The organism is Solihabitans fulvus (assembly GCF_008386585.1).
Classification (GTDB): Bacteria; Actinomycetota; Actinomycetes; order Mycobacteriales; family Pseudonocardiaceae; genus Solihabitans; species Solihabitans fulvus.
In genome coordinates this window covers 1-111454 of the sequence record NZ_VUOB01000005.1, presented here as the reverse complement: position 1 = coordinate 111454, position 111454 = coordinate 1, and the positions used below count along the sequence as shown (strand labels likewise).

The 111454-nt window shown below is 73.1% G+C and carries 107 protein-coding genes and 2 pseudogenes (1 of these 109 cut by a window edge); 48 read left to right on the top strand and 61 right to left on the bottom strand.

Annotated elements, in window-relative coordinates:
* A protein-coding gene (locus F0L68_RS04045) for a VOC family protein (RefSeq protein WP_149848033.1) crosses the window boundary here: on the top strand, positions 1-301 show its 3' portion. Its footprint begins 65 nt before the window's first position; the window shows 301 of its 366 coding nt (coding positions 66-366); the start codon falls outside the window, past its left edge; the stop codon is at positions 299-301.
* 21 nt (positions 302-322) lie between these two features.
* Here F0L68_RS04045 and F0L68_RS04040 read toward each other — a convergent pair whose 3' ends face one another.
* On the bottom strand, positions 323-895 hold the full coding sequence (locus tag F0L68_RS04040) for a GNAT family N-acetyltransferase (RefSeq protein ID WP_149848032.1): 573 nt from the start codon (positions 893-895) through the stop codon (positions 323-325).
* A gap of 123 nt (positions 896-1018) precedes the next feature.
* On the opposite strand from F0L68_RS04040, the gene F0L68_RS04035 reads away from it, so the two are divergent.
* On the top strand, positions 1019-1789 hold the full coding sequence (locus F0L68_RS04035; protein ID WP_149848031.1) for a maleylpyruvate isomerase family mycothiol-dependent enzyme: 771 nt from the start codon (positions 1019-1021) through the stop codon (positions 1787-1789).
* 421 nt (positions 1790-2210) lie between these two features.
* A complete protein-coding gene (locus tag F0L68_RS04030) occupies positions 2211-4019 on the top strand; it encodes an Ig domain-containing protein (protein WP_223198471.1) in 1809 nt (602 codons plus the stop codon).
* 64 nt (positions 4020-4083) lie between these two features.
* Here the strand turns inward: F0L68_RS04030 and F0L68_RS04025 are convergent, their stop codons facing one another.
* From F0L68_RS04025 to F0L68_RS04015, 3 genes are read right to left on the bottom strand one after another with little or no spacing between them, the layout of a single operon-like run.
* Positions 4084-4518 (bottom strand): hypothetical protein, encoded by a 435-nt coding sequence (locus F0L68_RS04025; protein ID WP_149848030.1) that lies wholly within the window; start codon positions 4516-4518, stop codon positions 4084-4086.
* A gap of 53 nt (positions 4519-4571) precedes the next feature.
* Positions 4572-5840 (bottom strand): sensor histidine kinase, encoded by a 1269-nt coding sequence (locus F0L68_RS44500; protein WP_149848029.1) that lies wholly within the window; start codon positions 5838-5840, stop codon positions 4572-4574.
* A gap of 11 nt (positions 5841-5851) precedes the next feature.
* Positions 5852-6523 (bottom strand): response regulator transcription factor, encoded by a 672-nt coding sequence (locus F0L68_RS04015; RefSeq protein WP_149848028.1) that lies wholly within the window; start codon positions 6521-6523, stop codon positions 5852-5854.
* A 252-nt stretch (positions 6524-6775) separates the two neighbouring features.
* On the opposite strand from F0L68_RS04015, the gene F0L68_RS04010 reads away from it, so the two are divergent.
* Positions 6776-10132 carry a S8 family serine peptidase gene (locus F0L68_RS04010; RefSeq protein WP_149848027.1) on the top strand — a complete coding sequence of 1119 codons (3357 nt, stop codon included), beginning with the start codon at positions 6776-6778 and terminating at the stop codon, positions 10130-10132.
* Between the two features lie 112 nt (positions 10133-10244).
* Here F0L68_RS04010 and F0L68_RS04005 read toward each other — a convergent pair whose 3' ends face one another.
* Entirely contained in the window at positions 10245-10967 is a 723-nt protein-coding gene (locus tag F0L68_RS04005; protein WP_149848026.1) for an SDR family oxidoreductase, read from the bottom strand.
* Positions 10968-11078: 111 nt separating this feature from the next.
* On the opposite strand from F0L68_RS04005, the gene F0L68_RS04000 reads away from it, so the two are divergent.
* The 3 genes from F0L68_RS04000 to F0L68_RS03990 all read left to right on the top strand — a co-directional run bounded on the left by F0L68_RS04000 (position 11079) and on the right by F0L68_RS03990 (position 14403).
* Entirely contained in the window at positions 11079-11987 is a 909-nt protein-coding gene (locus F0L68_RS04000; RefSeq protein ID WP_149848025.1) for a LysR family transcriptional regulator, read from the top strand.
* Between the two features lie 96 nt (positions 11988-12083).
* Complete coding sequence (locus F0L68_RS03995) at positions 12084-13370, top strand: cytochrome P450 family protein (RefSeq protein WP_149848024.1); 1287 nt, start codon at positions 12084-12086, stop codon at positions 13368-13370.
* A 112-nt stretch (positions 13371-13482) separates the two neighbouring features.
* Entirely contained in the window at positions 13483-14403 is a 921-nt protein-coding gene (locus tag F0L68_RS03990) for an SdrD B-like domain-containing protein (RefSeq protein ID WP_149848023.1), read from the top strand.
* A gap of 111 nt (positions 14404-14514) precedes the next feature.
* On the opposite strand, the pseudogene F0L68_RS03985 reads toward F0L68_RS03990, so the two are convergent.
* The 4 genes and pseudogenes from F0L68_RS03985 to F0L68_RS03970 form a co-directional block, all read right to left on the bottom strand.
* Positions 14515-15260: pseudogene (locus F0L68_RS03985) on the bottom strand (Vgb family protein).
* Between the two features lie 73 nt (positions 15261-15333).
* Entirely contained in the window at positions 15334-16692 is a 1359-nt protein-coding gene (locus F0L68_RS03980) for a DUF6351 family protein (protein WP_149848022.1), read from the bottom strand.
* A 94-nt stretch (positions 16693-16786) separates the two neighbouring features.
* The gene (locus tag F0L68_RS03975) at positions 16787-18271 is read right to left on the bottom strand and encodes an FAD-dependent monooxygenase (protein WP_149848021.1); all 1485 of its coding nucleotides are present in this window, start codon (positions 18269-18271) and stop codon (positions 16787-16789) included.
* A gap of 64 nt (positions 18272-18335) precedes the next feature.
* The gene (locus tag F0L68_RS03970; RefSeq protein ID WP_149848020.1) at positions 18336-19811 is read right to left on the bottom strand and encodes an MFS transporter; all 1476 of its coding nucleotides are present in this window, start codon (positions 19809-19811) and stop codon (positions 18336-18338) included.
* Positions 19812-19948: 137 nt separating this feature from the next.
* On the opposite strand from F0L68_RS03970, the gene F0L68_RS03965 reads away from it, so the two are divergent.
* The 3 genes from F0L68_RS03965 to F0L68_RS03955 all read left to right on the top strand — a co-directional run bounded on the left by F0L68_RS03965 (position 19949) and on the right by F0L68_RS03955 (position 21740).
* Positions 19949-20266: an ArsR/SmtB family transcription factor gene (locus F0L68_RS03965; protein ID WP_149848019.1), complete on the top strand. Its 318-nt coding sequence runs from the start codon at positions 19949-19951 to the stop codon at positions 20264-20266.
* A 28-nt stretch (positions 20267-20294) separates the two neighbouring features.
* Entirely contained in the window at positions 20295-20876 is a 582-nt protein-coding gene (locus F0L68_RS03960) for a TetR/AcrR family transcriptional regulator (protein WP_149848018.1), read from the top strand.
* A 105-nt stretch (positions 20877-20981) separates the two neighbouring features.
* The gene (locus tag F0L68_RS03955; RefSeq protein ID WP_149848017.1) at positions 20982-21740 is read left to right on the top strand and encodes an SDR family NAD(P)-dependent oxidoreductase; all 759 of its coding nucleotides are present in this window, start codon (positions 20982-20984) and stop codon (positions 21738-21740) included.
* On the opposite strand, the gene F0L68_RS03950 is transcribed toward F0L68_RS03955, so the two are convergent.
* Both F0L68_RS03950 and F0L68_RS03945 read right to left on the bottom strand, forming a co-directional pair.
* Entirely contained in the window at positions 21737-23098 is a 1362-nt protein-coding gene (locus tag F0L68_RS03950) for a DJ-1/PfpI family protein (RefSeq protein ID WP_149848016.1), read from the bottom strand. The genes F0L68_RS03955 and F0L68_RS03950 overlap by 4 nt on opposite strands.
* Positions 23099-23129: 31 nt before the next feature.
* On the bottom strand, positions 23130-24101 hold the full coding sequence (locus tag F0L68_RS03945; RefSeq protein ID WP_223198470.1) for a GlxA family transcriptional regulator: 972 nt from the start codon (positions 24099-24101) through the stop codon (positions 23130-23132).
* 177 nt (positions 24102-24278) lie between these two features.
* Between F0L68_RS03945 and F0L68_RS03940 the strand changes: the two genes are divergently transcribed.
* Positions 24279-24848 (top strand): DNA ligase-like domain-containing protein, encoded by a 570-nt coding sequence (locus F0L68_RS03940; protein WP_188316372.1) that lies wholly within the window; start codon positions 24279-24281, stop codon positions 24846-24848.
* A gap of 52 nt (positions 24849-24900) precedes the next feature.
* On the opposite strand, the gene F0L68_RS03935 is transcribed toward F0L68_RS03940, so the two are convergent.
* On the bottom strand, positions 24901-25740 hold the full coding sequence (locus F0L68_RS03935; RefSeq protein WP_149848015.1) for a PhzF family phenazine biosynthesis protein: 840 nt from the start codon (positions 25738-25740) through the stop codon (positions 24901-24903).
* 52 nt (positions 25741-25792) lie between these two features.
* A complete protein-coding gene (locus tag F0L68_RS03930) occupies positions 25793-26815 on the bottom strand; it encodes an alpha/beta fold hydrolase (RefSeq protein ID WP_149848014.1) in 1023 nt (340 codons plus the stop codon).
* Between the two features lie 157 nt (positions 26816-26972).
* On the opposite strand from F0L68_RS03930, the gene F0L68_RS03925 reads away from it, so the two are divergent.
* Complete coding sequence (locus tag F0L68_RS03925) at positions 26973-27887, top strand: ferredoxin family protein (protein WP_149848013.1); 915 nt, start codon at positions 26973-26975, stop codon at positions 27885-27887.
* An 8-nt stretch (positions 27888-27895) separates the two neighbouring features.
* Here the strand turns inward: F0L68_RS03925 and F0L68_RS03920 are convergent, their stop codons facing one another.
* From F0L68_RS03920 to F0L68_RS03900, 5 genes are all read right to left on the bottom strand, one after another.
* Positions 27896-28810 (bottom strand): NADP-dependent oxidoreductase, encoded by a 915-nt coding sequence (locus F0L68_RS03920; RefSeq protein ID WP_149848012.1) that lies wholly within the window; start codon positions 28808-28810, stop codon positions 27896-27898.
* Positions 28811-28992: 182 nt separating this feature from the next.
* Positions 28993-29898 (bottom strand): VOC family protein, encoded by a 906-nt coding sequence (locus tag F0L68_RS03915; RefSeq protein WP_149848011.1) that lies wholly within the window; start codon positions 29896-29898, stop codon positions 28993-28995.
* Positions 29895-30419 (bottom strand): RNA polymerase sigma factor, encoded by a 525-nt coding sequence (locus tag F0L68_RS03910; protein WP_149848010.1) that lies wholly within the window; start codon positions 30417-30419, stop codon positions 29895-29897. Before F0L68_RS03910 ends, F0L68_RS03915 begins: the two co-directional genes overlap by 4 nt.
* 98 nt (positions 30420-30517) lie before the next feature.
* Complete coding sequence (locus F0L68_RS03905) at positions 30518-31213, bottom strand: TetR/AcrR family transcriptional regulator (RefSeq protein WP_149848009.1); 696 nt, start codon at positions 31211-31213, stop codon at positions 30518-30520.
* Positions 31214-31319: 106 nt separating this feature from the next.
* Positions 31320-31511: a hypothetical protein gene (locus F0L68_RS03900; RefSeq protein ID WP_223198469.1), complete on the bottom strand. Its 192-nt coding sequence runs from the start codon at positions 31509-31511 to the stop codon at positions 31320-31322.
* Positions 31512-31536: 25 nt separating this feature from the next.
* Here F0L68_RS03900 and F0L68_RS03895 point away from each other — a divergent pair, with 25 nt between their 5' ends.
* The 3 genes from F0L68_RS03895 (at position 31537) to F0L68_RS03885 (ending at position 34073) form a co-directional block, all read left to right on the top strand.
* A complete protein-coding gene (locus F0L68_RS03895) occupies positions 31537-32094 on the top strand; it encodes a CGNR zinc finger domain-containing protein (protein ID WP_149848008.1) in 558 nt (185 codons plus the stop codon).
* A 125-nt stretch (positions 32095-32219) separates the two neighbouring features.
* Positions 32220-32615, top strand: a complete 396-nt coding sequence (locus tag F0L68_RS03890; RefSeq protein ID WP_149848007.1) for a DUF1707 SHOCT-like domain-containing protein — start codon at positions 32220-32222, stop codon at positions 32613-32615.
* A 42-nt stretch (positions 32616-32657) separates the two neighbouring features.
* Positions 32658-34073 carry an amidase gene (locus F0L68_RS03885; RefSeq protein ID WP_149848006.1) on the top strand — a complete coding sequence of 472 codons (1416 nt, stop codon included), beginning with the start codon at positions 32658-32660 and terminating at the stop codon, positions 34071-34073.
* Between the two features lie 43 nt (positions 34074-34116).
* On the opposite strand, the gene F0L68_RS03880 is transcribed toward F0L68_RS03885, so the two are convergent.
* Complete coding sequence (locus F0L68_RS03880) at positions 34117-35280, bottom strand: winged helix DNA-binding domain-containing protein (protein ID WP_149848005.1); 1164 nt, start codon at positions 35278-35280, stop codon at positions 34117-34119.
* Positions 35277-35612 carry an ArsR/SmtB family transcription factor gene (locus F0L68_RS03875; RefSeq protein ID WP_149848004.1) on the bottom strand — a complete coding sequence of 112 codons (336 nt, stop codon included), beginning with the start codon at positions 35610-35612 and terminating at the stop codon, positions 35277-35279. The genes F0L68_RS03880 and F0L68_RS03875 overlap by 4 nt, the downstream gene beginning before the upstream one ends.
* Before the next feature lie 142 nt (positions 35613-35754).
* Here F0L68_RS03875 and F0L68_RS03870 point away from each other — a divergent pair, with 142 nt between their 5' ends.
* Positions 35755-36141 carry a VOC family protein gene (locus F0L68_RS03870; protein WP_149848003.1) on the top strand — a complete coding sequence of 129 codons (387 nt, stop codon included), beginning with the start codon at positions 35755-35757 and terminating at the stop codon, positions 36139-36141.
* Positions 36142-36157: 16 nt separating this feature from the next.
* Here F0L68_RS03870 and F0L68_RS03865 read toward each other — a convergent pair whose 3' ends face one another.
* Positions 36158-37420: a tetratricopeptide repeat protein gene (locus tag F0L68_RS03865; protein WP_149848002.1), complete on the bottom strand. Its 1263-nt coding sequence runs from the start codon at positions 37418-37420 to the stop codon at positions 36158-36160.
* 100 nt (positions 37421-37520) lie between these two features.
* Here F0L68_RS03865 and F0L68_RS03860 point away from each other — a divergent pair, with 100 nt between their 5' ends.
* The gene (locus F0L68_RS03860; RefSeq protein ID WP_149848001.1) at positions 37521-38192 is read left to right on the top strand and encodes a TetR/AcrR family transcriptional regulator; all 672 of its coding nucleotides are present in this window, start codon (positions 37521-37523) and stop codon (positions 38190-38192) included.
* Positions 38189-38521: a DUF6204 family protein gene (locus F0L68_RS03855; protein WP_149848000.1), complete on the top strand. Its 333-nt coding sequence runs from the start codon at positions 38189-38191 to the stop codon at positions 38519-38521. Before F0L68_RS03860 ends, F0L68_RS03855 begins: the two co-directional genes overlap by 4 nt.
* A gap of 75 nt (positions 38522-38596) precedes the next feature.
* Here the strand turns inward: F0L68_RS03855 and F0L68_RS03850 are convergent, their stop codons facing one another.
* The 11 genes from F0L68_RS03850 to F0L68_RS03800 form a co-directional block, all read right to left on the bottom strand.
* Positions 38597-39850 carry an SPFH domain-containing protein gene (locus F0L68_RS03850; protein ID WP_149847999.1) on the bottom strand — a complete coding sequence of 418 codons (1254 nt, stop codon included), beginning with the start codon at positions 39848-39850 and terminating at the stop codon, positions 38597-38599.
* A gap of 145 nt (positions 39851-39995) precedes the next feature.
* Positions 39996-40748 carry a dienelactone hydrolase family protein gene (locus tag F0L68_RS03845; protein ID WP_149847998.1) on the bottom strand — a complete coding sequence of 251 codons (753 nt, stop codon included), beginning with the start codon at positions 40746-40748 and terminating at the stop codon, positions 39996-39998.
* Positions 40745-41455: an SDR family oxidoreductase gene (locus F0L68_RS03840; protein ID WP_149847997.1), complete on the bottom strand. Its 711-nt coding sequence runs from the start codon at positions 41453-41455 to the stop codon at positions 40745-40747. Before F0L68_RS03840 ends, F0L68_RS03845 begins: the two co-directional genes overlap by 4 nt.
* 79 nt (positions 41456-41534) lie before the next feature.
* Positions 41535-42032, bottom strand: a complete 498-nt coding sequence (locus F0L68_RS03835; RefSeq protein WP_149847996.1) for a hypothetical protein — start codon at positions 42030-42032, stop codon at positions 41535-41537.
* Positions 42033-42305: 273 nt separating this feature from the next.
* On the bottom strand, positions 42306-42728 hold the full coding sequence (locus tag F0L68_RS03830; RefSeq protein ID WP_149847995.1) for an NfeD family protein: 423 nt from the start codon (positions 42726-42728) through the stop codon (positions 42306-42308).
* Between the two features lie 50 nt (positions 42729-42778).
* Complete coding sequence (locus tag F0L68_RS03825) at positions 42779-43585, bottom strand: DUF3097 domain-containing protein (protein ID WP_149847994.1); 807 nt, start codon at positions 43583-43585, stop codon at positions 42779-42781.
* Positions 43586-43720: 135 nt separating this feature from the next.
* Positions 43721-44635: an aminoglycoside phosphotransferase family protein gene (locus F0L68_RS03820; protein WP_188316371.1), complete on the bottom strand. Its 915-nt coding sequence runs from the start codon at positions 44633-44635 to the stop codon at positions 43721-43723.
* Between the two features lie 44 nt (positions 44636-44679).
* Positions 44680-45615, bottom strand: a complete 936-nt coding sequence (locus tag F0L68_RS03815) for an MBL fold metallo-hydrolase (protein ID WP_223198468.1) — start codon at positions 45613-45615, stop codon at positions 44680-44682.
* A gap of 82 nt (positions 45616-45697) precedes the next feature.
* Positions 45698-45958 carry a hypothetical protein gene (locus F0L68_RS03810; RefSeq protein ID WP_149847991.1) on the bottom strand — a complete coding sequence of 87 codons (261 nt, stop codon included), beginning with the start codon at positions 45956-45958 and terminating at the stop codon, positions 45698-45700.
* A 121-nt stretch (positions 45959-46079) separates the two neighbouring features.
* On the bottom strand, positions 46080-46871 hold the full coding sequence (locus F0L68_RS03805; protein ID WP_438672246.1) for an SCO1664 family protein: 792 nt from the start codon (positions 46869-46871) through the stop codon (positions 46080-46082).
* Between the two features lie 10 nt (positions 46872-46881).
* The gene (locus F0L68_RS03800) at positions 46882-47448 is read right to left on the bottom strand and encodes a DUF3090 domain-containing protein (RefSeq protein WP_149847989.1); all 567 of its coding nucleotides are present in this window, start codon (positions 47446-47448) and stop codon (positions 46882-46884) included.
* A 135-nt stretch (positions 47449-47583) separates the two neighbouring features.
* Here F0L68_RS03800 and F0L68_RS03795 point away from each other — a divergent pair, with 135 nt between their 5' ends.
* Together F0L68_RS03795 and F0L68_RS03790 are read left to right on the top strand one after the other, a co-directional pair.
* The gene (locus F0L68_RS03795; RefSeq protein WP_149847988.1) at positions 47584-49557 is read left to right on the top strand and encodes a S9 family peptidase; all 1974 of its coding nucleotides are present in this window, start codon (positions 47584-47586) and stop codon (positions 49555-49557) included.
* Positions 49554-50486 carry a S66 peptidase family protein gene (locus F0L68_RS03790; protein WP_149847987.1) on the top strand — a complete coding sequence of 311 codons (933 nt, stop codon included), beginning with the start codon at positions 49554-49556 and terminating at the stop codon, positions 50484-50486. The genes F0L68_RS03795 and F0L68_RS03790 overlap by 4 nt, the downstream gene beginning before the upstream one ends.
* 18 nt (positions 50487-50504) lie before the next feature.
* Here F0L68_RS03790 and F0L68_RS03785 read toward each other — a convergent pair whose 3' ends face one another.
* Positions 50505-51575 (bottom strand): pentapeptide repeat-containing protein, encoded by a 1071-nt coding sequence (locus tag F0L68_RS03785; protein ID WP_149847986.1) that lies wholly within the window; start codon positions 51573-51575, stop codon positions 50505-50507.
* A gap of 139 nt (positions 51576-51714) precedes the next feature.
* Here F0L68_RS03785 and lanL (F0L68_RS03780) point away from each other — a divergent pair, with 139 nt between their 5' ends.
* Entirely contained in the window at positions 51715-54351 is a 2637-nt protein-coding gene (lanL, locus tag F0L68_RS03780; protein ID WP_149847985.1) for a class IV lanthionine synthetase LanL, read from the top strand.
* A 14-nt stretch (positions 54352-54365) separates the two neighbouring features.
* A complete protein-coding gene (locus F0L68_RS42125; protein ID WP_188316370.1) occupies positions 54366-54506 on the top strand; it encodes a hypothetical protein in 141 nt (46 codons plus the stop codon).
* 60 nt (positions 54507-54566) lie between these two features.
* On the opposite strand, the gene F0L68_RS03775 is transcribed toward F0L68_RS42125, so the two are convergent.
* Positions 54567-54872: a zinc-binding dehydrogenase gene (locus F0L68_RS03775; protein ID WP_223198487.1), complete on the bottom strand. Its 306-nt coding sequence runs from the start codon at positions 54870-54872 to the stop codon at positions 54567-54569.
* A 72-nt stretch (positions 54873-54944) separates the two neighbouring features.
* On the opposite strand from F0L68_RS03775, the gene F0L68_RS03770 reads away from it, so the two are divergent.
* Positions 54945-55634 carry an aspartate/glutamate racemase family protein gene (locus F0L68_RS03770; RefSeq protein ID WP_149847984.1) on the top strand — a complete coding sequence of 230 codons (690 nt, stop codon included), beginning with the start codon at positions 54945-54947 and terminating at the stop codon, positions 55632-55634.
* Positions 55635-55656: 22 nt separating this feature from the next.
* Here the strand turns inward: F0L68_RS03770 and F0L68_RS03765 are convergent, their stop codons facing one another.
* From F0L68_RS03765 to F0L68_RS03745, 5 genes are all read right to left on the bottom strand, one after another.
* The gene (locus F0L68_RS03765; protein ID WP_306463140.1) at positions 55657-56184 is read right to left on the bottom strand and encodes a GNAT family N-acetyltransferase; all 528 of its coding nucleotides are present in this window, start codon (positions 56182-56184) and stop codon (positions 55657-55659) included.
* A 65-nt stretch (positions 56185-56249) separates the two neighbouring features.
* Complete coding sequence (locus tag F0L68_RS03760; RefSeq protein ID WP_223198467.1) at positions 56250-57098, bottom strand: SDR family oxidoreductase; 849 nt, start codon at positions 57096-57098, stop codon at positions 56250-56252.
* Between the two features lie 8 nt (positions 57099-57106).
* A complete protein-coding gene (locus F0L68_RS03755) occupies positions 57107-57604 on the bottom strand; it encodes a hypothetical protein (protein ID WP_149847982.1) in 498 nt (165 codons plus the stop codon).
* A gap of 100 nt (positions 57605-57704) precedes the next feature.
* On the bottom strand, positions 57705-58217 hold the full coding sequence (locus F0L68_RS03750) for a MarR family winged helix-turn-helix transcriptional regulator (RefSeq protein WP_223198466.1): 513 nt from the start codon (positions 58215-58217) through the stop codon (positions 57705-57707).
* A 31-nt stretch (positions 58218-58248) separates the two neighbouring features.
* A complete protein-coding gene (locus F0L68_RS03745) occupies positions 58249-58878 on the bottom strand; it encodes a TetR/AcrR family transcriptional regulator (protein ID WP_223198465.1) in 630 nt (209 codons plus the stop codon).
* A 97-nt stretch (positions 58879-58975) separates the two neighbouring features.
* Here F0L68_RS03745 and F0L68_RS03740 point away from each other — a divergent pair, with 97 nt between their 5' ends.
* Entirely contained in the window at positions 58976-59794 is an 819-nt protein-coding gene (locus F0L68_RS03740) for an NAD(P)H-binding protein (RefSeq protein ID WP_149847980.1), read from the top strand.
* A 43-nt stretch (positions 59795-59837) separates the two neighbouring features.
* Here the strand turns inward: F0L68_RS03740 and F0L68_RS03735 are convergent, their stop codons facing one another.
* Together F0L68_RS03735 and F0L68_RS03730 are read right to left on the bottom strand one after the other, a co-directional pair.
* Positions 59838-60668 carry an ABC transporter permease gene (locus tag F0L68_RS03735; protein WP_223198464.1) on the bottom strand — a complete coding sequence of 277 codons (831 nt, stop codon included), beginning with the start codon at positions 60666-60668 and terminating at the stop codon, positions 59838-59840.
* A gap of 11 nt (positions 60669-60679) precedes the next feature.
* Positions 60680-61402: pseudogene (locus F0L68_RS03730) on the bottom strand (ABC transporter ATP-binding protein); the annotation flags it as partial.
* Between the two features lie 132 nt (positions 61403-61534).
* Here F0L68_RS03730 and F0L68_RS03725 point away from each other — a divergent pair.
* A complete protein-coding gene (locus tag F0L68_RS03725) occupies positions 61535-62710 on the top strand; it encodes a sensor histidine kinase (RefSeq protein WP_223198463.1) in 1176 nt (391 codons plus the stop codon).
* Positions 62707-63381, top strand: coding sequence for a response regulator (locus F0L68_RS03720; protein WP_149847978.1), 675 nt, complete (start codon positions 62707-62709; stop codon positions 63379-63381). Before F0L68_RS03725 ends, F0L68_RS03720 begins: the two co-directional genes overlap by 4 nt.
* 52 nt (positions 63382-63433) lie before the next feature.
* Here F0L68_RS03720 and F0L68_RS03715 read toward each other — a convergent pair whose 3' ends face one another.
* Together F0L68_RS03715 and F0L68_RS03710 are read right to left on the bottom strand one after the other, a co-directional pair.
* A complete protein-coding gene (locus F0L68_RS03715) occupies positions 63434-64921 on the bottom strand; it encodes a sensor histidine kinase (RefSeq protein WP_149847977.1) in 1488 nt (495 codons plus the stop codon).
* A complete protein-coding gene (locus tag F0L68_RS03710; protein WP_149847976.1) occupies positions 64914-65588 on the bottom strand; it encodes a response regulator transcription factor in 675 nt (224 codons plus the stop codon). Before F0L68_RS03710 ends, F0L68_RS03715 begins: the two co-directional genes overlap by 8 nt.
* Positions 65589-65728: 140 nt before the next feature.
* Here F0L68_RS03710 and F0L68_RS03705 point away from each other — a divergent pair, with 140 nt between their 5' ends.
* On the top strand, positions 65729-66475 hold the full coding sequence (locus F0L68_RS03705) for an ABC transporter ATP-binding protein (protein ID WP_188316369.1): 747 nt from the start codon (positions 65729-65731) through the stop codon (positions 66473-66475).
* On the top strand, positions 66475-68991 hold the full coding sequence (locus tag F0L68_RS03700; protein ID WP_149847975.1) for an FtsX-like permease family protein: 2517 nt from the start codon (positions 66475-66477) through the stop codon (positions 68989-68991). Before F0L68_RS03705 ends, F0L68_RS03700 begins: the two co-directional genes overlap by 1 nt.
* Positions 68992-69046: 55 nt before the next feature.
* Here the strand turns inward: F0L68_RS03700 and F0L68_RS03695 are convergent, their stop codons facing one another.
* The 3 genes from F0L68_RS03695 to F0L68_RS03685 are packed head-to-tail and all read right to left on the bottom strand — an operon-like array spanning position 69047 to position 71957.
* The gene (locus F0L68_RS03695) at positions 69047-70258 is read right to left on the bottom strand and encodes an acyl-CoA dehydrogenase family protein (RefSeq protein WP_149847974.1); all 1212 of its coding nucleotides are present in this window, start codon (positions 70256-70258) and stop codon (positions 69047-69049) included.
* Positions 70258-71295 (bottom strand): phosphotransferase family protein, encoded by a 1038-nt coding sequence (locus F0L68_RS03690; protein ID WP_149847973.1) that lies wholly within the window; start codon positions 71293-71295, stop codon positions 70258-70260. Before F0L68_RS03690 ends, F0L68_RS03695 begins: the two co-directional genes overlap by 1 nt.
* Entirely contained in the window at positions 71292-71957 is a 666-nt protein-coding gene (locus F0L68_RS03685; protein ID WP_223198462.1) for an HAD family hydrolase, read from the bottom strand. Before F0L68_RS03685 ends, F0L68_RS03690 begins: the two co-directional genes overlap by 4 nt.
* Before the next feature lie 164 nt (positions 71958-72121).
* On the opposite strand from F0L68_RS03685, the gene lanL (F0L68_RS03680) reads away from it, so the two are divergent.
* Positions 72122-74848 (top strand): class IV lanthionine synthetase LanL, encoded by a 2727-nt coding sequence (lanL, locus tag F0L68_RS03680; RefSeq protein ID WP_149847971.1) that lies wholly within the window; start codon positions 72122-72124, stop codon positions 74846-74848.
* Between the two features lie 54 nt (positions 74849-74902).
* The gene (locus F0L68_RS43280; RefSeq protein ID WP_223198461.1) at positions 74903-75022 is read left to right on the top strand and encodes an ALQxL family class IV lanthipeptide; all 120 of its coding nucleotides are present in this window, start codon (positions 74903-74905) and stop codon (positions 75020-75022) included.
* Positions 75023-75076: 54 nt separating this feature from the next.
* Here the strand turns inward: F0L68_RS43280 and F0L68_RS03675 are convergent, their stop codons facing one another.
* On the bottom strand, positions 75077-76363 hold the full coding sequence (locus F0L68_RS03675) for an MFS transporter (protein WP_149847970.1): 1287 nt from the start codon (positions 76361-76363) through the stop codon (positions 75077-75079).
* Positions 76364-76471: 108 nt separating this feature from the next.
* On the opposite strand from F0L68_RS03675, the gene F0L68_RS03670 reads away from it, so the two are divergent.
* From F0L68_RS03670 to F0L68_RS03660, 3 genes are all read left to right on the top strand, one after another.
* Positions 76472-76978: a MarR family winged helix-turn-helix transcriptional regulator gene (locus F0L68_RS03670; protein WP_149847969.1), complete on the top strand. Its 507-nt coding sequence runs from the start codon at positions 76472-76474 to the stop codon at positions 76976-76978.
* 80 nt (positions 76979-77058) lie between these two features.
* Positions 77059-77649 carry a pyridoxamine 5'-phosphate oxidase family protein gene (locus F0L68_RS03665; RefSeq protein ID WP_149847968.1) on the top strand — a complete coding sequence of 197 codons (591 nt, stop codon included), beginning with the start codon at positions 77059-77061 and terminating at the stop codon, positions 77647-77649.
* A gap of 108 nt (positions 77650-77757) precedes the next feature.
* Entirely contained in the window at positions 77758-78321 is a 564-nt protein-coding gene (locus tag F0L68_RS03660) for a class I SAM-dependent methyltransferase (RefSeq protein WP_223198460.1), read from the top strand.
* Positions 78322-78323: 2 nt separating this feature from the next.
* On the opposite strand, the gene F0L68_RS03655 is transcribed toward F0L68_RS03660, so the two are convergent.
* Both F0L68_RS03655 and F0L68_RS03650 read right to left on the bottom strand, forming a co-directional pair.
* Positions 78324-79661 (bottom strand): carboxylesterase/lipase family protein, encoded by a 1338-nt coding sequence (locus tag F0L68_RS03655; RefSeq protein WP_149847967.1) that lies wholly within the window; start codon positions 79659-79661, stop codon positions 78324-78326.
* 25 nt (positions 79662-79686) lie between these two features.
* On the bottom strand, positions 79687-80604 hold the full coding sequence (locus tag F0L68_RS03650; protein ID WP_149847966.1) for an MBL fold metallo-hydrolase: 918 nt from the start codon (positions 80602-80604) through the stop codon (positions 79687-79689).
* Positions 80605-80742: 138 nt separating this feature from the next.
* Between F0L68_RS03650 and F0L68_RS03645 the strand changes: the two genes are divergently transcribed.
* Positions 80743-81645 (top strand): helix-turn-helix domain-containing protein, encoded by a 903-nt coding sequence (locus tag F0L68_RS03645; RefSeq protein WP_149847965.1) that lies wholly within the window; start codon positions 80743-80745, stop codon positions 81643-81645.
* Between the two features lie 223 nt (positions 81646-81868).
* On the opposite strand, the gene F0L68_RS03640 is transcribed toward F0L68_RS03645, so the two are convergent.
* On the bottom strand, positions 81869-83314 hold the full coding sequence (locus tag F0L68_RS03640) for a carboxylesterase/lipase family protein (RefSeq protein ID WP_188316368.1): 1446 nt from the start codon (positions 83312-83314) through the stop codon (positions 81869-81871).
* Positions 83311-83976: a TetR/AcrR family transcriptional regulator gene (locus tag F0L68_RS03635; RefSeq protein ID WP_149847964.1), complete on the bottom strand. Its 666-nt coding sequence runs from the start codon at positions 83974-83976 to the stop codon at positions 83311-83313. The genes F0L68_RS03640 and F0L68_RS03635 overlap by 4 nt, the downstream gene beginning before the upstream one ends.
* A gap of 136 nt (positions 83977-84112) precedes the next feature.
* Here F0L68_RS03635 and F0L68_RS03630 point away from each other — a divergent pair, with 136 nt between their 5' ends.
* Together F0L68_RS03630 and F0L68_RS03625 are read left to right on the top strand one after the other, a co-directional pair.
* Complete coding sequence (locus F0L68_RS03630) at positions 84113-84532, top strand: nuclear transport factor 2 family protein (RefSeq protein ID WP_149847963.1); 420 nt, start codon at positions 84113-84115, stop codon at positions 84530-84532.
* Positions 84533-84740: 208 nt separating this feature from the next.
* Entirely contained in the window at positions 84741-86156 is a 1416-nt protein-coding gene (locus F0L68_RS03625) for an amidase (protein ID WP_149847962.1), read from the top strand.
* Here the strand turns inward: F0L68_RS03625 and F0L68_RS03620 are convergent.
* From F0L68_RS03620 to F0L68_RS03605, 4 genes are read right to left on the bottom strand one after another with little or no spacing between them, the layout of a single operon-like run.
* Positions 86146-87753: a dipeptide ABC transporter ATP-binding protein gene (locus F0L68_RS03620; protein ID WP_149847961.1), complete on the bottom strand. Its 1608-nt coding sequence runs from the start codon at positions 87751-87753 to the stop codon at positions 86146-86148. The two genes, F0L68_RS03625 and F0L68_RS03620, sit on opposite strands and share 11 nt — an antisense overlap.
* A gap of 37 nt (positions 87754-87790) precedes the next feature.
* Complete coding sequence (locus F0L68_RS03615; protein ID WP_223198459.1) at positions 87791-88636, bottom strand: ABC transporter permease; 846 nt, start codon at positions 88634-88636, stop codon at positions 87791-87793.
* Positions 88633-89658: an ABC transporter permease gene (locus F0L68_RS03610; protein ID WP_149847960.1), complete on the bottom strand. Its 1026-nt coding sequence runs from the start codon at positions 89656-89658 to the stop codon at positions 88633-88635. The genes F0L68_RS03615 and F0L68_RS03610 overlap by 4 nt, the downstream gene beginning before the upstream one ends.
* On the bottom strand, positions 89655-91478 hold the full coding sequence (locus F0L68_RS03605; protein WP_438672241.1) for an ABC transporter substrate-binding protein: 1824 nt from the start codon (positions 91476-91478) through the stop codon (positions 89655-89657). Before F0L68_RS03605 ends, F0L68_RS03610 begins: the two co-directional genes overlap by 4 nt.
* Positions 91479-91572: 94 nt before the next feature.
* Between F0L68_RS03605 and F0L68_RS03600 the strand changes: the two genes are divergently transcribed.
* Complete coding sequence (locus F0L68_RS03600) at positions 91573-92400, top strand: M55 family metallopeptidase (RefSeq protein ID WP_188316367.1); 828 nt, start codon at positions 91573-91575, stop codon at positions 92398-92400.
* Between the two features lie 85 nt (positions 92401-92485).
* On the opposite strand, the gene F0L68_RS03595 is transcribed toward F0L68_RS03600, so the two are convergent.
* On the bottom strand, positions 92486-93022 hold the full coding sequence (locus tag F0L68_RS03595; protein ID WP_188316366.1) for a GNAT family N-acetyltransferase: 537 nt from the start codon (positions 93020-93022) through the stop codon (positions 92486-92488).
* A gap of 525 nt (positions 93023-93547) precedes the next feature.
* Here F0L68_RS03595 and F0L68_RS03590 point away from each other — a divergent pair.
* From F0L68_RS03590 to F0L68_RS03555, 8 genes are all read left to right on the top strand, one after another.
* Positions 93548-94915, top strand: a complete 1368-nt coding sequence (locus F0L68_RS03590; RefSeq protein ID WP_276313827.1) for a family 2B encapsulin nanocompartment shell protein — start codon at positions 93548-93550, stop codon at positions 94913-94915.
* Positions 94916-95003: 88 nt separating this feature from the next.
* The gene (locus tag F0L68_RS03585; protein ID WP_223198457.1) at positions 95004-96410 is read left to right on the top strand and encodes a family 2B encapsulin nanocompartment shell protein; all 1407 of its coding nucleotides are present in this window, start codon (positions 95004-95006) and stop codon (positions 96408-96410) included.
* Between the two features lie 4 nt (positions 96411-96414).
* Positions 96415-97455 carry a family 2 encapsulin nanocompartment cargo protein polyprenyl transferase gene (locus F0L68_RS03580; RefSeq protein WP_149847958.1) on the top strand — a complete coding sequence of 347 codons (1041 nt, stop codon included), beginning with the start codon at positions 96415-96417 and terminating at the stop codon, positions 97453-97455.
* A gap of 119 nt (positions 97456-97574) precedes the next feature.
* The gene (locus F0L68_RS03575) at positions 97575-98831 is read left to right on the top strand and encodes a 4-hydroxy-3-methylbut-2-enyl diphosphate reductase (protein ID WP_149847957.1); all 1257 of its coding nucleotides are present in this window, start codon (positions 97575-97577) and stop codon (positions 98829-98831) included.
* The gene (locus F0L68_RS03570; protein ID WP_149847956.1) at positions 98828-100606 is read left to right on the top strand and encodes a 1-deoxy-D-xylulose-5-phosphate synthase; all 1779 of its coding nucleotides are present in this window, start codon (positions 98828-98830) and stop codon (positions 100604-100606) included. Before F0L68_RS03575 ends, F0L68_RS03570 begins: the two co-directional genes overlap by 4 nt.
* 17 nt (positions 100607-100623) lie before the next feature.
* Positions 100624-101724, top strand: a complete 1101-nt coding sequence (ispG, locus tag F0L68_RS03565; protein ID WP_223198486.1) for a flavodoxin-dependent (E)-4-hydroxy-3-methylbut-2-enyl-diphosphate synthase — start codon at positions 100624-100626, stop codon at positions 101722-101724.
* Between the two features lie 21 nt (positions 101725-101745).
* Complete coding sequence (locus F0L68_RS03560; protein ID WP_149847954.1) at positions 101746-102504, top strand: bestrophin-like domain; 759 nt, start codon at positions 101746-101748, stop codon at positions 102502-102504.
* A 105-nt stretch (positions 102505-102609) separates the two neighbouring features.
* A complete protein-coding gene (locus tag F0L68_RS03555; RefSeq protein WP_149847953.1) occupies positions 102610-105381 on the top strand; it encodes an AfsR/SARP family transcriptional regulator in 2772 nt (923 codons plus the stop codon).
* A gap of 105 nt (positions 105382-105486) precedes the next feature.
* On the opposite strand, the gene F0L68_RS03550 is transcribed toward F0L68_RS03555, so the two are convergent.
* Both F0L68_RS03550 and F0L68_RS03545 read right to left on the bottom strand, forming a co-directional pair.
* Positions 105487-106023 carry an AAA family ATPase gene (locus tag F0L68_RS03550; RefSeq protein WP_149847952.1) on the bottom strand — a complete coding sequence of 179 codons (537 nt, stop codon included), beginning with the start codon at positions 106021-106023 and terminating at the stop codon, positions 105487-105489.
* A 42-nt stretch (positions 106024-106065) separates the two neighbouring features.
* On the bottom strand, positions 106066-106647 hold the full coding sequence (locus F0L68_RS03545; RefSeq protein ID WP_149847951.1) for an RBBP9/YdeN family alpha/beta hydrolase: 582 nt from the start codon (positions 106645-106647) through the stop codon (positions 106066-106068).
* Between the two features lie 71 nt (positions 106648-106718).
* Here F0L68_RS03545 and F0L68_RS03540 point away from each other — a divergent pair, with 71 nt between their 5' ends.
* Together F0L68_RS03540 and F0L68_RS03535 are read left to right on the top strand one after the other, a co-directional pair.
* Positions 106719-107339 carry a TetR/AcrR family transcriptional regulator gene (locus F0L68_RS03540; RefSeq protein ID WP_223198456.1) on the top strand — a complete coding sequence of 207 codons (621 nt, stop codon included), beginning with the start codon at positions 106719-106721 and terminating at the stop codon, positions 107337-107339.
* A gap of 31 nt (positions 107340-107370) precedes the next feature.
* Complete coding sequence (locus F0L68_RS03535; RefSeq protein WP_149847950.1) at positions 107371-108693, top strand: M20/M25/M40 family metallo-hydrolase; 1323 nt, start codon at positions 107371-107373, stop codon at positions 108691-108693.
* A 67-nt stretch (positions 108694-108760) separates the two neighbouring features.
* Here the strand turns inward: F0L68_RS03535 and F0L68_RS03530 are convergent, their stop codons facing one another.
* Together F0L68_RS03530 and F0L68_RS03525 are read right to left on the bottom strand one after the other, a co-directional pair.
* On the bottom strand, positions 108761-109687 hold the full coding sequence (locus tag F0L68_RS03530) for an NADP-dependent oxidoreductase (protein WP_149847949.1): 927 nt from the start codon (positions 109685-109687) through the stop codon (positions 108761-108763).
* A 59-nt stretch (positions 109688-109746) separates the two neighbouring features.
* Positions 109747-110211, bottom strand: a complete 465-nt coding sequence (locus F0L68_RS03525; RefSeq protein WP_149847948.1) for a luciferase domain-containing protein — start codon at positions 110209-110211, stop codon at positions 109747-109749.
* A gap of 121 nt (positions 110212-110332) precedes the next feature.
* Between F0L68_RS03525 and F0L68_RS03520 the strand changes: the two genes are divergently transcribed.
* A complete protein-coding gene (locus tag F0L68_RS03520; RefSeq protein ID WP_223198455.1) occupies positions 110333-110680 on the top strand; it encodes a winged helix-turn-helix transcriptional regulator in 348 nt (115 codons plus the stop codon).
* A 141-nt stretch (positions 110681-110821) separates the two neighbouring features.
* Here F0L68_RS03520 and F0L68_RS03515 read toward each other — a convergent pair whose 3' ends face one another.
* The gene (locus F0L68_RS03515; protein WP_223198454.1) at positions 110822-111409 is read right to left on the bottom strand and encodes a tetratricopeptide repeat protein; all 588 of its coding nucleotides are present in this window, start codon (positions 111407-111409) and stop codon (positions 110822-110824) included.
* Positions 111410-111454: the final 45 nt, after the last annotated feature.

The following is a 111454-nucleotide window of genomic DNA, read 5'->3' as shown; positions in this document are numbered from 1 at the left end:
CTACGGTGAGACGTTGGGGTTGCGGGTGTCGGAGGATCACGGGATGTTGACGTTGCATCTGGCGGGTGATCGGGACACGTTGGTGTATCCGAAGCCGAACCATGAGCCGGCGTCGTTCACGATTCTGAATTTTCCGGTGGCTGACATCGAGTCTGCTGTGGATGGTCTGGTGGCGCGTGGGGTGCGGTTCGAGGCGTTCGATGGTGTGGACGAGAAGGGGATTTTTCGTCGTGGTGGGCCGTTGATCGCGTGGTTCCGGGATCCGGCCGGGAACATCCTGTCGGTGTTGCAGCAGGGCTGAGTTGGTGCGGGCGGGGTCGGGTCAGGCCGTCGGGTGTTGGTTGGCGGCCCACTGGTCGCGGGTGATGACGTACTCGACCTCGCCGTGTTCGGAGCCGGGTAGTGGGGTGGGCCAGTCCTGGTGGTAGGTGCGGACGTGGCTGAGGCCGGCTTTTTCCATGACGCGGCGGGATCCGGTGTTGACGAACATGGTGTTTGCGGTGACGCGGCGGACGCCGAGTTCGGTGAATCCCTTGGTGAGTAGGGCGCGGGATCCTTCGGTGGCGTAGCCGTTGCCCCAGGTCGCGGTGTGGAGGCGGTAGCCGAGTTCGACGTTGTCGAGGTCGTGGCCGTCGGGTGGGCTGAACTCGAACCAGCCGAGGAAGTCGTTGGTGGTCTTGTGTTGGGCGGCGAAGTAGCCGAAGCCGAGGCCGCGTTCGTCGTGTGCGCGGATTGTGGGGAGGATGCGGTCGCGGATGGTGTCGCGGGGTGTGGGTTGGCCGCCGTTGAGGTAGCGCATGACGCCGGGGTCGTTGTCGAGTGCGTGCAGGAGGTCGAGGTCGTCGTCGGTGATGTGTCGCAGGATCATGCGGTCGGTGGTGAGGTAGGTGCGCATCGCTCCCCCGTTTCGGTGTGGTGGTGTGGCTGGACGGTAGTTGTGGGGTGGTCGGGGTGGCGATTGGGTTTTGGGTGATGATGGTCGGGTCGGGTTTCTGCCGAGTCGAGGAGCTGCACCGGTATGTCTGTTGACTCTGTTCGCCGTCTTCCTGTCGAGGTCTATCGCGAGGCGGTGGTGGGTGAGGCGGCGCGGTTGGCGGAGTTGGTGCGGGGTGCGGATCTGTCGGTGATGGTGCCGGCGTGTCCGGAGTGGTCGTTGGCGGAGTTGGTGGTGCATGTCGGTGGGGTGCATCGGTGGTTCACGGTGTTGTTGTCGGGGTTGGTGCAGGAGCGGCCGGATCGGCGGGCGTTGGAGTTGGGGTTGCCGGAGTCGGTTGAGGGGTATGCCGACTGGTTGGCGGCGGGTGCGGGGGCGGCGGTGGCTGTGGTGGCGGCGACGGATCCGGATGCTCCGATGTGGACGTGGGGTGCGGATGGGTGTGCGCGGTTCTGGGCGCGGCGGATGGTGTTCGAGACGGTGGTGCATCGGATGGATGCCGAGGCTGCGGTGGGGGTGGTGTCGGTGGTGGATGCGGGGTTGGCGGCTGACGGGGTGGATGAGTTCTTGGTGAATCTGCCGTTCGCGGAGTTCTTCGCGCCTGCGGTGGCGGGGTTGCGGGGTGCGGATGAGGTGATCCGGTTCGAGTCGGTGGACACGGGCGATGGGTGGTCGGTGCGGTTGGGGCAGGAGGGGTTCGGGTTGGTGCCGGACGGGGTTGGTGCGGGGGCGGTGGTGCGGGGTTCGGCGGTGGAGTTGTTGTTGGCTCTGTACGGTCGGCGTTCGGTGGAGGGGTTGGCGGTCTCGGGGGACGCAGGGTTGGTTGGGCGGTGGTTCGCGAACTCGCGGTTCTGACGCTGGTTGGTGGGGTTGGTGTTGTTTGGCAAGTTCCAAGAAAGCTCCAAGAATATGCTGTGATACTGGGTGGTTGAGCCTTTTTTTGATAGGTGTTTGTCGCGGTGGTGGCGGGTCGCTGAGTGACGTGCTGAATGGACGTCCCTCGGCGGCCCGTTTGTATTTGATGACATTGGTTGACGGTGTCCTGAATCGTTCTTCTGGATCGTTTCTGCCTGCGGGTATTTTGTTGCAATTGTCGCTCGTGTGTCGGGTCTGATCGGGTTGTCAATTCCGTGCCACTGACACTGGTGTGCCACCGCTGACGTATTTCTGGAGGTACACAATTGGCACCGTTGAATCCCGCCTGCGGGATTGCGACGAGTACCCTGTGGAGGAAACAGTGCGCAGTGTCACGCGAAGATTGGCGGCGGTGGCCGGTTTGGCCTCGTTGTCCTTGGTGTTCGCGTCGGTGTCGGCCTCGGCGTCAGCCTCGGCGACCGACAATCCCTACTCCCCTGCCTATCAGCACTCCTACCGGCACGGTGCCGTGCCGACTCGCGACCAGCTCGCGAAGATCAACGACTACAAGTCGGCCCATGCCACCCCGAACGCGGTGGCGGCCGGCAACACCCTCCAGTACGGCGGCGGCATCGACGGCATCGGTGTGACCAGCGGCCACCCCAAGGTGTACCTGGTGTTCTGGGGCAGCCAGTGGGGGTCGCAGAGCACCGACGGCAACGGCAACCTGACGTTCTCCTCGGACAGCGCCGGTGGCGCGCCGAAGCTCCAGCAGATGTTCAAGGGGCTTGGCACCGGCGGTGAGCTGTTCTCGGGGATGATGACCCAGTACTGCGACGGTCCTGGCGTGGCGTCGGGGGCGACGTCGTGTTCGGCCAGCAGCGCGCACGTGGGGTACCCGACCGGTGGCGCGTTGTCCGGTGTCTGGTACGACAACTCGGCGGCTGAGCCGGGTACGGCCAATGGTCACCAGCTCGGTGTCGAGGCGTTGAACGCGGCCGCGCACTTCGGCAACACTTCGGCGGCGGCCAACCGGTACGCGCAGTACGTGATCCTGTCGCCGACGGGCCTGGACCCCGACGGTTACAAGACCGGTGGGTTCTGCGCGTGGCACGACTACAACGGCGACACGACGTTGTCCGGTGGCGCGGTGTCTTCTCCTTACGGTGACTTCGCGTTCACGAACATGCCGTACGTGATGGACCAGGGTTCCAGCTGTGGCCAGAACTTCGTGAACTCGGGTTCGGCCGGGACGTTGGACGGGTACACGATCGTGGAGGGCCACGAGTACTCGGAGACGATCACCGACCAGAACCCGGCGGGTGGCTGGACGGCGACCTCTGGTCAGGAGAACGCGGACGAGTGCGCGTGGGTCAGCCCGGGTTCGCAGGGCGGCGCGGGGAACGTGGCGATGGGCAACGGCTCGTACCCGGAGCAGGGCAGCTGGTCCAACGACACCAACCGGTGCGACCTGACGCACCCGATCATCGGTGGCGGCGGCCCCGGCCCGGTGTCGCTGTCCAACCCCGGTAACCAGTCGAGCACCGTGAACACGGCGGCGAGCCTCCAGCTCAACGCGAGTGGCGGCACGTCGCCGTACTCGTGGAGCGCGTCGGGTCTGCCGACCGGGTTGTCCATCAACGCCTCCAGCGGCCTGATCTCGGGCACGCCCTCGGCGACGGGCAGCTTCTCGGTGACCGCGACGGTGCGCGACAGCTCGTCGCCGGTGGGTTCGGCGAGCACGTCGTTCACGTGGGCGGTCACCCCGACCGGTGGCGGCTGCTCCGGTCAGAAGCTGGCCAACCCCGGCTTCGAGTCGGGTAGCGCGTCGTGGTCGGCGACGGCGGGCGTGATCGGTCAGAACGGTCCGTCGGAGCCCGCGCACTCGGGCACGTGGAACGCGTGGCTGGACGGCTACGGCTCCTCGCACACCGACACGTTGTCGCAGTCGGTGTCGATCCCGGCGGGCTGCCGGGCGACGCTGTCGTTCTGGCTGCACATCGACACTGCGGAGACCGGTTCCACGGCGTACGACAAGCTGACGGTCAAGGCGGGGTCGACCACGGTGGCGACGTTCTCGAACGTCAACGCGGCGTCGGGTTACGTGCAGAAGTCCTATGACGTGTCGGCGTTGGCCGGCCAGACGGTGTCGGTGGGCTTCACCGGTGTCGAGGACGGCTCGTTGCAGACGTCGTTCGTGATTGACGACGCGGCGGTCACGCTGGGCTGATCGGCGGGTGGATGGGCGGCGGACCTCGGCTGGGGCCTGGTCCGCCGCCTCTCCGTGTGTGGGGTCAGCGGATGGTGATGGTGACGGTGAAGCTCTGGAGGGCGCACTTGAGGGTGCCGGGCGAGCCGGATGGGCAGGCGGCGCGGGCGGCGGTGACGTGGGCGGTGCCGGGGTGGTCGGCGGTGTAGGTGACGGCAGTGACGCCGACGGGTCGGGTGCCCTTGGTGTCGGTGACCGGGCGTAGGGCGTCGCTGTCGGCGGTGGGTGGGTTCCAGGTGCTGGTGTCGGTGCCGTGCAGGAGGACGGTGACGCGGCCGCCGACGCGGACGCAGGTGTCGCGGTTGGTGTCGGTGTCGGTGAGGTCGAGAGTGCCGGCGCAGGCGGTGGTGCTGGTGCTGGTGGGTGGGCTGGCCGGTGGTGGGGTGCCGGTTTGGGTGCGGGCGCCGCAGGCCGCGCAGCAGGCGACGGCGAGCAGCACGGCGGGCAGGGTCGCGCGCATCGGTTCCTCCGGGATGGTGGGCTGCCGCGGGTCGCTGTCCGGTCGGACGCGTTCTAGTGCGAGGACGTTGTGCGGCGCCAGGGTGGTTGCAGGCGGCGGCGGTGCAGGGGCAGCGTGATGGTGACGGTGCTGCCTTCGCCGAGGGTGCTGCGCACATCGAGGTGGCCGCCGTAGCGGTCGGCGATGTCGCTGACCAGGGCGAGGCCGAGGCCGTAGCGGGGGCGGCCGGTGGGTGGCGCGGTGGTGTGGAAGCGGGTGCCGAGGTCGGGGTCGGCGGTGTCGAAGCCGCAGCCGGTGTCGGTGACGCGCAGCAGCGCGCGGGTGCGGGTGTGCGCGACGGCGACGGTGATGGTGCCGCCGGGCGGGGTGTGTTCGATGGCGTTGTCGACCAGGGCGGTGAGGGCGCGGCGCAGGGCGGCGGGGGCGGCGAGCACGGGTGCGGGGTGGTCGTCGTGGACGGTGTGCAGGCGCAGGCCGCGCTGGGTGGCGTGTGGTGTGGCGGCGGCGACGGTGTCGCGGGCGACGGGCCACAGGTCGGTGACGGCGCTGTCGGCGGTGGGTCGGGCGGTGGCGAGCAGGTCGTCGACGAGGTCGACGAAGTTGGCGCTGTCGCGGACCAGGCCGGTGGCCTCGTCGTGCAGGTTCTCGGTGGTGGGGTCGCGGTGCAGGGCGCGGTCCAGGAGTTGCGCGCGGGTGTGCAGGAGGGTGACGGGGGCGCGGAGCTCGTGGGAGGCGTCGGCGACGAACTGGCGTTGCAGGCGCAGGGTGCGGCGCAGTGGGGCGAGGACGCGGCGGGCCAGCAGGACGCCGGTGACGGCGGCGAACAGCAGGCCGCCCGCCGCGGCCTGGGCCAGGGCGGTGAGCAGGTCGGCGCGTTGGCTGTCGCTGGGGCCGAGGTCCAGGACGATCTGGACGGTGTCGTTGGCGCGGTCCTGGGTGCGGACGAGGAAGTGGCCGCTGGGCAGGCGCACGTCGCGTTCGATGGCGGGGTCGCCCGCGGCGGCGGCGTCCAGGGCGGCGCGGTCGGGTAGGCCCGCGGGCATGCCGGGGGTGCTGGCGAGGGCGCCCGACGGCGCCCGGATCACTTCCCAGGCCCTGGGTGGCGGGTCGATGACGTCGTCGGCGATGGCGGCGGTCGCGGTGACCAGTTGGTGGTCGGTGTCGCGTTGGGCGTTGGTGGTGATCCACATGGCGATGGCGGTGAGCAGGACGACGGCGACGGCGACCATGGCGGCGGTCTGGGCGCCGAGTGTCCTGGCTGCGGCGCGGATGTCGGCCTCGGCGGCGGAGGTGGCCGGAGTGCTGGGTGCGGGGCGGGGCATGGTGGGGCCGTTCAGCGGGCGCCGAGGCGGTAGCCGAGGCCGCGGACGGTCGCGATGACGCGGCGGTCGAGTTTGCGGCGCAGGTAGTGGACGTAGGTCTCGACGGCGGCGTCGCTGTTGGTGTCGCGGAAGACGGAGTCGCGCAGGGTGACGCGGGTGAAGACCTGGGTGGGGTTGGCGGCCAGCAGGGCCAGCAGGTCGCATTCGCGTTCGGACAGCGTCACGTCGCCGGTGGCGTGGCCGCTGACGGTGCGGGTGTGCACGTCGAGCAGGCGGCCGCCGGGCAGCGGGAGCACGGTGGCGTCGTGCAGGTGGCGGCGGCGCAGGGCGCGGAGGCGGGCGAGGAGCTCGTCGATGTCGAAGGGTTTGGGCAGGTAGTCCTCGGCTCCGGCGTCCAGGCCCTGCACGCGGTCGCCGGGGGTGCCTCGGGCGGACAGCACGAGGGCGGGGGTGGTCACTCCCCTGCGGCGCAGCCGGGTGATCAGGTCAAGGCCGTCGATGGCGGGCAGTCCTCGGTCGACGAGCAGGACGTCGTGGTGGTCGGTGAGGACGCGGTGCAGGGCGGTGTGTCCGTCGTGGACGCGGTCGACGAGGTAGCCCTCGTCGGTGAGCAGCCGGCCGAGCAGGTTCGACAGGTCCGTGTCGTCCTCCACGACCAGGATCCTGGGCCGATCGGTTGTCATGGCGACGAGTCTGTTCGTCGGAGGTCACAAAAGCGACCGCGACAAAAGCGACTGATTCACGGGTGTCGCGCGGTCCCGGCGGGGTGTGGCGCGGGGTGTCGGCGGGCGCGGGGCGGGTTGGGCCGCTCGGTCGTGTCGGCTGCGGCTGGGTGGACGCATTTTGGGCCGTGATGCCCGGATGGGATGGCCCTGTCGGCGCGCGATGGGCGATGGTTCGCCCGGACTTGACTTCCGTGATCTCCGGAGGCGCGCGTGGGCGGGTACGGCTCGGCTCGGTTGGCCGCTGCGGCGGCGGTGTTGGTGGGGGTCGCGGTGTGCGTGCCCTCGGCGGTGGCCTCGGCCGCCCCGGCGGATCCCGGGGTCGCGGGGGGTGGGGACGCGGCGGTGATCGTGGTGTTACGCGACCAGCACCCCGACCTGTCCGCGCGGGGTGACAGCGCGCCCCGGCGGGCGGAGGTCGCGCGGGCCGAGCAGGCGCCGCTGGTGTCGCGGCTGGCCGACGCGCACGCCCGAGACGTGCACGCGTTGACGGTGGTCAACGCGGTGTCGGCGACAGTGTCGCGGGCCGAGGCCGCGCGGCTGGCCGCGGACCCGGCGGTCGCGGCGGTGCTGCCTGACCTGCCGGTGCGGTTGGCCGCCCCCACCCCTCCCGCGGCTTCGGGTGTCGGGTCGGGTGCGGCGGCGGTCGGCGGGCACGGGTGCGCGACCGGGGCTCCGTCGCTGGAACCCGAGGCGCTGCAACTGACCCACACCGCCTACGCCGACCAGAACCGGTCGCAGGCGCGGTCGGTGGCCACCGGCAAGGGCGTGCGGGTCGCGTTCATCGCCGACGGCATCGACGTGGCCACCCCGGACCTGGTGCGCGCCGACGGGTCGCCGGTGATCGCGGACTACCGGGACTTCAGCGGCGAGGGCACCGACGGGGCGACGTCGGCGGACGAGGCGTTCGGCGACGCCAGCGCGATCGCCGCGCAGGGCAGACTCACCTACGACGTGGGCACCGACTGGGCCGCGCCGGGCACCGTGGGGCGGCCGTGCCCGATCCAGGTGCGCGGCATGGCGCCCGACGCGACGCTGTACGCGCTGAAGGTGTTCGGCGGGTCGGGTTTCGCGCCGAGTTCCCGGTTCCTGGCGGCGGTGGACTACGCGGTGACCGTGGACTACGTCGACGTGATCAACGAGTCGTTCTACGGCGACCCCTACCCCGACAACGGCACCGACCCGATGCAGCTCGCGGACGACGCGGCCGTGCGGGCCGGGGTCACCGTCATCGCGTGCAGCGGCGACGGCGGCCCCAACGGCACCATCGGCTCCCCCGCGTCGGACCCGAACATCATCTCCGTTGGCGCGACCACCCAGTTCCGGTCCTACGCGCAGCTGGGCTACGGCGGCATCCACCTGGGCAACGGGACGTGGGCCAGCGACAACATCTCCGCGCTGTCGGCGGCCGGGGTCACCCAGAACGGCCGGACCGTGGACCTGGTCGCGCCGGGTGACCTGGGGTGGGCGCTGTGCGGGCCCGACACGACCCGCTACACCGGGTGCGTCGGCGGCGACAAGAAGGGCGCGCGGCTCCAGAACTTCGGTGGGACCAGCCAGTCCGCGCCGTTCGTTGCCGGCGCGGCGGCCCTGGTGATCCAGGCCTACCAGGCGCATCACGGCGGCGCGCGGCCCAGCCCGTCGGTGGTCAAGCAGGTCCTCACCAGCACCGCCCAGGACCTCGGGCACCCGGCGTCGGAGCAGGGCGCCGGGCTGCTCGACAGCGACCGCGCGGTGCGGCTGGCGGCGTCGGTGGCCGGCGGCACCGGCGGCGGTCTGCTCGGCGGTGGGCTGCTGCTGCCGGGCCAGCTCGACGTGACCGGCGCAGTCGGGCACGCCACGGAGGCGTCGGTGACCGTCACCAACGCCTCGCCGCTGCCGCGCGTGGTCACCGGGTCGGTGCGCGGGTTCGGGCCGGCCAGGCAGGTCGCGGCGCTGTCGATGCCGTTGGACACCACCGACCCGGCCGCGCCGCGCTACGCCGACGGCTACGGCTTCACCCGCGTCTACGCCGAGCGCACGTTCACGGTGCCGGCGGGCGCGGACCGCCTGGACGCCGAGATCGCCACGCCGGACGGGTACTTCGCCGGCTACCGCGGTTCGCAGCCCCGGTTCGGGTTGATCGACCCCAACGGCGTGTACCAGGCGTACTCGCTGCCCCAGGGGCTGGGCGACTACGGGCACGTCGACGTGCGTTCCCCGGCGGCGGGCACGTGGCGGGTGGTGGTGTTGCAGACCGCCGGCACCTACAAGGGCACCGTGCAGTTCGCCGCCCAGGTGTCCCACACCGTCGACGCCGGCCATCTCACCACGGGTGTGGTGGTGTTGGCGCCGGGCGAGACGCGCGCGATCGGGGTGCGGCTGGCCGCGCCGACCGTGCCGGGCGACCGGCCGCTGTCGGTGCAGCTGACCGACCTGTTCGGGCACGTCGCGTCCGTCGCGGTGATCCAGCGCGCCCCGGTGCCCCTGGACGGTCACGGCGGCACGTTCACCGACACGCTCACCGGCGGCAACGGCCGCTGGGGCAACGGCACCCCGGCGCAGGTGCGGACCTACGCGCTGGACCTGCCGGCCGGGCTGCGCGACGTCGGCGTCAGCCTCACCTTCCCCGACCGCACCACCGTGCTCAGCGCCTACCTGCTCGACCCGCAGGGCCAGGTCGCCGGCAACGCCAGCTCCGACGTCGTCGACGCCGCGGGCCACGAGTCCTTCGCCGGCGCGGTGCAGCTGTGGCACGCCGCGCCCCGGCAGGGCCGGTGGCTGCTCACCGTCGAACTGGCCAACCCCGTCAGCGGCAAGGAGATCAGCCAGCCGTTGACCGCGCGCGTCGCGTTCAACAGCGTCCAGGTGTCCGCGCCCGCCCTGCCCGCCGGCACGCGCCTCGCGGCCGGCGTGCCGGTGGCGGTGCCGGTGCGGGTCACCAACACCGGTGTCGCGCCCGAGGCGGTGTTCGCCGATGCCCGCCTCACCCAGACCGGCGACGTGACCCTGCTGGGCACCGACACGACGGGGATACCGGTGCCGCAGCCGGCGACCGCGCAGCCACGGTGGCTGGTGCCCACCCACACCGACGCCGTGTCCTTCGCGGCGGCCGGCACCGCGCCGGTCACCATCGACGCCTACTACGCCACCGGGCAGCCTGAGCTGTACGCCGCCCCGGTCGGCACCGTCGCCACGGCGCGGACCGGGGCGGCCGAGGTGTCGGCGGGCCCATGGTGGGCCACCGCCGAGCTGCCCGGCCCGTTCACCGGGACCGCGCCGCCCGCGACGGTGACCTTCACCGGCACCGCCCACACCCGCCTGTTCGACCCGGCCTTCACCTCCAGCACCGGCGACGTGTGGCGGTCGGCGGTCGCGGCCGACCACCCGGCGACGCCGGTGCTGCTCGCGCCGGGCGCCTCGACCACGATCACGGTGACGATCACCCCGCAGGGCAAGTCGGGTGAGCAGGTGCGCGGCACCCTGTTCGTCGACGACTTCAACTACGGCTCCACGCTGGGCGGGGCGGTGATGAACACGATGACCGGCGGCGAGCTCGCCGGCCTGCCCTACGAGTACACGATCGCCTGACCCGCGGGGTCCGGGTGCCGTGCGCTGCCGTAAGCGGTGGCGCACGGCACCCAGCCAGGACCGGGCGGGCGTGGAGCAGCCGAACAGCCGCAGCGGCAAGGGGCTCGCGTCGTCACCACGACTCGGCGCGGTCGTCGTTGAAGAACCCGCCGGTCGGGCCGTCGGCGGGCAGCGTCGCCAGCCGCACGACCACCGCGGCGCCCTGCTCCGGCGTCCGCGTGCCGGTGTGGTCGTTGAAGTCGGTCGCGACGTGACCCGGCGACGCGGCGTTGACCTTGATCGGGGTGTCGGCGAGTTCCCTGGCGTAGTGCACGGTCAACGCGTTGAGGGCGGTCTTGGACGTGGAGTACGCCAGGTTCGGCTGCCCGCCGAAGGCCGATGGCTCGGTCAGCGACCCCCTGGTGCTGGACACGTTGACCACGCGGGCGGCCGGCGCGAGCCGCAGCAGCGGCAGCAGCGTGTGCATCATCGTGACCACGCCGAACACGTTGGTCTCGTACACCACGCGCAGGTGCTCGGCGGTGAACGCGCTCGGCGCGCCGATCCCGCGCTGCGCGATCCCGGCGTTGTTGACCAGCACGTCCAGCCGTCCGAACCGCCGCGTGATCGCCTGCGCCGTCGACGTGACCGAGGCGGGGTCGGTGACGTCCACCAGCTGGACGAACACGACGCCGTCGGCGGCCAGCTCCCGCGCCGCGAGGACCCCGCGCTCGGGGTCGCGCGAACCCAGGAGGACGGTCATGCCCGCGCGGGCCAGGCCGCGCGCGATCTCCTTGCCGATACCGCGGTTGGCGCCGGTGACCAACGCGACGGGACGGTCCGAGGGGAGTGTCATGGGTACGAGTCCACCAGCGCGGCCCGGTGCGAGGGAAAGACCGACCGGCCACGCACTAATACCCCGCCGATATAAATACCCGGTGGATATCACTGGCCTAGGCTGCGGCGCATGGCGGACCTGGAGATCCGGGAGCTGCGGTACTTCGTCGCGTTGGCCGAGGAACTGAGCTTCAGCCGCGCCGCAGGGCGGCTCGGCATGGCCCAACCGCCGCTGTCCAAGGCCGTGCAGGGCATGGAACGCAAGCTCGGCGTGATCCTGCTGCGCCGCTCCACCCGCAGGGTCGAACTCACCGACGCCGGCCGGGTCCTGCTCGACCAGGCCCGCCACGTGCTCGACGCGGCCGCCGCGGCCTCCGCGCGCACCCGGCGCGCCGGACTCCCCCAGCCCCGGCTGGTGGTCGCGGTCAAGCCCGGCGGCGACGCGGGCCTGCTCGCCGACGTCCTCGCCCGCTACCACCGCGAACCGGGCCATCCGCCCGCGCGGGTGACTGTCGGCGGCTGGGGCGAGCAGGCCGCCGAACTCCGCGAGGGCGCCGCCGACGTGGCCCTGCTGCGCGACCTGCCCGACCACGCTGGCCTGGACCACGAGGTTTTGGCTACCCAGCCGCGCGGCGTCCTGCTGCCGCGCGGCCACCGGCTGGCCGGCCGGGGCACGCTGCGCCGGGCGGACCTGGCAGGGGAACCGGTGCCGGTGTGGCCGCCCGCCGGCCCCCGCCACGCGCTGTTCCGCGCGGCCCTGGACCACCTGCCCGGCGCGGCTGCCCCCGAGGGCCCCGAGGTCGGCGACTTCCAACAGCTGTTGGAGGTCGTGGCGCTGGGCCAGGGCGTGGCGTTCGTGCCGCTGGCCTCCGCCGCGCTGCACCCGCGCGCGGACCTGGTGTGCGTGCCGGTGGTCGACATCAGCCCCAGCACGGTCGTGGTGGCGTGGGCGCAGACCAGCCGCTCGCCCTCGGTGGCCGCGTTCGTCCGCGCGGCCACCGACGCCGCCGCCGACATCTCGGGCCGCCACGGAAGTTGAGGGAAACCCGCGGTGCGCGCGTAAACGACGTATCCGCGCGGTGTCAACGACGACACACTGCCGGGCAGCCTTCGCGCGGGCAGACGCTAGGGGGAGATGAGTGTTGTGGACGTACAACAACCGTCGCTACTACAGCTGACCGACGCGCCGCTGGACCTCGCCACGCTGGGACCGGCGTTCAACCAGGACCCCTACCCGTTCTACAAGGAGATGCGCGAGACCGGCCCCGTCCGCGAGGTGGTCCTGTTCGGGCTGCCGATGTGGCTGATCACCCGGTACGAGGAGGCCAAGCAGGCGCTGGCCGACCCGCGCATCAAACACGACCGCCGGCACGCCACCGCCGAGGTGCGCGCCAAGGGGCCGTGGCTGTTCGCCACCGAGCAGCTGGGCTTCGACCGCTACATGCTGGCCACCGACGCGCCCGACCACACTCGGCTGCGCAAGATGGTCAGCAAGGTCTTCACCCCGCGCCGCGTGCGGGAGCTGCGGCCCAGGATCCAGGAGATCACCGACGGCCTGATCGGGAAGTTCCTGCCGCGCGGCGAGGCCGACCTGATGGAGGAGCTGGCCTATCCGCTGCCGCTCGCGGTGATCAGCGAGCTGCTCGGCGTCCCTCAGGACGAGCAGTCCCATCTGCGGGACTGGGCCGCCGCGTTCTCCTCGGTCGGCGCGGTGGCGCCGGAGGAGATCATCCGGGCCTTCGCCGTCACGCGGGACTACTTCGCCGAGTTCATCCAGGCCAAGCAGCGGGAGGGGCTGCTCGTCGAGGACGAGCACGACACCGACCTGCTCACCGCGCTGATCCACCTGCACGACGAGGGCGACCAGCTCGACCTCAACGAGCTGCTCGCGATGGTGTTCCAGGTGCTGGTGGCCGGTTTCGAGACCACGGCCAACATGTACGGCAACGGCGGCCTCGCGCTGCTGAACCACCCCGAGAAGATGGCGGAGCTGATCGCCGACCCGTCGCTGCTGCCCGGCGCGATCGACGAGATGATCCGCTACGACGCGCCGGTGAAGAACCCGTGGATGCGGTTCAGCGTGGAGGACGTGCCCATCGGCGGCACCGTCATCCCGGCCGGCTCGGTCGTGGCGGTCAACCTCGCCGCCGCCAACCGCGACCCCGACCGGTTCCCCGATCCCGACATCTTCGACATCCACCGCGCCGACGCCAGCGCCAACCTCGGCTTCAGCCACGGCCCGCACTTCTGTTTCGGCATGCCCCTCGCGCACGCCGAGGGCGAGATCGGGTTCGGCACGCTCCTGGCCAGGTGCGAGAACCTCGCGCTGGGCGTGGACCCCTCGGAGCTGCGCTACCGGCCCAGCCCCAGCATGCGGATCCTCCAGCGGCTCCCGGTGACCTTCACGCCCCGCGCCGCGTGACCGGTCGTGGCGGCGCGGCCGGGACGACCGGTCACGCCGCCACGGCCTGCGCCGTGTCGGAACTTCGCGCGATGCCGTGAACATCTCGGTTGAATAACGTGCGACAACCTCGATGCGTCTGGAACGACCTCTAGATGTCGACCTGATCGACACCGTTTCTAGAGGGGGAAACATGAGATTGTTGGGGCACAAGGCTGTCCGCACTTCGGCGTTAGTCGTCGCGACCGCTATCGCGTTCGGCGCGCCGATCGTGACCGCCGGCGCCGCATTCGCCGACACGCCGGCGAACGGTTCCATCTGCGGCACGGTGTGGAAGGACCTCAACGGGAATGGCCGCCGTGACGCCGGTGAACCCGGCATGGCCGATTTGCTGAGCATCAACAATGGACCCGGCTACACCTATGTCAACAGCGACGACAACGGCAACTACTGTTTCACCGGTCTCGCCAGCGGGACCTACCAGGTGCAGGCCAACGATCTGGTGTTCTCGGACCTGGGGTTCACCTTGAAGTGGTCGGCCGACGGCGACCACCACCGGGACTCGAGGTTCGATCCCGCGACGGGGCAGGCCACGGTCACCCTCACCCAGGGTGAGGACGGGTCGGTCACGCAGGTCAAGGGCTTCGACGCCGGCTACGTCGACGCGCACGGCGACCAGGCCGCGTCGAAGCTCGTCGTGAACCACGGCGATCCCGACATCAAGGTCGGGCAGGTGTTCGACGTCGAGGCGGCGTCGAAGAGCCTGGGCAACATCTACGACCAGCTCTTCACCACTGTGCAGGTGCCGGATGGTCTGCGCATCGTTTCCGCCACCGCCGGCTGCGACGAGCTGGTCAGCGACCATCGGGCTTTTGTGAGCACCTGCGTCCGGGTGCACCCGCACCAGGGTGTGGGATTCACGGTCCAGGTAGTGGCTGACAAGCCGCTGACCGATGCCGCAATCACGAACACGGCCAGTGGGATCTACAAGGACAAGAATCCCGCCAACAATGTGCTGACCCGGACGATCACCGTTTCGGCCGCCACGCCGTAACGTTTCCTCCGACACACCGATCTCGCTGATCGCGTGTGGTGCCCCGACCGGAATCCGGTCGGGGCACCACCGTGCGTCCCGTGATTGTTCGGGTGTCGGTCGGAAATGGCGCTACGGTTCCAGGCGGGCCGCCAACCCGGTTTCCAGCGCCACGTACACCGCGCCGTCGGGGCCTACGGTCAGGCCGTGTGGCTCGCTGCGCGGGTCGGGCAGCGGGTACACGTCGATGTCGCCGTCGGCGGTGACGTGGCCGACGCGGCCGGTGCCCCATTCGGTGAACCAGCACGACCCGTCCGCGCCGGCGACGATGGCGTGCGGCCGCGCGGCGCGGTCGGGCAGCGGGAACTCTTCGACGCGGCCGTCGGTGTCGATGCGGCCCAGTTGGCCGGCGCCGATCTCCACCAACCACAGGGCGTCGCCGCTCGCGGTGATGCCGACGGGCGCCGCGCCCTCGGTGGGCACCGGGTGGATCGTCACCTCGCCGCCGGTGTCGACCCTGGCGACGGCGTTGGCCTGGTTGAGGGTGCACCACAGTGCCCCCGTCGGGGCCGATGGTGATGAAGGAGGCCATGGCGCCCTTGGTTGGGCAGCGCGAACTCGGTGACCTCGCCGTCGGCGGTGACGCGGCCGACGGTGTCGGTGTTCATCCCGGTGAACCACAGCGCGCCGTCCGGCCCGGCGGTGATGACCATGGGGCGGCAGGTCGCCGAGTCGAGCCGGTGGCTGGTGACCGTGCCGTCGGTGTCCAGGCGCGCGACACCGCCCGCGTGCACGAGCGTGAGCCACAGCGCGCCGTCGGGGCCCGTGGCGATGCCGTAGGGCCCGGCGGCCGCGTCGGAGACCGGTCGTTCGGTGATCGTCGGATGGGTGTGCCGCTGCGCCACATCGCTCCTAGTGCTACTTTAGTTGCGTTAGGAGCGTGTCATGGGCTCAGCCGTCGCGCAAACCCGTTTCGGTGCGCTCCGGCGGGCCCGGTCGGTAGCGCAGGAAGGCCGGCGCGACCGGACCGCCCACCGCCGAGGCCGCCGCGTTCAGCGCCGAGGGCTCGGTCGCCCCGTCCCAGCGCCCGGTGTCCAGGCGGTGCTCCAACGCCCGCAACGCCGCCACCGCCTCCCCCATCGTGAACGCGCAGTGCCCCGCGCGGTGCACGAACACCTGCCGCAGCAGCCGCCCGTCCCCGGCTTGGGCCACCGCGTTCCGATACGCGCGTTCCTGCTCGGGCGCGACCAGGCCGTCGCCCGTGGTGTGCAGCGTCAGCACCGGCACCGCCAGCCGCCCGGACGGCTCGTGGTTGGCCGCCAGGTACGCCACCGCGCGCCGGTCGGCGGCCACCCTCGGCGCCGCCGCCAGCGCCGCCAGGTCGGCCTCCACCGGCAGCCCGGCCGCGCGGTACAGACCCAGCGCGAGCGACCGGTCCGCCGACCGCGCCAGCTGGCGGCGGTAGTCGACACCGGTGTTCCACGACACGACCCCGCCGGCCCGCGCCTCCAGCTCGGCCCGCAGCGCGAACGCGAACGGGAACGCCGCGGCGCGCAGGTCGACGTACTGGTTGTGCTCCTGCGCGGCCAGGTCGCCCGCGGCCGGTTCCGGCGCGCTCGGGTCCGACCACGCCGGCACGTCGGCGACCGCCGCGGTCAACGCGATGCGGGCCCGGCCCTGCGGCGTGGCCTGGGCGGCGTCCAGGGCGGCCTGCGCGCCGGCGAGGTTGCCGACCGGGTCGGTGATGCCGACCAGCCGCAGGTTCGCCGTCGGCGCGGCGAGCGTCGCGAACACGAACTCCGCGTCAAGGGCCTGGTTCCACGCGCCGACCGGGTCGAGGACCCCGCACATCGGCAGTGCGCCGGTGACCAGGTCGGGACGCGCGTCCAGCAGGCTCCCGGTGACCAGCCCGCCGAGCGAGGAGCCCCACGCGATGGTGCGGCGCGGGTGGCCGAATCGCGCAGCGAACAGCTCGGCGGTGGCGGCCTGGTCGGGCACGGCCTGGGCCACCGCCCAGCCGGTGGTGGCGTAGGACGATCCGGCCAGCGCGTAGCCGTGCGCCAGCAGCCACCGGTCTGTCTGCGCGTCGGGCCCGTCGGCGGCGGGGTTGGGGCTGCCGGGGCCGCGGTAGCCGTGGCTGAACAGCAGCAGCGTGCCGTTCCAGCCGGCGGGCACCTCGAACCGGTAGGCCGCGCCGTCGGGCAGCGTCCCGTCGACCACGGTGTCGCCCGGCGCGGCCCACCCGGCCGAGGGCGCCCCCACCAGGGCGGCGAGCACGAAGGCGATGCCGATCAGCAGACGTCGACGCATGGGGGACCCCCTCGCGGTAGCGGCTCCCCCACCGTGGCAGCCCGGCGAGGGGTCCGCTACCGCCGGCAGGCCCTGCCACGGGCAGCCGCACCGGTCAAGGGCCGCCGAACCAGCGCGTCAGCGCGGCCCGCAGCGTCGCGGGATCCCTCCGGTGGTCGTGCTCGGCCCAGGCGACGTACCCGTCCGGGCGGATCAGCAGCGCCCCGGCGCCGTCGTCGACGACCGGCAGCGCGGTCACCACGTCGACCCGGTCGGCCACCGGCTCGGCGACCCGCCGCAGGTCCGCCCGGTCGGTGAGGTCCAGCAGCACCGGGCGGCCCGCGTGCAGCAGCCGCGCCAGGCGCACCGGCCCGTCGGCGGTCTTGAGGTCGCGGTCCTCGGCCAGCCGCCCGGCCGCCGCGACCCCGGGCAGGCCCACGTCGTAGGCGATGTCCAGGCCGCTGATCATCCGGCCGAGCCGGTCGTTGACCTGCGGCAGGTCCAGCAGCTCCGCGAACAGCTCCCGCAGCGGGTCGACCTCGGGGCCGGGCCGCATCAGGGCGACCTGGGCGCGCACGTTCCACAGCACCCGCGCCGCCACCGGGTGCCGCTCGCCGTGGTAGCTGTCCAGCAGGCCGTCGGGGGCCCAGCCGGCGACCTGCGCGGCGAGCTTCCAGCCCAGGTTCACCGCGTCCTGGAGGCCGGTGTTCACGCCTTGGCCGCCGGTCGGGAAGTGTACGTGCGCCGCGTCCCCGGCCAGCAGCACCCGGCCGGCGCGGTAGGTCTTGGCCTGGAGCGCGGCGTCGCCGAAGCGGGTCAGCCATCGGGGTTCGGCCATCGGCACGGGCCGGCCGGCGATGCGCTCGGCGGTGCGCCGGAACTCCTCGAGCGTCACCGGCGCGCGGCGGTCGGGATGCGGGGCGGTGAAGTCGTAGGTGAACACCCTGCTGACGCCGGCGGGGTTGACGAAGGTCATGATCCAGCCGCGTGGGGTGCGCTGCCAGCCCTGCGGGGCGTCGTGGGGCGCCAGCAGCCGCACGTCGCCCATCAGCGCGGCCACCGTCGCGCCGTGCCCGACGAACGGGATGCCGGCCAGCGACCGCACGGCGCTGCGCGCGCCGTCCGCGCCGACGACGAACCCTGCGGTGAGCCGGTAGGGGCCGTCGGGGCCGGTGACCTCGAGTGCGACGTGGTCGCCGTGGTCGGCGAGCCCGACCACGGCGTGTCCTCGGCGAATGGGCACGCCGCGCCGGGCCGCGCGGTCGGCGAAGACCTGCTCTGCCCACGCCTGCGGCGCGCCGACCAGCGCGGGGCCCGGCGACAGGTGGCCGAGGTCGAGGCCGAAGATCCCGGCGAAGTGGAACGGGACGGGCGCGCCTGCTGGGCGGGGCCGGTCCAGGGCGGCGACCTCCTCGAGCAGGCCGCGCCGGTCCAGGGTCTGGGCGGTGCGGGCGTGCAGGGTGCCGGCCTTGGACTGCCCTGAGGGCTCCGGCAGCCGTTCCAGGACGACCGCGCGGACGCGGTGCAGGCCCAGTTCGGCCGCCAGCAGCGTGCCGACGGGCCCGCCGCCGACGATGGCCACGTCAAAATCGGTGTGCATCGGTCTCTCCAGGAAAAAGGGGGTGTCCGCGGCGGGGCGGATCCACGCCACGGACACCCGGAGGTCAGTCCTCGTGGCGGGCGATGGCGGGTTCGAACGCGTCGGCGGCCACGGCGGGCTCGACCGTGCCGTGCGCGCGGGTCCGGAAGGTCAGGGCGACCAGCGCGCCGAGGACCATGCCGGCGGCCGCGACGAGCACGGCGGTGCGGACCCCGCCGGTCAGCTCGCGGCGCAGGGCCTCGCCGGTCAGGCCGTGCAGGCGCGAGTTGGCCAGCGCGACGAGCACCGCAAGCCCGATCGCGCCGCCGACCTGCTGGGTGGTGGAGGCCATGCCCGAGGCGACGCCCTGTTCGCGGTGGTCCACCCCGGAGGCCGCCGCGATCCACATGCCGGTCCAGGTCACGCCCTGGCCGAGGCAGAACACGACGATGCCGGGCAGCAGCGCGAGGTAGCTGCCGTCGGTGGACATGCCCAGCGCGAGCCCGGCCGTGCCGACCGCGCCGAGGACCAGGCCGGTCAGCAGGGTGGCGCGCACGTCGAGCCTGCCGACCATCCGCTCGCCGACCTGTGTGCCGACGGCGATCACCAGCGACGGCACCAGGAACCCGAGGCCGGTCTGCAACGGGCTGTAGCCGTGCACGTTCTGGAAGTACAGCGTGAGGAAGTAGGGCAGGGCGCTGAAGGTGCCCATGAAGATGAACGTGATGGCCATGCCGGCGCGCAGGCTGCGGTTGGCGAACAGCCGCAACGGCATCAGCGGGTCCCAGGCGCGGGACTCGATGACGGCGAACGCGGCCAGCAGGGCGGCGGCGGCCACCAGGCAACCGACGACGGTCGGCGAACCCCAGCCCGCGTCGGGTCCCCGCACGAGAGCGAACACCAGCAGCGTGACCCCGGCGGTCGCGGTCACCGCACCGGGCAGGTCGACGCCGCGGCCGCGCTCGCGAGCCGGGTCGCGCGGGATGAGCGCGAACGCCAGCAGCGCGGCGACGCCGGCCAGCGGCACGTTGACGCAGAACACCGAGGTCCAGCCGAAGGCGTCGGTGAGCACGCCGCCCAGCAGCGACCCGAGGCACAGGCCGCTGGCGCCGGCCCCGCCCCACACCGCGAGGGCGCGGTTGCGTTCGGCTCCCTCCGCGAACATGGTGTTGACCAGCGACAGGGTCGCCGGGAACAGCAGCGCGCCGCCGACGCCCTGCACCGCGCGCGCCGCGACCAGCAGGCCAGGGCCGGACGCGAGGCCGCCGACCAGCGAGGACACGGCGTAGAGGGCGAGGGCCGCGGCGAACACGCGGCGCCTGCCGAGCAGGTCCGCGGCCCGCCCGCCCAGCAGCAGGAACCCGCCGAAGGCCACGGCGTAGGCGCTGACCACCCACTGCAACGACTGGGCGGAGAAGCCTAGCGCGCGGCCGATCTCGGGCAGCGCGACGTACACGATGTTGAAGTCCAACGCGATGACGAGCTGGGCGAACGCCAGCAGCGCCAGGGCGAAACCGAGGCGGCGGCGGTGGGGGCCCGGCGATGGCGGAGTGGAGGGCATCGGTTCCTTCTCAACGACAAGTCGTACGACTGTCCGGAAAAGCCGAACAGTCCGAACGTACGGAACTTTCGTACAGTCGAGCGAGCGATGTCAAGCAGGTGAGACGCGTTAGTACGACTTTTCGGTACGGTGGTGCGATGGTCGAACTCCCCCACCCGACACGCGAGCAGCTGCGGCTCGAAGGGGTCATGGCCGCGCTCGGGCACCCGATCCGGATGTCGATCGTGCACGCGCTCGCCTCGGGCGAGGAGACCTTCTGCGGCGCGATCGAGACCGGCGCGCCGAAGTCCACGATGACCCACCACTGGCGGGTCCTGCGCGAGGCCGGCGTCCTGCACCAGCGCCGCTCCGGCCGCAAGCTCTACCTGACGCTGCGCCGCGACGACCTCGACGCGCGCTTCCCTGGCCTGCTCGACCTCGTGCTCGCCGAGGAACCGGCACTCGTTCTTGACTGATCGTTCTTATTTGACGTAGGTTCACGGGGTGCCAAGAGCCAAGGAGTTCGACCCGGACGCGGTGCTCCAGTCCGCGCTGGAGCTGTTCTGGCGGCGCGGCTACGAGGCCACCTCCATGGCCGACCTCGTCGAACACCTCGGCATCGCCAGGGCCAGCATCTACGGCACCTTCGGCGGCAAGCGCGACCTCTACCTCGCCGCGCTGCGCCGCTACCTGGCGACCACCGACCCCCAGATCCTCGACGAGCTGTCCCGGCCTGGCCCCGTGCTGCCCTCGGTGCGCGCGCTGGTGGAGCGGTTCGCTGACCAGTCCGCCACCGACGAGCTGCGGCTGGGCTGCATGGTGGTCAACGCGGCCGTCGAGCTCGCCTCGACCGACGCCGAGGCGGCCAGGCTCGTCGACGCGAGCTGGGCCAACCTCGAGGTCGCGCTCACCGGCGCGCTGCTGCGGGCCCGCGCCCAGGGCGAGCTCGCCGCCGAGGCCGACCCGCGCGCGCTGGCCAGGTTCCTGCTGGTGCTGTTGCAGGGCGTGCGCGTGCTCGGGCGGGCCCGCCCCGACCCCGACCGGCTGCGCGACGCCGTCGACCAGGCGCTGCGCCTGCTGCGGTAGCACCGCCACCCACGGCTCCTCGGCTCACCAGGCGTTCAAACTAGAACGAACGGTCTGGAATCCATCCCAGAACTCTGTCGCAGAACAACGAACAGGAGCAACACGATGACCGCACGATTCACCGGCAAGGTCGCCCTGGTGACCGGCGGCGGCTCGGGCATCGGCCGGGCCACCGCCCTGGCCTTCGCCGCCGAGGGCGCGACCGTCGCGGTCGCCGGCCGGGGCCACGACGCGCTCGCCGAGACCGTGCGCCTGGTCGAGGCCGCGGGCGGGACCGCAAGCGCCGTCACCGCCGACGTGGCCAGCGCCGCCGACGCCGCCGCCATGGTCGACACCGTCGTGGCCCGCCACGGCGGCCTGCACATCGCGTTCAACAACGCGGGCGTGCTCGCCGTCGGCGAGGTCGCCGACCTCGACGAGGCCGCGTTCAACCACGTCATGGCGATCAACGTGACCGGCGTGTTCCTCTCGATGAAGCACGAGATCGCGCACATGCGCGCGCACGGCGGCGGCGTCATCGTCAACACCGCGTCCAACATCGGCGCGCACATCCGCAAGCCCGGCCTCGGCGCGTACGCGGCGTCCAAGGCCGCCGTCTCCGCGCTCACCAAGACCGCCGCGCTGGAGTACATCGGCGCGGGCATCCGGATCAACTCGGTCAGCCCCGGCGCGTCGGACACCGACATGTCGCGGCGGCCCGGCGAGACCGACCAGGAGCGGGACGACCGGCTGGGCGGCTCCATCCCGCTCGGCCGGGTCGGCGCACTCGCCGAGGTCGCCGCCACCGTGCTGTGGCTGGCCTCCCCGGAGTCCGGCTTCGCCGTCGGCCACGACCTCGTCATCGACGGCGGCGCCGCCGCCTAGCTCCCAGAGGGTTCGCGCCGACGCCGACGCGCCAGCCGACGCAGCAGCGTCGGCGCGAACCCGACCCCGGCCGACACCAGCAGCGCCACCGCCGCCAGCGCCGTTGGCCGCCACGGCCATGCGGGGCCGGCCAGCTCCGACCGCCCGGCCGGGTACTCGGTGTACTTCGCGGTGGCCCGCGCCGTGGCGCCGTCGGCGTGGGTGGCCAGGTCCCGCAGCACCGGGTCGAACGCGGACTCGCCCGCGCGCCGGTCGGCGTGCGGCAGCTCGACGGCGACACCCCGCCGCGCGGCCCACCCGGTCAACGCGGGGTCGACCTCGCCGAGGCCGCGCGCCCCCGGCGCCACCAGCCGCGCCACGTCCGGCGCGCCGTCCACAGGCTCGGTCAGCAGCACCATCCCGTGTCGGGTCGTCACGGTCCGCCCCGCGCCAAGCGGCACTGCCCGCGCCGCGAAGGACACCCCGGCGTACAGCTCGAACGCGGCGGCCACGTCCAGCTCGCCGACACCGTCGGTCAGCCCGACGCCCAGCGTCGGTCGGAACCAGGGGAACGCCGCGTTGAGGCCGTAGGGCAGGTCGGCCGCGGCGACCGCGCGGGTCGGGATCGCGGTGGGGCCGTCCAGCGACCAGCCCGGATAGGCCAGCTCCCCGCCGATGCGCTGCGCGTCGGCGGCCCCGGCCAGCCGCTCCACCAGCCGCAGCGCGCCGACCACCCCGGAGGTCACCCCAGCTGTGGTGGTGACCGGTCCGTCCTCGACATAGCGCTCGCCGCGCAGCCAGCCAACCTTCGGGTAGTCCTGCGCGAGGCCGTCCAGGTTCGCCCAGAACGACGTGGCGCGGCGGCCGTCGAGCAACCCCGTCGCGGCCACCAGCTCGGCGCCGGCGCACACGCCAAGAACGCGCGCGCCCCGCGCGGCCTGCCTGGTCAGCCAGGCGCGCAGTGGCGCCGAACCCGCGCCGGTCGGGTCGACCACCGCCGGCACCACCACAAGATCCGGCGGGGGCGCGTCGTCGAGCGTGTGGTCGGGCAGCAGCCGCAGCCCGCCCGACAGCGTCGCCGGCGCGCGGCGGGCCGCCACGGTGTAGACCGAGAACGCGGACGAGCGCGCGAACACCTCGTAGGGCGCGAGCGCGTCGCTCACCACGGTGCCGTCGCCGCCGATCAGCACGGCCACCCGCAGCCGCCCCGGCAGGACCGGCGGCGGGGCGGGCCAGTCGCCCGGCGCGGCCTGCGGCGCGGTCGGATAGCTCTCGGCCATCGACACCGCGACCCCGGCCGAGCCGATCCCGGCGAGGGTGGCCAAGGCCAGGACGACGCCCAGCAGGGCATGCAGAAGACGGCGCACGGCGACAGGCATGAGGATGCTCCAGGGTGGGGTGACTCGACGGTCAGCGGGTGCCGCGGCGCGCGGCCGAGGGCGGCGCGCCGTGGGTGGCCTTGAACAGCCGGCGGAAGTGCCGCTCGTCGCGGAAGCCGCAGCGCGCGGCGACGGCCTCGACGGGCAGGTCGGTCTCGGTGAGCAGCGCGGCGGCGCGTTCCAGCCGCAGCCGCTGCTGGTAGGCCAGCGGCGTGATGCCGGTGGCCGCGGTGAACGCCCTGGTCAGGCCCCTGGTCGACAGGTGAGCCAGCGCGGCGAGTTCGGTGAGGGTGTGCGGGGTGTCCAGGTGCTGGGCGAGGTGGTCCTGCACCCGGTGCACGGCGGGGTGCAGGTGCGCGCGGTGTTGCAGGAACGGGCTGAGCTGGCTGTGCGCGCCGTCGCGCCGCAGGTAGACCACCAGCTCCCTGGCCACCGCCGCCGTCAGCGCGGGGCCGTGGTCGGCCTCCACCAGCGACAGCGCGAGGTCGATGCCGGCGGAGATGCCGGCGCTGGTGCTGACCGGCCCGTCGTGGACGTAGAGCACCGCGTCGGCCACCCGCGCGGTCGGGTAGCGGCGGCGCAGGTGCTCGATCAGCGTCCAGTGCGTGGTGCAGCGGCGGCCGTCGAGCAGCCCGGCCTCGCCGAGCGCCGCCGCCCCGGTGCAGACCGCCGCGACGCGCGCGCCGGACCGGTGCGCCGCGCGCAGCCACGCGACCGCCGCCTCGGTGACGAGCGGCCGGTCCCCGGTCGGCGCCCGAAGGCGCGGGCCGGGCACCAGGACGAGGTCGCCGGGTCCGACCTCAGGCAGCGGTCCCAGGCCGGCCAGCCGCAGGCCCTGCGCCGAGGTGACCTGCGCGGCGTCGGCGACGTACTCCAGCCGGTAGTCCGCACCGAGGTGCGCGGCCGCGTCGAACACCTGCACCGGGCCGCTGAGGTCGAGCAGGTTCACCTCGGGCAGCACCAGCACGACGACCCGTCCCGTTGCCCGCACCTGGTTGCCCACGAGGGAAAACCTAGGCGTCGCCTGGCGTGGCCGGCAGGGCGGCACACGCCCGGCACCGGACGGATCCGGCACTCGGGCGCAGCCGCGACGCGGCACGAGGTCCCGGTAATTTCTGTGGCCGGCGGCGGCGTCACCCACGAGCAACTCATCGGACACATCGCGAAAGGCCTACTGGTCATGGAGAAGATCCCCACGCTCTTCGAGCGCGACGAGCGCTTCCACGTGGTCGACCGGCCGCGCGCCGAGTGCGCGTGGGTCTTCGACGGCGCCGGGGTGGGGACGGAGAAGCTCGACGGCACCAACGTCCGCCTGACCGTGCGGTCGGGTCAGGTGGTTCGGGTCGAGAAGCGGCGCAATCCCACCAAGGCGCAGAAACAGCAGGGCATCGTCGACGGCTGGTACGTCGAGACCGACCAGGGCTCCGCCGAGGACAAGTGGATCCTCGCGGCGGCAGGGAACACCGACGTGGCCGGCTGGCCGGACGGCGAGCACGCGTGCGAGGCGCTGGGCCCCCGCATCCAGGGCAACCCCCTGGCCCTGGACGAGCACCGGTGCCTGCCGTTCAACCTCCAGGCGCCGACCGTCCCCGACGTGCCCCGCAGCTACCGGGAGCTACAGGACTTCCTGGCCACGCTGGACAGCTCGTTCTCGCCGGGACATCTCGCCGAGGGGATCGTCTTCCACCACCCGGACGGGCGCCGGGCCAAGATCAAGCGCAAGGACTTCCCCCGCCCGCCTGCGGCCTGACCACCGGCGCGCGGGCCTGCGCGGCATCGGCCGCCGTGCCGGTCGGCGACGGTCAGTCGATCGGCACGGCGGTGCCGGCCACGGTGATGCCGCCGCCGGCCTCGGCTGGCACGGTCACCGTCAGCACGCCCGGCCTGCCGAGGTCCTCGCCCTGCCGCACGGTCAGCGTCACGGGCGGCCCGACCAGGCCGAGTTCGCGCAGGTAGCCGCCGAGCGCGGCGGCGGCGGCCCCGGTGGCGGGGTCCTCGACGACGCCGCCCGGCGGGAACGGGTTGCGGGAGTGGAACACCGTCGCCGACTCGCGCAACAGCAGGTTCACCGTGGTCCAGTCGCGCGCCGCCATCAGCCCGGCCAGCGCGGCGAAGTCGTAGTCCAGGTCGGCGAGGCGGGCCCGCGTGCCGGCCGCCAGGATCGGGTGCCAGGCGCCCGCGTAGCCGACGCGGGGCGGCAGGGCGGGGTCGAGGTCCGCGCGCCGCCAGCGCAGCGCCGCGAGCAGCGCGTCGAGGTCGCCGTCGGTCAGGGGCGCCGTGCGGGGCGGGACGCTGACCAGCGCTGCCGTGTGCGTGCCGTCCGCGCCGACCGAGGTCGACACCTCGACGCGCCCGGCCGCGGTGTCGAACGCCAGGTGGCCCGGGCCGTGCCGCCGGGAGTGCGCCACGGCCGCCGCGATCGTCGCGTGCCCGCAGAAGGGCACCTCGGCCAGCGGGCTGAAGTAGCGGACGTCGACGCAGCCGGGCTCGCGCGGCACCAGGAACGCCGTCTCTGAGTAGCCGAGGTCGGCGGCCACCGCCAGCATCGCGCCGTCGTCGGCTCCGGTCGCGTCGAGCACGACCCCGGCCGGGTTGCCCCCGGCGGGGTCGGCGCTGAACGCGGTGTAGCGCAGGATCTCCACCGGCCGAAACTAACCCAACCGGTCCAACGGTCGCCGCGTCCGGGGACGAAGATCACCCGGGAACCCGCTCGGTCAACCACTGGGCGAGCGCGGCGTTGACCTCCTCGGGGCGTTCCTGGGCCACCCAGTGGCCCGCGTCCACCGAGCGCTCGGTCAGATCGCGGCAGTACTGCCGCATGGGCAGGGCGAGGTCGGAGGTCGCCGTGTCGCAGACGTAGTCGTAGGTGGCCTCCACGAACAGGACCGGCAGGTCCAGGTATCCCCCGTTGCCGGCAAGCGCCGCGTAGGCCGCGTTCGCCGCGTCGTTGCGGTAGTAGCTGTCCGGACCGGTGAAACCGTTGCGGGCCAACGACTCCGTCAGCTCGGCGAGGTCGTCCTCGGTCAGCACGGCGGGGTCGAGCGGGACGTCGGGCGCGCTGGGCGCGCCGCCGAACCAGCCGCCGTCGCGGGTGACGGTGGCGGTGCGGAACACCGCGTCGCGGCCGGCGGGGTTGCCGCGCCGGTAGAGGGCCCTGACGGTGTTGGCCGGCTCGGCGTCGAACACCGCGGCGACCGTGTCGGGGTGATCGACGTGCTGGGTGAAGTAGTCGAACTGGCCCGTCGGGTACTCGGCGGCGGGATAGCGGTGGCGGTCGACCAGCGACACCAGCGTCGGGAGGCCGTGTTCGAGGGTGCGGTAGGGCACGCAGAGGTTGGCGACCGCGACGCAGCGGTCGGGGTGGTGGCTGGCGATGTTCCACACCGTGGCGCTGCCCCAGTCGTGGCCGACCCACACGGCGGCGCGGTGTCCGAGGTGGTCGAGCAGGGCGAGCATGTCGCCGACGACGTGTTCCTGGGCGTAGGCCTCCGGCACGGTGTGCACGGTGGAGCCGCCGTAGCCGCGCAGGTCCGGGGCGATGGCGCGGTGGCCGAGCGCGGCGAAGTGGGTGAGCTGGTGCCGCCAGGTCGAGGCCTGCGCGGGCCAGCCGTGCACGAACACCAGCGGCGGGCCGTCCTGGGGTCCGGCGGCGAGGTAGCGCGTGGTGTGGGTCGGGGTGGTCAGGACGTGCTCGGTGATCTCTGGTGTTGGTGGCATGCCGCCCGATCCGAAGTCAGTTTGATTTCCCTATCGACTGACTGGACGTTAGCCCGTCCGGCCCTGGAACGGAAGCCTCGCCCCGCGCACGCGGCGGCCGGATCCGAGATCCGCGCCGGGTAGGTTGGGTGGCCAGGGCGAGTGTCAGGGGGAGCCCATGCCCGAGATCCGGTGCGCCGCGGTGTCCGCCGAGCTGGCCGAGCCGCTGGCCGGCACCGCCGCCCTCGCCACGGCATGGCTGTGCCTGGAACAACCAGGGCCATGGGGGCCCGACGCGCTGACCGATAGCCACCTCGACCCCGGGCTCGCCGCCGAGCTGGCCAGGCGGGTGCGGGGCACCGGGGTGCGGATGCTGCTGATCCGCAGGCCCGGCCGGCACGCCGACACCGGCCGCCCCACCCGCCGCCGCGTCTACCTGGCCGGCGTGGATCCCGAGTCGCGGTGGCTGGAACAGGCCGACATCACCGACCCCAAGCAGCTGCTCGATCTGGACCTCGCCGCCGTCGGCTCGGGCACGGCTCCGGGCTTCGGCGCGCCGCGCGCGGACCCGCTGCTGCTGGTGTGCACCAACGGACGTCGCGATCTGTGCTGCGCGGCGCTGGGACGCCCGATCGCGCTGGCCATGGCGCAGCGCCACCCGGACGCGGTGTGGGAGTGCACCCACACCGGCGGCCACCGGTTCGCGCCGACCGGGCTGCTGCTGCCCACCGGCTACCTCTACGGGCGGCTCGACCTCGCCGCCGGCGAGGAGCTGCTGAGCGCCACGGCGGCGGGCCGCGTCGTCGCGGACCGCTGCCGTGGCCGGTCCTGCTGGTCGCGGCCGGGCCAGGCCGCCGAACTCGCGGTGCGCGAGCACCTCGGCGAGGACGCCGACGTGCTGGTCGTGCGCGCCGAGGACCGCGAGTCCGACGACAGCTGGTCCGTGCGGGTCGAGCACCGCGACGGCCGGGCGTGGCTGGTGCGGGTCGCCGAGCGGGCGTTGCCGCCCGCCCGGCCGGCCAGCTGCGGCAAGGAGCCCGCCGTCCCCACCGCGCCCGTCGCGGTCGGCCTCGCCCCGGTGCTCGGCCGGTAGCCGCCGGGTCAGGCCTGGAGCACGACCTTGCCGGGAATGCCGCGCTGCTTAGCGGCGAACGCCTCCGCGGTGTCGGCCAGCGGGTAGACGGCCCCCACGTGCGGGCGCAGCCCCGCGGTGTCGGCCAGCTCGGCGAGCTGCACCAGCTGCTCGCGGTTGGGCTCCACGACGAAGAACGCGGCCCGGCCGCCCTCGGGCACGACCGGCGGCGGCTCGTAGATGGAGACGAGCACCCCGCCGGGCCGGACGATCCCGGCCGACCTGGCCAGCAGGTCGCCGCCGATGGTGTCGAACACCAGGTCCACCTGCCCCACCGCGTCCTCGATCCGCTCCTTCTCCAGGTCGACGAACGTGTCGGCGCCCAGCTGCCTGGCCAGGTCGGCGGCCTTGCCCCGGCCGGTGGCGATGACCCGGGCCCCGGCGTGCGCGGCGAGCTGGACCACGATCGAACCGGTGCCGCCGCCCGCGCCGTGCACGACCACGGTCTGCCCGGCCGTGAGGCCGCCGTGGTCGAACAGGCCCTGCCAGGCGGTGAGGCCGATCAGCGGCAGCGCGGCGGCCTGCGTGAAGTCCAGGGACTCCGGCATGCGCGCGAGGCTGCGTGCCTCCACCGCGACGAACTCGGCTGCCGCGCCGTCGCGGTGCCAGTCGGTCAGGCCGAAGACCCGGTCGTTGACGGCGAAACCGCTGGTGCCGACCGGAACCTCGGACACGACACCAGCCACCTCGTGGGCCGGCACCGACGGGGTGCGGTCCCGCCCGGCCCGGTCGGTCCAGGTGCTGCCCCAGTCCAGCTCGTCGGGCACGAAGCTGGCCGCGCGCACCTCGACGAGCACGTCGCCGGTCGCGGGGGTCGGGGTCGGCGCGTCCTCGTGGACGAGACCTTCGTGGCCACCCTTGCTATGGATCCTGACAGCCTTCACTTCGGGTGTCCCTTCTAGCCGGTTGCGAGAGCGCGGTCGTGGCGCCTCGGGTGAGTCGGTCCGCGTGGACCTCCTCGTGGCCGGCCTCGACCGCAGCGAGAGTGTGCGTGACGGTCTCGGCGGGACTGATCTTGGGTGGCTGATCCGAGCGAGTTGGACTACGAAGCTCGCTCCGCCGCTGGTCAGCTGGACTGGAGCAGGTAGAACCTGGCCCCCTGGTTGTCCACGCAGTCCGCCATCAAACCGTAGGGGCGCGGCGCGGGCTCGCCGGCCTCGCCGCCCTGCTCGCGGACCCGACGCAGCGCCTCGGCCAGGTCGTCGACCTGGTAGCACAGCTGCACCTCGGGCCTGGTCGCGCCGCCGCCGAGGCCGGCCATCGGCGCGGTCCCCTCGATGTGCCAGCCGTCCTCGGCGCTGCCCGCCGCGTATCGCCAGCCGAGCACCTCGCCGTAGAACCGCCGCGCGGCGGCCGTGTCGGGCACGACATGGGTGATGTAGGCGACGTCACCGTGGCCGGGCACCGGCTCGGGCTCCGCCGGCCGCGCGGCGGTGGGCGCGGACGCGAGGATCCACCGGTGGCCGAACGGATCGTCCACCGCGCCCTGCCGGCCGTGCGGGTAGTCCGCGACGGCCCGGACCAGCGCCGCGCCCCGCTGCATCGCGCGGCGCACCGCCTCGTCCACGTCGGCGACCTGGAGCCGCAGCGACTGGCTCACCCCGCCCCGCGCCCTCGGGCCGAGCAGACCGAGCTCGGGGAACTCGTCGGCCAGCATCAGCACCGACCCGCCGACGGCCAGCTCGGCGTGCCCGATCCGGCCGTCCTCCATCACGATCGGCTCGCCGCGCCGCCGCGCCCCGAACGCCTCGACGTAGAAGTCCAGGGCGCCGCGCGCGTCGTCGACGGCCAGGTAGGGGGTCAGGGTCGCGAGCGGCACGTCGAGGGCGGCCTGGTCGGTGGTGGTGGTCATGGGTGTGCTCCTTGGTTCCAGCAGCGCGCGCTCCAGTCGGGCGCGCAGCCGCTCGGCGAAACGGGGGTCTGGGGTCACGGGTGTCACGGGCAGGCGGAGGGCGTCGAACGGGTCGGTCATCGCGGTCCCTCCTCCGTGTCGTATGCGTGTCGGAACGCGGCGCGGGCCCTGGTCAGCAGCGCCTCGGTGGCGTGCACGGTGCGGCGCAGGTGTTTGGCGACCTGCGGCACCGGCAGCCCGTCGAGGTAGCGCAGGGTCAGCGCGGCGCGGTGGTGCGGGCCGAGCGCGGCGAGGACCGCCTCGACCCGCAGGGCGTCCAGGGCGGCGCCCCAGGGGTCGTCGTGCTCGGGGCAGTCCTGGCTGGCCAGGCGCAGGCCGCGCTGCTCGCGTTCCTGCCGCCGCCAGTGGTCCACCAGCTTGTGCCTGGCCACCCCGACCAGCCAGGCCACGCTGACCGCAGGGGTCGGCACCCGGCGGGTGGCGTCCACGGCGGCCAGGAACGTCTCGGCGGTCAGGTCCTCGGCCAGTTCTCGCCGGCCGCAGCGGGCCAGCAGGTACCCGTACACCTGGGGCAGCGCCGCGTCGTAGAGCTCCAGCAGCGCGAACCCCGGATCGGGTGCCACCCGCCGCGGTTGGTTCACATCCCCATCGTCGTTCGGGGCGGGCGGATTCCGACGGGCTCCGCCGGACTTTTTTTGGGCGACCTTTTTCTGGCGACCTTTTCTGGGCGAACCCTCGGTCAGCCGGTCCTGCGCTCGTCGCCGGGCTCGTTGAGCGGCTCGTCGAACAGCGGCAGCTGCTCGGCCGGCGCGGCGCGCGGCACGGTGGCGGCGAACAGGCCAAGGCCCAGCGCGTAGGTGTCGTCGAGGCCGACCGCGCGCAGCGCCTCGACGGGCAGCGCGAGCAGCGAGACGGCGACGCCGAGGAAGTAGGCGTCGAGCAGCCCGGCGTCCTTGGCGGAGGTCGGCAGCCCGGCGGCGTGGTGCAGGTCGACACCAGCGTTGGCGTTGGCCACCGCCATCTCCCCCAGCGCCTCCCGGACGCCGGGCCTGCGCACCGCCTCCAGGTAGAGCTCGAACATGGCCAGGATCTGGGTGGGGTCGCCGTCCACCGCGCGGCGCAGCAGTGCGGGGTAGAGCTCGCTGATCTCGGTGGCGGTCACCGAGGGCGGGGTGCTGTCGCGCAGCTGGTGCACGGCGGTGCGGTGCTGCTCGGCCATCCGGCGCGCCGCGGCGTTGAGCAGGCTCTCCCTGGTGGGAAAGTAGTTCTTGGTGGTGCCCTCGGGAACCTCGGCCTCGCGGTCGACGGCGCGGTGGGTCAGGCCACGCCCGCCGTCTCTGGCCAGCACGGTGATGGCCGCGTCGGCGAGCAGGTCGCGGCGGGATCCGCGCGGGCGCCTCGCCCCGCGCTGTCGATCTTCCCGAGAGATCGTCATGGGTCCAGGACCCTAGCGGTACCACCACGCCTGTGGTGATCTGGGGTCCACTGTGGATGATCGACGGCCGGTGCCGGGGGCTCGCACCCGCTCGCCCCGGGCCGCGTCAGGCGCAGAACTCCGAGCGGCCGGCCCCGCCGACGACGCGGCCGTCGACGAGCACGAGCCAGCGCCCGCACACGCACCGCTGGTAGCCGACGGACCCCTGGGAGCTGCGGTGGGTGGCGTTCGGCGCGGCCGCCGGCCATCCGCAGGAGGGGCAGTGGGGCTGGGTTCGGGTGGCGGCGTTGGCAATCACCCGCCCAGCGTGCTGTCATGGTTCAGTGCATTTCAACCCTTACGGCGGTCTGGCCGCCGAACTCGCCGCCGAGCTGGTGAACGCGGGCCGGGACCTGTCCCCGTCGCGCCTGCTCGACCTGTTGCGCGAGTTCGACTACAAGCCGCTGGGCGCGGTCTCCGCCGAGCAGGCCGCCACGCTCACCGGCTGGGCCCGGCGGCTCGACGAGGTGTTCGGCGAACCCGACATCGACCGGCAGACCGACCTCGTCAACGCGCTGCTGGCCGACGCGGCGGCGCAGCCCTACATCTCCCGGCACGACGGCCGGCCACCGCACCTGCACTTCGCCAACGAGCACGACCCCGTGGACAGGCGACTGCGCGCCTACACCGCCGCCGGCCTCGCCCACGCCGTCTGTCAGGACGGCGGCCGGCTCGGCCGCTGCGACCGGCACGACTGCGCCATCGTCTACGTCGACACCTCCCGCAACGGCCGCCGCCGGTTCTGCTCCACCCGCTGCGCCAACCGCGTGCACGTCGCCGACCACCGCAGCCGGCACACCATAGGGACTACGCCTGGCGACGTAGCCGGGCCGACCGCGTAGTCCTGGATACGCAGCGCAGGACCCGCCCTCGGACCGACGACGCGGGCCCGGAGCCGGGGCAGCATGGACCACATCGACGTCTACTCGGCAGCCACCGCACCGAGGCACACCACGAGGAGCCCGCCATGTCCGCCGACCAGGGCGACACCCAGATCCGCGCCTCCGACAGCGACCGCGAACGGATCGTCACGCGGCTGCGCGCCGCCGTCGGCGAGGGCTTCCTGACCCTCGACGAGGCCGACGAGCGCATCACCGCCGCCTACGCCGCCCGCTACCGGGGCGACCTGACTCCCCTCACCGCCGACCTGCCGGCCCCGGTCCCGCCGCCGCGTGACCCTCGCCCGTTCGCGCCGCCGAGGCTGCTGGTGCCGCTGGCCGTGCTCGCCGCCGTGTTCGTCACGCTGTCGCTGGTCTCGCCGGTGCACCACTTCTTCTGGCCGATCATCCCGCTGACCTTCCTGGCCCTGCGCGTGTTCGGCCACCGCCACCACCATCGCCCGAATGCCGGCGCCACACGGTGAATATCGCCCCCACCCCGGCGCGCGCTCCCCTAATGTCGCGTCATGAACCTGACCGACGTGTGCTTCGCCGGGGCCGCCGCCCAGGCCGCGTTGCTGCGCTCCGGTGAGTTGTCGTCGCGGGAACTGGTCGCGGAGTGCCTGCGCCGCATCGAGCGCTACGACCAGGACCTGAACTCCTTCCGGCTGGTGTTCGCCGACCAGGCCCGCCAGGCCGCCCACGAGGCCGACGAGCGCAGGGCACGCGGCGAGGACGCGCCGCTGCTCGGCGTGCCGGTCGCGGTGAAGGAGGACCTGGCCATCGGCGGCCTGCCGACGACCACCGGCACTGAGGGCGTCACCCGCGTGGAACCCGTCGACGGCGAGGTCGTCCGCAGGCTGCGCGCCGCGGGCGCGGTCATCGTGGGCCGCACCAGGATGCCCGAGCTCGGCCTGTGGCCCTTCACCCAGAGTCCGTTCGCCGGCACCACCCGCAACCCGTGGTCCTCGGAGCACTCGGCGGGCGGGTCGAGCGGCGGGTCGGCGGCGGCCGTGTCGGCCGGGCTGGTCGGCGCGGCCATCGGCACCGACGGCGCCGGGTCCATCCGCATCCCGTCCGCCTCGACCGGCGTGTTCGGGCTCAAGCCGCAGCGCGGCCGGATCTCCCTGCACCCCAAGGGCGAGGTGTGGGACGGGCTGGTCGCGGCGGGCCCCATCACCCGGCATGTGCAGGACTGGGCGCTGGTCGCCGACCAGCTGTGGGGCGGCCTGCCCGGCGACCCGGTGACCGCGCAGGCGCCCCGCACCAGCTTCGCCGAGGCGGCCGCCACCGAACCCGGCAGGCTGCGCGTGGTGGTGTCGCTGCGGCCGTGGGGCGTCGGCGTCCCGGTGCACCCCGAGGTCCGCGACGCGGTGCTGGACACCGCGAGCCTGCTCACCGACCTCGGCCACGAGGTCGTCCGCGCCGACCCCGGCATGCGGGAGGCGGCCGGCCAGCTCAACTTCAGCGCCCGCTACCTGCACGCCGCCGCGGTGAGCGCCGCCGAGCTGGACCGGCCAGACCGACTGTCCCGCCGCACCAGGCAGACCGTGGCGATGGGCCGGCTGCTGCCGAGGTCGTTGGCGGGCGCGGTGCTGCGGGCGGGCGCCGGTTTCGCCCAGCACGCCAACCGGATCTTCGGGCGGTTCGACCTGCTGCTCACGCCGGTGCTGACTCAGCCGCCGATGCGCAGCGCCCAGTGGGAGGGCAGGGCGACCGTGCCGACGCTGCTGGCCGCGTCCCGCTACACCGCGTTCCTGCACCTGTGGAACGTCGCGGGCAACCCGGCGGCGTCCGTGCCCGCCGGCCACACCGCCTCGGGCCTCCCCCTGGCCGTGCAGCTGGTCGGCCGGCAGCACGACGAGTGCACGGTGCTGTCTCTGGCCGCGCAGCTGGAACGCGTCCGCCCGTGGGCCGACCGCAGGCCGCCGGGCTTCGACTGAGCGGACGACAGCAGAGGACTGAAGAGGCCTCGCCACGGTCCGGTCAGGCGGCGAGTTCCCGTTCCAGCGGGGTGCGGAAGCGCGGCGTGACGCGGACGCCGTCCAGCCACGCCGCCAGTCGCGCGGCCTCGGCCTGGACGGCGGCCCGCGCGTCCCGGCCGAGGCCGGTCAGCAGCCGCAGGGCGATCTCGCCGTCGGGTCGCTGCGCCCAGCCGCCGACGACCTGGCCGTTCCACCACACCGTCGGGCCGATGTTGCCCGAGCGGTCGAACAGCGCGGCGCGGTGTTCCTGGGGCAGGTACCAGTCGCGGTGCTGCCAGCCCATCGGCGTCGGGTCGAGGGCGGGCAGCAGCGCCGCCCACGGCTCGGGGGCGGCGACGGGCTCGACGTCCTCGGCCAGCGCGTGGCCCGTGCCCTCGGCGAGGTCGACGGTGACCGCGCCGACCGTGGCCAGCGCCTTGCGGACGGCCGTGAGGGTCCAGCCGGTCCACCACTTCAGGTCCGCCTCGGTGCCGGGACCGTAGGCGGCCAGCCAGCGCGCCACCAGGTCGGCCTGGGCTTCGGCCACCGGGATCTCCGGCATCGCGCCGGCCAGCGTCCACTCGTGCTGGCCGCTGATCCACGAGCCGCGCGGGCGGCCCCGCACGATCCGCCCCTCCACGCCGAGGACCCGCAGCAGCTTGGTGACCACGCTCGCCTTGGCCTCGTAGGGTTTCCCCGCCGCGACGACGATCTGCTCGGCCAGGCCTGGCACGTCGGCGGCCAGTTCGCCTGCGGTGGCCGAGCCTCGGTCGGCGAGCGCGGCGAGCGCGGCCGCCTCCACCTCGGCGAGCCAGGCCTGGTCGAAGCCGCCGTCGCGGAGGAAACCCAGCAGGCCCTTGCGTTCGCGCGCCGCCACGGCGTGGGTGGTCGAGCAGTGCACGACGGGCACCAGCTCGGTCGGCACCACGAACACGGTGTTGCGCATGCCGTGCATGCGGGTCAGCGTGGCCCGCTCGTACAGGGCCCGCTCCACCGGCAGCGGCCCCGGGCCGGTCAGGCGGGCGCCGGCGGACAGGAACACCGTGGCGGGGTCGGTGGCGTGCAGGGCGACCAGCGCGTCGGCGACGGCCTCGGCCGTGTCGACCCTGGCCGAGGCGGCCAGCAGGTGCCGCGAACCGAGGCGGGCCCGTCGCTGCTCGGGGTCGATCGCCGGCAGGGCGGTCATCGGGGCTGCTGTTCCGGTCGGACCGACGGCGCCGGGCAGGACCGGATGATGGAGGAGATCACGCCGGGGAAGCGTTGCTCCAGCTCGGTCATGCGCAGTTCGTGGCGGCGAAAGCTGCCCTGCGGGATCACCCTCAGCAGCCCGGCCTCGCGCAGCACCTTGAGGTGGTGCGACAGCGTGGACATGCTGACCGGGACGGACAGTCCACCGCACACCACGCCGTCGGACTCGGCGAGCTGCCGCACGACTTCGAGCCGAACCGGATCAGCCAGGGCATTGAGGACGGTCGCCAGGTCGACGGAGTTCGCGTCGGGATGGTGCAGGGCACGCATACGCTCAAGTCTAGGCACATTTCGGCCCGCGTCCGGAGCCGCGGTCTGTCGGACGCCGAGCTGTCCTGCGTTGGGGTTCCGTCGCTGCCGTCATCAATTTCGACACTTTGACGCATGACGAAATGATCACTACGGTCGCCGCATGGCCATCCTCAGGACCTACGCGCGGCTGTGGGTCGACAGCATGGACGACGCGCTCCCGTTGCTGACTGAACTCGTTGGCGCGCAACCACATCTGCGGTTCCCCCTCGGCGACGTCGAGCTCGCGGCCGTCGGCGACTTCCTCGTCATCGCCGGGACCCTGGAGGCCCAGCGGCAGTACCGGCACGCCTCGGCCACCGTCGTCGTCTCCGACATCGACGAGCTCCAGCGGCAGCTGGCCGCGCACGGCGCGACCGTGGTCGGCGAGGTCGCCACCGGCGAGACCGGCAGCTACCTCTACGCCAGGCACGCCGACGGCGCGGAGATCGAGTACGTGCAGTGGTCCGACGACCTGGTGGCATCCCTGATCGGATCGCACGACGCGTAGCGGGGCGCGCGCCCTTTTACAGTCCTCGCCTGGTGAGCTCGTCGAGCAGCCTGCGGTCCGCCGCGTGCCGGGACTTCACGCCGTCGAGGTAGCGGGCGAAGTCGTCGGGCTTGCCGGTGCGGTGGAACAGCGCGCGCAGCTGCTCCAGCATGGCGGCGACGTCCTCGTGGTCCAGCTCGGTGTGCACGGACAGCTGCTGGTCGAGGATCCCCCGGTACACGGTGATCGCGTCGCCGGGATGCTCCTCGGCCCTGGCCTGCGCCAGCGCCGACCACACCTCGTCGGTGCAGCCCCGCTCGGTCGCGGCTCGCCACGCGGCCTCCTGCTCGCCCTCCCACAGCAGGATCCGCACCAGCACCGAGTTCCTGACCATCTGCCGCTCCGGCGGGCAGTCGCCGAGCCACCGCAGCACCTCGGCGCGGCGGTCGGGCCAGTCGTCGGCGTGCTCGGCCAGCGCGCGCAGCCGCAGGTAGGTGTCCAGCCTCGGCTGGTCGCGGAACGCCCTCGTGCGCAGCTCGATGGCCCGGTCGAACCAGCCCATCCGCAGGCACTCGTCCACCGCGAGGTCGATCAGCCTCGGCGCAGCCCCGCGCCCGCCGGTGGCGGCCAGGCCGCGCTGCACCCAGTCCAGCGCTTCCCCGGAGCGGCCGGCCTCCTGGAGCACGGTGGCCACCTGGAGATAGTGCCAACCCGAGGACAGATCCTTGGACAGCACCAGGATCTGGAGGTCCACGTCCCTGCTGTACTCGGCGACCTCCTCCATGATGCGCAGCAGCGCCCAGCGGTGCCGGTCGTAGCGGCCGGTCTCGCCGAACTCGACCGTGGGCAGCTCGGCGAACCACTCCCGTGCCAGGTTCCGGTAGCGGTCCAGACCGTCCTCGCCGAGCGCGTCGGCGTAGTCGGCCAGCTGCACCTCGGGGCCTTCGGGGTAGGCCAGTTGCAGGTTCAGCAGCCAGTCGGCGAGGCGGTGCGGGTCGCCCGAGGCGCGGCGGCAGACCTCGGCGTGCGCCCGCAGGGTGCGCTGGGCGAGGTCGGTCAGCTCGTGCGCCCGCTGGGTGGCGGTCCGCGCGGCCGCCGAGATCGCCTCGATCACCTGCTCGGCGAGCGCTGCGACGTCGCCGGTCGGCTCGGTGCGGGCCAGCTGTTCGAGCGCGGCAGCAGCAGAGGTCAGCTCCGCCAACCGAACCGGCCACTCGGCGTCCACAGTGGACAGTGCCTTGGCGACGGCGTCGTGCGGTAACGCGACGTCCTTACCGCGTTGCTGTTCGTCACCGGGCACCTCGACATCCAACCGCAGCCTGAGGTCCGATGGGGGCGGGGGCGCTCGAACGGAGCAGCGGCCGACGCCGCCCGACCTTGAGATACAATCTTGTATGTAGATGCAGCCACGTATCACCGGGAGGGGCATCGTGCCGCCACGCCGCCTGAGCCGCGCGGAAAGCCGGGAACAGACCAGGGAACGGCTGCTCACCGCCGCCGCCGAGCTGTTCGCCGAGCAGGGCGTCAGCGGTGCGTCGGTCGAGCAGATCGCCGAGCGGGCCGGCTACAGCCGTGGCGCGTTCTACGGCAACTTCGACGACAAGCACGAGCTGGTCCTCGCCCTGCTCCGGCAGCGAACCGAGCACGAGTTCGAGGAGGTGCGGGCGCTCGGCGAGGCCGCGGGCTCCTTCCAGGACGCGCTGGCGCCGCTGCGCCAGTGGCACCGCGACCGAGCCAAGCACCTCACCCAGTGGCTCGCGCTGCGCACCGAACTGCTGCTGTACGCGCTGCGGCACAAGGAGATCCGGCCCGTGCTGGCCGAACGGGAACGCTTCGCCCGCGCGGCCATGGCCGCCGGCCTCGAACGCGAGTTCCGCGCGAACGACGCCGAACCGCCAGCGGACCTCGCGTTCCTCGCGCTGATCCTGCACGCCCTTGAGGACGGCCTGCTCATCCAGCGCCTGCTCACCCCGGAGGACGTCGGCGACGAGGTCGTCGTCGACGCCGTCGAGATCCTGCTGCGTTCCTGGACGCGGCCACCCCAACCAGCCACGAAGGACACGACGCCATGACGCAGCGCGACTTCCGGGTCAAGGTCCGAGGACGGTTCGACCAGCTCACCGAGCAGAGCAGGGCCACGCTGCTGGCCGAGGCCGCCGAGCACGACGTGCTCAACGCGGGCTTCTCGCAGGAAGGCACGTTCTGCTACCGCCCCGACCTAGTCGCCTTCACCTTCCGGTTCCTGATCTCCGCGACCGGCGAGGACGCCGCCGACGCGGCCGAGGTGCAGGCCGAACTCCGCGCCGCCGAGGTGCTCGCCGCCGCCGGGCACGGCTACCGAGACTTGCGCGTGGACGCCCTCGACGTCGCCGACATCAAGGTGAACCGCAAGCACCGCTGAACACACCAGTGGGCCCCGATCCGGGATGGATCGGGGCCCACTGGCATGGTGCGGTGCTACCCCACCGCGACGCGATCAGCCGTCGGACAGCTCCGTGGACCCCGACTGCTGCTGCTCCGTCAACACACCGGGGCCGACGGCCGGGTGCGGCGGCGCGGCGGCGACCTCGGGCACTGCGACATCCTGGGGCGCGGGCAGCGGCGGCACGTGCGGCCTGGCCGTCGGCAACGGGCCGGGCACCTCCTTGCGCGCCACCTCCTCCGCCGCGCGCACGGCCTCGGCGACCTTGGGATCCGTGGAGGTGTCGAACCAGTCGGCGATCGACTCGTCGTCCTCCTCTGGACGCGACACGGGCGGCGGCTCGACCGGCGGCTCGTACCGGAACACGCCGTCCTCGCCGGGCGCGCCGAGCATCCTGGCGAAGCCCTCCAGCGCCTTGCCGTAGTCGCTCGGCACCAGCCACACCTTGTTCGCGTCGCCCTGCGCCATCTGCGGCAGCGTCTGGAGGTACTGGTAGGCCAGCACCTCCGGCGTCGGCTTGCCGGCCTTGATCGCGGCGAACACCTTCTCGATCGCCTTGGCCTGGCCCTGCGCCTGGAGGTAGCGGGCGGCGCGCTCACCCTGGGCGCGCAGGATCCTGGACTGCCGCTCCGCCTCGGCGGCCATGATGGTGGCCTGCTTCTGGCCCTCGGCGGCGAGGATCTGGCTCTGCTTCTGGCCCTCGGCCGTCTTGATCGAGGACTCCCGCTGGCCCTCGGCGGTGAGGATCATGGCGCGCTTCTCGCGGTCCGCGCGCATCTGCTTCTCCATCGAGTCCTGGATGGACGGCGGCGGGTCGATGGCCTTGAGCTCCACGCGCGCCACCCGGATGCCCCACCGGCCGGTCGCCTCGTCCAGCACGCCGCGCAGCTGGTTGTTGATCTGGTCGCGGGAGGTCAGCGTCTCCTCGAGGCTCATCCCGCCGACCAGGTTGCGCAGCGTCGTGGTGGTCAGCTGCTCGACGCCGACGATGTAGTTGGAGATCTCGTAGACGGCCGCGCGGGGATCGGTGACCTGGAAGTAGACGACGGTGTCGATGGACACCGTCAGGTTGTCCTGGGTGATCACCGGCTGCGGCGGGAAGGACACCACCTGTTCGCGCAGGTCGATCCTGGCGCGCACGCGGTCGAAGAAGGGCACCAGGAAGTTCAGCCCGGGGGCCGCGACTCCCTTGAACCTGCCGAGCCGCTCGACCACTGCGGCCGTGGCCTGCGGAATCACCAGAACGGACTTCACCGCGATAATCAGGACCAGCAGGACGATGACAGCAAGCACGATGAATGCGGTCAATCTCAGCTCCCGCGACTTGAGCGGATGTAGGCCAACCGGGTCAGCGCGGGCGGCCCATTCAGTTGTTGACCCACGGTAGCGGGTGGACCCTCGGTAACGCGCGTCCCAACCGGGTGGTGCTCACCCGCCACCGTCGCGGGCCCGGCTACTGGGCGCGCAGGCTGCGCGCGAGCGCCGTCCGCAGTCGCTCCCAGGCGTCGGCGCTGGCGGCCGCGTCGAAGGCGGCGGGCTGGTCGGCGCAGAAGAACGCGTGGTCCACGCCCGGGTAGCTGACCAGGTCGTGGTCGACGCCGGCCGCCGCGAACCGCGCGCCGATCTCCCGCCAGTCCTGCGGCGGCACGTGCGGGTCGAGGTCGCCGACGAAGCCGAGCACCGGGGTGCCGTTCGCGGCGATGGCGGCGGCCTCCTCCATCGGCGGGGTCGGATCGGTGACCGGGATGCCGCCGCGCAGGGTCCACCCGCCGTAGAAGGTCACCGCGAGGTCGAAGTGCCACCGGGTCGCGGCCACCATCGTGATGGTGCCGCCCAGGCTCAGGCCGATGATCGCGATGCCGGTGTGGCCGGCGAGCGCGTCGGCCGAGGCGCGGGCGTCGGCGAGGTCGGCCAGCACCTCGTCGCGGCGCATCCCGCGCAGCAGCCCGAGGCCGCGGTCGCGGCCGGCCGCGTCGAAGGGCAGCCCGCCCGGCCGGCCCTGCCGCCAGTACAGGTCCAGGGTCAGCGCGAGGTGGCCCTCGCCGGCCAGCCGGTCGCACAGTCCCCTGGCGTGGTCGGTGAACCCGTACAGGTCGGGCACGACGATGACCGCGCCGGCCGGCGCCGTCCCGGTCGGCGCGGCGAGGTAGGCGTCGGCCCCCGCTCCGTCGCCGAGGCGCAGCGAGCGGGTGTCCAGGGCGGTCACACGACCTGCCCGACCGGCCGGACCACGACGGTGTTGACGTCGATGCCGGCGGGCTGGCGGATCGCGAACGCGATGGCGTCGGCGATGTGGTCGGCGGTCATCATCGGGCCGCCTGGTGTGCCGCCCTCGCGGCTGTCCCAGAACGGGGTGTCCACGCGGCCGGGCGCGACCAGGGTGACGCCGACGCCGTCGCCGGTGACCAGCACGCGGGTGTTCTCGGCGAGGGCGCTGACCGCCCACTTCGTCACCGAGTACATGTTGCCCGGGGTGTTCTTCACGCCGGCCGTGCTGCCGACCAACACGATCCGGCCGCCGGTCTCGCGCAGCGCGGGCAGCGCCGCCTTCACCAGCACGGCGGGGCCGAGGACGTTGGTCAGCAGCATCTCGCGCCACTGCTCGGGGTCGCCGTCGGCGAGGTCGTCGTGCGAGGAGAAACCCGCGTTGGCCACGACGTGGTCGAGCCGACCGAAGGTGTCGACCGTGCGCTCGACCGCGGCGAGCACGGTGTCGTAGTCGGCGGCGTCGCCCACGAGCGTCAGCAGGGCGTCACCCGCGTCCAGGTCGGCGGCGAGCGCGGCGAGGCGGTCGCCGCTGCGGCCGGTGACGGCGACGCGGTGCCCCTCGGCCAGCAGCCGGCGCGCGGCGGCGGCGCCGATGCCGGTGGCCCCGCCGGTGATCAGCGTGACGGGTGGTGGTGTGGTGCTCATGGAGTGACCGTAGATCACCCGAATGGACGCGACCAGCAGGATCGGGCCGTCGGCCGTCCGGGTGCCGCGAGCCCGGTGATCATGCCCTGGCCAGCGCCGTCATCACCAGCGGTGCCAGCTTGCTGGCGTCCGCCAACGAGTCGCCTCCCCGGACGGTCACCGCCGTGGCCAGGTCGCCCCGCGCGAGCAACATCACGCATGAGGCGTTCTCGTTCTCGCAGTACACGTACTGGGCGTCTGCGCCGGCGACCGCCGGGATCGTCTCGTCCCCGGTCACGGTGCGGGTGATGCTGCCGTCCTGGTAATCCTGGCAGGTGAGCAGCTCGCGGATCTCCGCGATGGCTGCGGCCCCCGTGGTGCCCTGGTAGGCCACCGTGAGCTGGCTCACCGACAGGCTGGGGTCGGGCTTTCTGTCTGTGAACCACTGCGCTTGGCGCGCGGCGTGGATCTTCGCGTTCGATGGCGGCGTGATCCCGCACGCCCTGACCAGCGAGTACTTGACGTTCTCCGCAGGCATCACGGGAACAGGCGGGCCTTGTGCGTGGCCACCCTGCCCGGCCAGGTCCTCGTCGGTCATGGTCGCCCGCGTGAGCCGAAGGCCGATGTCCGAGGTGGCGATCTCACCCGGGGCCGCGAGGGCGGATGGCGAGGGCGTACTGGAGGGCGAGCTCGCCGCGTCCTGATACGTCGTCGAACAGCCCGACACGGCCGCGACTATCCCCGCCGCCACCAGTACACGACGGCACAACACGAACTGCCTCCCCAGATACCCCCGCCGCGTTCCGCGACGCGGAGTGCTGGCCGCAGGAAGGGTAGAACGCGGCGTGTCCCGCCGACCAGACGTCCGGTCCTACCGGTCGCTCCACACCACGGCCGTCGCGCCGGAGATGGTCATCACCATCACCGAGCTGCCCGGCTCGAGCACCTGCGTCTCGTCGAAGGCGCGGGCGGACCACAGGTCGCCGGCGATGCGCACCTGGCCGCCGTGCACGTCCACAGTGGACACCACCACGGCCCGGCCGCCGACCAGGGCCTCGATGTTGGACTTCATCGGCTCGACAGCGTGCAGCCTGCGCAACAGCGGGGGCCGGGCGAAGGTGATCAGCCCGAGCGCGCCGAGCGCGAACACCACCGCGCTCAGCGGCAGGCTGACCAGCGCGCCGACGGCGGCGGCCAGCGCCGCCGCGCCGAGCATCAGCAACACGAAGCTGCCCGACAGCACCTCGGCGGCGACGAGCACCACACCCAGCACCAGCCACACCACAGCGGCCATGCCCCCATGGTCGCAGATCCGCGCCTGACTACGCGGCTCCTGCTCGGTTCCTACCCGGTCACGAAGTCGATGAGTCGCTCGACCGCGCCGATCAGCGGCGTCTCCAGGTCGCGGAAGCCGCGCACGCCGGCCAGCACGCGCCGCCAGCCCTCGGCGGGTTCGCCCCAGCCGAGCGCGGCGCAGATGCCTTCCTTCCACGGCACGTTCCTCGGCACGGTCGGCCACGCGGCGATACCGACCGAGGACGGCTTCACCGCCTGCCAGATGTCGACGTAGGGATGGCCGGTGACCAGCACGTTCTCGTCGTGCACCGCCGCGACGATGCGGGACTCCTTGCTGCCGGTGACCAGGTGGTCGACCAGCACGCCAAGCCGGCGGCCCGGCCCGGTGCCGAAGTCCTCGACGCGCGCGGCCAGCTCGTCCACGCCGTCCAGCGACTCGACCACGACGCCCTCGACGCGCAGGTCGTGGCCCCAGACGCGTTCCACCAGCATCGCGTCGTGGACGCCCTCCACCCAGATGCGGCTGTCCCGCGCGGTGCGGGCGCGCAGGCCCTCGACGCGGACCGAACCGGACGCCGAGCGCGCCGCGGCCGGCGCCGTGGCCGAGGGAGCGGGGCGGACCAGCGTGACGGGCTGCCCGTCGACCAGGAACGCGGCGGGGCGCAGCGGGAACAGCCGGTGCCGGCCATGCCGGTCCTCCAGCACGACGCTGCCGGACTCGATCCGCACCACGGCCCCGCAGAACCCGGTGGCCGGATCCTCCACCACGGTGCCGGGCTCGGCGGGCACCTCGGGGATCTCGCGGCGGCGCTTGCCGGCCGCCAGGACGTCGCGGCCGTAATCGTGGGAACGCACGACTGGCGACGCTAGCGGCCACTCGGCCGGGTGACGCGGTGCCACGCCGACGCGGGCCGGGCTCGCCTCGGCGAGCGAGCCGAGCCGGGGACCGGACCGCGCCTGGAGATGTCGCGCGGCGCGGCTCCGGTGCGGTCAGCCGGCCTCTTTGGCCAGCGCCAGCAACGTGTCGGAGCGCTCGCTCGGGCCACTGCGGCGCAGCTCCCTGATCGCGAAGAACACCGCGATCGTGCGGCACCACGCGACCAGCCGGTCGCCGTCGAGGCCGTCGGTGTACCTGACCATCGACGCCACCCGCCGATCGAAGTCACCGGACCGGGTGACCCGCAGGAACGCGAAGTCGACCGCGTCGAACGCCGGGTCGCCGACGCAGGGGCGCGGGTCGATCGCGACCAGCCCCCGGTCCGGCCCGCCGTCCAGGACGTTGTCGGCGTGCAGGTCGCCGTGCAGCAGCGCGCGGGCCGGGTACTCGGCCAGGTCGAGGGCGGCGTTGCGGGACCGTTCGACGAGGTCGACCGGGAGGTGCCTGGCGACCTCCTCGCCGGCCAGCCGCTGCCAGTTGATCGAGGAGAAGATCGCGTCGACCTTCGCGGTCAGCGGCGGGAACTCCGGCTCGGCCGGCACGGGCACGGCGTGCAGCTCGCGCAGCAGCACACCCATCCACCGCAGCGGCACGCCGCCGGGCCGGCGCGCCAGCGGCCCGCCCGGCTCGATCGCCTCCAGCAGCAGCGCGCCGAGCGGAAGGTCCGCGTCGAGCACCGACACCAGCTGCGGGGACGCGGACCACGCCGACAGCGCGGCGTGTTCCTCGGCCGCGATGGCCGGGTCCGGCGTCAGCTTCAGCACCGCCGAGGTGCCGTCCGCGCGGTCGCACAGCAGTGCGCGGGAGGTGTTGCCGACCAGCCCCGACCGCACCCGCAGGCCCCACCGGTCGGCCAGCGCGGCCACGGTCGCGGGCAGGTCGTCGCACCACGGCTCGACCGCGGGCCCGAAGCGCTTGACGAGGCGGCGGCGGGCGGCGGCGTCCATGATCGGATCGTGCTGGGCCATTCGGCCCATTGTTCCCGACCGTCCGGTCGGTGATCGCGGCGGGTTCAGTTGGCGGGCCCGGTGAACCTGGTCTCGCCGACGGCGAGGTCCCACAGGTCGTCGAGGTCGCGGCCGGTCGTCGCCCACGCCTTGCGGACCAGTTCCAGCGGTTCGATGACCGACTCCCTGGTGAGGATGAAGGTGCCCCAGTGCATGGTGGCCAGGCGGCGCGCGCCGAGGTCGCCGCACGCCCGCACCGCCTCCTCGGGGTCCATGTGCACGTTGCGCAGGAACCAGCGCGGCGAGTAGGCCCCGATCGGCAGCATGGCCACGTCGATGCCGGGGTAGCGCTCACCGATCTCGGCGAACCAGTGCCCGTAGCCGGTGTCGCCCGCGTGGTAGAGGCGCGTGCCGGCGGGGTCGGTGATCACCCAGCCGCCCCACAGGCTCTGGCAGGTGTCGCGCAGGCCCCTGCGGCTCCAGTGGTGCGCCGGCACGAAGTCGAAGCGCAGGCCGCCGACCTCGGCGGACTCCCACCAGTCCAGCTCGGTCACGCTGCGGAAGCCGCGCTTGGTGAACCATCCGCCGAGGCCTGCGGGCACCAGCACCGGGGTGCTGCGGGGCAGCCGCTTGATGGTCGGCGCGTCGAGGTGGTCGTAGTGGTTGTGGCTGATCACCACGGCGTCGACGGGCGGCAGCTCCGACCACGCCACACCGGGCGGGGTGAGCCGACGCGGCACGCCGGGAATCTTGTGCGACCACACGGGATCGGCCAACACGCACGCGCCGCCGACGCGCAGCACGTAGCTGGCGTGGCCGGCCCAGGTCACCGCAGCCGAGTCCGCCTCGGTCCGCGGCAGACCGTTGCGCAGCAACGGGATCCGGTCGGCGTCGGCGGCCGATCCGCGCAGCCCGCCGGACCGCAGCACGCGCAGTATCTCGCGAGGGCCGGGCAGCGGGTCGGTGAGCCGGTCGCGGTAGGTGTGGCGTTGGGGGCCCATGCGGCCGATCATCTCACGCCCTCATCGGCCGAACGCCGATGTCGCGCGGGGAAAGGGACTTCACGCGGGGAGCGGCGCGGGGTCAGGAGACGCGGCGCTGCGGCTTGGCGATCGCGGGCTGGGCGGGGGCGTCGTTGCGCGCCTGCTCGGCGGTCGGCGGGTAGTGCTGGCAGTGACCGGGGTGCGTCGCGCACCACTGCTGCCTGACGGCCAACGGGTGTCCTGCGCTCGGCCCGCAGCTCAGGCCTGCCAGCACGACCACCGTGGCGATGCCCGTCGCCACCGACCCGGCCAGCGCGGTCACGCCCGCGATGGTCCAGAGCGAGAGCCGGCCTCGAAACATCCCATGCCTCCCAGAGCGTCCGCAACGCCCATTAGTGGACACCCGTTTCGGCGCCGACAGGGAGGAATTCGAGGATTTTGCGTCTATTTCAGCGAGGCTTCAGGAAGTCCTGCACTGTGCATCAGAACGCGGGCCACGGGATCGCCGGCCACTCGTCGGACGGCTCGGGAAACACCCCTTCGGCCGACAGCTTCTCGACGCGCTCGGTCAGCGCGCGCACCTCGGCCCTGGTCAGGTGCTCCGACAGCGCCTCGCCGAGCGCGCCGTCCAGCCCGGCCCTGATCCGGTGCAGCGCCTCGACGGCGGGCTCGGGCAGCGGTTCGCCGAGCCAGCCCCACAGCACGGTCCGCAGCTTGTTCTCCGTGTGCAGGCAGATGCCGTGGTCCACGCCGTAGACCGCGCCGTCGGGCGTGTGCAGCACGTGCCCGCCCTTGCGGTCGGCGTTGTTGACCACCACGTCGAACGCGGCCATCAGCGCGAGTCCGGGATGGTTGGCGTGCGCGAGCACGGCGGGCGAGCCGAACCGGTCGTGCGCATGCAGCACGGCCCGCCAACCCTCGCGCAGCTCGGCCTCCGGCACGACGTCCACCAGGTCCTCGCCCTCGTGGGTCTCCACCCACAGCTGGACCATGCCAGGCCCGAACGGGCCGGGCCGCAGGATCGTCGGCGGCACCACGTGCAGCCCGGACGCCTCAGAGATCAGGTAGCTGGCCACCTCACGGCCGGCCAGCGTGCCGTCGGGGAAGTCCCACAGCGGGCGCTCGCCGCGCACCGGCTTGTACACGCACTGCGCCTCGACGCCGTCGAGGCTGATGCCGCAGAACAGTGTCGCGTTGGACGCGTCGACCATCCTGCCCTGCACCTCGATGCGGCCCCTGGTCAGTAAGTCGGCCGCGCCGGGCTCGGTGGGCAGCACGCCTGACTCAGCTTCCCTCGGAGCGGCGGTAGCCGTTCTGCCTCGGGCAGATGTGGCCCTCGGGGTCCAGCGGCTCGCCGCACAGCGGGCACGGCTTGCGGCCCGCGTTGACGACCCGGTCGGCCCGCTCGGCGAACGCGCGCGCCTCGGCCGGGCTGAGGAACACCCTGACCGCGTCGGGGCCCTCCTCAGTGTCGTCGAGCACGACGGCCTCGTCGAGCTCCTCCTCGGTGGCCGCGAGGAGTTCGATCACCACCGCGCGCGTCTCCGCGTCCCAGCCAAGGCCCATGGTGCCGACCCGGAACTCCTCCTCGACGGGGGCCTGGAGCGGCTCCATGTCGAGCAGGTCGTCCGGGGCCGCGTCGGGGACCTCCGCGCCGAACCTGCGATGCACCTCCTCGAGGAGCGAGCCGATGCGCTCGGCGAGGACGGCGACCTGCTGCTTCTCCAGCGCGACACTGACCATCCTGACGTCCTCGGACGCCTGGAGGTAGAACGCGCGCTCGCCAGGCTGCCCGACGGTCCCGGCAACGAACCGGTCGGGTTGGCGGAATACATGAATGACACGAGGCATGACAACAAAGACCCTAAGCCACCGCCCGAATGGCGGCAGGCCCTCCCCCGACTTTCGTGGGGGCGGAGTGGGGGCGGAGCCGAATCGGCTGGGCAGGCGATCGTCGGGTCGACCGTACGCGTATAGGGTCGCCCCGTGGTGAAGATCGCGCCTTATGGAACCTGGACCTCCCCCATCGGCTCGGCCGAGGCGGCTGCCGCCGGCGGCGGCCTCCAGTGGGTCGACCTGCACGACGGACGGGTGTGGTGGGCGGAGAGCCGTCCCGCCGAGGGCGGCCGCACCGCCCTGCTGCGGGAGGGGCCCGACGGGCAGCCCGAGCAGGTGCTGTCCGCGCCGTGGAACGTCCGCAACCGCGTGCACGAGTACGGCGGCCGGCCGTGGGTGGTGATCGGCACTCCCGACGGTGACCGGTTGGCGTTCACCAACTGGGACGACCAGCGCGTGTACCTGGTCGACGCGGACGACGCGGCGGCGACACCGCAGCCGATCAGTCCGGACCCGCTGCGCCGGCAGGGATTCCGCTACGCGGACCTGACCGCGAGCCCGGACGGCACCGAGGTGTGGTGCGTGCGCGAGGCCGCGACGGGCGAGGCCCGCACGGACATCCGCCGCGACCTGGTCGCGCTGCCGGTGTCGGGTGCGGCGGCCACCGACGAGGCCGAGGTGCGGGTGCTCGGCGCGAGCCACCACTTCATGACCGGACCGAAGGCCAGCCCCGACGGCCGGCACGTCGCCTGGCTGGGCTGGGACCACCCGGCGATGCCGTGGGACGGCACCGAGCTGTGTGTCGCGGCCGTGGCCGAGGACGGGTCGCTCGGCGAGCACCGGGTGCTGGCTGGCGGTCCGACCGAGGCGGTCTGCCAGTTCGAGTGGGAGACCGCCGAGACCCTGTTGGCGTTGACCGACCCGGACGGCTGGTGGAACCTGCACCGCGTCGGCCTGGACGGTTCGGTGCGCAACCTCGCGCCGTGCGAGCGGGAGATCGGCGGCCCGATGTGGCGGCTGGGTAACCGGTGGTTCGCCGCGCTTGGCGACGGCCGGTTCGCAGTGGTCGCCGACACGAGGCTGGCCGTGCTGGACGAGCGCAGCGGCACGGTGACCGACGTGGACACCGACCTGCCGGTGTGGTTCGGCAATCTGGTCGCGGCCGACGGCGTGGTCGTCAACGGCGCGGCCGGGGCGACCTCGGAGGCCGCAGTGGTGCGGCTGGACCTGTCCAACGGCGAGCTGACGGCCGTCACGGGGCAGCCGGACGAGCTGCCCGACGCCAGCTACCTGCCGGTGCCCACGGAGCGGGTGTTCACCGGCCCCGACGGGCAGACGGTGCCCGCCTATGTCTACCCCCCGACCAGTCCCGACTTCGCTGGGCCCGATGGCGAACTGCCGCCGTACGTGGTGCACGTGCACGGCGGCCCGACCGGTCGGTCGGTGCCGGTGCTCGATGTGGAGCTGGCGTTCTTCACCAGCAGGGGCATCGGTGTGGTGTCGGTGAACTACGGCGGCTCCACCGGCTACGGCAGGGAGTTCCGGGAGCGGCTTCGCGAGCAGTGGGGCGTCGTCGACGTCCGGGACTGCGCCGCGGTGGCCGAGGCGCTCGCGGCCGAGGGCGTCGCGGACGGCCAGCGGCTGGCGATCCGGGGCGGCAGCGCGGGCGGTTGGACCGCCGCGGCGTCGATGACGTCGGTGTCGACCTACCGGTGCGGCAACGTGATGTACCCAATCCTGGACCTGGCCGGCTGGACCGGTGACGGCGGCGAGACGCACGACTTCGAGTCGCGGTACGTGGAGGGCCTCGTCGGGCCGTGGCCTGCGGCGGCCGACCGGTACAAGGAGCGGTCGCCGAGCAGCAAGGTCGACAAGTTGGTCGGGCCGGTGTTGTTGTTGCAGGGCCTCGAGGACGAGATCTGCCCGCCCGACCAGGCCGACCGGTTCGTGGCGGCCCTGGACGGTTCTGGGGTCAAGCACGCGTACCTGACGTTCGAGGGTGAGCAGCACGGGTTCCGCAGGGCGGAGACGATCAAGGCCGCGCTGGAAGCCGAGTTGTCCTTCTACGGTCAGGTGTTGGGCTTCGAGGCGCCGGGGGTTCCCGTGCTGGAGCTGCGCGAGTGAGTTCGCCGTCGCGGCGTCGCCCCGCCAGGTTGCGGCGGGGCGACCGCGTGGTGGTGGTCGCGCCTGCCGGGCCGGTGCCGGAGGCGCAGTTGGCCGCCGGGGTGGCGGTGCTGCGGTCGTGGGGGCTGCTGGTGGAGGTCGCCCCGCACGTGCTCGACGCGCATCCGACGCTGCCGTACTTGGCGGGCGCCGATGCGGACCGGGCCGGGGATCTGGTGCGGGCGTACTGCGATCCCGAGGTGGCCGCGGTGCTGTGCGCGCGGGGTGGCTACGGCTGCCTGCGGATCCTTGATCTGGTGGACTGGCCGGCGTTGGCGCGGGCGCGGCCCACGGTGTTCGCCGGGTCGAGCGATGTGACGGCGTTGCACGACTGGTTCGGCGCGCAGGTCGGCGTGGCGACGGTGTTCGCGCCGATGGTCGCCACGCCGGGGTTCGTGGACGATGTGCCTGCGCAGCAGCACTTTCGGCGCGCGCTGTTCGAGCCGGAGTCGGTGCGGGTGCTCGGCGCGGCCGGGGCGAGGACGCTGGTTCCCGGGCTCGCGCGCGGTGTCACGGTCGGCGGCAACGCGAGTCTGGTGGTGTCCGCGCTGGGTGCGCCGGACGCGCCGGCGCCGCCGGACGGCGCGATCGTGTTGTTGGAGGACGTGACCGAGGATCCCTACCGGCTGGACCGGATCGTGACGCAGCTGCTGCGCGCGGGGTGGTTCGACGGGGTGGCCGGCATCGCGTTCGGGTCGTTCACCTCGTGCGGACGGCCCGAGGAGGTGGTCGCGGTGTTGCTGGACCTGTTGGCCGGGTTGGATGTGCCGATGGTGTGGGACCTGGGATTCGGGCACTGCGCTGGGCAGCTGACCGTGCCGTTGGGGGTGCCGGCGGAGCTGGACGCGGACGCGGGCACGCTGACCGTCCTGGAGTCCGCGCTGCGCTGACCGCCCTAGACGGCGCGGTTAGCTCGGTGTCTCCGGCTCGTCCTCGTCGGGGTCGGGCTGCCGCACGGTCGCCCAGCCCTGGTGGTCGCCGAGCCGGAGCCTGTCGGTGTCGGTCTCCACGAGGAACGCGCCGAGCTGCTGGCTGGGCGGGGCGGTGCGGAGGTCGGCGAACGTCCGCACCAGCGCGCCGCGAAGCTCCCACTCCCCGCCGAACTCCGCGCCGAGCAACGACAGGCCGCCGTCGAGGACGGCGTTGCGCAGCTCGGTGCGGCCGTGGAAGGTGGCATCGGTGAACAGCGCCGGCCCCGTCACCCGGACGCCGGACAGGCGGGTGATGCCGTACAGCCGCGCCCGTCGGGCGGTGAGCGCGCCCAGCTGCCGTCCGGTGAGGTCGAGGTACTCCAGGGTCGCCGCCGACAGGTCCAGGTCGTAGAGCGTCGGCGAGGTGTCGTCGCGGCTGGGCAGCAGCCCGGCGATCAGCCGCTGCGCGGTCTGCCGGACCTCCTGCTCAAGGTCGGCCGCGGCGAGCGCCTCCGCTTCCTGCGGGGTGCCCGACGCGCGTGCGGCCCGGTGGGGATTGTCGGCCCTGGTCTTGTAGCTGGGGTGGTGGAAGGGCCTGCGCAGGTAGGAGCACAGCACGTCGAGCACGGTCTGGGTGTAGGTCGGCCGGCTGCGGGCGAGCCCGGCGAGCGCGTGCAACGCGCCGACCCGCACCTGGTCGGCGGCGTGGCCGAGCAGCTCGATCGCCTTGGCGAACCGTTCGTCGGAGACCCGGTCCCGGTCGAGTTGCGCCCGCTGCTGCTCGATCTCCTGGCGGGCCTCCTCGGTCTTCCTGCGCCGGTCGTTGATCCACAGCGCGTACAGCGCGAGGATCGCGCCGCCGGCAAGGCCGCCGGTCTTGAGCGCGTCGGCCTTGGCGACACCGGGATCGGCCAGCAGCCAGCTGGTCACCAGCAGCAGCGCCGCGCTGGAGCCGGCCAGGCTCGCCGGCAGCAGCAGCCACCGGTGCCGCACGACGCCGACCGACCCGAGCCCCACGGCCGCGGCGCCGAGCACGGCACCTGGCACCACCAACCACACGACCCCCATGGCGGAGAGTCTGCCCTAGCTGAGTACGGGAAGATCACCCCGACCGGGCCTACCGCCGGGGACTGGCGAGACGTCTCGCTGGCAGCGCGACTGATCGAACGCTGACGCGCCTCTGACCGGCACGACGGACCCTGGCGGTATGCCGAACTACCTGCCCATCGTCGAGCGCGTCCTGGACGAGCCGGATGCCGCCGCGGGCTGGCGGGTCGACCTGCGCGAACCCTGGTACCTGGTGACCCCGCCCGACCACGAGCCGCGCCGGCAGGGCTGGAAGCTGCACCTGTCCGCGACACCCGGATCCGCGCCGTCCGTGCTGGAGCGCGCGGCCAGGGTGCTGCTGCGGCACGACTGCGCGTTCAAGTTCGCCAGCACGCCGGCGGTGACCGCCAGGCTGGTGTCGGCGCGGATGGATCGCGCGCGGTCGGGGAAGTTCCTCACCGCCTACCCCGCCGACGACGACCGGCTGCGCGCGCTCGCCAAGGACCTGCACGAGGCCACTCTCGGGCTGCCGGGGCCGGCGATCCTGTCCGACCGCCGCTACCACCGGGGCAGTCTCGTGCACTACCGCTACGGCTGCTTCCACGCGCCGCTGGAGCTGACCGACGAGGGCAGCTACGAGATGCGGCTGCGCGACCCCGACGGCGCCTCGGTCCGCGACGACCGGCTCCCCTGGTTCGCTCCCCCGCCCTGGGCCGTCGACCCGTTCCCCGCCACGGACACGCCGACACGGCGGCGCGGCGACCCGGTGCGGCTGGCCGACCGCTACGTGGTGAGCGAGGCGATCCGGCACAGCAACCGGGGCGGCGTGTACCGCGCCAGGGACGAACGCACCGGCCACGACGTGCTGATCAAGGAGGCCCGCCCGCACGTCGGCGCCGACCTCGACGGGCGCGACGCGCGGGACTGGCTGCGGCACGAGGCCGACATGCTGGACCTGTTGGCGCCGCACGTGATCACGCCGCAACGGCTCGACCTGTTCTCGGCTGGCGGCCACCTGTTCCTGGTCGAGGAGTTCGTCGACGGCACGAACCTCCAGGACTGGCACCGCGAACATGACGGGCAGCCGTCGCCGGAGAGCGCCTGGCAACTCGCCGGGGCGCTGAGCTCGGTGCTGGACCGGGTGCACGCGGTGGGGCTGGTGCTGCGAGACCTCAAGCCGAGCAACGTGATCATGCGGTCCGACGGCACTCCCCTGCTGATCGACCTCGAGGCCGCCACGCGCCCCGGCACGCGGACCGCCGTGGTCGGCACGGCCGGGTTCGTGGCCCCGGAGTACCTGCGCTCCGGCGCGGATCACGCGCCGGAGCCGTCGGCCGACTGCTTCAGCCTCGGCGCGACCCTCCTGCACGCCACCACCGGCATTCACCCCGTGCTGGTGCCGGACACGGTGCCGGGCCGGTGGATCGGCGAGCGCCTCGCGGCGCTGGCGCACGCCGCCGCGCCGGGCAGCGCGGCGCTGGCCGCGCTGTTGCCGCTTGTGCTCGGCCTGACCGCCGACGAGCCGGACCGGTGGACCCTGGCGCACACCAGGCGTTTCCTGCGGACTGGCGGGCCACGGGTGGCGCCGGTGTCGGCTGGGCCTGAGCTGCCGGACGTCGACGTCGACCTGTTGGTGCGGGACGGGTTGGCGCACCTGGCCGACACCATGGACCCGTCCGGCGAGTACCTGTGGCCCCAGCCGAGCTCGCTGCCGCACGGCGACCCGTGCAATGTGCAGACCGGCGCGGCCGGCGTCGTGGCGCTGCTGCGGCGCGCGGTCGGGCACGGCCTGGAGTCAGCGCGGCCCGCGCTGCGGTCGGCCGTGCGGTGGATGCGGTGGCGGCTGCCGCAGGAGCGCAGGGTGTTGCCGGGCCTGCACTTCGGGCGGTCGGGCGCCGTGTGGGCGCTGCACGACGCGGCGGTGGCGCTCGGCGACTCCGCGACGGCCGACTGGGCGGCGGCGTCGGCGCTGGAGATTCCCGTGGCGTGGCCCAATCTCGACGTCTGCCACGGGGTTGCGGGCGCCGGCCTGACGCAGCTGCGGTTCTGGCACGCGACCGGCGACGAGCGGTTCGCGGCGCGCGCGGCGGCCGCGGCGGACACGGTGCTGCGGCAGGTGCGCCTTGCCCGGTCCGGGGTGGACTGGTTGGCGGACGGCGGATTCCGCGACGACCTCGCCGGGCTGGGCAGCTACGGGTTCGCGCACGGCGTCGCGGGGGTCGGCGCGTTCCTGCTGGCCGCGGGCCGTGATCTCGGCCGGCCGGACCTCGTCGAGGTCGCGGTCGGCGGCGGGCACGCGCTGTGCGCGGTGGCGCGGACGCGCGGCGACGCCGCGTGGTGGCCCAAGGGTCCGGGGCGGGCCGAGCGTCCCGGGCTGGACTTCTGGTGCAACGGCGCGTCGGGGGTCGGCACGTTCCTGGTGCGGCTGTGGCGGGAGACCGGCGACGCGACGTTCCTCGACCACGCGCGGCGGGCCGCCCGCGCGGCGTACCTGGACCGGTGGCGGCTCGGCCCGGGGATCTGCCACGGCGTGGCCGGCAACGCCGAGTTGCTGCTCGACCTGGCGCAGGCGACCGGCGAGGACGGTTATCGGCGGCAGGCCGCCGAGCTGGCGACCTGCCTGTTCACCCGCGCGGTGCGGGTGCGCGGCCGGTTGCTGGTGCCCGACGACACGCTGCGGGAGGTCTGCCCGAGCTACCAGGTGGGGTTCGCCGGGGTGTTGGACTTCCTGCTGCGCCTGCGGCACGGCGGCGACCGCGCGTGGCTGGTCGACCGCCGTTTCCCACTCGCTGCGTAGGGAGGTGAAACGCTATGGAGGACCAGGTGCTCGAACTTCAGGAACTGCCCGAGCGCGACGAGCGCGTGCTGGAGCCGACGATGTGCTGCGACACCGGGCACGACAGCTTCCAGCCGACCGACGTCGGCTGCCTCGGCGGTCGCGTGGAGTGCTGACCCGAGCCGAATCCTGTTGGGGTGGTTGACCATCCGCCCCAACAGGACCGGCGGTGGAGATCACGGCAGCAGGACGATTTTGCCGCGGGTGTGGCGCTGTTCGAGCTCCTTGTAGGCGGCCTGCACCTCGGCCAGCGGGTAGGTCGCCGCGATCGGGATCTCCAGGCGTCCCGCGTCGATCAGGTCGGCGAGTTCGGCCAGCACCTCGACAATCCCGGCGAGGTCGCGGCCCTGCCCCGAGGGGAAGATCACCGGGTACGCCTCGGTCATGACGCCTGCGCGGATCGCGGACTCCAGCGGGTTGACGCCGGCGGCCTTGACCCGGACCAGCACCTGACCCGCGCCGGACACGCCGCAGCCCGGCACGCCCAACGTCGACTACCTTGAGCTGCTGCGCGTGGTCGGCAGCGAGCAGTTCGCCTGAGAAAGGGGGCAGCCGTGCGCACCATCGGTCTGATCGGCGGGATGAGCTGGGAGTCGTCCGCGCTGTACTACCGGCTGGTCAACGAGGGCGTGCGGGATCGCCTCGGCGGCCTGCACTCGGCGCGGTGCGTGCTGTGGTCGGTGGACTTCGCCGAGGTCGAACGGCAGCAGGCGGAGGGCCGGTGGGCGGACGCCGCGAAGCTCCTCGCCGAGGCGGCGCGCCGGTTGGTGGCCGCTGGCGCGGACCTGGTGTTGATCTGCACCAACACCATGCACCTGGTGGCCGACGACGTGAAGGCGGCGGTCGAGGTGCCCGTGCTGCACATCGGCGACGTCACCGCCGAGGCGGTGCGGCGGGCCGGCCTGAGCCGAGTGGGGCTGCTGGGCACAGCCTTCACGATGGAGCGGCCGTTCCTGGTGGAGCGGCTGGCCGCGCAGGGGGTGACGGCCGTGGTGCCGGGGCCCGCGGATCGCGCCGAGGTGCACAGGGTGATCTACGAGGAGCTGTGTCTCGGCGTGATCCGCGACGAGAGCAGGCGTCGCTACGCGGAGGTCATCGCGCGGCTGGTGGCCCAGGGCTGCGAGGGAATCGTGTTGGGGTGCACGGAGATCGAGCTGTTGGTCACCGAGGCCAACAGCCCGGTGCCGGTGTTCCCGACCACGGCCCTGCACGCCGAGGCCGCCGTGCGCGCCGCCCTCGCCTGACCAGCCGGCCCCGCGCGTCGCGTCAGAGTTCGTTGAACGGGCCCGCGTAGGCGAACAGCCCGCGCACGGACGGGTCGTGGGCGTGCAGGGTGCGGACCTGGAAGTGCGGCTGCCACTCGGGCACGGGCGGGGTGACGCCGTGGGTGTCGCTGAGCTGGAAGCCGAACCGCCCGTAGTAGTTCGGGTCGCCGAGCAGGGCGACCAGCGGCTCGCCCATGGCGTCGGCGGCGCCGAGCACGGTGTGCACCAGGGCCTTGCCGACGCCGCCGCGCTGCCGGTCCGGGCGCACGCTGAGCGGGCCGAGGCCGAGCACCGGCGTGTCCCCCACCGTGGCCCTGGTGCACAGCACGTGCCCGACGATCTCGCCTTCGTCGTCGACGGCCACCAACGACAGCGCCGGAATCCACCCGTCGTCGCCGCGCAGCGCCCTGAGCAGCCCGACCTCGATCGTCTCGTCCCGGCCCGGCTCCGCCCTCGGCCGGAACGCCGCCTCGGTCACGGCGTGCACGGCGTCGATGTCGGCCGGGGTCTCGCGTCGAATGATCAGCACCGGCACATGGTGGGGCCGCCATGGTGGGGACGCAACGCGGTTTTCCCCGGCTGGTGCGGCCGGGGTCACGGCAGGCGGAAGTGCCCGAGGTTCTCGCGGAGGAAGTCCTCCAGCGTGCGCGGCGGCCTGCCGAGCAGGCGCGCGACGGTGTCCGTCGGCTCCTCGAGGTGGTCCACCGCCAGCTGCTGGATCTCGACCAGGTGGGCGGCGAGCCAGCCGGGCATGCCCGCGTGCTCGACCAGGTCGCGGCGCAGCTGGTCGGGCGGGAGGTCGACGTAGCGGATGCGCCGGTCGAGGAGGGTGCTGAGCAGGTCGGCGAGTTCGGGATAGCTGACGGCGCGGCTCCCGGTCAGGGTGTAGGCGCCCCCGGCGACCTCCGGCCGGGTCAACGCGGCGGCGGCGACGTCGCCGATGTCGCGGCAGTCGATGTAGTTGCAGGCGGCGTCCCGCATGGCGCCGTGGATGACGCCCCGCGCCGCGACCGCGGGCGCGAGGTGCACCAGCTTCTGCATGAACGCGTACGGCCGCAGCTCGGTGTGTGTGACGCCGGACCCGCGCAGCACCTCCTCGATGGCGTGGTGCCAGCGGGCGATGGCGACCGGCGAGTCGGGTGCCGGGTTGGGGGCGGAGAGCTTGACGATGTGTTCGACGCCGGCCTCGACGGCGATCCTGATCGCGCGGGTCTCGATGTCCACCTGCGCCGGGCTGTTGACCATGGTCAGGAACAGTTGGCTCGCGCCGGTGAAGGCCGCGCGCAGCGAGTCCGGCTCGGTCGCGTCGGCACGTCGAGCCTCGGTCTGGTCGCCGAAGCGGGCGCGGATCCGGTCCGGGTCGCGGCTCAGCGCCCGGCTCGGCACGCCCAGCGCCACGAGTCGGTCCAGCAGCGCGCCGCCGGTCGGTCCGGTCGCTCCCATGATGACGATCATGCGTTGGCCTTTCTGGTGTCTGAGGTGCCTGAGGTGTGTGGCGTGGCGGTCGCGCGCTGTACGCCGCGCCAGCGCCAGGTGACGATCGCGCCGGCGATGGCCGCCGACAGCGGCAGGTCCAGCCGGAGGCGCTCGGGCACCGGCCACTGCCGCACTCCGGTCCATTCCGCCGCGCCGGTGACGACGAGCCAGCCGGCGAGCCCGCCGAGCAGCGCCGTTCCGGCGCTGACGAGGACGACCGCGAGGACTCGCGGCATCGATCGGAGCAACGCGCGTCGGCGGCCGCGCCGGGTCAGCCAGGCGCCGAGCAGGGCGGCCACGACGGCGGAGGTGCCGCCGATGGAGGTGATCGCCGCCAGCTGGAGCTCCGGCTGCCGGGCGGCCAGGCCGCCGAGGCCGGCCATCAGCGCTGGCGCGACATAGGCGGCCGCCACTTCTCGCCAGAGGACGAATCGCGCCGGGGCGGCGCGCTGTCTGTCTCGTGTTCTTCGCATGGCACCTTCTGCGTGTCGATTGCGGAAATACATAATTAGGCGGCTAACTACATGGGCAGACGAATCCGCTTCTCCGGTTGACAGAAAAGCGGTTCGACGCCTACTCGGCCAGGGCTGAGGTGCCTCGGACGATGCGGCCGAGCAGGTCAAGGAAGGTCGCGCGCTCGTCGGCGCTCAGCTCGCCGACCATCGCCTCCAGCCGGCCGAAGTGTTCCGGCGCCAGCTCGCGCAGCGTCGTCGCGCCTCGGGCGGTCAGCACGACCGCGGCGGACCTGCCGTCCTCCGCCGAAGGTCGCCGGATGACCAGGCCGTCCCGCTCCAGCCCGTCGACCAGGCCCGTCACCGTGGCGCGGGAGACGCCGAGGCTGGCGGCGAGCCGGGACGGCGACTTCTCCCCTGCGCTGTCCTCCAGGTCGGCCAGCAGGCGGTAGCGCCCGGTGGACAGCCCGAACCTGGCGAAGTGCACTTCGGCCGCCTGGCCGAGCATGACCCCTGCCGCGACCAGGCGCACCGCCACGAGCACGGACTGCGGGTCGGCGTCCAGGCCGTAGTGCCGGATCTGCTGTGCCACCTGATTGAGGGTCGGGGCGCCCTTGTCGATGTCGTCGGCCACGTAGATAGTATGGCGGCTAACTAGTGCGTCGTCAAGGCCGATCGGAAACGGTCGCGGCCTGTCGGTTGAGCGCACCGGCGCGCGCCGCGGCCAGCGTCGCGCGCGCGGCCCGGTCGGCGGTGGCCTCATCCACCGGCTCGGCGGCGACGTGCAGCCGGAAGTGGATCGGCGCGATCAGCATGCGGAGCAGGTCGGTCGGGTCGGTCTCGGCCGGCAGTTCGCCGCGCTCGATCGCCCGCCGCACCACGGGTTCGGCGCGGCGGTAGCGGTCCTGGATGAAGCGCCGCTGGACCTCGGCGATCTCCGGCACGCGGACGGCGTCGGACTGGATGACCGCGTGCACCGCCCGCCCGGCCGGGCTGGTCAGCCAGCGCACCAGCGAGCGGGCGAGCTCCCGCAGGTCGTCCTCCACGGTGCCGGAGTCGGGTATCTGGATCGACCCGCCGACCAGGTCCGTGAGCGCGTCAACGACGACCGCCTGCCGGTCCGTCCAGCGCCGGTAGACGGTGGTCTTGTGCACCCCGGCGCGCTGCGCGACCTGGTCCACGGTGAGTGCGGCGTAACCGCGGTCGATCAGCTCGGCGAGCGTCGCGGCGAGCACGGCGACGCGCACCTTCTCGCCTCGGCCGACCGGCCCCGCACGCCCTGAATCCCGCTCCAATGCAACTCCCAGTTGCGTTATCTCGTCGCTCACTGACACGATGACCATAACGCAACTCGGAGTTGCGATGGTGCGGGCGGACCGAAGGAGACTCTCCATGTACCTGGTCACCGGGGCGACCGGCAACGTCGGACGACACCTCGTGGACAGCCTGCTCGACGCGGGCGCCGCCGTCCGCGCCGGCACCCGCGACCCCGCCACGGCCCGGTTCCCGGCCGGCGTCGACGTGGTGCGCACCGGCGCGGAACCCCTCGACGGCGTCACGGCGCTGTTCCTCAACCACAGCGCCGTCCCGGACGGCCCCGAGGACCTGTTCGGCCGGGCCAGGGCGCACGGCGTCCGGCGCGTCGTGCTGCTGTCCTCGAACTCGGTCCTGCACGAGGACCCCGCCAACGTCATCGGCGCGCTGCACCAGCACCTCGAGCGGGCCGTGCGGGACTCCGGGCTGGAGTGGACGCTGCTGCGGCCGGGCGCGTTCAACACCAACACCCTCCAGTGGGCCGGGCAGCTCCGCGCGGAGGGAGTCGTGCGCGCCGCGCACGGCCGGGCCAGGAGCGCGACGATCGACGAGCGCGACATCGCCGCCGTCGCCGCGCACGCGCTGCTGTCCGATGGGCTGGTCGGCGCGAGCCCGACGCTCTCCGGGCCCGAGCTGCTGACCCCGGTCGACCAGGTGCGGCTGATCGGCGAGGCGATCGGTCGGCCGCTGCGGTTCGAGGAGCTGTCCGTGGACGAGGCCCGCGCCGCGATGCTCGCCGAGCACTACCCGCCCGCCATCGCCGACGGGCTGCTGCACTACTTCGGCCGGGCCGTCGACCATCCGGACGAGGTGTCCCCCGCCGTGGAGGACATCACCGGCGTGCCGCCGCGCGCCTTCGCCGACTGGGCCGAGGAGCACGCCGCCGCGTTCCGGTAGACCGCGTGGCCGGGTGGGCCGCGCCGAATCCACCCGGCCACACTCACACGTCGCGACGATGGATCAGCACGATGGCCGCGCCCAACGGCAGGGCCAGATAGGCCACCAGCACGGCGAGCGCCCCCGGCGGCGGCAGGATCCCCGTGTACGGGATGCCGGCGTAGCCCGACTCGGCCAGCTGGCCGGGCAGCGCCGGCAGCAGCAGGGAGTAAACCCTGTCGCTCCACGGTTTCGGCAGGTTGATCGCGATCATCGGCAGCACGTACACCAGCGCGACCACGACCGAGCTGACGCCGAGCGCCGACCGCGCCACCGCCGCGACACCGAGGCCAACCACGGCGAACACCAACACCGACAACGCCGAGGCGAACAGCATCGGCAGCCGGTCCGACAGCGGCGCCCCGTAGCCGGCGACGGGACGGTCGCCCAGGATCAGCTTGCCGGCGAAGAAGGTCCCGAACAGCGCCGCCAGGCCGACGACGAGCGCGACGGCCGCGACGACCGCCGCCTTCGCGGCAAGCAGGGCGCGCCGCTGCGGCACCGCCACGAGGCTGGCGCGGATCATGCCGGTGCCGTACTCGGAGGTGACCGCGAGGACGCCGAGCACGGCCATGCAGAGCTGGACGGGCAGCGACACCACCAGATCCAGCTCGGCCACCCGCAGGTGCCCGCGCTGGTCGGGCGGCAGGCCGTCCCACAGGTTCGCCACGTGCCAGGCCAGCGCCGCGACGGCGAGCACGGCCGCGGCGACCACGCCGAGGATCACGCGGGTCGCCCGCAGCGACCGGAGCTTGAGCCACTCCCCCGCCAGGATCGCGGTCATGGCCGACAACCGCCCGATGCCGGGGCGTTCCGCCGCCGTCGGCGCGCTCATCGCCGGCCCCGCTCGGCTGGCGCGACGGCGCGGTGCGCCACGCTTTCGGCCGTAAGCGACAGGTACGCCTCCTCCAGGGAGCCGCGCCGGGTCAGCTCGGTGACGGTGGTGTCCGCGATCAGCCTGCCCCGGCCGACGACCACGAGCCGGTCGGCGGTCAGCGCCACCTCGCTCATCAGGTGACTGGACAGCAACACCGTGCGTCCCTCGGCCGCCAGCGACCGCATCAGCTCGCGGATCCAGCGCACGCCCTCGGGATCCAGCCCGTTGACCGGCTCGTCGAACACCAGCACCCCGGGATCGCCGAGCAGCGCCGCCGCGATGCCGAGGCGCTGCCGCATGCCAAGGGAGAAACCGGCGACGCGGTCGCGGGCGACATCGGCGAGCCCCACCTGGTCGAGCACGGCCGTCACCCGCGCCTGCCCGATGCCGTTGCCGCGCGCGAGGCAGGCCAGGTGCGTGGCGGCCCGCCGCCCACCGTGCACGTGGTTCGCGTCGAGCAGCGCGCCGACCTCGTGCAGGGGACGCCGGACGGTGCGGTAGTCGCGGCCGTTGATCAGCGCGTCGCCGCCGGTCGGGGTGGCGAGGCCGAGCAGCACCCGCATGGTGGTGGACTTGCCGGAGCCGTTCGGGCCGAGGAAACCGGTCACCTGCCCCGGCCGCACCGTGAAGGTCAGGTCGTCGACGGCGGTGACCCGCCCATAGCGTTTGGTGAGTCCTAGTACTTCGATCACCCTGACAACGTTGCCGCGCAACGGGTTCGCGCGCATCGGAGCCGCGGCGGAGTTCCGCGTGGGCAACCAGGACCTGAGGCCGACAGCCCACGGGCAGAGGTGCGCGATGATCGCAACGGATACCGTCGGTGGGTGCGTGACAGCGACGCGGCCGCCGGCCGCCGGGTGGCCCGGCCGATGAGTCGGGACCGGCTGGTCGCCGTCGACGCGGTGATCGCGGCGGGCTACACGGCGGTGCTCGTCGCGGTCACCGTCGCCGCGCGCGGCGCGGCCATGCCGGTGTGGGCGCAGTGCCTGCTGGTGGCCGGGGTCGGGCTCCCCTGTGCCGCGCGGCGGATGTGGCCGGTGCCGGTGTTCGGGGTGGTCGCGGCGATGTCGCTGCTGTCGTTGGCGGTCGGCGTGCTGCGGGATCCGTTCGCCATGGCGGCCTTCGCGCTGTATCCGGTCGCGTTGGCCGAACCGCGCCGCTGGTGGGTGCCGACACCGGTGATCGGCGCGCTCGCTGCCCTGGCGCTGATCTCGGGCACGCCGACCTGGCACGCGGACGGCCTCGCGCTCGCGCTGCGCGGCGCGGTCCTGCTCGGCGGAGCCTGGACGATCGGCCGGGCCGTGCGGGACCGGCGCGCCTACGTCGCGAGGTTCGCCGCCCAGCTCGCCGACCGGGCCGTGCTCGGGGAACGCCTGCGCATCGCGCGGGAGCTGCACGACGTGGTGACGCACAGCATCGGGTTGATCGCGGTCAAGGCCGGCGTCGCCAACCACGTGGCGCGGTCCCGTCCCGAGGAGGCGCACGACGCGCTGCGCGTCATCGAGGACACCAGCCGGGGCGCGCTCACCGAGCTGCGCCACCTCCTCGGCGTGCTGCGGCCGGACGAGCCGGCCGACGCCGACCCGCCGGAGGGCGAGTTCGACCCGGTGCCGGGGCTCGCCGGCCTGCCGGCGCTGGCCGAGCGCGCCGCGATGGCCGGGGTGCGGGTCGACCTGGACGTGCGTGGGACGACCGAGCTGCCGGAGGGGGTCGGGGTGTCGGTGTACCGGATCGTGCAGGAGGCGCTGACGAACGTGGTGAAGCACGCCGCGCCCGCGCGGGCCGCCGTGACGGTCGAGGCGGACGGCCGGGAGGTGCGCGTGGTGGTCGCGGACGACGGTCCCGGCCTGCGTGCCGGGCAGGGCCGGTCCGGGCACGGGCTGGTCGGCATGTGGGAGCGGACGATGGCCTACGGCGGGGAGTTCGGCGCCGGCACGCGGCGGGAGGGCGGCTTCGCCGTGTCGGCCCGCCTGCCCTACCAGGAACGGGACGACCGGTGACCGAGCCGGTCCGGGTGCTCGTGGCCGACGACCAGGCGCTGTTGCGCGGCAGCTTTCGGGTCCTGGTGGACACCGCGCCGGGCCTGACCGTGGTCGGCGAGGCGGCGACCGGCGCGGAGGCCGTCGAGCTGACGCGCGCGGAACGCCCCGACGTCGTGCTGATGGATGTGCGGATGCCGGAGCTGGACGGCATCGAGGCCACGGCCCGGATCTGTGCGGACCCCGAGACGAGCGGTACCCGCGTCCTGATCCTCACCATGTTCGACCTGGACCGTTACGTGTACGCGGCGCTGCGCGCCGGAGCCAGCGGGTTCCTGCTCAAGGACACCCGGCCGGCCAACCTGTTGGCCGCCATCCACGTGGTGGCCGCGGGCGAGGGCCTGTTCGCGCCGACCGTGACGCGGCGCCTGGTCGCGGAGTACACGCGGCAGCCGGAGGCGGCGCGGCCGAGGGCCGCGCGGCTGGCCGGGGTCACCGAGCGGGAGCTGGAGGTGCTCGGCCTGATCGCGCGCGGGCTGTCCAACGGCGAGATCGCCGCGCACCTGCACCTCGGCGCCGGCACGGTCAAGAGTCACGTGAGCCACCTGCTGGCCAAGCTGCACGCCCGCGACCGCGCGCAACTGGTGATCGCGGCCTACGACGCCGGCGTGGTCGTCCCCGCCGCCGACTGACCGGCCGTCGACACAGGCGCGGTCAGCGGCCGAGGTCCCGCGCCGGAACTCGTCAGCGTGACTGCGCGCGGGGCAGGCGCGCGACGAGCCTGGCGCCCGAGTCGCTGTCCGCCACCCGGAGGGATCCGCCGTGTCGGGTGGCGATGTCGCGGGCGAGGGTGAGGCCGAGGCCGGACCCGCCCGCGTCCCTCGCGCGCGCGTCGTCGAGGCGGGCGAAGCGGTCGAAGACGCGGTCGCGGTCGGCGGCGGGGATGCCGGGACCGTCGTCGAGCACCTCGAGGACGACCTCGTCCTGCGCTGCGGTCAGGCGCACGGTGACCACGGAGTGCCCGTGCCGCACCGCGTTGTCCACCAGGTTGCGCAGGAGGCGTTCGAGCTGAACTGCTTCGCCGACCACCGGCGCCGGTCCGTCCACAATGGACTTGACGGTCGGGCCGCTCGGCGCGAGCGAGCGTTCGGCCACCTGTTCCTCGACGACGTCCGCGAGGTCGACGACCTCCGACGCCGAGGGAACCTCGGTCGGGTCGGCGGCGAGCTGGAGCAGATCCGCCGTGATCCGCTGGAGGCGCTGGACGTCCAGCAGCGACCGGTGGGCGACGGCGGGCCAGTCCGCCCGGTCCTGGTGCGCGAGCGCGACCTCGAGACCGGCCCGCAGGTTCGCGAGCGGGCTGCGCAGCTCGTGGCTGGCGTCGGCGACGAAGCGCTCCTGCTGGTCGTGCGCGTGTTGCAGCCGGTCGAGGGTCGTGTTCGTGGTGCGGGCCAGGCGGGCGATCTCGTCGCGGGAGTCGGGCACCGGCACGCGCCGGTCGAGCTGGCTGCCGCTGACCTCGGCCAGCTCCCGGCGGATCGCCTCGACCGGCCGCAGCGCCCGCCCCGCCGCGAACCACGCGACCAGGGCCGTGACCAGTACCGCCAACGGCACGAAGAACGCCAACGCGGCGTCGAACAGGCGCAGCGCGGACACCGTGTTCCACGGCTGCGCGAACAGGTACAGCGTGAGCCGGTAGCGCGTCGCCGTGGTCGCGCCGCCCAGCCCGTGGTCCAGGGTCGGGCCCTCGCGGCCGAGCGGCTCCACCAGGGCGGCGGGCACGTCGTCGAGCACGCGGCCCACCACGGTGTAGGCGCGGTACTCGCGCCACTGCGGATGCTGGCCGGGCCGCAGCGTGACGCTCGTGGTGGCGGTCCAGTCGGGCCGCGCCCCGGCAGGGGCGGGCGGTGGCGGAGTCCACGCCGGATCGAGGCGGCGCAGGTTGGCGCTGCTCAACACCGCCTGCCCGGAGTCCGCGACGACCGCGAACATCGCGTCGCCGCTCGGGACCGCCGCGGCCAGCGCGGCCCGCCCACCGCCGAGCGACGCCGCGCGGTAGGCCGCGGTCAACTGGTCCAGCTCGGTGCGTGTCGCGTTCACGGCGTTGTCGGTCAGCTGCCCGCTCACGAACAGGCGCGTCCCCAGCCACCCCAGCGTGAACACCACCGCGCAGAGCAGCGCGGCCGACAGCGCGGTGCTCCGCCGGACCGACACCGGCCACCAGCTACTCATCCGCGACCAGCCGGTAGCCGACGCCCCGCACGGTCGCGATGGTGCGGCGGCCGAACGGCGCGTCCAGCTTCCGCCGCAACGCGCTCACGTAGACCTCGACGATGTTCGGGTCGCCCCGATAGGCCAGGTCCCACACCTGCTCGAGGATCTCGCGCTTGGCGACGACCTGCCCCTGCTGCCGCAGCAGGCACTCGAGCACCGCGAACTCCTTGCTGGTCAGCGTGACCGGCTGACCGGCGCGCCGGCACGTTCGCCGCGCCGGGTCGAGCACCAGGTCGCCGAAGGCGAGCGGCGCGGCCGAGCCGGTCCGGCCCCGGCGGACGAGGGCGCGCAGCCGCGCCGTGAGCACCACGTAGGAGAACGGTTTGCTCAGGAAGTCGTCCGCGCCGGTGTCCAGCGCCTCGGCCTCGTCGTACTCGCCGTTCTTGGCGGTGAGCATGAGGATCGGCGTCGTCACCCCGCGTTCCCGCAGCGCCGCGCAGACGCGGTAGCCGTTGAGCCTTGGCAGCATGATGTCCAGCACGATCACCTGGTAGGGATGCGACTGCGCGAGTTCAAGCCCGTCCACGCCGTCGTGCGCGAGGTCCACGGCGTAGCCGTCGGCCTCCAGCCCCCATTGGAGCGTCTCGGCCAACCGCCTCTCGTCCTCGACCACCAGCACCCGCATGGAGTCGATCCTCCCAGATCCGCGCGGCCGTTCCTGAAGCGTTGTTCAGGTCGCTTCAGGAGCCGTTCAGTCGCGCCCGGCGATGATCGCCGTGGCGGTCGCGACGGGCGGCTGTCTTCCAGGCTCGTTCAGGGGAGCACATGCTCGGGAACACAGTGGACGGTCCGGCGGCGGCCGGCGTGGCGGACGTCGTGAAGACCTACGGAAACGGTGACACGGCGGTGCGGGCGCTCGACCACGTGTCCGTCGACTTCGCCGCCCGCCGCTTCACCGCGATCATGGGCCCGTCCGGCTCTGGCAAGTCCACGCTCATGCACTGTCTGGCCGGTCTGGACACTGTGGACGATGGGAAAGTCCTGATCGGACAGACCGACCTCACCGGCCTGTCCGACGCGGCGCTGACCAGGCTGCGGCGGGACCGGGTCGGGTTCGTGTTCCAGTCGTTCAACCTGTTGCCGACCATGACCGCGCAGGACAACATCCTGCTCGGCCTGCGGCTCGCCGGCCGCCGACCCGACCTGGCGTGGTTCGACACGGTCGTCGACGCGCTCGGCCTGCGCACCCGGCTGCGGCACACGCCGGGCGAGCTCTCGGGCGGCCAGCAGCAGCGGGTGGCGTGCGCCAGGGCACTCGTCGGCCGGCCGCAGGTCGTGTTCGCCGACGAGCCGACCGGCAACCTCGACTCGCGCGCCGGCGCCGAGGTGCTCGACTTCCTGCGCACCTCGGTCCGCGAACTCGACCAGACCGTTGTGATGGTGACCCACGACCCCGTCGCCGCGTCCTACACCGACCACGGCGTGTTGCTGGCCGACGGCCGCGTCGCCGCCCACCTCACCCGCCCCACCGCCGACACCGTGCTCGCGGCGCTGACGAACCTGGGGGTGTGATGCTGCGAACCGTCCTGGCCGGGCTGCGGGCCCGCCCCCTGCGCCTGCTGCTCTCGGCCGTCGCCGTCGCGCTCGGCGTCGCCTTCGTCGCCGGGTCGCTCGTGCTGTCCGACGCCGTCCACGCCGGACTCCGCGACGCCGTCGCCGTCCAGACCCGAGGGGTGGATGCGTCGATCAGCCAGACCCGCCGGGGCGGGGCCGCGCTCGACGACGAACTGCTGGCCACGGTCCGCGGGGTGCACGGCGTCGCCGCGGCCGAGGGCCGCAGCACCGTCGGCGCGCTGCTGCGTGACGCCTCGGGCCGCCCGAGGGAAACCAGCGCGACCACGTTGCCGGCCGATCAGGGGCTGCGCCCCTTCGACCTCGCCGACGGTCGACTTCCCGGCACTGCCGGCGAGATCGCGATCGAGCGGGACACCGCCGAGGGCCACGCGCTTGGCCAACTCGTGACCGTCCTCGACCAGGACGGCCGGCAGCACACCTTCACGCTGGTCGGCACCGTCACCCGGCCGACCGACGCCGGCATCGGCGCGGCCGCGCTGGTGCTGCTGCCCGAGGCCCTGCGCCAACTGGCCAGGGGGCAGGGGTTCGACGAGATCGTGGTGCGCGCGACACCGGGTGTCGGCCGACCGAGGCTCGTCGCCGACCTCACCGGGGCCGTCGGCGGCCGGGGCGTCGAGGTGGTGACCGGGCAGGAGGCCGCCGCGCGGCTCCTCGACAACACGGCTCCCGACTCCAGCGGCCTGACCGGCTTCTTCACCGCGTTCGCCGTGCTCGCGATGATCGTGGCCGCGATGGTGATCATCAACTCGTTCACGATCCTCGTCGCGCAGCGGGCCAGGGAGCTGGCGCTGCTGCGCTGCGTCGGGGCGGGGAAACGCCAGGTGTTCGCGTCCGTGCTCGCCGAAGCCGCCGCGGTCGGCGCGGTCGCGTCCGTGGTCGGGCTGTGCGGCGGGCGCGGCGTCGCCGCCGCCCTCCAGTCGATCGTCGGCGCGCTCGGCGGGCATCACGCGACGGTGTACCTCCCCGTCACCGCGCGGACGGTCGTCGCTTCCTTGGCGATCGGGGTGCTGGTGACGGCCCTGGCCGCGGCGCTGCCGGCCAGGGCGGCGACCAGGGTCGCCCCGGTCGACGCGCTGCGGACGCCGCTGGAGGGCAGGTCGGCCCGCGCCGGGCGGCCGAGGACGATCGCCGGGCTCGCGCTGCTCGCGGTGGGTGTCGGCGCGGCCGTGTTCGCGCTGCGCGTCGAGGCGCAGGCGGGGGCCGCGCTCTCCGTCGCGGCGATGGTCGCGCTGCTCGGCGCGGTGCTTGCCACGGGGCCGCTGCTGGTGGGCTCGGTCATGCGGGCGCTCGGCGCGATCTGCGCCCCGATGCTCGGCCGGTCCGCGAGGCTGGCCGCGCTCAACGCCGGCCGGAACCCGAAGCGCACCGCGGCCAGCGCCGCCGCGCTCACCATCGGGCTGGCCGTCGTGTCGCTGGTGACCACGATGGCGGCCGGCGTCGAGGCAGGCCAGAGCCGCAGTCTCGACCAGCAGCTGGCGGCCCAGTTCACCGTCACCTCGCTGCTCGACAGCCAGCCGCTGCCGCCGACCCTCCCGGCCACCCTCGCCGCCGTCCCCGGCGTCGCGGCCGCCGCGCCGAGGGTGTCGTTCTCGGGGGACCTCGGCGCGCTCGGGGGCTGGGGCATGACCGCCGTGCGCGGCGACGCGTTCGGCGGCCTGCTGCGGCCCGTGGTGTTGTCCGGCCACCTCGACCGGCTCGGTCCAGGGGAACTGGCCGTGAGCCAGGAACTCGCCAGGCAGACGGGGGTCGCCGTCGGCGACACCGTGCAGGCGGGCCCCCGGGGCAACCCGGTCCCGCTGCGGGCCGTCGCGGTCTACGACAGCGTCCAGGCCCCCGGCGTCGACCTCCGGCTCGCCGTGGTCGACCTCGGCCAGCTGCCGGCGCTGGACCCCACCGGATTCAGCTACGACGGCAGCATCCTGGTTCGGCTCGCCGAGGGCGCCGACCCGAACCAGGTCCGGCCCGCGCTGGAACGGGCGCTGGCCGCCGCGCCGCTCGCCACGCTCAACAGCGTCGCCGACCTCAAGGACCGGATGTCGGCGCCGCTGCGCGGCACGCTGAACCTGATGTGGGCGCTGGCCGCGCTTGCCGTGCTGATCGCGTTCGCCGGCATCGCCAACACGCTGTCGCTGTCGGTGCTTGAGCGGACCCGCGAGTCGGCCCTGCTGCGCGCGCTCGGGCTGACCAGGGGCGGGCTCGGCGGCGCCATCGCGGTGGAGTCGGTGTTCGTGGCGCTGTTCGGCGCGGCCTGCGGGTTGCTGCTCGGCGTCGGCTCGGCCTGGCTGCTCGCGCGGGTGGCCTCGACCGGTGCCCAACCCGTGCTGTTCACGCTGCCGTTGGGCCGGCTCGGCGTGCTGCTGGGGGCTGCGGTGCTGGCCGCGCCGCTCGCCGCCCTGATCCCGGCCCGCCGCGCCGCGCGGGGTTCGCTCGTGGCCGGGATGGCGGAGCGGTAGGACGACCGGGTCCCTGGGATGTGCTCGCGGGCGCATCCCAGGAACCCGGCGGAACCTACTGGTATCGCTTGAGTTCCCGCTTGGCCAGCGACATCCTGTGCACCTCGTCCGGCCCGTCGGCCAGGCGCAGCAGCCGCGCCTGCGCCCACAGCTGCGCCAGCGGGAAGTCCTGGCTCACGCCGCCGCCGCCGTGCGCCTGGATCGCCTTGTCGATGACCCACTCCGCCATCAGCGGCGTGCCGATCTTGATGGCCTGGATCTCGGTGTGCGCGCCCTTGTTGCCCACGGTGTCCATCAGCCACGCGGTCTTGAGCACCAGCAGCCTGGCGCCCTCGATGCGCACCCGCGCCTCCGCGATCCACTCCTGGATGACACCCTGCTGCGCCAACGGTTTCCCGAAGGCGACACGCGCGGAAACCCTGCGGCACATCAGTTCCAGCGCGCGCTCGGCCATGCCGATCAGCCGCATGCAGTGGTGGATGCGGCCGGGGCCGAGCCTGGCCTGGGCGATCGCGAAACCCGTGCCCTCGCCGCCGATCAGGTTCGACACCGGCACCCGGACGTCGCGGAACTCGACCTCGCCGTGGCCGCCGTGCGCGGAGTCGGTGTATCCGAACACGTGCACGCCGCGCCGGATCGTCACTCCCGGGGTGTCGGTGGGCACCAGCACCATGCTCTGCTGCTGGTGGCGCTCGGCGGACGAGTCGGTCTTGCCCATCACGATGAGGATCTCGCACTGCGGGCTCATCGCGCCCGAGGACCACCACTTGTGGCCGTTGATGACGTAGTGGTCGCCGTCGCGGTCGATCCTGGTCGCCACGTTGGTGGCGTCGGAGGAGGCGACCTCGGGCTCGGTCATGCAGAACGCGGACCGGATCCGCCCGTCCAGCAACGGGGTCAGCCACCGCTGCTGCTGCTCGGGGCTGCCGAACTCGGCCAGCAGCTCCATGTTGCCGGTGTCGGGCGCGGCGCAGTTGAGCGCCTCGGGCGCGATCGCCGGGCTGCGGCCGGTGATCTCGGCCAACGGCGCGTACTGGAGGTTGGTCAGGCCCGCGCCGTGCTCGGCGTCGGGCAGGAACAGGTTCCACAGCCCGCGCGCCCTCGCCTGCGACTTGAGCTCCTCGACGACCGCGGGCCGCGCCCACTGCGGTGTCGAGGTGGCCAACTGCTCGGCGAAGACCGGCTCTGCCGGGTACACGAACTCGTCCATGAAGGCGAGCAGCTCGGCCCGCAGTTCCTCGGTCCGCGCGTCGAAAGCGAAGTCCATCAGACATCTCCCGTTGTGGTGTGGCGGGACGCGGCCAGGCCCTGGCGCACCAGCGGCTCGGTCATCGCGCCGAGGCGTTCGAACCCGGCGCCCACGGTGCCGCCGGTGGTGAACCGGTAGTGGATGCCCTCGACGATCACGGCGAGCTTGAAGTACCCGAACGCCACGTACCAGCCGAGCCCGCTGACGTCGAGGCCGCTGCGTTCGGCGTAGCGCGCCACCAGCTGGTCGGCCGACCAGAAACCGGGCAGGGCCGAGACGCCGCCGGTGATCGGATCGTTGGCCGCGCCGAGGCCGCGCCAGTAGACACAGAGCAGCCCGAGGTCGGCCAGCGGGTCGCCGAGGGTGGCCATCTCCCAGTCGAGCACCGCGCTGATCGCCAGCGGCCGCTCGGTCACCAGGACGTTGTCCAGTCGGTAGTCGCCGTGCACGATCGTCGCGGCAGGCGACTGAGGCACGGTGGCGGACAGCCACTCGTGCAGCTCGTCGATGCCGGCGAGCTGCCGGCTGCGCGAGGCGTCCAGCTGCTTGCGCCATCTGGCGACCTGGCGGTGCAGGAACCCGTCGGGGCGGCCGAAGTCGCCGAGCCCGACCTGCTCCGGCGGCACGGCGTGCAGGTCGGCGAGCACGTCGACGAGCCTGCCGGACAGCTCGCCGGCCTGCGCCTCGGTCAGCCACGCGCAGTCGGCCGGGGTGCGCAGCGGGCTGCCGGCCACGTGCTCCATCAGGTAGAACGGCGCGCCGAGCACCTCGGTGTCGGTGCAGAGCAGCTCGGCGTGCGGCACCGGCACGGCGGTGTCGGCCAGCGCGGAGATGATCCGGTGTTCGCGGCCCATGTCGTGCGCGGTGGCCAGCACGTGCCCGAGCGGCGGGCGGCGCAGCACCCAGTCGTGGTGCCCGTCGGTGAGCCGGTAGGTGAGGTTGGACCGGCCGCCGGGGATCAGCTCGGCGGACAGCGGGCCGGACACCAGGTCGGGCCGGGTCGCGCGCAGGTAGCCGGTGAGCGCGTCGAGGTCGAGGCCGGGCGGTGGCGTCATCGATGCGCCGTCCCCGCCAGCGCCGGCACGAGCGCGCTGAGCGCGGCGCGGCTGCTTGCCGCGTCGGCGTGCCGGAATGCGTGCAGGCCGGCGTCCTGGGCCGCGGTCACGTTGGCGGGCGAGTCGTCGAGGAACACGCAGCGGTCGGCCGGCATGTCGAGCTGGTCGAGCAGGTACTGGTAGATCTGCGGGTCCGGCTTGCGCAGCCCGATGCGGCCGCTGATCACCACGACCTCGAACAGCTCGGCGAGCAGGGCCTCGGGGTAGCCCTCGCCCCAGCTGTTGGACAGCAGCGCGGTGCGCAGGCCGAGCGCCTGCGCGTCCCTGACCAGCTCGATCATGTCCGGGTCGGGGGTCGCGCGGCCGAACATGCGGCGCAGCAGGCCGGCTGCGGGCACCGGCGCGCCGTCGAGGGTGCGCAGCTCGGCGGCCAGCAGCGCCTCGAACTCGGCCACGGTCAGCTCGCCGGTCTCCAGCAGGTGCACGGGGTTTCCCACGGCGGCCTCGTGGCTGAGCCAGCCGCGCATGGTGTCGGCGTAGCGCTCGGTGTCCACGCGCTCCTCGCGCAGCCAGTCGTCGATGAACTGGCGGACCGAGACCGTCAGCACGCCGCCGTAGTCCAGCACCACCGCGTCCACCTGACGCGTTCGCTCGTTGCTCACCCGGCCAGGGTACCGACCGGTCGGTATGTGGACAACGGTCGACCTGTCATTGCGGTACCACCCCGTCGGCATTGCGGTGCTGACCAGAGGTTTTGCGGTACCGCGCGCGGCCTTCGCGAACAACACTCTGACCCGGCAGGTGATCTTGGGCACGAGGGGGCGACATGGTGCGGGACCTGGGGTCAGACGTGGGGTCGCTGGCGATCCGCCGGCGCTCGCTTGGCCGCCCCGAGGACGGCGCGCTGCTGACCGACCTCGCTCGGGCCGAGGTGGCGCGCGACGCCGGGACGTGGGAGATCAGGTCCGAGGGCTTCTGGTGCTACCTGCTGCCCGCCGACGAGCCCCGCCGCGACCAGGGCTGGAAGCTGCACGTCTCGGCCACCCCGCTGTCCGCGCCGCTGGTCTTGGCCAGGGCGGCGCACGCGCTGGTCCGGCACCGCTGCGCGTTCAAGTTCGCCGCCACCCTCGACCGCGTCGCCGAACTGGTCTCCACCCGCGCCCCGCGCGGCAGCGGCGGCAAGTTCATCACCGTCTACCCCCGCGACGACGAGCAGCTGCGCGCCGTCGCCGAGGACCTGCACCAGGCCACCGTCGGCCTGCCGGGGCCCGGCGTGCTGTCGGACCGCAGGTACCTGCCTGGCAGCCTGGTCTCCTACCGCTACGGCGTGTTCTGGGCGAAGGCCGCGCTGACCAACGACGGCACCATCGAGTCGCGGCTGCGCGCGCCGGACGGCACGCCGCTCGCCGACGAACGCAACGCCTGGTTCAGCCCGCCGCCCTGGGCGGGCGACCCGTTCCCCGAGCGCGCCGCGACGCCGCCGCGCACCAGGGGCACGGCCAAGCCGGTGCTGCTCGGCGACCGGTTCGTCATCCGCGAGGCCATCCAGCACGCCAACAAGGGCGGCGTCTACCGGGGCGTGGACACCACGACGGGCCAGGAGGTCGTGGTCAAGCAGGGCCGCCGACACGTCGGGGCAGGCCTGGACGGCACCGACGCCCGCGACGTCGTCCGGCACGAGGCCGCCATGCTGGAACGCTTCGCCGGCACCGGCGTGACGCCCGCCGTCGTCGCGCTGTTCGAACAGCAGGACAGCGCGCTGCTCGCGCAGGAGTCCGTGCCGGGCGCGTCGCTGCGCCAGGTGATCGTCGACCGGCTGGCGGCGACCGGCCGCGCCCACGACGGCCTCGCCGACGCCCTGGCCACCGCCCGCGCGCTCGTCGACCTGGTGGCCACCGCCCACCGCGTCGGCGTCACCCTCGGGGACTTCAACCCCAACAACGTGATGGTGACCCCGCAGCGCCGGTTCGTGCTGATCGACCTTGAGGTCGCCGCCGCCCCTGGCACGCGCTGGATCACCGGGGTCACCGCGGGCTACGCGGCCCCGGAACTCGTCGCGGCCCCCGGCGTCGGGCCGACACCAGGGTTCGCGGTCGACCTGTTCGCGTTGGGCGCCACGCTCGTCTACGCCCTGACCGGCACGGCGCCCAGCTACGGCGAGGACTACCCCACCCCGCGCCCGGTGCAGGACCGCAACGCCGCCCTCGTGCGGCTGCTCGGCGACGAAGACCCGGTGCTGGCGCTGTTTGAACCGGTCCTGCTCGGGCTGACCAGGGACGCCGCCGACCAACGGTGGACGCTCGACCGGGTCGTCGACTTCCTCGACACCCTCGACGACGCGACACCGGCCCCGCCGCCGCCCGCCCGCCGGGACCGGCGAACCGCTGCCGACCGCGCCAGGGTGCTCGAGGACGGCCTGACGTTCCTGGTGCGCACGATGAATCCGACGGCCGAGCGGCTGTGGCGGTCCTCGAAGTACGGCGAGACCAACGAGCCCTGCTCCATCCAACACGGCTCGGCCGGGGTGCTCGCGGTGCTCGCCGACGCCCAGCGGCACCGGCCCCGCCCCGACCTGCTCGACGCGGTCCTGGCCACGGCCGACTGGACCGCCGACCACCTCGACAGGCCGTCCAGCGCGCTGCCCGGCCTGTACTTCGGCCGCTCGGGCACCGCGTGGGCGCTGCACGACGCGGCCGGGGTGCTGGCCGACCCCGCGCTGGCGGCGCGGGCGGCCGACCTGGCCTGCGCGTTGCCGACGGACTGGCCCAATCCCGATGTCTGCCACGGCATCGCCGGCGCGGGCCTGGCCGCAGCCCACCTGTGGCGCGCGACCGGCGAGCCGCGCTTCCTCGACCGGGTGCGGGCGGTGGCCGACCAGCTGCTGAAGGCGGCGGTGCGGCACGAGGACGGCGTGTTCTGGCCGATCCCGGCCGACTTCGACTCCGGTCTCGCCGGGGTGGAGCACTACGGCTTCGCGCACGGCGTCGCGGGCGTCGGGGCGTTCCTGCTGGCCGCCGCCGACGCGACCGGCGACGCCGAGTGCCTCGCCGTCGCCGAGGAGGCCGGCCACACGCTCGCGGCCGGTGCGACGCTGGCCGGCGGCGCGGCGACCTGGCGCACCGACCGCAGGCCGAACTCGGGGCCGCCGGAGGCGATGCGCTACTGGTGCAACGGTTCCTCGGGTGTGGGCACCTTCGTGGCGAGGCTGGCGGTGGCCACCGGCCGGCAGGAGTTCCGGGACCTGGCCGAGCAGGCGGCCGTCGCCGTGCACCGAGGCAGGCGGTCCGACCCGGTCGCGGTCTGCCACGGCCTCGCCGGCAACGCCGAGTACCTGCTCGACCTCGCGGACCTGTTCGGCGAGCCCCGGTTCCGGGACTGGGCCGAGGACCTGACCGACCAGATCGTGGCGCGCACCGTGCTACGCGGCGACCTGATGGTCGTGCCGGACGAGTCGGGCATCGACGTCGTGGCCGACTACTCCACCGGGCTGTCCGGCGTGCTAGCGCTGCTGCTGCGGCTCGAGCACGGCGGCCGCCGCCGGTGGCTCCCCTAGATCCGCCCTCGGCGCCCGCCGAGGGATTGGTTCAACCGAAAGGAAGTGATTGCCATGGAGACCGACCTGGACGCCCTGGAGCTGCTGCCCGGTGGTGAGGAGCCGGAGCTCGGCGCCGCCATGTGCTCGAACTGGAGCTGCACCTGGATCAGCGGCACCGGCACCATCTGCTGATGACGCGACGCGCTGCGCCGAGGGCTGCCCCTCGGCGCAGCGCATCACCCCCAGTCAGGCCGCCGCCAGCTCTGCGGCGGCCGCGCGCTTGGCCTTCGGCGATCCCTCCGGCGACACCGCGTCGGCCGGCAGCCGCCGTTCCAGCGCGATCAGCAGCGCGCCGCCCGCGGGCACGAGCACGGCGAGCGCCAGCCACGGCAGCCTGTCGTCGACCGCGAGCAGCCCGGTCAGCAGGGACGGGGCGACCGCGGTGGACAGTGACCAGGACAGCTGGTAGGTGGCCAGGTACCGGCCCCTGGCCAGCTCCGGCGCCGCGGCCACCGACAGGGCGCCGGCGGGCGGGCTGTGCAGCAGCTCGCCGACGGTGTAGCCGGCGGTCAGCACCAGCAGCGCCGCGGCGGCCACCCACGGCGTGCCCGGGTGCAGCACGCCGAGCAGCGCGAACCCGAGGAACGACGCGCCGAACACGGCCGCGCCGAGCGCCGCGACCCTGGTGCGCCGGCCGTGCCGCTGCGCGAGCCGCCCGACCGGGACCCCGGCGAACGCGCACAGCGCGGTGTTGACCCCGAACAGCACGCCGATCAGCCACGGCGGCGCGCCGAGCGAGAGCACCGCGTACACCGGCAGCAGCACCGACAGCGCCGAGTAGCCCATCGACACCAGGAAGTTCGCGGCGGTCAGGCCGAGGAACGGGCGGTCCCGCAGCACCTCGCGGTAGCCGATGGGCTTGGCCACGCTCCTCGTCGGCGCGGCGCCGCGCGGGATGCGGTGCATCAGCACGGCCGCGCCGAGGAAGCTCGCCGCGTTGAGCCACCCGGCGATCAGGAACCCCGAATCGCCGGCGACCGCGATGATCAGCCCGGCGAGCAGGCCGCCAGCGCCGAGCCCGCCGTTGCGCCACGCGCGCCCGAGGGTGAGGAAGCGGTCCCGGTCGCCGCCCGAGGTCAGCTCGCCGGTCAGGGCCTGCTGGACGGCGGGGGCCGCGCTGGCGCTGACCGCCGTGAGCACGGCGATGACGACGAAGACGGGCATCGAGGTGGCCAGCGGGTAGGCGGCGAAGCCGAGGCCGCGCACGGTGTAGCCGACGAACAGCATCCGGCGCGCGCCGAACCGGTCGATCGCCCATCCGCTCAGCGGCAGCGACGCCATGCCGGCGAGGCCCGCGATGGTGAGCACCGCGCCGATCGCGGCGAGCGGCAGGTGGGTGACCCGGTCGAGGAACAGCAGCGTGAAGGGCACGTACATGCCGGTGCCCATGGAGTCGATCAGGATCCCGGCGAGCATCGACCGCTCGCCGGGGAACCGGGTGGGCTTGGTCGGCCCGGTTCGGGTGGTGGTCATGGTGCCCTCCGGCGATCCGTTCTTAGCTCAGTCGCCGGTAACTTAGCAGTAAGCTGCTTTGTGGCAAGCAACTTTTCAGAAAGTGAGTTCGGGAGGATACTGAGAGTCATGACCGCGAGCCAGGACCGCGACCACGTCGACCTCATCACCGAGCAGTGGAACGTCGAGCGCCCCGAACTGGACACCGTGCCGATGGCCGTCTTCGGCCGGATCTACCGCATTACCCGCCTGATGGGCGACCGGATGGACCGGACCTACGCCCGCTTCGGCCTCAGCCGCGGCGAGTTCGACGTGCTGGCCACCCTGCGCAGGGCGGGCGAGGACCACGACCTGTCCCCCAGCCAGCTGTCCACCCGCCTGATGCTCACCACCGGCGGCATGACCGGACGGCTGGACAAGCTGGAGCGGGCCGGCCTGGTCGAGCGCGTGCCCGACCCGACCGACCGCAGGGCGCTGCGCGTCCAGCTCACCGGGCACGGCCTCGAGGTCATCGACGAGGCCGTCGTGGCCGGGCTCGACGTGCAGGCGGCGGCCGTCGCCGCGCTGACCCCCGAGCAGACCGCCGCGCTCGACGACGCGCTGCGCGTGCTGCTGGCGGCGTCGACCGACCAGTGATCACCGACCAGTGATGACCGCCTCATCCGGGAAACGGGAAAACTCTCGGCAATCGCGGCCGCCGGGCAGACAATGCGGACATGGGAAAGATCTACGAGCGGATCGATGGCCGGCTGCGGGCGTTCATCGAGGACCAGCAGGTCTTCTTCGTGGCGACCGCGCCGCTGGCCGGTGACGGACACGTCAACATCTCTCCCAAGGGCCGCAGAGGCACGTGGGTGGTCCTCGACGACCGGACCGTCGCGTACCTGGACTTCGGCGGCAGCCACGCCGAGACCACCGCGCACCTGCGCGAGAACGGCCGCATCACGCTGATGTGGTGCGCCTTCGACGGACCGCCCAACATCGTGCGGGTACACAGCGTCGGCGAGCCCGTGTTCCGCGACGACCCGCGCTTCCCCGACCTGGTGGCCCGCTTCGGCGAGGCCGCCGACGCCGGCGGCCTACGCGGAATCGTCGTGGTGACCGCCAAGCTGGTCAGCGACACCTGCGGGTGGGCGGTGCCGCTGATGGACTACCGCGAGGACCGCATGCTGCACACGGACAACTTCAACCGCAAGACGGAGGAGGAGTTCGCCGAGTACTGCGCGCGCAAGCCGTACAACGTCGCCAGCATCGACGGCCTGCCCGCGATCCCGCTGCCCCTGCCGCCCCGGCCCGCAATGTCCTGACCGTTGTGCCAGCACGACATCCACGTCCAATTCACCCTTGCCGATCCTGATCATGGATGGCGGAAGGTCGCCCACATGCCGAACTACGCTCGGATGTATCGCTTCGGAATGACGCCCTGGGAGTCGTACGGGGAAGCGGCACGCGACAGCATCTCGACGGTGCTCGACCGCGAGGAGGTCGACCGCCCACGACCGCTCGGCCGGGCGCTCGATCTCGGGTGCGGGCGCGGCCAGTTCACGCCGGAACTCGCCCGGCGAGGGTGGGAGGCCGTTGGCATCGACTACGTGCCCGCCGCGATCGAGGCGGCCAGGGCCCGGGGCGACGCGGGAGTCACCTACGTCCAAGGCGACGTGACGGACCTCCCGGCGGCCAACCTGGGAACCTTCGACTTCTTCCTCGATATCGGTTGCTTCCAGGGCTTCGACGCCGAGCAGCGACAGGCCGTCGGTCGCGGTGTCACGGCCCTCGCCGAGCCGGACGCCACGTTGCTGATGCTCGCGTTCGGCCCGACCCGGCTCCGTTCCCTTGTGGGCGGCACTAGTCGGGACGAGGTCGAGGCCGCGTTTCCGGACTGGGAGCTGGTGGCGGTCGAGCCGGCTGCCACCTCGGGCCTGGGGTGGCCGATGAACCGGACCAGCCCCCAGTGGTTCCGGTTCCGCCGACGGGCCTGAGCTCAGCCGCCGAGGATCTCCGCCACGGGTCGTTGCGGGTCGTACGCGGCCCAGCCGGGGTCTCCGGTGCTGGCGAACGCGACCCAGGCGGCGTGCACCCTGGCGGCGAGGCCGGGCGGGGCGGGGTCGGGGCCGAGCAGGCCCGTTTCTCCGTGCAGCCAAGGCCTGTCGGCGAGGTCGAAGACGAACGGCAGCTCGACGGTGTGGGCGGCGCCGAGTCGCCCGTCCAGGGCCGTCGAGCGGTGCTCGAAGGAGTAGACGTGCGTGCGGCCGCCCGAGACTCGCGCGTGGGCCTGCGCCATGCGCGCCGTACCGGCCCCGAACAGGGCCTGCCCGAGCGCGTTGGCCTCCGTGGCGGACTCCAGCTTTCCCTGCGGCACGAGGTAAAGGCGCCCCTCCTCGGCGTTGGTGCCGATCAGCAGGTCGACGTCCCCTGCCGGGCCGTCGACTAGGCCGTCGGCGGGCTGGACCGGCAGGACCAGGCCGAACGGGCTGAGCCCGACCAACGGGTCCGTGGCGGTGCTGGTGCGCAGGTCGAGGCCGGCCAGCGCGGGCAGGATCTCCAGGAAGCACTCGTCCGGGATCTCCGCGAACGCCCGGGCGGTCGGTGCGACGCCCAGCGCGACGGCCGCCGCCGCGGTGACCCGCCGCGCCTGTTCCGGGGTGAAGGCGCCGGTGCCGCTGCCGCTCTGGATGATCGCCCGCCGGAACAGGCCCTTGGCCCCCGGCGTCGCGAGCAGCGCGCCGGTGAGCGTGGCGCCCGCGGACTGGCCGAAGATCGTGACCCTGTTCGGGTCACCGCCGAACACCGCGACCGTGTCGCGCACCCAGCCCAGCGCGGCCAGCACGTCGAGCAGCCCACGGTTGGCCGGAGCGCCGTCCAGGTCGAGGAAGCCGGGGATGCCGACGCGGTAGTTCACCGTCACGAGGACGACGCCGTCGCGGGCGAACGCGCTGCCGTCGTAGAGCGCGGCGCGGGTCGAGCCGGTGACGAATCCGCCGCCGTGCACGAAGACCATGACGGGGCGCCGGCGATGGTCGGCCGCCGGCGTGCGGACGTCGACGGTCAGGTACTCCTCGCCCCGCACCCAGCCCGGTCCGAAGTAGGGAGTCATGTCCAGCCGGCCGAAGTCGCGGGTGGGCTGGGGCGCCGTCGGCGAGGGCCGCGTGCCGTCGCGGACGCCGGGCCAGCCGGGGTGCGGCGCGGGCGGGGCGAAACGGCCGGCGCCGATCGGTGCCGCCGCGTAGGGGATGGCGCGGTAGAGCTCGCCGGCGTCGTCGCGGACGCCGCGCACGGCGCCCGCCGGGGTGTCGACGACCGGGTTCGCATACTGGGTCACGGGAAACGCGTCCTTTCCGTGGATGTCAGGAGATGCGGGAGAAGCCCGCCCACCCCTTGATCGCGAACTTCGACCCGTCGCGCTCGACCTCGACTGCGCCCTGGCCCGCGAAGTGCGCGGGGAAGACAAGCGCGTTGTGCTCGGCGGCGTGGCCGAGCAGCTTGTGCCGGGTGGCCCTGGACTCGACCGGGTCCTCGCAGAAGCAGGAGTTGGTCTCCGGCTCCACGATCTGTAGCGCGGTGTGCACGAGATCCCCGACGAACAGGGCTCGGTCGCCGCCGGACTCCAGGGTGAGCACGGACGAGCCGGGGGTGTGCCCGGGTGCGAGGTCGAGGCGCAGGTTCCCGTCGATCCGGTAGGACCCGTCCCACAGGTGCGTCAGCCCGGCCTGGTGGACCGGCGTGACGCTGTCCTCGAAGACGTTCTGGTTGCCTCGGCCCAACACGGTCGTGTTCTCGTTGGCCGGGTTCCAGAACTCGAAGTCCCGCCGCGTCATCAGGTACGTCGCGTTCGGGAAGGTCGGCACCCAGTTGCGGCCGTCGAGGCGGGTGTTCCAGCCGACGTGGTCGATGTGCAGGTGCGTGTTGACCACGATGTCGACGTCCTCGGGCCGCACCCCGGCCGCGGCGAGGTTGTCGAGGTACTCGGTGTCCATGCGGCTCCACACCGGCGCGTAGGGCCGGTCCTTGTGGTTGCCAACGCCGGTGTCGACGAGGATCGTGCGCCCTTCGCTGCGCAGCAGCCAGGACTGGGTCACCGAGTGGCACTCGTCGGTCTCCGGGTTCCAGAAGTCGGGCGCCAGCCAGCCGCGGTGCTCGTCCCACGAGCCGTCGGGGCTGTCCGGGAAGAACTGCTCCGGGGTCAGCTCGACCGAGCCGTGGAACTCCTTGACGCGGGTGACGGTGACGTCGCCAAGGGTGATCTGTTCGGGGTGCTGCGTCATGCGGTCCGTCCTCGGGTTCGGGTCGTGTGGTCGAACAGGACCGAGCCTGGACACGCGGACGCGGACGAACCACTCCCGCGTTGTCCTACCCCTCACAGGGAGTGGCGGGGAGCGGGTCGTGCCGCCGGATACTGGGGTATGAACGGACCCGGCCCACTCGGCGACTTCCTCCAGGCCCGGCGGACGCGGCTGCGACCGGAGGACGTCGGCCTGCGCGACTTCGGGCCCCGCAGGCGGGTGGCCGGGCTCCGGCGCGAGGAACTGGCGCAGCTGGCGGGCGTCAGCGTCTCCTACTACACGCGACTGGAACAGGGCCTGTCCCGAGGGGCCTCGATCGAGGTGCTCGACGCGATCGCCCGCGCCCTGCTGCTCGACGACCACGAGCGGGAGCACCTCGACCGGCTCGCCGACGCCGCCCGCCGCGCGCCCAGGGTGCGCCGCCCTCGGCCCGAGCGGCTCGCCGACGAGACGCGCGACCTCCTGCGCGCCGTCGACGGCGTCCCGGCGCTGGTGCTCGGCCGGCGTACGGACGCGTTGGCGTGGAACACCCTCGGGCACGCCCTGCTGGCCGGTCACCTGGACTTCGCCAGCCCGGACAACCCTGCGGAGCGGCCGAACCTGAGCCGGATGCTGTTCCTCGACCCGCACTGCCGGGAGCTGTACACGGACTGGAAGCGCAAGGCCCGCGCGGTGGTCGGCAACCTGCGGATCACCGTCGGCAGGCACCCGCAGGACCCACTGCTCGCGGAGCTGATCGGCGAGCTGACGATGAAGAGCCCGGAGTTCGTCGCGCTCTGGGGAGACCACCGCGTGGCGCCCTGCGACGCCGCGTCCTACGAACTGCACCATCCCGTCGTCGGCACGGTGACCGTGACGCAGCAGACGCTGGCGGTCGCCCGATCACCGGAACAGGCGCTGATCGTGTGCACGACCCCCGCCGGGTCCGCCTCCGAGGAAGCTCTCGCGCTGCTCCGGCAGACGAGCGGCGGCCGGGCGCCCCACGCGGACAACGTCCGCGGTCCGGAGTGGGCGTCCCGGTAGGCGTGGGCGGCGAGGCCAGGGCGTGCGGCAATCCTGTTGCCCGCCTTGGCATGCGCGGCCAGGATCGGCCGGGTGCGGTCACCGGCCCGGCGGGCGGCTCTCCCCAAGGTGGTGTTCACCAGGGGCGTCTCCGGCCGGTACTGGTGCCATGTCCACCGGCCCGACGGCGCGGTGGTGCGCGTGCCCGGCTTCGACAGGAAGTTGCGGGTGCCGCCTTCCACGATCAGCTCGCGGTCTCTGCCGCGGCCTGCATGTCGCGCCAGATGCGGCGGGAGTCGGCGAGTGGGTCGTCGGCGTCGCGGGGCGGGAGATCCCAGACTCGGGTTCGGTGGTGGGTGGGGTCGAATGGCGGCCAGCCGGGGTCCCCGGTGGTGGCGAAGCTGGTCCAGGCGCCGCGGATCTGCTCGGACAGCGAGTCGAGTCCGGGCGGTGGCGGTGTGCCGAGAAACCGTGTCGCGAACCGCGTGGTGACGGTGCCGAAGATCAACGGGATGTCCAGCCCGTGGCCGGCCCCGAGCTGCGGGCTGGACCAGGCCAGGTCATACAGCCACGTGCGCCCGCCCGCGGCGGCGTGTGCCTGGGCAACCTGGATGGTCGGCATCCGGACCAGGGCGTCGGACAGCATCACGGTGAACACCGCGGCGTCGTCGGCGCCGGGGTGGGCCCGCCGGTAGGCCTCGGCCGCCTCCGGTGCCAGACCGAGGATGGTGGCGACGGTCGCCAGGTCGACGTCCGGCGGAGGCGGTGCGCCCTGGCCGCGGTACTCCTCGTGCGTGAATCCGCAGATCAGGTCGATGTCGCGGCCGGTGCCGGCGGCCAACACCGTCTGGACCGGTCCGGTGACCAGGTCGCCGTCGATGACGGGCGCGAAGGCGGTGAAGCCGGCGTCTCGGCCGCGCAGCGGCGCGTCCTGCACGGCCAGGATCGCCTCCGGCGGCAGCGCCGCGAACCCGTCCCAGGTGGCCGCCACGCCGGCGGCGTGGGCGATCGTCGTGGTCACGGCCGCGGCCTCGCCTTGGGTTCGGCACCCGGCGGGGACGCTCTGGGCGATGGCCCGGCGGAACAGCCCGGTGGTGGCCGGCGTGGCCGTCAGCAGGACGGTGGAGGCGGCGCCGGCGGACTGGCCGAACACCGTCACGTTCGCGGGGTCACCGCCGAAGGCGGCGATGTTGGACTGGACCCACCGCAGGGCCGCGATCTGATCGCGCAGGCCCCGGTTGTCCGGGACACCGGGAAGGTGACCGAAGCCCTCGAACCCGACCCGGTAGTTGAGGGTGACCACCACGACGCCGGAGCCGGCCAGCGCGGTGGCGTCGTACTGGGGCATGGCCGCCGCGCCGTGTTTCCACAGCCCGCCGTGGATCCACACCATCACCGGCAGCCCGGCCGCGCCGAGCTCGGGGCTCCACACGGTCAGCGTCAGGCAGTCCAGTCCGTCGCCGGGCCGCCACGCCGGTGGCGCACCCGGGGCGGGGGCGGACTGGGGTGCGGCGCTGCCGAAGTCCCCGCAGTCACGGATACCGTCCCAGGCCTGCACCGGGGCTGGCGGCCTGAACCGCAGCGCCCCTTCCGGTGCGGCCGCGTACGGGACGCCTGTGAACACCGAGACGCCGCCAACGGCGCGTCCACGGACCCGGCCCAGTCGTGTCGACACCACAGGATCGGTCACCGCTCTGCCCTCCGCGCGGCGGCAGACACCGTCGAGGTGCTTCGGCGGCGTGCTGGTGGTCGCGGTGGCGGCGGGCTGGTGCCCTCAGGCGTGGTGATCGCCGCGCTCACCAGGCGGAAGAACAGGGCTCGCTGCTCGCGCCAGACCTGCGGGTCGGGGTTTGCCTTCGCCAGTCCGTCCGCGGTCGCCAGCAGCAGACGCGCGAGGTCCTCGGCGGTCGCGTCGAGGACCGACAACCACACCTCGCCGGCCGCCGCGGCCTCCTCCAGTGCCGCGGCGAGCCGGGAAATCAGCGCCGTGTGGGCGTCGCCGACGATGTCGCCGGTGACCGTGAGGCTGGCGTCGCGCAGCTCCCCGCCGTGCGCAGTCGAGGAGATCTGCGCCATCAGCCCGCCGAAGTAGGTGGACATGGCCGTGCTGACCCGCGTGACCACGTCGCCCGGTGCCGCCAGGACCGCGTCGACCTGGTCGAGCGCCCGGGCATGGGCTCGGCGGGTTCCTGCCCGGAAGAGCTCTTCCTTGGTGGCGAAGTGCAGGTAGAGGGCGGCTCGGGACATGCCTGCCGCGCGGGCGATGTCCTGCATGGTCGTCTTGCCGTAGCCGTAGTGGCCGAACACTGGCAGCGCGGCGTCGAGGATGTGGTCGCTCCGCTCGTCGGTCATGCCCGCACATTGTCAGGCTGGACAGATTGCGTCAAGATGTCTAGGCGGACGGATGTCGTCAGATTGTCTACATCACGAGGCGGAGGACTCTCGGCGTCGCCAGCAGTTCACGCCCACGACCCAGGAGGGAAGCCGCATGACGCCCACCGGTGACACTCGAGGTGACCACGCCGTCGCCGACCACATCCGCGCAGTCGAGCGAGCCCGACTCCGCGCGCTCGTCGCCGGCGACATCGCCGGCGCCGCCGAACTGCACGCGCCGGACTTCCAGCTCATCACGCCCGTCGGGGCCGCGCTGTCGAGGGACGACTATCTCGGGGCGATCGCGACCGGACGCATGAACTACCTGGAGTGGGATCCCGGACCCATTCACGTCCGCGTCCACGGCGCCGCCGCCGTCGTCCGGTACCAGGCCGCCCTCGACGTCGTCGTCGAGGGTCATCAGGTACCTCGTTCCACCTACTGGCACACCGACACCTACGAGAACATCGACGGCCGATGGCAAGTGGTGTGGTCCCAGGCCACCGCAGTCAAGACATACCCCGGTCGCGGTTGACGGACGGCGTCGCTGCCCTCCGCGCCCCCGACGTCCACCGGCCACCATGACACGCCCGTACGCAAGGAAGAAGGTCGTCGGCCGCAGGCCAGGAACCGGGAGGTTCGCACTCCTGCCTGGCTCGATTGCGTTTTCAGATACGGAAGTGTATCTGTAGACAAGATCGTATTTGGCGTGTCGCGGCGACGCGGCGACCTGGAGGTCGGACATGGGCACGGAACTGTGGCAACTGAGCGCGACGGCGCTGGCCTCGGCCATCGCGCGCGGCGAGGCGGGCGCGATGGAGGTCCTCAACGCGCACCTGGCGCGCATCGAGGAGGTGAACCCCGTGGCCAACGCGGTCACGGCCGTCCTGGCCGACAGCGCCCGCCTGGCCGCGCGCGACATCGACCGCCGCCGCGCGGCCGGCGAGGTGCTCGGGCCGCTGGCCGGCGTGCCGGTCACCGTGAAGGACAACATCCACGTGGCCGGCTCGGCCACCACCCTCGGCGTGCCCAGGTTCCGCGACCTGGTGGCCGCCGAGGACGCCCCGCCGGTGCGCAGGCTGCGCCGCGCCGGAGCCATCCCCATCGGCCGCACCAACATGCCCGATCTGACGATGGGCGGCATGCACACCGTCAGCACCCTGCACGGCGACACCCGCAACCCGTGGGATCCCGCCAGGACGCCCGGCGGGACCAGCGGCGGCGACGGGGTCGCGGTCGCCACCGGCATGACGCCGCTCGGCCTCGGCAACGACTCCGGCGGATCGGTGCGGGTGCCGGCCGCCTTCAACGGCGTGGCCGGGCTGAAACCGAGCTACGGCAGGTTCGCGGCGGACCACCGGCTCGGCGACCAGGACCCGACGCTGTCCTCCCAGCTGTTCCCCGTCGACGGCCCGCTGGCGCGCACGGTCGCCGACCTCGCGCTCGTGCACCGGGTCCTGGCCGGTCCCGACCCGCAGGACCCGCGCGCGGTTCCGGTCCCGCTGGAGGGGCCGCCGCTCCCCCACCCGATCCGCGTTGGCGTGGCGGCCGATCCCGGCGGGCACGGCACGCACCCGCACGTGCTCGCCGGGGTCGAGGCCGCGGCCGACGCGCTGCGGGACGCCGGCTACCTGGTCGAGGAGGTCGAGGTCCCCCGGCTCCAGGACGCCGTCGACGGCTACACCGGCCTGATCTACACCGAGTTCAGCCTGGTCTGGCCGATGGTCAGCGGCCTGCTCACCGAGGAAAGCCGGCGGCACGTGGAGTTCTCCATGCGGCAGTACCCGCCGGTCGGCCTTGCGGAGTACCTCGGGCTCACCGCGCGCAGGCTGGGCATCCAGCGCGACTGGGCGCGATTCTTCGCGGACATCCCGCTGCTGCTGGGGCCGGTCTCCACGCAGCCGCCGGCCCCACCAGCCACCATGCACAGCGACGTCGAGGCCAACGCCGCGACGATGGGGACCGTGCGGCTGTGCCGGGCGAGCACCTTCGTCGGCGTGCCCGCCGTCGCCGTGCCCGTCGGGGTCGCCGACGGGCTCCCGCTCGGCGTGCAGGTCATCGGCGGGATGTACCGGGAGGACCTGTGCCTCGAGGCCGCCGCCGCGATCGAGAGCCGGCTTGGCGTCCTGACGCCGATCGACCCGCGCACTAACCGGTGACCGCGCCCCGAGGCACCGCGGCCAACAGCCGTTTCGTGTAGGGATGGGTCGGCGCGAGCAGCACCTGCTCCACCGGGCCGACCTCGACGAGCTTCCCGTGGTACATCACCGCGACCCGGTCGGCGATGTTCCAGGCGAGGCCGATGTCGTGCGTGATCACCAGGGTCGCGAGGCCGAGTTCCGCCCGCAACCGCAGCAGCAGCGCCAGGATCTCGCCGCGCACCGAGGCGTCCAGCGACGCCACCGGCTCGTCGGCGACCAGCAGCCGGGGGCCAAGCGCCAGCGCGCCCGCGATCACCACGCGCTGGCGCTGGCCGCCGGACAGCTCGTGCGGCAGCACCGGGAAAAACTGCTCCGGCGGCCGCAGTTCGGCCTTGGCCAACGCGTCGGCGACCAGTTCCCGCTCGTCGCCGGGCACCCGGTGGATGCGCAGCCCCTCCGCGACCGCCTGGTACACGGTGTGTCTCGGGTTCAGCGCGCTGGTCGGGTCCTGGAGCACCAGCTGCGCCTGCCGCCGGTAGGCCCGCAGGGCGCGGCCGCCGGCAGGCAGCGGCTCGCCGTCGAACAGCACCCGGCCGCCGGTGGGCTGCTGGAGCCCGAGCAGGGTGCGCGCCAACGTGGTCTTGCCGGAGCCGGACTGCCCGACCAGGGCGACGATCTCCTCCTCGCGCACCTCAAGGTCCACCCCGGCCACCGCGTGGGTGGTGCCGCCCGCGCGGTCGGGGAAGTCGACCCGCAGGCCCTCGGTGCGCAGCAGCGTGCCGCCGTCGCCGGCCGCGTCCTGCGGCGTCAGCCGGAACTCGGGGTCGCCGACCACGGGGAACGCGGCGGCCAACGCCTTGCTGTGCGGGTGTTTCGGGGCGCCCATCAGTTCCCGCGATGGCCCCTGCTCGACGATCCTGCCCTCGTACATCACGGCGATCCGCTCGCACGTGGCCGCCAGCACCGACAGGTCGTGGCTGATCATCATCAGGCCGAGGCCGTTGTCCGCCACCAGCCTGCCGAGCACGTCGAGGACCTGCGCCTGCACGATGACGTCCAGCGCGGTGGTCGGCTCGTCGGCGATGATCAGCCTCGGCTCGCAGGCCAGCGCCATCGCGATCATCACCCGCTGCTTCTGCCCGCCGGACAGCTCGTGCGGGTACGCATCCGCCCGCGACGCCGGCAGCTCCACCTGTTCGAGCAACTCGGCCACTCTGCGGCGCAGCACGGTCCGCGACGGCTCGTGCCCGGCCTCGGCGTGCACGGTGATCGGCTCGGCGATCTGCTCGCCGATGCGGCGCACCGGGTTGAGCGCGTGCATCGCGCCCTGGAACACCACCGACGCCTGCGCCCAGCGCACCGCCCGCAGCCGTCCCCAGGACATGGTGGCCACGTCCTCGCCGTCCAGCAGCACCTCGCCGCCGATCCGCGCCGACTTCGGCAGCAGCCGCAGCACGGCCATCGCCAGCGTGGACTTGCCGCAGCCCGACTCCCCGGCGAGGCCGAGCGTCTGCCCGGCGGCCAGCGTCAGGTCCACTCCGCGCACGGCCGGCACCTCGCCCCGCTCCGTGCGGTACTGGACGCTGAGGTCCCGCAGCTCCAACAACGCGGTCATGGCCGCTCCCCCGCGATATCGTCGGTCCGCCCCCGCCTCACGAGACACGCAGCCTCGGGTTGAGCACGGTCTCCAGCGCCCTGCCGCACAGCGTGAACGCCAGCACCACCAGCACGATGCCGAGCCCCGGCGGCAACAGGAACCACCAGGCGCCCTGGGACACCGCGCCGTGCAGCGTGGCCTCGTGCAGCATCGAGCCCCACGACACCAAGCCGGGGTCGCCGAGCCCGAGGAAGGACAGCGTCGACTCGGCAATGATCGCGCTGGCCACGGTCAGCGTCGTGTTCACCAGCACCAGCGGGAACACGCCGGGCAGCACGTGCCGGCCGATGATGTGCAGGTGGCCGCCGCCGAGCACCTTGGCGCGCTCGATGTAGGGGCGGGCCTCCACGGCGAGGGTTTGGGCCCGCACCAGCCGCGCGGTGGCCGGCCACGCGGTCGCGCCGATCGCCAGCACGATCGTGCCGATCCCCCTCGGCAGCACGGTGGACAGGCAGATCGCCAGCACCAGCGCGGGCAGCGCGAGGAAGAAGTCGGTGACCCGCATCAGCAGCCCGGACAGCCAGCCGCCGAAGTGCGCTGCGGCCAGCCCGACCACCGAGCCGACCCCGACCGACAGCAGCGTCGCGGCCACCCCGACCGTGAGCGAAACCCTGGCGCCCCACCAGGTCTGCAACAGCACGGACCGTCCCGTGTGGTCGGTGCCCAGCCAGTAGTCCGCTGCCGGCGGCTGCCAGCGCGGGAACTGCGCCCTGGTGACGTCGAGGCCGACCCGGTCGGTGAGCACCGGGGCCAGCAGCGCCAGCGCCACCATCAACGCGAGCACGGCGAGCCCGGCGACGCCGCTGCGGTTGCGGACGAACTCCCGCCAGAAGGCCTTCACGACGCACGCACCCTGGGGTCGAGGACCCGGTAGAGCAGGTCGGCGAGCAGGTTCATCACGATGACCGCGCCGCCGAACACCACCAGCAGCCCTTGCAGCAGCGGCAGGTCGGGCGCCTCCAGCGCCTCGTATGTGAGCAGGCCGAGGCCGGGCCAGGAGAACACCGTCTCCACGGTGATCGCCCCCGACACGACCAGGCCGAGTTGCAGGAACACCAGCGTCATGGCCGGCAGCAGCGCGTTGGGCACCGCGTGCCGGCGGCGCACCAGGTCGTCGCGCAGCCCCTTGGCGCGCGCGGTGGTCAGGTAGTCGGCGTTCATCTCCTCCAGCAGCGAGGACCGCATCACCAGCAGGTACTGCGCGTAGATCACCGCGATCAGGGTCACGCAGGGCAGCACGAGGTGGTGGGCGACGTCGACGGCCTGGGAGAGGAAGTCCGGCGGTGTGTCGGGGTAGCGGATGCCGCCGCTGGGGAACAGCTGCCCGGTGGCGATGAGCAGCAGCATGCCGAGCCAGAACGTGGGCGCCGACCACAGCGTCAGCGCGATGCCGGTGGAGGTCCGGTCGAACCGGCTGCCCCGCCGCCACGCGCCCCGGATGCCCAGCCACAGCCCGAGGATCGTGGCAAGCACCGTGGCGGTGCCCACCAGCAGCAGCGTCGGCCCGAGGCTCTCCAGGATCTTGTCGGTGACCGGCCGGCTGAACGTGTAGGACGTGCCCATGTCGCCGTGCAGCAGGCCCCGCACGTAGTCGAGGAACTGGTGCGGCACCGACCTGTCCAGGCCGAGTCTGGCCCGCAGCTCGTCCTGCTGCGCCGCGGTGGCCGGCCGGTTGTGCGTCATGGCCAGCACCGGGTCGCCGGGGTAGACCACGCGGAACAGCACGAAGCCGAGCACCACCACCGACAGCAGGCTGACGGCCGCGCCGCCGAGCTTGCCGGCGACGTAGCGCAGGGTGCCGCCGCCGGGCCGGCCCTGCGGTGGGGCCGGTGGTTCCTCGGCGGTGACCAGCGCGGCGGTCACTCGCGCTCCGCCGAGGTGGCGCGCCGCCGCCGGGCGAACAGGAACGCGAGCACGGCCAGCACGACGACCGCGCCTGCCGCGATGCCGATCACCGGGCCGGCGTTGCCGCCGCCGCTGCTGGCGGCGCCCGCGACGGGCCGGGCGCTGTAGTAACCCCAGTAGCCGTTCTGGGCCATGATCACGCCGCCGGGGTCGGGCTGCACCTGGAAGTCGGCGAACCGGTCCTTGCGGTAGGCCTCCAGCGAGTTGTCGTAGTCGAGCACGACGCCGACGGCCAGGTCGTAGAACCGCTGCTGCGCCTGCTTGACCAGCTCGGCCCGCTTGGCCTGGTCGAACTCGGCGAGCTGCTGGGTGTAGAGCGCGTCGTACTGCGGGTCGCACAGGAACGAGTCGGTGGTGCCGCCCTTGCCGTCGGCGTTGGGGCGCTGGGAGCAGGTGTGCAGCGACAGGATGTAGTCGGGGTCGGGGTTGGCGCCCCAGCCGCTGAACGCGAGGTCGTACTTGCCGCCGCTGGTGATCTCGTTGACCTGGCTGTCGGAGACCAGCTGCACGGTGACGTCGACGCCGACGTCGCTGAGCCACTGCTTGATGTAGGGCGCGGTCTGCTCGTCGAAGGCGGTGCCGTTGTGGCCGAGCAGTCGCAGGGTCAGCGGCTTGCCGTCGGGGCCTTGCCGGATGCCGCCGGCACCCCTGGGGTAGCCGGCCGCGTCGAGCTCGCGGTTGGCGGCGGCGGGGTCGAAGGAGCGGGCCTGGCTCGCGTCGGGCTGCCAGTGGTAGCTGACGAACACTGGTGGGATCAGGCCGCCGCCCGGTTCGGCGTAGCCGCCTGCCACCTTCGACACGATGTCCTTGAGGTTGAACGCCTTGGCCAGGGCCTGGCGGACCTTGACGTCGCGCAGCGCCGGGTTGCCGTCGCCGATGGGCACGCCGGTGCTGGTGGCCGCGCCGGGGTTGAACAGCAGTTCGTTGAAGCGCCGGCCCTTGGCGGGGTTCAGCGTCACGTTCGCGGCGTTCTTCAGCGAGTCGTACTGGCCGGGCCCGAGCCGGTTGATCAGATCGACCTCGCCCTTGATCAGCGCCTGGGTCGCCGCGTCGGCGTTCTTGTAGATGACGAAGTCGAGCTCGTCGTAGTGCGGGGCGCCGCGCCAGTAGTCCTTGTTGGCCTTGAACCGGATGGACTCGTTGGCGCGGTACTCGGTGAGCACGAACGGCCCGTTGCCCACCACAGGTGTGGTGTCGTTGGTGTAGCCGGCGATGTCGGTGACCTTGGACCAGACGTGCTCCGGCACGATCGGGACGTCCAGCGCGAGCATCGTGGCCTGCGGCGTCTTCGTCCTGATCACCACGGTCCGGTCGTCGGGCGCGGACACCGAGTCGAAGTTGGCGACGAAGTTGCCGTTGGCGGTGCGCGCCACGTCGTTGGTCAGCATCAGGTTGAAGGTGAACGCGACGTCCTTGGCCGTCAGCGGCTGCCCGTCGGACCACCTGACCCCCGACCGGATCGTGTAGGTCCAGGTCAGCTTGTCCTGGCTGGTCTCCCACTTCTCCGCAAGGGCCGGCACCGGGTGCTGGTCCTTGGCGTCGTAGGTGGTCAGGAACTCGTACATCAACCGGCCAAGTTCGGTGCCAGCCTGGGTGATCGACAGGAACGGGTTCACCGAGTCGACCTGTTTGGTCAGCGCGACCCTCAGGACCGTGCCGCCCTGGGCCGCCGCCGTCGGCGCGGCCGTCGTGACGGCCGGCGCCGCCAGCCCCACCGCGACGAGCAGCGCGCCAAGCGTCAAGCCGAGCCGCCAACGAGAAATCCGCACAGTGACCACCCCGTTCCTCACAGAGACGTCAAGAAGTAACCACTGAATGGTGGGACAAGTCAACGAGTACCCGAGGTTGCCACCAGGCCGTAACGTAGACCCCGTGCGGATCATGATCTCGGCCGACATGGAAGGCGCCACCGGCGTCACCTGGACCAGTGACGTGGTGCCGGGAACCGAGCAGTGGCAACGGTTCCGGCGGCTGTTCACCGGCGACGTCAACGCGTGCGTCGCCGGGGTGTTCGACGGCGGCGCGACCGACGTGCTGGTCAACGAGGCGCACTCCGCGCAGCGCAACCTGCTGCTGGAGGACCTCGACGCGCGCGCGAGGATGCTGACCGGTCGGCACAAGCCGCTGTCGATGATGCAGGGCGTGGACAGCGGCGTCGACGGCGTGGTGTTCCTCGGCTACCACGCGGGCGCGGGCGAGGACGGCGTGCTCGCCCACACCTACCTGGAGAACTCCATCACCGGGGTGTGGCTGGACGGGGTGCCCGCCAGCGAGGGCAGGCTCAACGCGGCGGTGGCCGCCGAGCACGGCGTGCCGGTGCTGCTGGTGACCGGCGACGACCGGACCTGCGTGGACGCCGCCGACTACGCGCCGGCGGCGAAGCTGGTCGCGGTGAAGGAGTGCGTGAGCCGGTACGCGGCGATCTGCACGCCGCCGCGACGCACCGCCGAGCAGATCGCCGAGGCGGCCAACGCCGCGATGGCGCTGGCCGGCCGGCGGGACCCGGCGCCGGCCGCGCACCGCATCGAGGTGGAGTTCGACGCGACGCACCTCGCGCAGGCCGCCGCGGTGGTGCCCACGGTCGAGCAGCTCGGGCCGCGCCGGGTCGGCTTCGACGCGGCCACCATGACCGAGGCGATGAAGGCGTTCAAGGTCGTCACCGCCATCGCCGCGGGGGCCGTGGAGGGCATCTACGGCTGAGGCCGCCGGGGCTGCCGGCGCGCGGCCAGCCCGAGCCGGAAGGCGATCCGCACCGGCACCGGCCGCGTCGGCCCCTGCGCCGCCGTCACGCCGGCGGCGGGTCGTCGCGCAGGCGGCCCATCAGCACCAGGTCGACATACTCGCCGTCGTTCCACAGGTGCTTGCGGCGGCGGCCCTCCTCGGTGAAGCCGGCCTTCTGGTAGGCGCGGATCGCGCGCGGGTTGGTGGCGTTCACGCTCAGGTGCACCTTGTGCAGGTTGCGCAGGCGGAAGCCGTAGTCCGCGAGCAGCGACACGGCCTCGGTGCCGCAGCCGCGTCCCCAGTAGTCCCGGTCGCCGATCAGGATGCCGAGTTCGGCGGTCCTGGCCACCTGGTGCTGGTTGAACAGCGCGCACTGCCCGATCAGCCTGCCGGGGTCGTTGTTGGCGATGATCGCGAAGCCGAGCGTGTGCGGGTCCTCGCGGCGCCCCTCGTAGAGCGCGACGACCGACGGCAGGGCGTCCGGTGTCGGCGGCCGGCCGCCGACCAGGAGCGCGATCTCGACGTCGTTGGCGAAGCGGGCCAGCGTCGGGTAGTCCTCTGGCTCGAGCGGGCGCAGTGTCACAAGCTCTCCGGTCAGCACGGATGGACGATCCTGGCCGGCGGCCGCGGCCGCAACCGGTTTTAGCGCACGCCTGCACTGTGCATTGCGGCGGCGAGCGAAAAATGGCAGGGGCCACCGCACAGTGCTCGGCACGGGTGCCTGAATGCACTGGTCGCGATGGGTGAACGTTTTTCACTCGACTACTTCAGGTGTTAGTTAATGCGGCCGAACGAGTGAGTCGGCGGATCCGGATTCGGCCATTCCCGCGACCTGTCGGGCCAACGCTTTCGGGTGACTAGGCGGCCTTCTGGGGCAGTGCTAGCCTCGCTCTTGTCGGCAAACAGATCGACTATTTTACCCAAAGTTGGATTCATTCGCCGGAGCGCCAGGCTGCCGGCGAAACTCGGCAGTGCCGACTCAATCTCACCGTAAACGCGCGGTCGAGTGCCGTGCGGCGGCTACAGCTGTCCGTATTCTCCCGATTGAAATTCACATTCGGATTGGCGGTGTGTTGTGACGGAGTCGGTGGATTCCGCCCTTGGCGTTGACAATGGGCAGCAGCAGTTGAGCCTGGGTACCGCGGCGGCGCGGAACCTGGCCACCACGACCAAGTCCGTGCCGCAGATGCAGGGCATCACCTCGCGGTGGCTGCTGCGGATCCTGCCGTGGGTGCAGGCGGCCGGCGGCGCGTACCGGGTCAACCGCAGGCTGAGCTACACGCAGGGCAGCGGTCGGCTCATCTTCTCCAACGTCGGCGACGAGGTGCGGGTGGTGCCGCCGACGCTCGCGGAACTGCCGGTGCTCAAGGGGTACGAGGACCGCGAGGTCCTCACCGCGCTGGCCGACCGGTTCCAGCAGCAGCAGGTCTCGGCCGGCGAGTCGATCGTGGAGGCCGGCAGCCCCATCGACGCGGTGTACCTGATCGCGCACGGCAAGATCAACAAGATCACCACCGGCAAGTACGGCGACCAGACCGTGGCCGGCGTCCTCGCCGACGGCAACCACTTCGGCGACCAGGCGCTCGCCGACACCGGGGGCAACTGGGACTTCACCGCCAAGGCGGTCACCAGGTGCATCGTGCTGTCGCTGCCGCTGTCGGCGTTCGAGGAGCTGGCCAACCAGTCCGAGTCGCTGCGCGGCCAGGTCGTGCTGTACCAGGCGAGCGCGGCGGTCGACCAGAACCCGCACGGCGAGGTCGCCATCGACATGGCCGCGGGCCACGAGGGCGAGCCGGAGCTGCCCGGCACGTTCGTGGACTACGAGCTCTCGCCGCGCGAGTACGAGCTCAGCGTCGCGCAGACCGTGCTCCAGGTGCACAGCCGCGTCGCGGACCTCTACAACCAGCCGATGAACCAGACCGAGCAGCAGTTGCGGCTGACCATCGAGGCGCTGCGCGAGCGCCAGGAGCACGAGCTGGTCAACAATCCCGATTTCGGGTTGCTGCACAACGCCGACCTGCGACAGCGCATTCACACCCGCAGCGGGCCGCCCACCCCCGACGACATGGACGAGCTGCTCAGCAAGGTGTGGAAGGACCCGAGCTATTTCCTGGCACACCCGCAGGCCATCGCCGCGTTCGGCCGCGAGTGCAACCAGCGCGGCATTTATCCGACTAGCGTGGACGTAAACGGACATATGGTGCCAGCCTGGCGCGGCATTCCGATCCTGCCCTGCAACAAGATTCCGCTGAACGGGCACCGGGTCAGCTCCATCCTGCTGCTCCGAACCGGTGAGCAGAACCAGGGCGTCGTCGGCCTGCACCAGACGGGCATTCCCGACGAGTACCAGCCGGGCCTGTCGGTGCGGTTCATGGGCATCAACGAGAAGGCGGTCATCTCCTACCTGGTCAGCGCCTACTACTCGGCCGCCGTCCTGGTGCCCGACGCGCTGGGCGTGCTGGAGAACGTCGAGCTGGGTCTCGGCGGCGACTAGACCGGTGCCGGGCTCCCCGGCGCGAAGTGACGTTCGGCGTGGGCGACAACCTTGGTAGCGCTATGGACAGCGATGGGTGGTGTGGGTGGTGACTGTGACGGAGTCGGGCCCTGGTGTCGACGGTGGATCCGCACGGCTGAGCCTGAGCACGGCGGCGGCGCGCAACTTGGCCACCACGACCAAGTCCGTGCCGCAGATGCAGGAAATCTCCTCGCGGTGGTTGTTGCGCATGCTGCCGTGGGTGCAGGTCCCCGGCGGCACCTACCGGCTCAACCGGCGGCTGACCTACGCGGTGGGCACCGGCAGGGTGAGCTTCTCCAACATCGGTGACGAGGTGCGCGTCGTGCCCCCGACGCTCGCGGAGCTGCCGGCGTTGAAGGGGCTGGCCGACCAGGACCTGCTGGCGGCGGTGGCGAGCCGGTTCCAGCAGCAGGAGTTCGCCCCGGGCGACGTGCTCGTCGCCTCGGGGCAGCCCCTGGACCAGGTGTTGCTGATCGCGCACGGCAAGGTCCGCAGGACCGGCACCGGCAAGTACGGCGACCAGCTCACGCTCGGCACCGTCGCCGACGGGCACTACCTCGGCGACGAGGCCCTGACCGGCGGACAGGAGGACACCTGGGCGTACGCGGTCACGGCCGTCACCCCCGTGACCGCGCTGGTGCTGCCCCGCCAGTCCTTCGCGGACCTGGTCGCGACGTCCGAGGCGCTGCGGACCCAGATCGACCAGGTCGTGGCGGCGGCGGACCTGGCCCGCAACAAGCACGGCGAGGCCGCCATCGACCTCGCCGCGGGCCACGAGGGCGAGCCGGAGCTGCCCGGCACCTACGTGGACTACGAGCTCTCGCCGCGCGAGTACGAGCTCAGCGTCGCGCAGACCGTGCTGCGCGTGCACAGCCGCGTCGCCGATCTCTACAACTACCCGATGAACCAGACCGAGCAGCAGTTGCGGCTGACCATCGAGGCGCTGCGCGAGCGCCAGGAACACGAGCTGATCAACAACCGGGACTTCGGGTTCCTGCACAACGCCGACCTTCGGCAACGCATCCACACCCGTGGCGGGCCGCCCACCCCCGACGACCTCGACGAGCTGCTGGCCCGCCGGCGCAAGACGGCGTTCTACCTGGCCCACCCGCGCACCATCGCGGCGTTCGGCCGGGAGTGCACCGCGCGGGGCATCTACCCGCAGACCGTCGACGTGCAGGGACACACCGTGCAGTCCTGGCGTGGTGTGCCAATGCTGCCCAGCGACAAGATCCCGATCAGCGCGCAGGGCACCACCTCGATCCTGGCGATGCGCATCGGCGAGGAGAACCAGGGCGTGGTCGGCCTGAACCAGACCGGCATTCCTGACGAGTACCAGCCGGGCCTGTCGGTGCGGTTCATGGGCATCAACGAGCGGGCCGTGATCTCCTACCTGGTCAGCGCCTACTTCTCGGCGGCGATCCTGGTGCCCGACGCGCTCGGCGTGCTGGACAACGTGGAAATCGGACGTTGAGGGCATGGCGAGCACCGAGGTGAGCGCCGAGGGCAGGCCGGCGCGGGAGGTGGTGGCGTGGAGCCGGGCCCTGGTGGCTCCCGCCCTGCGGGCCGCCGTGGACAGCCTGCCCGAGTCGATGCGCCACGTCGCGGGCTACCACTTCGGCTGGACCGACGAGGAGGGCCGCCCGGCGGGAGCGTCGGGCGGCAAAGCCATCCGCCCGACGCTGGCGCTGCTCGCCGCGGACGCCGTCGGCGGCGACCCGGTCGACGCCGTGCCGGCGGCGGTGGCCGTGGAGCTGGTGCACAACTTCTCGCTGCTGCACGACGACGTCATGGACGGCGACCTGACCCGCCGGCACCGCCGCACGGTGTGGAGCGTGTTCGGCGTCGGCCAGGCGATCCTGGTCGGCGACGCGCTGGCGAGCCTGGCCGTGGACGTGCTCGCCGCCAGCGGGCACCCCGCGAGCACCGAGGCCATCCGACGGCTCAGCGCGGCCGTGATAGCGCTGGTCGAGGGCCAGGCCGCCGACCTGGCCTTCGAGAAACGCCCGCACGTCGCGGTCGCGGAGTGTCTGCGGATGGCCGAGGGCAAGACCGGGGCGCTGCTGGGCTGCGCGTGCGCGCTCGGCGCGCTGTTCGGCGGCGGCACCCCCGGCCAGGTCGGCCGGTTGGGTGACTTCGGCGAGCGGCTCGGCCTGGCGTTCCAGTTCGTCGACGACCTGCTGGGCATCTGGGGCGACCCGGTGCAGACCGGCAAGCCCGTCTTCTCCGACCTCCAGAGCAGGAAGAAGTCCCTGCCGGCGGTGGCGGCGCTGGCCTCGGACTCCCCCGCAGCCAGGGAACTCGGCGCGCTCTACCGGCGCGAGCAGCCGCTGTCGGGCACCGACCTGGACCGCGCCGCGGAGCTGATCGACCTCGCCGGAGGCCGGGCGTGGAGCCGCGCGCAGGCCGACGACCTCGCCGGGGAGGCCCTCGGCCACCTGCGGTCGGCGTCCCCGACCCCGAGGGCCGCGGCCGAACTCGGCGAGCTGACCGCGCTGGTCGTCCGCCGCGACCACTGACCGAGGGCACCGCTCGCCGACCCGCGGTCGGACTCCGCGCGCTGATTCCGTTGGCCGACGCGCGTTCCCGCGCCTTCGCGCACAACCCTCCACATCCCGGCACATCCCGGAGGATCCGCATGACCGTTCCCGCTGCCCACATCGTGACCGTGGCCGACCAGTTGTTCTGTCCCGATCGACCACCGATCGACTGTCCGGCGGGAGCGTTGGTTGCCGGGGAACTACGCCGCAGGGGCGTGCCGACCCAGCTCGGCCCGCTGCGCCTGACCGGGCCAGGCAGCCACCCCGACGCGTTGGCCAGCGTGCTGTCCGGCGCCGACGGGCCGATCGGCCTCGGCGTGGCGCCCGCGCTCGGCAAGGCCAGAGCCGTGCTGCTTGGCTGGCTGGCTGTGGCCGACCGGCCCCGCAGCGTGCTGCTCGCCGCGCCGCGCTCGTTCTGCGCGGGGGTGGACCGGGCCATCGAGGTCGTCGAGCAGGCCTTGGCGCAGCGGGGATCGCCGGTGTACGTGCGCAAGCAGATCGTGCACAACACCCACGTCGTCAACGATCTGCGGGCGCGCGGCGCGGTGTTCGTCGAGGAGTTGGCCGAGGTGCCAGACGGGGCGTGCGTGGTGTTCTCGGCCCACGGTGTGTCCCCGGCCGTCCGCGCTGATGCGGCGCGTCGGGGGCTCGCCGTGATCGACGCGACCTGTCCCCTGGTCACCAAGGTGCACGTCGAGGCCCGCCGGTACGCGGCGCGCGGCGACACCGTGGTGCTGATCGGGCACGCCGGCCACGAGGAGGTCGACGGCACGCTCGGCGAGGCCCCCGAGCACACGGTGCTGGTGCAGTCCGCCGCCGAGGTCGCCGACCTGCGCGTTGATGACCCGGCCAGGGTGTCCTACCTGACGCAGACGACCCTCGCGGTCGACGAGACCGCCGAGGTGGTGGCCGCGCTGCGGGCGCGGTTCCCGAAGCTGCGCGGGCCCGCGTCGGAGGACATCTGCTACGCCACCACCAACCGCCAGGACGCGCTCGACGCGATCGCGGCGGAGTCCGACCTGGTGCTGGTGGTCGGCTCGACGAACTCCTCCAACTCGCGCAGGCTGGTCGAGCTGGCACACCGCCGCGACACCAGTGCCTACCTGATCGACGACGTCGCCGACATCCGGCCGGAGTGGCTGGCCGGCGTCAGCGTCGTCGGGTTGACCGCGGGCGCGTCGGCCCCTCCCGGGCTGGTGGACGAGGTCGTCGCCGCGCTCGGCGGCCTCGGCTCGGTCACCGTCACCGAGCGCGAGACCACCAGGGAGACCATCCGCTTCTCCCTGCCCTCCGCCGTGCGACCCCCCGGCGCGAGAACACCGGAGGCGCAGACCTCGGACGCGGGCACACCGTGAGGGCCCCGCTGCTCCCCGGCATCACCGGCCCGGCCGACGTGCGGGGACTGTCCACTTCGGACCTGGTCGGCCTGGCGCGGGAGATCCGCGGTTTCCTGGTGGACAAGGTGTCCAGCGTCGGCGGGCACCTCGGGCCGAACCTCGGCGCGGTCGAGCTGACCATCGCCGCGCACCGCGTGTTCGACTCGCCCCGCGACGTGCTGCTGTTCGACACCGGCCACCAGGCGTACGTGCACAAGATCCTCACCGGGCGGCAGCGGGAGTTCGCCGGCCTGCGCCAGGCCGGCGGCCTGTCCGGCTACCCGTCCAGGGCGGAGTCCGTGCACGACGTCATCGAGAACTCGCACGCCTCGGCCGCGCTGTCCTACGCCGACGGCCTGGCCAAGGCGTTCGCGCTGCGCGGCGAACACCACAGGCGGGTCGTCGCCCTGGTCGGCGACGGCGCGCTGACCGGCGGCGTGGCCTACGAGGCGCTGAACAACCTCGGCGCCGCGCAACACCGGCCGGTGATCGTGATCCTCAACGACAACGGCCGCTCCTACTCCCCCACCGTCGGCGGCCTCGCCGCGCACCTGCGCGGGCTCGGCGACGGCGCGCACGCGGGAAACCTGTTCGCCGACCTCGGTTTCGCCTACCTCGGGCCGGTCGACGGGCACGACCTCGCCCAGCTGGACGACGCGTTGCGGCAGGCCGCCGCGCTGCGCAGGCCCGTGGTGGTGCACTGCCTCACCCGCAAGGGCAAGGGCTACCCGCCCGCCGAACAGGACGAGGACGACTGCCTGCACACCGTCGGCGTCGTCGACCCCGCCACCGGGCGGCCGCGCTCGGCCGGCGCGCCGACGTGGACCTCGGTGTTCGCCGACGAGATCGCCGCCATCGGCGCCGACCGCCCCGACGTGGTGTGTCTGACCGCCGCGATGACCCACCCCACCGGGTTGGGCGAGTTCGCGGCGCGGTTCCCGCACCGCCTGTTCGACGTCGGCATCGCCGAGCAACACGCGGTGACCAGCGCGGCCGGGCTGGCCGTCGGCGGCCTGCACCCGGTGGTCGCGATCTACGCGACGTTCCTGAACCGGGCCATGGACCAGGTGCTGATGGACGTGGCGCTGCACCGGTTGCCGGTGACGTTCGTGCTGGACCGGGCCGGCGTCACCGGCCCGGACGGCCCGAGCCACCACGGCATGTGGGACGCGTCGATCCTGCCCGTCGTGCCGGGCCTGCGGCTGGCCGCCCCGCGCGACTGCGGCCAACTGCGCGAGCAGCTGCGCGAGGCCGTCGACGTCGCCGACGGCCCCACCGCCGTCCGCTACCCCAAGGCCGCCGTCGGGCCGGACATCCCGGCCGTGCGCCGGATCGGCTGCTGCGACGTGCTGCGCGAGGACCCCGCAGCGCGGGTGCTGCTGGTGGCGGTAGGGCCGCTGGCCGGGCCGTGCCTGGCCGCCGCGGCCGAGCTGGCCGCCCACGGCGTCCCCGTCACCGTGGTCGACCCGCGCTGGATCGCCCCGCTGGACCCGGCGCTGGTGAAGCTGGCCTGCGCGCACACGCTGGTGGTGGCTGTGGAGGACACCGCGGCCACCGGAGCGCTCGGCGGCCGGCTCGCGCAGGCGCTGTCCTCGGCCGGCAGCGACACCTGCGCGGTGACCTTCGCGCTGCCGCCCCAGTTCCTGCCGCACGCCTCGCGCGAGCAGATCCTGCGCGCGCACGGCCTCGACGCGGCCGGCATCGCCACCACCGTCCTCAAACGCCTGACCCGCCCCGAGGAGGCCTCAGCGTGACCAGCATCGACCTGGGCATGCCCGCCCCAGTGCGCCAGCAGGCGTTCCGCCGCCCGACTCGTCAGGTCGTCGTCGGCGGTGTGCCGGTCGGCGGCGGCGCGCCCGTCACCGTGCAGTCCATGACCACCACGCCGACCGCCGACGTGGACCGCACCCTGCAACAGATCGCGGAGCTGACCGCGGCGGGCTGCCAGATCGTGCGGGTCGCGGTGCCGTCCCAGGACGACGCGGACGCGTTGCCGGCGATCGCGGCGAAGTCCCAGATCCCGGTGATCGCCGACATCCACTTCCAACCCCGCTACGTGTTCGCGGCGATCGACGCGGGCTGCGCCGCGGTGCGGGTGAATCCGGGCAATATCAAGAAGTTCGACGACCAGGTCAAGCAGATCGCGCGCGCGGCGAGCGCGGCGGGCGTGCCGATCCGCATCGGCGTCAACGCCGGTTCGCTCGACCAGCGGCTGCTGGCCAAGCACGGGAAGGTGACGCCGGAGGCGTTGGTCGAGTCGGCGCTGTGGGAGTGCTCGCTGTTCGAGGAGCACGGCTTCCGCGACATCAAGATCTCCGTCAAGCACCACGACCCGCTGGTGATGATCGCCGCCTACCGGCTGCTCGCGGCGAGCTGCGACTACCCGCTGCACCTCGGCGTCACCGAGGCGGGCCCCAGGTTCCAGGGCACCATCAAGTCCGCCGTGGCGTTCGGGGTGCTGCTCGCCGAGGGCATCGGCGACACCATCCGCGTGTCGCTGTCCGCGCCGCCGGTGGAGGAAGTCAAGGTGGGGCACCAGATCCTGGAGTCCCTCGGGTTGCGACCGCGCCGCCTGGAGATCGTGTCCTGCCCGTCGTGCGGGCGCGCCCAGGTCGACGTCTACAAGCTCGCCGAGCAGGTCACCGCCGCGTTCGAGGACTTCCCCGTGCCGCTGCGGGTTGCGGTGATGGGCTGCGTCGTCAACGGGCCCGGCGAGGCAAGGGAGGCCGACCTCGGCGTCTCCTCCGGCAACGGCAAGGGACAGATCTTCGTGCGCGGCAAGGTGGTGCGCACCGTGCCCGAGCACCAGATCGTGGAGGCGCTGATCGAGGAGGCCATGAACCGTGACTGGACGACCGCGACCGAGCAGTGACCGATCGGTGAAGGAGCAGTGATGGTGGTACTGACGCTGGTCATCGTGGCCGGGGTGTGCGCGGGCGTGAGCGTGTTGCTGTACCTGGTACAGCGGTTCGTGCCGCACCGGGTGCGACAGAAACACAACGACGTCGCCGGGTTCGTCTACGCCGTGATGGGGGTGCTGTACGCGGTGATGCTGGGCTTCGTCGTGGTCAACGAGTGGGGGGCGATGGAGAGCGCCCGCAGCAACTCCTTCACCGAGGCCAACGAGCTCGGCTCGCTGTACTGGAACGCCCGCGCGCTGCCGCCGGACCAGGGCAACCCGCTGGAGGCGACCGCCAAGGAGTACGCGACGGTCGTCATCGAGGAGGAGTGGCCGCTGATGGCGCACGGCAACACCAGCCCCAAGGCGACCGCGCTGGTCTACACGATGCGCGACGAGGTCAACTCGCTGCCCAACGCCACGGCGCGAGAGCAGACGCTGTACGCCCAGTCGCTCGACCACGTCAACAAGCTGGCCTCCGCGCGCCGCCAACGGCTGAGCCAGAGCGCCGACGGCGTGCCGACCATCCTGTGGGTGGCCCTGGTCGTCGGCGCGGTTCTGACGGTCGGCTACACGCTGCTGTTCGGCCTGTCCAGCACGTGGGCGCACCTGCTGATCGCGGCGCCGCTCGGGGTGCTGGTCGCGACGGCGTTGGTGCTGGTCAACGAGATGGACCATCCCTTCGCCGGGGTCGCCCCGGTCAGCCCCGACGCGTTCCACGTCTTCCTGAACCGCCTGCCACCACAGCGATAACCGCCGGCGCGGCGGCCAGGACGCCGCGCTAGGGTGCCTCCGTCGGCCGGGCCGTTCGGGGGTTGGGCAGGCGAACGCGGCCGGCGGGCACCGCCGGGAGCAGCCATGGAGTTTCGGATCCTGGGACCCATCGAGGTGTGGGGCCCCGCCGGGCAGGCGCGCCTGCCCGGCGCGCGACAGGCCGCGTTGTTGGCGGCGTTGTTGTTGCAGGCCAACCGGGTCGTCTCGGTCGACGAGCTGATCGAGGCGGCCTGGGGTGACCGGCCGCCCTCGGCCGGCGCGGCGGCGCTCCAGACCGCGGTGTTCCGGCTGCGCGGCACCCTGGCCGGCGTGCAGGCCGACGCCGACGGCCGGCTGTCCTTCACCTCCGGGTACCGGCTGCGGGTCGAGCCGGGCGAACTGGACCTCGACGTCTTCCGCGACCGGCTGCGGGACGCCCGCGCCTCGGTCGCGGCCGGTCGGTTGGCCGAGGCCGCCGCCGACTTCCTGGCCGCCGCCGAGCTGTGGCGGGGCACGCCGCTGACCGGCCTGTCCGGCGGCTACTTCGAGCCGCGCGTCGCCGGGCTGACCGAGGACCACCTCGCCGCCGTCGAGGACCGGATGGACCTGGAGCTCAACACCGGCGGGCACGCGCGGGTCGTCGCCGACCTGCGCGGCCTCACTTCAGCGCACCCGATTCGGGAACGCCTGCGCGTGCAGCTGATGCTGGCGTTGTACCGGTCGGGCCGCCAGGCCGAGGCGTTGCGGGCGTTCCAGGACGCGCGGGCCGCGCTGCTCGCCGAGGTCGGCGTCGGGCCGGGACCGGAGCTGATCGAGCTGCACCAGGCGATCCTGCGCGGCGACCCGGTCCTGACGGGCGCACCCGCGCGGCCGGAGTCGCCGACCCGCCGCGACGACCTGCCGCGCGACCTGCCCGACTTCGCCGGCCGGGACGCCGAGCTGCGCAGGCTGCTCGGCGTCGACCCGGACCGCGCCGCGGTGGTCATCGAGGCCATCGACGGCATGGCCGGGGTCGGCAAGACCGCGTTGGCCGTGCACGCGGCGCACCTGCTGGCCGACCGCTTTCCCGATGCGCGGCTGTTCGTCGACCTGCACGGGCACAGCGCCGAGCGTGCCGCGACCGACCCGATGGCGGCCCTTGACCTGTTGCTGCGCGCGCTGGGCGTGCCGGAGCAACGCATCCCGCAGGAGCTGGACGCGCGGTCGGCGCTGTGGCGGGCCGAGCTGGCCGGCCGAAAGGTGTTGGTGGTGCTGGACAACGCGGCGAGCGCCGCGCAGGTCCGACCGCTGCTGCCCGGCGCGTCGGGCTGCCTCGCGCTGGTGACCAGCCGGCGGCGGCTGGCCGACCTGGAGTCGGCCGCGACGCTGTCACTGGACGTGCTGCCGCACGAGCACGCGGTGGCGCTGTTCGCCGGCATCCTCGGCGACGAGGACAGCAGGGCCGCCGCCGAGCCCGCCGCCGTGGACGAGGTGGTGACGGTGTGCGGCTGCCTGCCGCTGGCGATCCGCATCGCCGCGGCCCGGCTGCGCACCCGCCCAACCTGGACGGTGCGCGACCTGGCCGACCGGCTGACCAGGGGCCACCGCGGGCTGGCCGAGCTGGCCACCGGCGACCGCAGCGTCACGGCCGCGTTCGCGCTGTCCTACGGCCACCTCGCCGACGACGAGCGGCGGCTGTTCCGGCTGCTGGCGCTGCATCCCGGCCCGGACTTCGACGCGCACGCGGCGGCGGCCGTCGCGGACGTCGGTGTCGGCGAGGCGGACCGGCTGTTGGAGGAGCTGGTCGACGTGCACCTGCTCCAACAGCGGACGCCCGGCCGGTACCGGTTCCACGACCTGCTGGGCCAGCACGCCGCGAAGGTCCTGGCCCAGGACGAGCCCGAGGAGGACAGGGCGCGGGCCGTCGAGGCGTTGTTCGGCCACTACCTCGGCACGGCGTTCGACGGCGACCGGCTGCTCGCGCCGCACCGCCCGCCGATCGAGCTGGCCGGCGTCGTCGGCCCGAGGCGGTTTTTGGCCGACGAGGACGCCGCCGTGCGCTGGTTCGACGCGGAGTACCAGTGCCTGCTGGCGACGCAGCGGCTGGCCGTCGCAGTCGGCCGGCACGAGCTGGTGTGGCAGCTGGCGTGGACGTTGACCGGTTTCCAGGTGCGGCGCGGGCGGATCCACGACCACGTCGTGGCCTGGGATGCCGGGCTGGCCGCCGCCCAGCGGCTCGGCGACCGGGCCGGCCAGACGCTGGCGCACCGGTCCCTCGGCCGGGCCCGCGCGCAGTTGGGCCTGCTGGAGGAGGCGCGAGGCCACCTGGAGCGGGCGCTGGCGCTGGCCGAGGCGGACGGCGATCTGGCCCAGCAGGCGCACGTGCACAACGCCCTCGCCGTCGTGTGGGAGCGCCTCGGCGACGGCACGGTGGCGCTGGCGCACGCCACGAACGCGCTGCGGTTGTTCCAGGAGCTGGACAATCCGATGTGGACGGCCGACGGCCTCAACTCCGTCGGCTGGTACGCCGGCAGGCTCGGCGACCACGCGCGGGCGCGGGACTGCTGCGAGCAGGCGCTCGCGCTGCACCGCCAGCACCGGCACCGCGAGGGCGAGGCCGCAACGCTGGACAGCCTCGGCTACATCGAACACGCCGCTGGCCGGCACGCGGCGGCGATCGGCCACTACGACGCGGCGATCGCGCTGTTCCACGAGCTGGGCAACGCGCACTACGAGGCCAACGCGCTGGACGGCCTCGCCGAGTCGCACCTCGCGTCCGGCGACACCGAGGGCGCGCGCGACGCGTGGCTGCGGGCGATCGGGTTGTACGAGTCGCAGGACCGAAGGGCCGACGCCGACCGGGTGCGGCAGCGACTGCGGGAGCTGGACGAACACTGATCAACTGCGCAGGTCTCCCCACTGCCCGGGGATCGGCTCGACGCCCGGACGGAGGCGTGGGGCACCACCGGCCGGGCGGTCTGCGGGTGAGCCGCCGGCCGGCTGTCAGCGGCCGGGCGTCGGCGGCACACCACCCGTGCGAGCCGCTCCGATCGCGGCCTCGATCCGCGCCGCCACCTCGTCCGGCGTGGCCCTTTCGGTGCTGAGCACCAGGCCGACGCCCCCGAGCCCGCGCAGCTCGGTCGCCAACCGCGCGGAACTCTCCACCAGTTCCTCGAGGCCGGACCAGCCGGCCGGCTCCCTGGCGCGGATCCGGCTCTCCAGGGTCGCCGGCTCCGCGTCGAGCCGGACCAGCAGGTGCGCATCGGCCCCGACCGCCGCAAGCAGCCGCTCGCCGTATGCGTCGTGTTCGACGGTGGCGGTGACGAACATCAGGTCGTGGCCGACCTCGCGGTAGGCAGCGCAGATCGTCGCGAGGTTCGCGAACAGGTGTTGTTCGTCGAGCGGCGGGTAGCAGCGCTCGAGCTCGTCGACCTCCATGAGGGCGTTGGCGACACCCGCGTCCCCAAGACGGTCGTGCACGGCGGTGGCGACGGTGCTCTTGCCGGCTCCCGGTGGGCCGGTCACGATGACGGCGAACATCAACTCAGCGTAGGCGCGCGCCCGGCCGGAACGGGTCGACGGTCAGCGGGAGAGGCAGTCCAGGACCAGCCGCACCGCCTCGGGCAGGTCGATGTGATCGTCGGCGAAGGCCCCCAGGTGGCCGCCGGTCGCCGTCAGCACGGCGGTCGCGCCGAGGCCGCGGACCAGTTCGCCGACGTGCTCGACAGGGTCGGGCACGTTGACGGGGTCGTCGGCGGCGGCCAGCACGCGGAACTCCGTTGCGGCGGCCCGAATCCGGTCCCAGTCAAACGGGGTGGCGAAGAAGCCCGCGAGCGCCTCGTAGCCGACCTCGTGCGACGCGGTGGAGACCAGCACGGCGCCGGCGAACCGCCCGCGCTCGGCGGTGTCGTGCTGTTCCAGCATCCGCAGCACGTTGACGCCGCCGATGCTGTGCCCGACCAGCACGATGTCCTCGGCCGGGCCCGCCTTGGCGACGGCCTGATCGAACGTGTCCAGCCAGGCCGCCGGCTTCGGCGCGCCGGGCTCGGGCAGGTTGGGGACGATCACCTTGTGCCCCTTGGCTTCCAGCTCGGCGCGGAGGTAGGGGAACCAGACGCTGTCGCCGTTCGCCTCGAGGCCGTGCGACACCACGATCGTGCTCATGAACTCTCCTCCGAAATCGAAACGCTACGTCGCGTTTGAAAAGAAACTAACAGCTCGGTACCGTGTCCGACATGCCACTCGACGGTGATCTGGACAACACCGGTCCCGCGCCGCGCACCGGAGGACGGGTCCGCAGCCAGGACGCGCGCGACGCCGTGCTGCGCGCCGCGGTCGAGCTGCTGGAGGAGGTCGGCTACGGCCGGGTGACGATCGAGGGCGTGGCCGCCAGGTCCGGCGTCGCCAAGAGCACGATCTACCGGTGGTGGAAGTCCAAGGCCACCCTCGTGATGGAGGCGTACGGGCACACCGTGGCCAAGCGGGTGCCGGAACCGGACACCGGCTCCCTGGCCGGCGACCTCGCCGCGTTCCTGACCGAGCTGTACCGGGTCGCCGACTACCCGACGCGCGCCAAGGCGTTGCGCGGGCTGATGGCCGAGGCACAGCTCGACCCCGGCTTCGAGGGCGCCTTCCGGGACTGGGCGCAGGGCAGGAGAGCCGTGCTGGCCAAGCTGTTCGGCCGCGCTGCTGACCGGGGCGAACTCGCCCCCGGCCTGGACGTCGAGTACGCGACCGACCTGGTCTTCGGACCCTTCTGGTACCGCCTGCTCGTGCGGCACGCCCCGCTGGCACCCGCGGAGGCCGAGGCCCACGCGACGCGCCTGCTGGCCGGCCTCGGCGGCGCGACCCTCTAGCGGTGATCAGCCGGCGCGCTACCGTGCCCCGATGACGTCCAGCGACATCGACATCGCCGACCTCGCCACGCGGGAGGTCGTTGACCTGTGCTCCCGGCTCATCCGGTTCGACACCACCAACCGGGGCGGCGGGGACTCCGAGGGCGAGCGGCAGGCCGCCGAGTTCGTCGCGGGCCACCTGGCCGATGCCGGCCTCGAACCCGTGCTGCTGGAGCGGGAACCCGGCCGTACCAACGTGGTCGCGCGGCTTACCGGCTCCGAACCGGGCCTCGACGCCCTGCTCGTGCAGGCACACCTGGACGTGGTGCCGGCCGACCCGACCGAGTGGTCGGTGTCGCCGTTCTCCGGCGAGGTCCGCGACGGCTACGTGTGGGGCCGGGGCGCGGTGGACATGAAGGACATGGTCGCGATGGTCCTGTCGGTGCTGCACCGCTGGGCACGGGAGGGCCGCCGCCCGCGCAGGGACATCGTGTTCGCGTTCGTCGCCGACGAGGAGGACCTCGGCTACTGGGGCGCGCACTGGCTGGTGGACGAGCACGCCGACCTGTTCGCGGGGTGCACGGCCGCGATCAGCGAGTCGGGCGCCTACTCCTACCACGTGAACGGCACCCGGCTGTATCCGGTCGGCACCGCCGAGCGCGGCACCTCGCACCTGCGGCTGACCGCGCGCGGCCGCGCCGGGCACGGGTCGCGCCGCAACGACGACAACGCGGTGACCAAGCTCGTCGCCGCGCTCGGCCGGCTCGCCGCGCACGAGTGGCCGGTGCGGCTCACGCCTGCCGTGCGGGCCTTCCTGGAGCGCACCGGATCCGCGCTCGGCGTCGAGGTCGATCTGTCCGATGTGGACGGCACGCTGCGGCGCCTCGGCCCGGCCGCCGCGCTGGTGGAGTCCACCGTGCGCAACAGCACCACGACGACCGTGCTTTCCGCCGGCTACAAGGTGAACGTCATCCCCGGCCTCGCGCAGGCCGAGGTGGACACCAGGGTGCTGCCCGGCACCGAGGAGGAGCTGCTGGCCACCGTGGACGAACTACTCGGCCCGGACGTCCAGCGCGAGTTCCTGGCCAGGCAGCCCGCCGTGCAGGCCCCGGTGGACTCGCCGTGGTTCGAGGCGATGGCCGACGCGCTGCGCGCCGAGGACCCCGAGGCGGTCGTCGTGCCCTACTGCCTCGGCGGCGGCACCGACGCGAAGGCGTTCGCCCAGTTGGGCATGGCCTGCTACGGGTTCGCGCCGCTGGCGCTGCCCGAGGGATTCAACTACCGGGCGATGGCGCACGGCGTCGACGAGCGGGTTCCGGTGGAGGGGCTCGGATTCGGCGCGCGGGTGCTGGACCGGTTCCTGTCCACCTGCTGACAGGCCACCCGCCGACCAGCACCGGCTCTGGTCGGGACCTCGCGCGAGGTCCCGACCAGCCACCGGGTCAGACCGCGATGCCCAGCTTGCCGAGCGTCCCACCGGTGAAGTCGGCGACGGCCTGGTGAGCCTCCGCCAGTGGGTAGACCCGCGCGACGGGCACTCGCAGCCGGCCGGCGACCACGTCGTCGGCGAGCCTGCCAAGCGTGGTCCGGTCCGGGTTGGCCATCACGGTGGTCGTGCTGAGCTCGCGCTCCTCGGCGTCGGCCGGGGTGAAGTGCACGGTCGAGGCGAACCGGCCGCCCCGCACGAGCAGTCCGGCCACGGTCGCGCCGTCGCCGGCGAAGTGCAGCGCCGCGTGCACGCCGTCGGGGGCGATGGCGCGCACCGCGGCCGTCAGGTCGGCGTGGTCGACCACGTGCGTCGCGCCGAGCCCGGTGACGAAGTCCGTCTCTGCGCCGGGCTTCGCGGTGGCGATGACGGTGGCGCCCCTGGCGGCGGCGAACTGGACCGCGTACGCGCCGACGCCCCCCGTCGCGCCGGACACCAGCACCGTCTCCCCCGCTGCCGGGGCGACGGCGTCAACGGCGTTCAGCGAGGCCGTGCCGGCGAGGCCGAGCGCGCCGGCGCTGGTCACGTCGAGCCCGGCCGGCATCGGCGCGAGGCCGAATCCCTCGCTCACCACGACGTACTCGGCGAAACCGCCCTGGCCGAGCGTCGGGCGCATCACGACGCCGAACACCTCGTCCCCGACGGTCACGGAGGTCACGCCGTCGCCGACGCTGTCCACGACGCCGGCGAAGTCCTTGCCGACCACCACGGGGAACTCGTACTCGAACATGCCTTGGAAGCCGCCGCCGAGCACGCCGAGGTCGAAGCCGTTGACCGAAGAGGCCGTCACCCTGACCCGCACCTCGCCCGGTCCCGGCACGGGGGCCGGCAGGTCGGTGAGGGCGAGGGGTGCGCCGAAGTCGTCGAAAGCCACTGCACGCATGATGATCTTGTCCTTCTGTGGAATTCTGTGAAATGGGGAGGTTTGTGAGGGTGGCGCGGTCAGGCGGCCTGGAGCCAGGAGGCGCGCATCGCCGCGACCACGACGGCCAGTTCGGCCTCGTCGCGCGGGGCGTAGAGCATCACGATCGTGTCGGGCCATTCGGGCCGCAGGCTGATCGGATGCGGTTCCACCCAGCCGGCCTCGGTCAGCGGCGCGAGCAGCTCACGGGGCAGCGTGAGGTGCAGGAACCCGGCCCGGTGGATGTGGCCGAACTCGTCGCGGCTGGGGTGCAGGAACGCCTCCCACGGGCCGCTGGGCCTGCGCAGCCGCAGCGCGAGCGAGGAGGGCTCGGACACCTGGCTCGGCCCGGTGAACACGCCGGGCAGTGCCTCGGCGGCCTCGACGAGCGCGGCGCGGATCTCCTTGGGGGAGAACTGGTCGAGCTGGTCGTGCGGGATCTCCACTCCCGAGGTGGTCGGCCTGGGGCCGGTCCGGCGTGGTGGGGCAGCGAGATCGATGTCCATGACTGTGACACTTTCTGTGTGCTGGTTACTTCTTGTGCGTAACAAGAGTCTGATCCACAATGGCCACATGGCGGAAGACGGCACTTTGACCAGCGCAACGCACATTGATGTGCCCTCACCGGTGGACGCCAGCAACGCCACCTGCCTGCTGCGCGATGTCCTGGACCGGGTCGGCGACAAGTGGAGCGTGCTGGTGATGGCGCTGCTCGGCGATGGCTCGCGGCGCTATTCGGAGCTGCGCAGGGGCATCGACGGGATCTCCCAGCGGATGCTGACGCTGACGCTGCGGAGCCTGGAGCGCGACGGGCTCGTCGAGCGCACCGTGACGCCGTCCTCGCCGCCCCGCGTCGACTACGGGTTGACCGCCGTCGGCGAGACGCTGTCCGTGGAGGTCAGCTCGCTCATCCGCTGGGCCGAACAGCACCGCGAGTACGTCGGCACGTCCCGGATCCGATACGACCAGGCGTAGCCGGCGTGATGGGGTGCGTCTGCGCGTGGCCGCCGAAGCAGCGACCCGATCGCGGCGCTGACCAGGGCTGGCTTTGCTTGGCTGGACGAGCCCTTCCACGTTCTGAGTGATCATTTCTCGGAGTCGGCGTGACTCAGGACCTCAGCTAGTGTGTTGATCGAGGGACTTCAGTTGCTGCTGGACGCGGTCGGCGTCTGTGCTGCGGTGCTGCATTCGGTACAGCTCCAATGCCTCCAGCCACACAGTGCGGGCCTGGTGGTGCTGGCCGAGGGCGGTGTGCGGATGGCCCAGTCGGTCCAGTGTGTCGGCTGCGGCGGAGGCGTTGCCGAGGCTGCGGAACAGGGCCACGGCCTGCCGGTAATGATGGGTTGCCTGCTGATGGTGACCGGTGTGGTGGGCGACGTAGCCCAGGCTGTCCAAGGTGTATGCCTCGCCGTCGAGATTGTGGTTGCGGCGATGTAGGGTAAGCGCGGCCTGGCAGTGATCGCGGGACCGGTCGTACTCGCCGACTCGGGCGGAAGCCCAACCCACCGCGTTCAGCGCGCGGGCTTCCCACACCGGATTGTCAAGCGCCCGGTAGAGGCGCAAGGCCTGAGTGGCGTGCTCCAGTGCCTGCCGATCGTCTCCCCGCTGTGTCCATGCCAACACGAGCGCCTGATGGGTGTGGGCCTGGTTGGCGTGGTCGTGGTGATGCTCGGCCAATGTGAGAGCCTCGAACAGATGCCCCATTGCCTCATCGTGCCGGCCCACCTCTCTCTGTCAGTCTTGGGTGAG

Excerpts from the sequence above, each read along its gene's own strand:
- F0L68_RS04040 (WP_149848032.1), bottom strand. The coding sequence starts at position 895 with ATGCGCACCTACCTCACCACCGACCGCATGATCCTGCGACACATCACC.
- F0L68_RS04035 (WP_149848031.1), top strand. The coding sequence starts at position 1,019 with ATGTCTGTTGACTCTGTTCGCCGTCTTCCTGTCGAGGTCTATCGCGAG.
- F0L68_RS04025 (WP_149848030.1), bottom strand. The coding sequence starts at position 4,518 with ATGCGCGCGACCCTGCCCGCCGTGCTGCTCGCCGTCGCCTGCTGCGCG.
- F0L68_RS44500 (WP_149848029.1), bottom strand. The coding sequence starts at position 5,840 with ATGCCCCGCCCCGCACCCAGCACTCCGGCCACCTCCGCCGCCGAGGCC.
- F0L68_RS04015 (WP_149848028.1), bottom strand. The coding sequence starts at position 6,523 with ATGACAACCGATCGGCCCAGGATCCTGGTCGTGGAGGACGACACGGAC.
- F0L68_RS04005 (WP_149848026.1), bottom strand. The coding sequence starts at position 10,967 with ATGACACTCCCCTCGGACCGTCCCGTCGCGTTGGTCACCGGCGCCAAC.
- F0L68_RS04000 (WP_149848025.1), top strand. The coding sequence starts at position 11,079 with ATGGCGGACCTGGAGATCCGGGAGCTGCGGTACTTCGTCGCGTTGGCC.
- F0L68_RS03995 (WP_149848024.1), top strand. The coding sequence starts at position 12,084 with ATGAGTGTTGTGGACGTACAACAACCGTCGCTACTACAGCTGACCGAC.
- F0L68_RS03990 (WP_149848023.1), top strand. The coding sequence starts at position 13,483 with ATGCGTCTGGAACGACCTCTAGATGTCGACCTGATCGACACCGTTTCT.
- F0L68_RS03980 (WP_149848022.1), bottom strand. The coding sequence starts at position 16,692 with ATGCGTCGACGTCTGCTGATCGGCATCGCCTTCGTGCTCGCCGCCCTG.
- F0L68_RS03975 (WP_149848021.1), bottom strand. The coding sequence starts at position 18,271 with ATGCACACCGATTTTGACGTGGCCATCGTCGGCGGCGGGCCCGTCGGC.
- F0L68_RS03970 (WP_149848020.1), bottom strand. The coding sequence starts at position 19,811 with ATGCCCTCCACTCCGCCATCGCCGGGCCCCCACCGCCGCCGCCTCGGT.
- F0L68_RS03965 (WP_149848019.1), top strand. The coding sequence starts at position 19,949 with ATGGTCGAACTCCCCCACCCGACACGCGAGCAGCTGCGGCTCGAAGGG.
- F0L68_RS03955 (WP_149848017.1), top strand. The coding sequence starts at position 20,982 with ATGACCGCACGATTCACCGGCAAGGTCGCCCTGGTGACCGGCGGCGGC.
- F0L68_RS03950 (WP_149848016.1), bottom strand. The coding sequence starts at position 23,098 with ATGCCTGTCGCCGTGCGCCGTCTTCTGCATGCCCTGCTGGGCGTCGTC.
- F0L68_RS03940 (WP_188316372.1), top strand. The coding sequence starts at position 24,279 with ATGGAGAAGATCCCCACGCTCTTCGAGCGCGACGAGCGCTTCCACGTG.
- F0L68_RS03930 (WP_149848014.1), bottom strand. The coding sequence starts at position 26,815 with ATGCCACCAACACCAGAGATCACCGAGCACGTCCTGACCACCCCGACC.
- F0L68_RS03925 (WP_149848013.1), top strand. The coding sequence starts at position 26,973 with ATGCCCGAGATCCGGTGCGCCGCGGTGTCCGCCGAGCTGGCCGAGCCG.
- F0L68_RS03915 (WP_149848011.1), bottom strand. The coding sequence starts at position 29,898 with ATGACCGACCCGTTCGACGCCCTCCGCCTGCCCGTGACACCCGTGACC.
- F0L68_RS03905 (WP_149848009.1), bottom strand. The coding sequence starts at position 31,213 with ATGACGATCTCTCGGGAAGATCGACAGCGCGGGGCGAGGCGCCCGCGC.
- F0L68_RS03890 (WP_149848007.1), top strand. The coding sequence starts at position 32,220 with ATGTCCGCCGACCAGGGCGACACCCAGATCCGCGCCTCCGACAGCGAC.
- F0L68_RS03885 (WP_149848006.1), top strand. The coding sequence starts at position 32,658 with ATGAACCTGACCGACGTGTGCTTCGCCGGGGCCGCCGCCCAGGCCGCG.
- F0L68_RS03880 (WP_149848005.1), bottom strand. The coding sequence starts at position 35,280 with ATGACCGCCCTGCCGGCGATCGACCCCGAGCAGCGACGGGCCCGCCTC.
- F0L68_RS03875 (WP_149848004.1), bottom strand. The coding sequence starts at position 35,612 with ATGCGTGCCCTGCACCATCCCGACGCGAACTCCGTCGACCTGGCGACC.
- F0L68_RS03870 (WP_149848003.1), top strand. The coding sequence starts at position 35,755 with ATGGCCATCCTCAGGACCTACGCGCGGCTGTGGGTCGACAGCATGGAC.
- F0L68_RS03860 (WP_149848001.1), top strand. The coding sequence starts at position 37,521 with ATGCAGCCACGTATCACCGGGAGGGGCATCGTGCCGCCACGCCGCCTG.
- F0L68_RS03855 (WP_149848000.1), top strand. The coding sequence starts at position 38,189 with ATGACGCAGCGCGACTTCCGGGTCAAGGTCCGAGGACGGTTCGACCAG.
- F0L68_RS03840 (WP_149847997.1), bottom strand. The coding sequence starts at position 41,455 with ATGAGCACCACACCACCACCCGTCACGCTGATCACCGGCGGGGCCACC.
- F0L68_RS03835 (WP_149847996.1), bottom strand. The coding sequence starts at position 42,032 with ATGACCGACGAGGACCTGGCCGGGCAGGGTGGCCACGCACAAGGCCCG.
- F0L68_RS03830 (WP_149847995.1), bottom strand. The coding sequence starts at position 42,728 with ATGGCCGCTGTGGTGTGGCTGGTGCTGGGTGTGGTGCTCGTCGCCGCC.
- F0L68_RS03820 (WP_188316371.1), bottom strand. The coding sequence starts at position 44,635 with ATGGCCCAGCACGATCCGATCATGGACGCCGCCGCCCGCCGCCGCCTC.
- F0L68_RS03815 (WP_223198468.1), bottom strand. The coding sequence starts at position 45,615 with ATGGGCCCCCAACGCCACACCTACCGCGACCGGCTCACCGACCCGCTG.
- F0L68_RS03810 (WP_149847991.1), bottom strand. The coding sequence starts at position 45,958 with ATGTTTCGAGGCCGGCTCTCGCTCTGGACCATCGCGGGCGTGACCGCG.
- F0L68_RS03800 (WP_149847989.1), bottom strand. The coding sequence starts at position 47,448 with ATGCCTCGTGTCATTCATGTATTCCGCCAACCCGACCGGTTCGTTGCC.
- F0L68_RS03785 (WP_149847986.1), bottom strand. The coding sequence starts at position 51,575 with ATGGGGGTCGTGTGGTTGGTGGTGCCAGGTGCCGTGCTCGGCGCCGCG.
- lanL (WP_149847985.1), top strand. The coding sequence starts at position 51,715 with ATGCCGAACTACCTGCCCATCGTCGAGCGCGTCCTGGACGAGCCGGAT.
- F0L68_RS42125 (WP_188316370.1), top strand. The coding sequence starts at position 54,366 with ATGGAGGACCAGGTGCTCGAACTTCAGGAACTGCCCGAGCGCGACGAG.
- F0L68_RS03760 (WP_223198467.1), bottom strand. The coding sequence starts at position 57,098 with ATGGGAGCGACCGGACCGACCGGCGGCGCGCTGCTGGACCGACTCGTG.
- F0L68_RS03755 (WP_149847982.1), bottom strand. The coding sequence starts at position 57,604 with ATGCGAAGAACACGAGACAGACAGCGCGCCGCCCCGGCGCGATTCGTC.
- F0L68_RS03740 (WP_149847980.1), top strand. The coding sequence starts at position 58,976 with ATGTACCTGGTCACCGGGGCGACCGGCAACGTCGGACGACACCTCGTG.
- F0L68_RS03735 (WP_223198464.1), bottom strand. The coding sequence starts at position 60,668 with ATGAGCGCGCCGACGGCGGCGGAACGCCCCGGCATCGGGCGGTTGTCG.
- F0L68_RS03715 (WP_149847977.1), bottom strand. The coding sequence starts at position 64,921 with ATGAGTAGCTGGTGGCCGGTGTCGGTCCGGCGGAGCACCGCGCTGTCG.
- F0L68_RS03710 (WP_149847976.1), bottom strand. The coding sequence starts at position 65,588 with ATGCGGGTGCTGGTGGTCGAGGACGAGAGGCGGTTGGCCGAGACGCTC.
- F0L68_RS03705 (WP_188316369.1), top strand. The coding sequence starts at position 65,729 with ATGCTCGGGAACACAGTGGACGGTCCGGCGGCGGCCGGCGTGGCGGAC.
- F0L68_RS03700 (WP_149847975.1), top strand. The coding sequence starts at position 66,475 with ATGCTGCGAACCGTCCTGGCCGGGCTGCGGGCCCGCCCCCTGCGCCTG.
- F0L68_RS03695 (WP_149847974.1), bottom strand. The coding sequence starts at position 70,258 with ATGGACTTCGCTTTCGACGCGCGGACCGAGGAACTGCGGGCCGAGCTG.
- F0L68_RS03690 (WP_149847973.1), bottom strand. The coding sequence starts at position 71,295 with ATGACGCCACCGCCCGGCCTCGACCTCGACGCGCTCACCGGCTACCTG.
- lanL (WP_149847971.1), top strand. The coding sequence starts at position 72,122 with ATGGTGCGGGACCTGGGGTCAGACGTGGGGTCGCTGGCGATCCGCCGG.
- F0L68_RS43280 (WP_223198461.1), top strand. The coding sequence starts at position 74,903 with ATGGAGACCGACCTGGACGCCCTGGAGCTGCTGCCCGGTGGTGAGGAG.
- F0L68_RS03675 (WP_149847970.1), bottom strand. The coding sequence starts at position 76,363 with ATGACCACCACCCGAACCGGGCCGACCAAGCCCACCCGGTTCCCCGGC.
- F0L68_RS03670 (WP_149847969.1), top strand. The coding sequence starts at position 76,472 with ATGACCGCGAGCCAGGACCGCGACCACGTCGACCTCATCACCGAGCAG.
- F0L68_RS03665 (WP_149847968.1), top strand. The coding sequence starts at position 77,059 with ATGGGAAAGATCTACGAGCGGATCGATGGCCGGCTGCGGGCGTTCATC.
- F0L68_RS03660 (WP_223198460.1), top strand. The coding sequence starts at position 77,758 with ATGACGCCCTGGGAGTCGTACGGGGAAGCGGCACGCGACAGCATCTCG.
- F0L68_RS03650 (WP_149847966.1), bottom strand. The coding sequence starts at position 80,604 with ATGACGCAGCACCCCGAACAGATCACCCTTGGCGACGTCACCGTCACC.
- F0L68_RS03645 (WP_149847965.1), top strand. The coding sequence starts at position 80,743 with ATGAACGGACCCGGCCCACTCGGCGACTTCCTCCAGGCCCGGCGGACG.
- F0L68_RS03635 (WP_149847964.1), bottom strand. The coding sequence starts at position 83,976 with ATGACCGACGAGCGGAGCGACCACATCCTCGACGCCGCGCTGCCAGTG.
- F0L68_RS03630 (WP_149847963.1), top strand. The coding sequence starts at position 84,113 with ATGACGCCCACCGGTGACACTCGAGGTGACCACGCCGTCGCCGACCAC.
- F0L68_RS03625 (WP_149847962.1), top strand. The coding sequence starts at position 84,741 with ATGGGCACGGAACTGTGGCAACTGAGCGCGACGGCGCTGGCCTCGGCC.
- F0L68_RS03620 (WP_149847961.1), bottom strand. The coding sequence starts at position 87,753 with ATGACCGCGTTGTTGGAGCTGCGGGACCTCAGCGTCCAGTACCGCACG.
- F0L68_RS03580 (WP_149847958.1), top strand. The coding sequence starts at position 96,415 with ATGGCGAGCACCGAGGTGAGCGCCGAGGGCAGGCCGGCGCGGGAGGTG.
- F0L68_RS03575 (WP_149847957.1), top strand. The coding sequence starts at position 97,575 with ATGACCGTTCCCGCTGCCCACATCGTGACCGTGGCCGACCAGTTGTTC.
- ispG (WP_223198486.1), top strand. The coding sequence starts at position 100,624 with ATGCCCGCCCCAGTGCGCCAGCAGGCGTTCCGCCGCCCGACTCGTCAG.
- F0L68_RS03560 (WP_149847954.1), top strand. The coding sequence starts at position 101,746 with ATGGTGGTACTGACGCTGGTCATCGTGGCCGGGGTGTGCGCGGGCGTG.
- F0L68_RS03555 (WP_149847953.1), top strand. The coding sequence starts at position 102,610 with ATGGAGTTTCGGATCCTGGGACCCATCGAGGTGTGGGGCCCCGCCGGG.
- F0L68_RS03550 (WP_149847952.1), bottom strand. The coding sequence starts at position 106,023 with ATGTTCGCCGTCATCGTGACCGGCCCACCGGGAGCCGGCAAGAGCACC.
- F0L68_RS03545 (WP_149847951.1), bottom strand. The coding sequence starts at position 106,647 with ATGAGCACGATCGTGGTGTCGCACGGCCTCGAGGCGAACGGCGACAGC.
- F0L68_RS03540 (WP_223198456.1), top strand. The coding sequence starts at position 106,719 with ATGCCACTCGACGGTGATCTGGACAACACCGGTCCCGCGCCGCGCACC.
- F0L68_RS03535 (WP_149847950.1), top strand. The coding sequence starts at position 107,371 with ATGACGTCCAGCGACATCGACATCGCCGACCTCGCCACGCGGGAGGTC.
- F0L68_RS03530 (WP_149847949.1), bottom strand. The coding sequence starts at position 109,687 with ATGCGTGCAGTGGCTTTCGACGACTTCGGCGCACCCCTCGCCCTCACC.
- F0L68_RS03525 (WP_149847948.1), bottom strand. The coding sequence starts at position 110,211 with ATGGACATCGATCTCGCTGCCCCACCACGCCGGACCGGCCCCAGGCCG.
- F0L68_RS03515 (WP_223198454.1), bottom strand. The coding sequence starts at position 111,409 with ATGGGGCATCTGTTCGAGGCTCTCACATTGGCCGAGCATCACCACGAC.